Genomic DNA, 111661 nt, shown 5'->3' with positions numbered 1-111661 from the left:
ATCGGATTTTCGGTGAACCTCGGCTTGGACTCAAATGCTTAAGTGAACAGCATTAGGCCTTACAAGCCGGGCTTTTTCGTGCGTCGCGACGCCAGCAATTGACCCTAGCCGGTACAGGTGCAGACCTTGGCCGCGTCACTTCAGCATTACTTGCCTCTATTTCTGACTTTTCGATTTCTCAAATATGCCTCGATTATGCCGACAAACCATTTAAATCCCGGGCTCTGCAGGTCAGTTAAAAGATAATTCGCCTGGATGCGCTGGGTCGCACGTTTCATCAGTAATGCTTGATCTGGACTAAGCCAACGGTGATTGACCGGTCGCTCTCATTTCGCGGTGGCCGTCTTGAACTTGGTCCAGGTTCGCATGCGCGCCCGCATGTCAGACTGGGGAATGTCCTTGCCAGGAATCAGCCGTGCGTAAGTAGCCTCATCGATGTAAATGTCCGGGTTGTCGCGCATTGTCGTATCGACGCTCGGACGTGCCTTGGCATCGCATAGGCGTAATCCGGATGTTTAGCGTCGACAGGAATCGCCATGGTATCCATCCACACCGTGGTGCCTTCACGAGGGATGCGGTACTGGAACGTGGTGTTCTTGCCTGCGGAATCCGCCGTCCGTTGCGCCTGAGTCATATCCCCGCTGTAACCGAGCGACAGGCACAGGTTGCCGTTCAGCAGGTCAGTCACCGGCTGCGACTGGAACTTGCGAATGTACGGCCGGGCGCCCTTCGCAGCCGCCTCACGCACCAGTTGCTCGGCCTGATCGAGGTTGTGTGGCAAGTCCCAGGTGCAGGGCATCTGGGTTGTAGCGATGGTCAGAAGCGTCATGGCATCAGCCCTCCACCGGCCAGGCGGGCTGTTGCTGGGTGATGCAATGCACTCCGCCACCGCCATGCGCCAAGTGATTGATTCGAACCGGCACCACTTCGCGCCCGGCAAACGCCTTGGCCAATACGGCGGCAGCCTTTTCGTCGGCCGCAATGCCGTAGGCCGGCATGATGATCGCGTCGTTGGCGATGTAGAAATTGGTGTACGAGGCGCAGAACACTTCAGCCTCGGTGTCCACGGCATCGGTGGCTTCATACAATTCGATCAGCTCGAACCGTCGGCCCTGGGCATCGGTGGCCAACTCCAGCGCACGACGGTTTTCGCGGGCCACTTCGGCATACACCGATTGCTGGTCGTGGGTGGCGTCTACCAGCAAAACCCCAGGACGGGCGAATGCGCACACGCCATCGACATGGCCGTCAGTCATATCGCCGGTCACATAGTCCGGATCGCCTGGCAGCCAGATCGTCTTTTTCACACCCAGCAGACGCGTGAAGATTTCCTCTATTTCAGCCTTATTCATGCCCGGGTTGCGATTGGGGTTGAGCAATACCGATTCGGTGGTGATCAGCGTGCCTTCGCCGTCCACATGGATGGCCCCGCCTTCATTACGCAGCGCGGTACCAAAGCACTCCACGCCCAAGTGAGTGAGTGCTCGACGCGCCAGGCTTTCGTCCAGGTGGTGGGCCGACTTGCCGCCCCACGCATTGAAGCGCCAGCTCACCCCTGCCAGGCCTTGTTGCGGATGGCAGACGAAGCTCGGACCCGAGTCCCGGCACCAGCTGTCGTTCACCGCCAGCTCGATCAATTCGATGTTCGGCCCACATAACGCTTTGGCGCTGACAACAGCAGAAGGATCGACGACCAGTTTCACCGGTTCGAAACGGGCGATGGCGTTGGCCACGCGAGCGAAGTCCTCTTGCACCAGTGGCAACGTCACGCCCCAACCGGACTCCCAGAGTGCTTTGTTGTGTGGCCAGACCATCCAGGTGGCGACATGCCTCACCCACTCGGCCGGCATCATCCAACCACTGTTTCGAACTGCAGTCTGCTGTATGACATGCTGCATGATAAAAAGCCCTTTAAGTTAAGTCATTGTGTTCAATGAAAACTGCTTGGGTGGTCCTGGCATGCATGCTACGGCCGTAAATACAGGCAAACAAACGATGGATTTTGCAGACAAATGATTAGAGGAACTTATCGATATGCTCAAGCATTGGCCGCCACTCAGCACCCTTCGCGGCTTTGAAGCCGCCGCCCGGCTGGGCAGCTTCCACAAGGCGGCCGCCGAGTTGCACCTCACCCAATCGGCGATCAGTCAGCAGATCCGCAGCCTTGAGGCGTACCTTGAACAACCCTTGTTCTTTCGCAGTGGACGCAGCGTCAGCCTGACCGATGCCGGTCACGATTTGCTCAGCACCACCCAGGCGATGCTGCAACAACTTGCCGTCGGCATTCGCCGCCTGGGGCAGTACCAAAAACCCAACCAACTGGTCCTCAACACCACACCGGCGTTCGCCCGCCACTGGCTTCTGCCGCGTTTGGGGGATTTTCGCCGCGAGCATCCGGACGTTGATCTATGGATTTTCAGTACCGATGAAGTCCCGGACATGACCACCCAGACTATCGACCTCGCGGTGCGCGATGACATCAGTTCCCAAGCCGAGTGCAGCTTCAAGGTGCTGCACGCCGACCGCCTCTATCCGGCGTGTCACCCGAACCTGTTGGCGTTGCCACGCGAACAGCGAACAACCCTTCACGGCGAGCGGGAAATGGACTGGAGTCACTGGGCGGTGGAGGCTGGCATTGATGTCGGTCAGAAAGATCAGGGGCTGAATTTTTCCGACCCCGGCCTTCTGCTGGACGCCGCGTGCGCAGGGCTCGGTATCGCTCTGGTCAGCCAATTATTGAGTCGACAGGCACGCGCCAATGGCGTGTTGCAACCCTTGGTGGAGCAAACCATTCGTGGTCCGAACTGGGCCATGCTGACCCATCGTGACAGTGAGAATAATGCGCTGGCGCGAAGCTTCAGTGCGTGGCTGCTGAGTAACCTGGAAGATCGCCTGTAACGTCCGCTGGTCGAGGCAGTCTTGATCTGTAGATTCAACATGACTATCTTTGAGTCTATGGATTCACGATGAGGTATTGAACATGGCCGTTGCCCTTCAGGAACAAGCCTTTACCAAGAGCCAGTGTGTGACGGGCCTGCGCGCCGCTGTCGGCATCCTCGAAAAATGGGGTGCGTCCAGCGATCAGGCCTGCCGCATCCTGCGCATTTCACGCAGCACCTACACCCGCGCCCGGCAGCGTGATCCCGACTGGGCTGTGACTCTGGACTCGGACCAGATGCAGCGCATCAGTTTTGTGCTCAACATCCACGCCGCGCTGCGCCTGGTTTTCGATAACCCGGAGAACGTCTACGGCTTCCCGTCGATGACCAACGACAACGAGTTTTTCAATGGGCGTAGCCCGCTTGAGATCATGTCTCAGGGCGATATGATTTCTTTGTATGAAACCTTTCGGCGCATTGACGTGCTGCGTGGTGCGCAATGGTAAAGGTGAACGAGATGGCAGAACGTGCCGGAGAGCAGTTACAGGCCTATCGACTGGTCAACTCAAAGTTTCCACCGATCGCGATGTTTGATGACGTTGCGGACGCGGATGAGTTTGAGGTGCTGTATCAGATACAGGCGCTGACAAATCCCAGGCTGAAAAATGAAGTGGGTCATCTTGAGTTGATTCCCCGTGATCAGATCCCTTTCGGCATTCCTGGCTGCTCTTACGCGACAGCGCCTTTTACCCACGTCAACCCGGCAGGTTCGCGGTTCAGCGATGGCAGTTTTGGGGTGTTGTACCTGGCGGATTCCATGGAAACGGCGCTGGCCGAGGTGCGGCATCACCAGAGTTTGTATTGGTCGAATGTCCCCAGCCTGAACTATGAGCGGTTCGTTTTTCGGGGACTGTCCTGCTCCTTCGTGGACGTGGCGATGAAAGATGCTGCAGCCATTGCGATGACTGATCCTGTCTACGCGCCTGACGATTACACGCACTCCCGTCACCTGGGGAAATCCATCAAAAAAGCGGGTTGTCCCGGCATTCGTTACAACTCCGTGCGCATGCAAGGTAGTTACTGCTGGGCGCTGATGACACCGAGACCGGTTTTATCAATCATTCAAGCAGCGCATTACGAGATGATCTGGAATGGGCAGGTGACCAGTGTCAGTGAGATCAGCGAAGCCTGATCGTCGGTTTTTGCAGTTAACGCTTTCGCCCCCACCTCTGCTCACCCGGTTGTCGCTGAAGGCGGCTCGGATCGTCTGATTGAAAGTAGCGTTGCATGAATGAAAGATTTGGTTCACATTTTTGAGGATGACCAAGGTATGTCCAGGATCGATACCTCCTGGTTCGAAAGGAAGTTTTTAGATTATTGAGCGCTATCACCGTCCTCGCCAAGAGGAGGCCTAATGAAGATTCTAACCACATGCAAGGGTGTTTTTATTCCTCTGGTGCTGTGCGTGGCTGTGCTCCTGGCCTTTGTGATTTCCTGCAGTACATTGCCGAGGATTGTGCCCGACATGGCTCGCGCGCCCTCTGCGCCCGTGCAACTCGACGGAGTACATGGACCTCTGTCAGCCGAGCGCAGCAAAGCCATTCTCGACCGACTTAAGTCCACCGGCGCAGAAACCAACATCTTCGATGTGCACCTCGCAATCGAAGAATCCATCACCGGTAGCCCGCTAACGGAAGGAAACAAAGTCGACTTGCTGCAGGACGGCCCCACCACCTACCAGTCGATGATCAAAGCCGTGGAGGCTGCGCGCGACCACATCAATATGGAGACCTACATCCTCGACGATGATGAAGTCGGCCAGCGCTTCGCCGCCGCATTGATCGCTCAGCAACAAAAAGGCGTACAGGTCAATCTGATCCGTGACAGCGTCGGAACCCTTGGAACACCATCAGCGTTTTTTTCTCGATTGACCGACGCGGGCATCAAGGTGCTGGAGTACAACCCAATCAATCCGGTGACGGCCAAAGTGGGCTGGGACGTGAACCAGCGCGACCACCGAAAGCTGCTGATAGTGGATGGCCGTATTGCCTTTCTCGGCGGGATCAACATCAGCAGCGTCTATTCGGGGGGCTCGTTCAGCTCTCACTCGAAGACTCGCCCAAATGGTGATTTGACTTGGCGCGATACCGACTTGCGCGTCGAGGGGCCCGTGGTTGCGGAACTGCAGAAGCTGTTCATCGGAACCTGGACTACCCAGAAAGGTGAACCACTCGCGGCTCGCCACTACTTTCCGCCACCTGAGCGCAAAGGCAGCGAGGTGGTGCGCGCCATCGGCAGCTCACCAGATGAGCCGTTTAGCCTGATCTATGCCACGCTGATTTCGGCGTTGCATAGCGCGCAGACCGAGATATGGCTGACTAACGCCTACTTTGTGCCCGATCCTCAGTTGCTGGCGGCACTCAAGGAGGCGGCAGCGCGTGGAGTCGACGTCAAGCTGGTGCTGCCTAGCAGCACCGATTCGTGGCTGGTGCTCCATGCCGGACGCGCCTACTACAGCGAGTTGCTGAAGGCCAACGTCAAGATTTACGAACGCCGTGACGCGCTACTCCACGTCAAGACTGCAGTAATCGATGGCGTGTGGTCGAGTGTCGGCTCCACCAACTTCGACTGGCGCAGCTTCCTGCACAACGATGAAGTTAACGTCGTTGTGCTGGGCACCGGGTTTGGAAAAAAGATGCAGGCGGCATTCATGGCTGATCTGGCCAAGTCGAACGAAATCAAGCTGGAAAAGTGGCAGCGTCGCTCGCTCGCTGTGAGAGCCAAAGAGCAGATGGCGCGACTCTGGGAATACTGGCTATAAGTCAAGTGGTGCGCCTTGAAAACTCGCAATGTCGCCCTGGACCACAGGTTGTGTCAGTTAACTTGACTACCGGACTCGACAAAGTGGTTTTCAGGGCATCGACAGGTCCGAGCGGTCGGCAGAAGTCGGCTATCGGATTGCTCAAAGTGCTTGCGGACGGGGACTGGCAACGCTAGCGGTGAGGCATCTGATCCAGGAGGCGCAGTTGCATTGGAACCTTAAACAACGGGTTGCCAACGTATACGCTGGAAATATCGGCTCGGCAAAAATACTCAAACGGTGTGGCTTCTTGATCGAACATATATCTCGGCAAGAAGGGACAGAGCACGAATATCGGTTTGGCCTTTCGATTTAGATGAGTGAATGATTGGCCAATACGAAACGCACCAATGGCTTTAACCGCTTGATACCGGCTCAAGTTTGCGCAGCGGCTTGGCCGGGTCGTACAAAACACTGCTCGGTCACCGTTGCGCCCCATTGCTGCCCTTCATCGGCTCCATACCCAACAACTACACCCCGGAGCACACCCTCATGAAACGCCAAATCCTCCTCAGCATCGCTTTCTCGGTTTTTGCAGTTAACGCTTTCGCCGCTACCTCTGCTCACCCGGTTGTCGCTGAAGGCGGCTCGGATCGTCTGATCGAAAACCGCGCTGCATAAATGAATAGCGTGACCGCAGTACGCAACGAAAAGCCCGGCCTGAACAGCCGGGCTTTTTCGTGCGTAAAATAAATCAATCCCCACTTAATGCCTCTGCCGCACCTGTGATACATAACACCTGATTGTGAGTCCCGTACCCAATGAGGTTTGCCGATGCCCCGTTCCCCACGCTTACCGCAACTGCTGACCTGCGCCGTCCTCGGTTTACTCGCCTGCAGCGCACGAGCCAGCGCGCCCTCCCCGGCGCCCGATAGCTTGCAACCGTTGCTGGTGACGTTGAACGAGCGCCTGAGCATGGGCGATCTCGTGGCGCTGACCAAGTGGGACAGTGGCAGACCGATCCAGGACAGTGCCCGGGAAACGCAAGTCATCGCCAACGCCAGGAAGATAGCCGTTGACCGTAAACTGGACCCGGACGAAGTGGCCGAATTGATCGCGGCACAGATAGAAGCCAGCAAGCTGGTGCAGTACGGACTGATCGCTCATTGGCGAGCGGCTGGCAAAGCGCCTGACACGCCAAGGCCGGACCTCGCCAATCAAATCCGGCCCCAGCTGGATGCGTTGCAAAACCGTCTGTTGCAGCAATACGCTGACTTCGCGCCTTATCGCCATGACCCGGAATGCGCGAACTGGCTGGCCAAAGAACGATCCGGCCTGATCAAGGATAGTCTGCATGGTCAGGCACTGATACGCGCCACCGGGGAGTTGTGCGTCGCCGATCTATGAGTGTTTGCAAAACAACAAAAATACAGGAGTTGAAAATGTCTGAACTGAAACTGCATCCCAACGCTGCAGAATCCCTGAACCAATGGCATGAAATGATCAGCAAGGGTGACTTGAGCGCCTTGCCCGGTTTGTTGGACCCACAGGCGATATTCCGCTCGCCGATGGCTCACACGCCTTACCCGGGAGCGGCCGTGGTATCGATGATTCTCAACACGGTCATCGAGGTATTTGAGGATTTTGTCTACCACCGGGAGCTGTCGACGGCCGACGGGTTGAACGTCGTCCTGGAATTCAGCGCCAAAGTCGGCGGAAAAGAGCTGAAGGGCATCGACATGATCCGCTTCAACGAACAAGGAAAAATCATTGAGTTTGAGGTGATGGTCCGTCCCTTGAGTGGCCTGCAAGCCTTGGGCGAGCAAATGGGACAACGCCTTGGCGCTTACCTGGCGGCCAGCAAAGCCTGATGACCCCGGCTTGGTGTTAAATAGAACGCGTAAAGCCGCGCAACGAGAACACCGATGAATACCCATTTTGAGACAAGTGATGCCCCTGAGCCCAAGACCCAGTGCGATGAAAACATTCACCCCCTCCCCCATCAGCCGCCGGTGGTAACAGCATGATCGAGGTCACCGAGGTTTCCATTGCCGAACTGCGTGCCGCGCTCGAGTCTGGCCGAACCACTGCGGTTGAGCTTGTCCAGGCCTACCTCGCCAGGATCGATGCCTACGACGGACCCGACACGCCCACCGCCCTCAACGCGGTGGTGGTTCGAAACACCGAGGCGCTCAACGAGGCGCAGGCGTCCGATGCCCGGAGGGCCAAAGGCGAGACGCTGGGTCCGCTCGATGGCATTCCCTACACGGCCAAGGACAGTTATCTGGTCAAGGGGCTCACCGCCGCCTCTGGAAGTCCCGCGTTCGCGAACCTGATTGCTTATCGCGATGCGTTCACGATCGAACGGCTTCGCGCCGCTGGCGCGATCTGCCTGGGCAAGACCAATATGCCGCCCATGGCAAATGGCGGCATGCAGCGCGGGGTCTACGGCCGTGCGGAAAGCCCATACAACGGTGACTATCTCACCGCTCCTTTCGCATCAGGCTCATCGAACGGCGCCGGTACAGCCACCGCCGCCAGTTTTGCGGCATTCGGCCTCGCGGAAGAAACCTGGTCGAGCGGTCGCGGTCCTGCCTCGAACAATGGTTTGTGCGCCTATACGCCTTCGCGCGGGGTGATCTCGGTGCGCGGGAACTGGCCGTTGACGCCGACGATGGACGTTGTCGTGCCGTATGCCAGAACCATGGCCGACCTCCTCGAGGTGCTCGACGTGGTGGTGGCGGATGATCCCGACACACGGGGCGACCTGTGGCGGATGCAACCCTGGGTGCCGATTCCGAGTGTCGCCTCGGTGCGTCCCGCCTCCTATGGGTCGCTTGCCGCGGATACTGATGCGCTCGCCGGAAAGCGATTTGGCGTTCCCCGCATGTACATCAACGCGGATCCGGATGCCGGTACGAGCGATACGCCTGGCATCGGTGGTCCGACGGGGCAGCGAATCATCACTCGTCCTTCCGTGATCGGGCTCTGGGAAGCCGCTCGCAAGGCACTCGAAACCTTGGGTGCCGAAGTCGTCGAAGTCGATTTCCCGTTGGTCTCCAATTGCGAAGGTGATCGTCCCGGTGCGCCGACCGTGTTTACTCGAGGCCTGGTGTCCAAAGAGTTCCTTCACCATGAGTTGTGGGACCTGTCGGCCTGGGCGTTCGATGATTTTCTGCGGGCCAATGGAGATCCCACGTTGAACCGTCTGGCCGATGTCGACGGACCGCTGATTTTCCCGCACGATCCGGGCACTCTCCCCAACCGGGAGGACGACCTTGCCGCGGGCATGGACGAGTACGTGAAGATGGCCGAACGCGGCATTACACCGTGGGACCAGATCGCCACATTGCCTGACGGGCTGCGCGGACTTGAAAAGACACGTCGAATCGATCTTGAGGACTGGATGGATCGGCTGGGGCTCGATGCGGTGATATTCCCGACCGTGGCCGATGTTGGGCCAGCGAATGCCGATGTCGACCCGAAGTCTGCGGATATCGCGTGGAGCAACGGCGTATGGGTCGCCAACGGCAATCTCGCCATCCGGCACCTGGGTGTTCCCACGGTCACCGTGCCGATGGGCGTCATGCCGGACATCGGCATGCCCGTCGGGCTGACCTTTGCCGGTCGTGCCTATGACGATTCGGCGCTGCTGCGCTTGGCGTCGGCGTTCGAGTCAGTTGGGACAAAACGATTAATCCCGCCTCTCACCCCACCATTGCCGGGTGGTAAAAAATAGCCATGGCGGGACTGGGGCATTACACGCTCTAATCCCGCCCACTAACGGCAAAGCAGGCCAACGACGCAGGAGTTCATATAGTCACTGCGTTTCGTCTACCCTCACAAAGCGCCCTTCAGCAATCAGCGTGTGCCTAGCGCAGCGACATTTTTGCGCTAATGAAACGGAGAACTTACATGCTCAAGCGTACCCTGGCATTGGCCATCGGCTTAACCCTGTCTTGTTGTACCCTGCTGACGCAGGCCGCCGACACCCTGAAAGTCAGCGCCATTCCTGATGAAGCGCCTACCGAACTGCTCCGCAAGTTCAAGCCCCTTGGCGCTTATCTGGAACAACAAACAGGCATGAAGGTCGAGTTCGTGCCAGTGACCGACTATCCGGCCGTGGTAGAGGCGCTGGCCACCGACCGAATCGACCTTGCCTGGCTGGGCGGCTTCACGTTCGTGCAGACACGCCTGAAAACCGGCAATGCCATTCCGTTGGTACAGCGCGAACAAGACGCCCAGTTCACCAGCAAGTTCATCACCGCCGACCCAACCATCAAGTCCCTCGCCGATCTCAAGGGCAAGACCTTCGCCTTCGGTTCGGTGTCATCCACTTCAGGCAGTCTCATGCCGCGCTATTTCATGCTGAAGGACGGCATCAAACCGGAAACGTACTTTAGTCGCGTGGGCTACTCCGGTGCCCATGACGCCACCGTCGCCTGGGTCCAGGCCGGTAAGGTGGACGCCGGGGTGCTGAACGCCAGCGTGTGGGAAAAACTGGTCGCCGCCGGCAAGGTCGACACCACCAAGGTCAGAGTGTTTGCGACCACCCCGGCCTACTACGACTACAACTGGACGGTGCGCGGGACCCTCGACCCGGCGCTGGCGGCCAAGATAAAGGCCGCCTTTCTTGCGCTCGATCCGGCGAACCCGAAGGACAAGGAGATTCTGGATCTGCAGGCCGCCAGCCGCTTCATCGAAACCAAGCCTGAAAACTACAAGGGTATCGAGGAAGCCGCACGCGCCGCCGACCTGCTCAAATGACGTTGCGTCTGACCCAGGTCAACCTTACCCACGCCAACGGCGTCCAGGCGCTGCGTGGCGTGGACCTGCACATCGGTGAAAGCGAACAGGTCGCCATCATCGGCCCGTCAGGCGCGGGTAAGTCGAGCCTGCTCAACCTGCTGGCCACCGCCCTGCGACCGGACAACGGCCAGCTGCAGGTGCTCGGCGAACGAGCCTGGCAGCTTTCTGCCCGTCAGCGTCAGCGTCTGCGCGCTCGCATCGGTCTGATACATCAATCGCCCCCCTTGCCACCGCGCCTGCGCGTGGTCACCGCGGTTCTGGCCGGAAAGCTTGGCCAGTGGGGTCTTGGCAAGAGCCTGCTGAACCTGCTGCACCCATTGGATATTCCGGGCGCACGCGCGGCATTGGCCAGGCTGGACCTGAGTGACAAGTTGTTCGCGCAATGCCAGCAGCTGTCCGGTGGACAGCTACAGCGCGTGGGCATTGCCCGCGTGTTGTATCAAGCCCCCGAAGTGTTGCTGGCCGATGAGCCGGTATCGGCCATGGACCCGGTGCTCGCCGAGCACACGCTTTCGGTGCTCTGCCGCCATGCCCGGGAGCAGAACGTCACCCTGGTCGCCAGCCTGCATGCGGTGGAACTGGCCCTGGTGCATTTTTCGCGGATCATCGGCCTGCGTGATGGACAGATCCTGTTCGACCTACCGGCCGGCGCTGTCGACCGCGAGCTGCTCGACAAGCTCTACGCCAACGAACAGCTGCAAGCCTCGCCCATTCCTCCGGCACCCATGAGTGTGCAGATTCCCCGATGCTGACGCGCGATACCCGAGACCCCGCCACCCGCCCCCGTCTATTGCTCAGCCTGCTGGCGCTTGCCCTGCTGTGGCCGGGCATCCGCTTCAGCGAGTTGGACCTCAGTGTATTGCTGGCGAGTGACAGTCAGAGCGAGATCGGCAAGTTTGTATCAGCCTTCTGGCCACCGGCCCATGACGAGGCGTTCATTGAGCTGTTGTTGCAAGCCACCCTGCAGACCCTGGCCATCGCCACGGCCGGCATGGCCCTGGCGTTGCTCTTGGCAGTCCCCGCCAGCCTGTTGGCCAGCCGGGCTCTGTCGCTGTCGGCTGCGTCCCGTGCCGGCCATCCGAGCTATTGGGGCCAGCTGCTGCGTTGGCCGGTACGCGGTTTACTGATCTTCCTGCGCAGCGTGCCGGAAATCGTCTGGGCCCTGCTGTTCGTGCGTGCCGTCGGCCTCGGCCCGACTGCCGGGGTCCTGGCGATTGCCATTACCTACAGCGGCATGCTGGGCAAGGTCTACGCAGAAATTTTCGAGTCGGTTGATCAGCGCCCGGTCCACGCGCTGCTGCAGGCCGGCAGTGGTCGGCTCGGGGCGTTTTGCTACGGGATCCTGCCCAATGTCGCTGCGGAGCTGCTGTCGTACACGGTGTACCGCTGGGAATGCGCCATCCGCGCCTCGGTGGTGATGGGCTTCGTCGGCGCCGGCGGTCTGGGCCAGCAAATGGATTTGTCGCTGCGCATGTTTGCCGGCGGTGAAGTGGCCAGTTTGTTATTGACCTTCCTCGTCCTGGTGCTGCTCGCCGATCAACTCAGCCGCCTGCTGCGTTGGAGGCTGGCATGAATCGCCTGTTCAACCTGGTGTTGGTCCTGTGCATCGGCGCAGCGGTCGCCGCCTCGTTCACCTATCTGGGCATCGACCTCACCGAACTGGGTGACACCGGCAATTTGAACCAGATGGGTGCCTATGCGCAGCGTTTTCTCAGTCCGGACCTGAGCACTGGTCATCTGCAAGCCATCGGCCATGGCGCCCTGGAAACCATCGCCATGTCCGCCCTTGGCACCCTGCTCGCGGCGGTGCTCGGTCTGCTATTGGCACTCCCCGCGGCCGGGCGATTCGGCTGGCCGCTGCAGAGCGCGTCGCGCCTCGTACTCAACGCCCTGCGCGCGATTCCGGAACTGGTGTGGGCCGCGTTGATGGTCCTTGCCGCCGGGCTCGGCCCGAATGCCGGCACCCTGGCATTAGCCCTGCACACCACCGGCGTGCTCGGCCGCCTGTTCGCCGAAGCGCTGGAAAACACCCCACCCGAACCGGCCGAAGCTATCCGCCTGCAGGGCGCCAATGCCGTGTGGGCTTTCTGTTACGGCACACTGCCCAATCTATTGCCACAGCTGCTGGCCTACATCCTGTACCGCTGGGAGAACAACATCCGCATGGCCAGCGTGCTCGGCTTCGTCGGCGCGGGTGGTTTGGGGCAGATGCTCTATGTCAGCCTCAGCCTGTTCCAGGAAGCTCAAGCCAGCACTATTATTTTGGCCATGCTGTTATTGGTGTTGGCCGTCGATACGCTGAGCAGCTGGAGCCGCCAACGCTGGGTCAAGGCCTGAGGATTGAACGCCAACGCCGACGGAAAAGCGTCGAAGGGAATCTTTCGGAGAGACGCGACGCCCATTCCCTGGTGCGTCTGGTGGGAATCTTGCGGGCTATGTCCACAAAGGGGGTGACGATCAGGCTATAGAGCGTCAGGTAACGGTCGTGATCCTGTTCGCCGGTGCCGAACTTAAGGGGCTCGGGCGTCGAGTGTGTGACGTAGAGCGTACCGAACATCCAGTCCCAGACTGACAGGTTGGTACCGAAGTTCCTGTTGAAGTGTCGGGGCGCGTCACTGTGGTGAATCTGATGTTGCGCGGGGCTGTTCAGCACATGCTCGACCACGGGCCCAAATGAGAGCCAGACATGGCTGTGACGCAGGTTGGCCGCCAATGAATTGAGGATGAAAACCATATAGGTCACGCCGAACAAGGTATACCGGCTGATCTCCCCGCCACAGGCGTACCAAAAGACCCCGGCATAGGCGCCGAGGCAGACAGTGTCTATCAGTTTTTCGACAATTTTTTCCACAAAGTGAATCCGGCTTGCCGTCGCCGGTACCAGGACGAGCGCGGAATGATGGACGTTGTGGAACGCCCACAGATACCGGGAATGAAAGGCACGGTGGACCCAGTAATGGATGAAGTCTTGCACCAGAAACACGCCCAGCCCGTAGAGCAAGGAGAGTGAGAGGTTCTCCCCCACCTGCACGCGAGCGCCCCAAAGATGGGTGAAAAACGAGATGTAGTCGCCGGAGCGCAGGACGTACGGGTCAACCAGGCCAACAATCGGCAGCACCAGCGCGACTTTCAGGATGGCCCGCACGAAGTAGTACCGGTAATCCAGCAACGCCGAGCGATGAAAATGAACCCGGCGTCCGCCGATGAACTGCCCGAAAGAACGTGCGTCGGTCAGCCCGCGAGACTGTCTGAATCGGTAAAGGCCGTAGGCGATGCTGTAGGACAAGCAGAGAAACACGATGCCGAAGCGGCCGTTCAGATCGAAAATGCCAAAAAACTGGTCCGTGACAGGCCCGATCACCCACTTGATCAGGTAGTCATATAGAAGCGCGAAAACATCCATGAACGGCTGCCCTCTGTAAAAGGGGGGGGATTGTAAATCAGATCGGAACCACCGCGTGTTCCGCGCCTGACGAATGTCGCAAAGTCCTATTGCGACTGAAACGTCTGAAGGTACGCCAACAGATTTTCGATCTTTTCCGAATCGCTTAGCCCCCAGAAAATCATGCGAGTGCCGGGTATCACTGCTTTGGGATCTTCGAGGTACGCGGTCAGCGTTTCGCGGGTCCAGACAATGCCGGCTGATTTCATGGCATCGGAATAGTGGTAATCCTTGGTGCTGCCCGAAGCGCGTCCAAAAATGCCGTTGAGCTGCGGACCAAAAGAACCCCGTGCCGACTCCCCGACTTGATGGCAGCCACCGCATATCCGCTTGAACAGTGTCGCACCCGCTTCGGCATCGCCGGCCGCTGGTGCTTGCGTGCTGAATAGCCCCGTACTGAGTACCAGGGCGAAGGTGAGTACAGCCGCTTTCTGCATGTTTCTGCTCCCATTCATGTGTGGCTTGGCGCGAGTGAATCAACTCGCGCTCGGTTGAAACTTCTTCCTGTCAGCCGCCGGCAGCAAACCCACTCGCTGCCGGAAAAGTCTACGGAACGAATTGCCGTCTTCAGGGCTGGCGAACATGTCCAGGTCGAAATTCTCGGCATGCTTCACCCAGATCATGGGGATAGGCCGCGGGTGACGGCGTACGTCGAGCCAACCGAACGGTAAAATAATCGCCTCTGTGAGTAAGGGTCTGCAAGGTCCTGCCGATAACGACAAGGCGTCACGCTCGTTTGCCGCCGTTTTATGGACCCGAAAGCCTTAGCAGGGACTTTACATGCGCCACCTCAGACACCTTACTTCCCCTCTGAATCAGCAAAAGATCGCTGGCGTCACCTTCCATTTCGATCCGTCTGACCAGAACGAACTGGTGGCTGTGCTTCAGCGTTTTTTTGCCAAGCCGGATCAACATGCCTTGCTGGATATTCCCGAGGAAACCCGCAGCGTGTTCCTGCTCGAAGGTGAGCGCAAATGGGTGTTGAAACACAACCGCCTGATCCACTGGAAAAAGCAACTGCAGAATTTCCTGGGCCTCAAGCGTGTGTTCGGGCTGCATGACCTGACCAACGAATTCATCAATCTGTCGGTGGTGTCCGCCAAGTCAGAATCGTCGCCGAGAGTGGCCGCATTCGGCCATGTCGGACGATTTCCGTTTCTCAAAGAAGAGTATTTGCTGGTCAGCTTTTTCGACAACCATTGCAGTGTCGATGACCGGCTGATCGCCCAACCCGAACAGGCGCAAACGCTGCTGTTGGACATCTTCCAATTGTTTGGGCAGACGCTGGTCGAGGGGTTTGTTCACATGGACCCGCACCCCAAGAACATCCTGATTGGCCCGGATGGCAGGCTGCGCCTGATCGATTTCGAATGCTTAGCGCATTCGGTGCTGGATCACGACTTCAGCCTGGGGTTTCTGCTGGGTTACTTCTATCGTTTCTGGTTCAACACGTTCATTTCGGTTGAACACTACAACGAGTGCTGTGAACGCTACCTGAAGCATCAGCACCCGCCATTGAACCGGGAAGTTTTCCAGGCGGTGTATGCGCGCTTTCGCGACCGTGATGTGTCACGGAGCACGCGTTACCGCATCCTCACGTGCCCCAAGGCCCAAGCTGCATTCCTGCACGCGCTGAGGTAACCGGCAGCGGTTGGCTCAGCCTTGCTTCAAATCGAGGCAGTAGGTGTAGTAACCCGTATCGCGCACATAGCCCAAGGATTCGTACAAGCGTTGCGCGCCGACGTTGTCCGTGGCCGTTTCCAGCACCATGCCTTTGGCGCCGGTCAACAGCGCAAAGGCTCGCGCGGTGTTCATCAGCAACCTGCCTACCCCTTGCCCTCGGGCGGCAGGTGTTGTGAAGAGGTCGCCGAGCAGCCATGTGCGGTGTGCGTCGATGGAGGAGAACGTCGGGAACAACTGGACGAAACCCAGCGCCTCGCCGCTGGGAGCCTGGGCGAAGAAGATCGCGGATTCGTCCCGGGCGATGCGCTCGGCGATAAACGCGCGAGACTGCGCCAGGTTCGGTGGCTGGCCGTAGAAGCCTCGATAGGCGTCGAAGAGGCTGGTGATTTTATCGATGTGGGATGCGTCGGCGCGTAGGGCCTGGATGTCCATGGATGTCGTCTCCGTACGAAAGCTGTCGAAAGCGCCTGAGGCTGATCAGCCTGGAAGTCTAGCACCGGGTATTCAATTGTCCCGGACTGACTGGACAGCAAGCGCTGAAGTCCTGGCCAGCGGGTAGTAGAGGATGCCCGGCACCACCAGACCCACAATCCACGAAATATCGACACCGCCGAGTTGCGCGACCATCGGCCCGGAGTAGAAGTGAGTATCGACGAAGGGCAACTGGATCAATACACCGAGGACATACACGCTGATCCCGCGCATGTTCCAGCGGCCATAACGACCCGCCGGGTCAGACAGTGCCGCAATGTCATAGCGCTCCTTGTTGATGAAGTAGTAATCCACCAGATTGATCGCGCTCCACGGCGTGAAGAAGGTCAGCAAAAACAGAATGAAATACTTGAAGGCGTTGAGAAACGAGTGCTGGCCCAGCAGCGCGAGCGTGGTGGACGCCGCGACAATCACCAACACAAACACCATGCGCTGCCTGGCGGAGATCTCGAGACGACTGCGAAAGCCACTGATGATCGTGGCCACGCACATGAAGCTGCCATAAGCGTTGAGCGTGGACACCGTGACCTTGCCGAACACCACGCTCAAGTACAGCAGGGACGCCATCACACCGGTGCTGCCCAACCCGACGATAGTCGCCACTTCGTGACCGCGGAAATTCGCACCGGCCAACGCCGCCGCGAACACCCCCAGCACCATCGACGCCTGGGCGCCCAGCACCGTTCCAAGCCCAACGGCAGCAAACGTCTTCCAAGACGAGGTCTTGCTCGGCAGGTAGCGTGAGTAGTCAGCCACATAAGGGCCAAAGGCGATCTGCCAGGACGCGGAAAGGGATACTGCCAGCAGGAAAGTGCTCCAGCCGAAGTGGCGGTTCTCCAGCAACAGGCCGATATCGTTGAGCGTCATCAACCGGGTAAACAGATAGACGAAGGCAATGATGCCCAGCACGCTGGCCACCCTGCCGACCAGGTGGATAACCCGGTAACCGAAGATCGTCAGAAACGCGATGCAGGTGGCAAAAATCAGGATGCCGGCGCTGTCGCTGACAGGGATCAACTGGGCAATGGCCTGCCCTGACAGTACCGCGCCGGTGGCGCTGAAACCGAGGTACATCAGGCACACCAGCACAATCGGGATGGCCGCCCCATAGACCCCGAACTGCACACGACTGGAGATCATCTGCGGCAGCCCGAGCTTCGGCCCTTGTGCCGCGTGCAGGGCAACCACCGCACCGCCGAGCACCTGGCCGATCAGCAAGCCAATGAGTGACCAGAACACATCGCCGCCCAGCACCACGGCCAAGGCGCCGGTGACGATCGCCGTGATCTGCAGGTTGGCGCCGAGCCACAGAGTGAACTGGCTGTAGAGGCTGCCATGACGCTCGGCCTCGGGAATGTAATCGATCGAACGTGTCTCGATCAGGGGACTTCGCTGCTGACTATCGCTGACCTTGGTCATTTACGGTGTTCTCTTCTTATGGGTAGGCGCTAAATGCCAATCAGTGAATTGATTTGAGCGACGACTCACTCTTTGTAGCAGCTGGCGCAGCCTGCGTTCGGCTGCGAAGCAGTCGTAAAATCAGAACACGCGATATGTCAGGTAGACCGCATATATCGGATCGACGACTGCTCCGCAGCCGAACGCAGGCTGCGCCAGCTGCTACAGATCGCATTACGGCTTAACTGACGGGCATTGGGGCTGACTGTTGCTTTTATTGTTGTTCAGTCACGGCGACTTGAGCCGGCCGCTGATCAAGACCCACGAACGGCGCCTTGGCCCACACGACCTTGCCGCCGACCACGGTCATCAGCACCTCGTTGCGTGCCAGCTCATCCTCGGGCACTTGCATGAAGTTCTTGTCCAGGACGATCACGTCGGCGAACTTGCCGACCTCGACCGAACCGACAACAGCGTCCAGTTTCAACTGCTCGGCCGCGTTCATGGTGATGGTGCGCAGCACTTCAGTGCGCGACAGCGCCGGGTCGGCATTCAGCCTGCCCGCATACTTGGGACCGTAGCTGTGCGGGTTCAGTGGATCGCCTGAGCGGGTGACCCCGACCTTCAGTGCGAGGAATTCGTCGAGCGGGTCGACGGGCCAGTCGCTGCCATACGCAACACGCCCGCCGGCACGAGCGATGCTGCCGGATGGCTCCATACGGGCAAAGCGCGCAGGCCCGAGATGATCGCTGGTGCCGTCGACCGTGGACGGCGCCTGCTGCGCCCACTGGAAGGACATGTTGGCGGTCACGTCGAGCGCCTTGAAGCGCGCATAGTCGGCGGGGTCCACCGACTCGTTGTGCGTAATGGCTGGGCGGAAGCCATTGCCCGGCAGTTGCTGGCGCACGTATTCGATGCCGTTCAGTGAGTCACGCACCGCTCGGTCTCCGGTGGCATGAAGGTGCGGATCGAGGCCGGCCTGGACGGCCTTCAGCAGCAGAGAGTTGAGCACTTGCGGCGGGAAATACAGCTCACCGACATTCTTGCCTGACGTCCATTTGGGCGCTGCATCGGTTCCGGCATTGCGCAGGTACGGCGTCAACATCGCACCCGTGTCCGCCGGCGCGTTGATGATGCCATCCATGAATAATTTGACGTGACGCATGCTCACGCCCGGCGCGGGTTTCGCATCGCCCTGGTCGTAAGTCGTGGCCAACGCCTTGGCCTCGGCGATGGTTTTCGCCGGGTCTGCAGCCGCGGCGGCAGGGTCCAGTTTGATCGCCAGCAAGGCCCGGGCGGTCAGCTCGCCCGACTGCTGCAAGGCGGTGAAAGCTTTGCCATTTTCAGGCCCCGACAGGGCATCGAAGAAACTGGTGATGCCTTGCTGGCGCAGGGCGTCGAGCGCCGCACGGGTCTGCTTGAGTTTTTCTGCGTCGGTGGCTGGCGGAACCACCGAGGCCATGGCATCGGCAGCGCCGTCTTCGCAAATGCCGGTCGGGTTGCCGGCGCTGTCGCGCACATACTTGCCATCACCGGGATTGGCCGTGTGCTTGCTGATGCCAGCCACTTCCAGGCCGCGAGAGTTGGTCAGCACGGTATGGAAATCAGTGGACCGAACCTGAATCGGTCGATCGGTCTTGAGCGCATCCAGCGTCGATTTGTCCGGGTCGCCGTCAAGTCCGTCCATGCCCATGCGATCCCAACTGCCCACTTCCAGCCAGACATCGGGGCCTTTGCCCTTGTCGGCATCCAGGCACGCCTGAATGGTTTCCTGGAAAACCTTGCGGGTCATCGTCTGATATTTCAGGTCGCACAGCGTCATGGCGCGGCCGCCGTCCCCCGGATGCATGTGTGCATCGATGAAGCCCGGCATCACCATGCGTCCCGCCAGATCGATCAGCTGCGTCTGCTTGCCGATGTACGAAGAAACGCCTTCATCGCTGCCGACATAAACGATCTTCCCGCCCGAGACGGCGATCGCCTGCTGCACGGAATTCTGGCCGTCGACGGTGTAGACATAGCCGTTGCGCATCACCCTGTCAGCGGGTGTCGAACCCTGCGTCTGACACCCCACCAGTGCCATGCAGGAAAATGCCGTTGTCACGCCAACGGCGATAAATAGCCTGGAAAATTTCAAATGCCTCACCTCTGTTTTTATAGTTTTAGAAGTGCCCGAACAGACTGCCGTGCAAACCCCTGATATGCAGGGCATACCCTATAGAGCACGGCGCTCGGATGGACCTCCACAAATGAGGAGGGGTAAGGCGATTAGTTGGAAATACCGCGGGTTAATCGCGGCGCGTTGCGTCCGCAAGCGAGGTCGAAGAACGCAGGACAGAACCCAGTTCCACCTTGCTCTTCACACCGAGCAGCAAGTAGCAATTGCGCAGATAAGTGCGCACTGTCGCAGGGCTCAAGGCAAGGATCTTGGCAATTTCCTTATAGGAATGGCCCGCCGCGAACAGCCTCGCGGCAGTGCGCTCGCGAGGCGCCAGCACCGCCCCGCGCGACTGTGTTTCGAGCGACAGAACGACATGCTCGGCGTTAGGGATCAGTGTCAGTGCGCAGCGACCCAGGCGCATGACGCAAGGTGCCTTTTGCAGCTGCGCGATCACATCAAAGGGAAGCATTGAACCACTCCACCCAGGCAACTCGCGCTGAATGGTGGCGCACAGCCTTGCTCCCACGTACAGCAAACTGCCGTCCATACGCGCGACCCCGAAGTCAGTCGCCCCGTTGCCCGTATCGAAGCGGATCATGTCCTGCACCTGAAAGCGCCACAGCTGCAACAGATGGTCGCAGAACGCCGAAAACAACCCGGCTTCGCTGTCATTGAACGCCGCAGCATCACTGCCACGGTAGAGACAGACAAAGAACATCAAGCCGCTTTCGGGCAACTCGAGGGTGATGCACATCAGGTGGTAGAGGTCGTGGCGCCGAGCGAACGCATCCACGTTTTCATCCGGGTCGGTGAACCCGCTGTCGCGCACGACCTCGCCGGGTTGGCTCAAGGTGTCATGGGAGAATTTGTCGCTGCCCGCACTCTTGTGCCATTCGGCGGCAAACGACTCCGGCAGATTGATTCGTCCGTGCATCCAGCTTTTGGGCGGAGCATCGGCGCCTGATGCGGACATCTCGCCCCACCAGGCTGACGCGAAGGGCACCAACTGATGGAAGGCTTGCAGGCCGTCAGCGATGAATTGGGAGGCGCCGCGATCTCGGGCAAGACGACCCAGCTGGAGCACGCACAGATTGAATGCTTTCAGCGTTGCCATCGACGTATTGCCGCCAACTTCGTCACCCTCCTCCATTGATGTGATCCTGATTGCTACGTGGCGTATTAATTTGACGATGCCATAGGCTCGGTTATGGCGTCCAGCGCGATACAGCTATCCAGATAAAACCTTCGCCGGATTGAGAACTGAGTATGCTTGGTAGCCTCTGAATCCCCATTGAAAAGGAGTTCGAATGAAAACGGATTGGCAGCAAATTCGAGAAATGATGAACACTGTCATCGACAGCTGTGAGCAGATCGAAGCGGCAGGTTACTGCGAAGAACATCGCGCCGCGACCGTGGCTATCAAAGGCGTCGATTACTCCGTTCAGGAGTTCTTGATCAGTGCCTGGACACTGCCTGAGAACATTCGCTATCAGATTATTCGTGAGCGGCATGAGGCCGGGAGTAACCTCCCTTACGTACCGGAAGCAGCTCGTATTCTGGTTGCCATGGCGCAGGCTGGCGCAGAGTTGGTCGGGGCTTACGACGTTGCTCCCGCCAAGAAAGCCATTGAAGGGATGAATCATTGGTACAAAACGTAGGCGGTGCCTCATGTGACGACAGCTATTAAGCGCGTAAAGAACCAACCTGACGCGTAGCGCAGAACCAGTGCCGATAAAGTGCTGGCAACTCTACGTGATGTGGTGAGCGCTTTTTTGACTGAGCTGATCGAGATTTTCGGGGCAGCGTAAGCGTTAACCGGCGCGAGCCCCCCACAATTATCGGCTCAAGGCATCAAGTCCAGCGGTAACGTCTCGTCTTTCGCTCGCTCGTCGTACCAACGCTTCAATGACTCAGGCAAGCGACCTTGCCAGCCCGGTACGTTGGTGTAGTAACGAGCCCTTTCAGCTGATGTTGTCAGCGCATTGATTGCGTTGTTTCAGCCACTGGCGTTGATCCGCCTTCAGCGCCTTGGGATCGGCGACCTCAGGCAGCGTCGAACTCCAGAGTGCGCCCAGTTTTCGGTCAAGATCCGAGGTGTAGGGGTCCGCACAGATGGCTTTTTCGCTGACGTTGGCGGCGCTGTCGAAGTTGAAGCTGCTGGCGTGGGCAGCTGCGGACAAGAAGACAGGCATCAACAGGAAAGCGTAAGGGGTCTTGAAACGAGAAAACGTTGAGGGCATCGACAGATTCCATTCTATGGGCGGCGCCAGTATGCCCAAGTCCATGAGCGCGGGCATTTGAAAACGATGGATCGGTGGTGCTTTGCAACCCGGCGCTCGCTCACCACACACGTGGTGAGCGTTTTCAGGTGGTCGTGCGGCGGTTGCAGACAGATTGAATTAAAACCGGCGCCTTGCGGGCGCCGGTTGTATTTTCAATGCTTAGAGATTTTTTGCCATCGTCTCGGTGATGGCTTTTAAACCTTGTTGGGTGCTCTCCTTCCAGTCGTTTTCGGTGACGACCTGCACGCCTTCGCGGTTCTGCCTCACGATTTCGACAGCCGGGGACGCGTTGCCTGTTTCCACTTTCAGGTGAAGCTTGTTGTTCACGCCTGCTGTGAGGAAACCTGGCGACATCCACGACCAGAACTCAATGACATGCACGGTGACGGCTTGGGTATCGGCAGTCTTTTCACCGCTCTGGACAACGCGATAGCCCGCTTGGCCATAGGCCGCGGCAATGCTCTTGGCGATCAGGTCGCTGAGCTTGGTGCCTTCTGGCAACAACACATCACCCAGCGCCATGCCGTAGCCGTTGCGTTTACGGGCGATAGCACGCTCGGTGATGGTTTTGTCGGTGATCTCGCCATCCTTGAGGGACGGAATCTCGGGAATTTCAGGTTTGAGTTCGAAGCGGCGCTCGTCGAGCACCGTGATAGCGACTTTCTGGCCATTGCCGTTCGCGGCTTGAGGTGCGTCTACGCCGACTACCGAACGACTGGTCACGCACCCGAACAAGGCGGTCGTAGCCAACAACAAGCAGGCGAGTTTCAGGTATTTCATGACGACTCCGGTCATTGTGATCAGTCCATTTTTCGATTCAGGAAGGCAAGCAGGTTTCGCGCGCCCTCGCTGTCGAGCCCCGATGTAAAAACCGGGGCTTGCGAAGGCATTAAGTGAATCGGCAGCGCGGCGGAAATCGTGAGCGAGGGGACACGATTTTTGTTTAAAAGGACGAAGCCGGTTTTAAACGCGGATGTCGCTGACCGGGACTACGTCGATCCGCGCCACGGGCCCCGTCAAGTGCGCCAAGTCTGCGTTGTGCTCGGCGATGATGTCTTCGGCGGCGAGGTTGCCGTTGTCGACGGTGGAATGTGCATCGGCGGCGAGCACCACGTCATAGCCCTGGGTCAGGGCCTGACGGACGGTGGCATTGACGCAATAGTCGGTTTGCAGGCCGCAGATGATCAGGCGGTCAACGTCCTTATGTTTCAGCAATTGCAGCAGGTTGGTCTGGTAGAACGAATCCGGGGTGGTTTTGCGTACGCGCAAGTCATGGGATGACGTTTCCAGCCCCTCAGCCAACTGCCAGCCTTCAGAACCATGTTGCAGCAGCTCGCCCTTTTCTTCGTGCTGGATGAGGATAACCGGGATATTGGCATCTCGGGCTCTGGTACTGAGGTCGTTGATGTTCTCGATAACGCGCTTGATCTCAAAACACTCGTACTCGCCAGTGCACAAGGCGTGCTGGACGTCGATGATCAGCAGTGCGGTAGCCATGGTCCCTTCCTTGAAAAGTCAGTGGATCAGGGGACGAAAAATAGATCCGTCCCCTTTGAAAAACAACCCTCAATAACCGAGCGACAACCCGGTATTACGACGTGGGTCGTTCGCCCCATAGAAACGGTTCTTGCCAACCGGTTTGCCTTCCAGCGAAGGCGCGCCGACCAGAATCGCCGCCACATGGTTGGCGTCCTGTGGCCCGGCAAACTTGTGCCCCCAACTTTCGAGCATCTTCACCGTATCCGGACTGGTGGTGAAGGTCTCCAGGTTGGTCTCTTCCGGCAACCACTGCTGGTGGAAACGCGGTGCATCAACCGCTTCCTGGATGTTCATGCCGTAATCGATCACGTTGAGCATCGTCAGCAAGGTCGCGGTGATGATGCGACTGCCACCGGGAGTGCCGACGACCATCACGACTTTGCCGTCCTTGGTGACGATGGTCGGGCTCATGGACGACAGCGGTGCCTTGCCGGGAGCGATGACATTGGCCTCCCCTTGCACCAGGCCGTACATGTTCGGCACGCCGATTTTCGAGGTGAAGTCATCCATCTCGTCGTTGAGAATGACCCCGGTTTTGCTGGCCATGACGCCGGCGCCGAACCAGTCGTTCAGGGTGTAAGTCACCGAGACCGCGTTGCCCCACTTGTCGACGATGGAATAATGGGTGGTGTTGCTGCCTTCATGTGGCGCTACGCCGGGTTTGAGCTCGCGGGACACGCCGGCCTTTTGCGGATCGATGGCGGTGCGGAGTTTGGTGGCGTAGTTTTTATCCAGCAGATGAGCGATCGGGTTCTTCACAAAATCCGGGTCGCCCAGGTAGCTGTTGCGGTCCACGTAGGCATGACGCATCGCTTCAATCTGGTAGTGCATGCTCTGGGCCGAATGATAGCCCAGGTCTTTCATCGGATAGCCTTCGAGGATGTTCATGATCTCGCAAATCACCACGCCGCCGGAACTTGGCGGCGGTGCCGAGACCACATGGTAACCGCGGTAATCGCATTCGATCGGGGCCAGTTCGCGGGTCTTGTATTTGTCGAGGTCGGCCTGAGTGATGATGCCCTTGTTGGCCTGACTGGAGGTGACGATGGCGTCGGCCACCCAACCTTTATAGAAACCGTCGGCACCCTTCTCGGAAATTTCCCGCAGGGTTTTGCCGAGGTCTTTTTGCACCAGTTTCTGGCCGACCTGCATCGGCTCGCCGTTGCTCAGGAAGATCGAGCCGGAATCGCGCATGTCCTTTTTGAAGACGTCGGTGGCGTACTCCAGCAACTCGACATCGCCCTGCTCCAGCTCAAATCCGTCTTCGGCGAGCTTGATGGCCGGGGCGATGACTTCCTTGCGGGGTTTGGTGCCGTATTTCTCCAGCGCCAGTTCCATGCCCGACACGGTGCCGGGCACGCCAACGGCCAGATGGCCACGGGTGCTCAGGTCAGGGACGACATTGCCCTCCTTGTCGAGGTACATGTCTGCGGTGGCGGCCAGCGGTGCTTTTTCGCGGAAGTCGAGGAAGGTTTTGCGCCCGTCCGCCAACTGAATGGTCATGAAACCGCCGCCGCCCAGGTTGCCCGCCGCGGGATAAACCACCGCCAGCGCGTAACCGACGGCTACTGCGGCATCGACGGCGTTGCCACCGTTCTTGAGCACATCGACGCCCACCTGACTGGCCAGATGCTGGGCAGTGACAACCATGCCGTTTTCGGCCGCGACCGGTGCCACGGAGGCCGCGTAAGCACTGAGGCAGCTGAGCGCCAACGAGGTCGCAATCAGCGATTTGGCAAAAGGTTCGAACTTCATGAGTCGGTCTCTTCTTGTTTTTAAGTAGGAAAACGCTTCAAGAGCAGTACGCAGTATGGCCCGGATTACGTATTGCGCCTCCCGGTCGAGGCAGTATGCTTGGCCGCTGTTCAACCTTTTGCGGAGTCCGCCGGTATGAGTTACACCTTCACCACCTTGGCGTCTCCGGTCGGCGAGTTAAAGCTGGTCGCGAACGGCTCGCGACTGGCAGCCATCCTCTGGGAAAACGACAAACCGGGTCGGGTAAGGCTTGGGCCGATGACAGAAGCGCCGGACAATCCGATCCTTGTGCGCACCACTCAGCAATTGCAGGAATACTTCGCCGGTACGCGGAACCGTTTTGATCTCGAACTGGATTTTTCAGGGACGGAATTTCAGAAACAGGTGTGGGAAGCACTACTGAGCATCCCTTTTGGCGAGACCCGTAGCTACAGCGAGATTGCCCGGCAAATCGGCAATCCCAGCGCGGTGCGAGCGGTAGGTGCGGCGAATGGCAAGAATCCGCTTTCGATTGTTGCGCCGTGTCATCGGGTGATTGGCGCTTCGGGGAAGTTGACGGGGTTTGCCGGTGGACTAGAGGCGAAGGAACGGCTGCTGACGCTGGAGGGTTGCGAGTGGTCAGGAGCCGGCAGGACTGGCGATTTGTTCTGATCAGCCGTAACGCGACCTGTAGCAGCTGTCGAGCCCGCGAGGCTGCGTCCGGCTGCGAAGCAGTCATAAAGCTGTTCCGGGTAAACCGTGGTGCCTGAGTTTGCGACTGCTGCGCAGTCGGACGCAGCCTCGCAGGCTCGACAGCTGCTACATTGATTAGCCCGCCGTGAAAATATTTTTCATCGCCGCATACTGCAACAGCATGATGGTCTTCGCATCGCAGATTTCCCCGCGATAAAACGCCTCAAGTGCGTCGTCGAATTTCCACTCCAGCACTTCCAGTTCCTCGGTCTCCTCTTCCAGTCCGCCGCCATCGCTGACCTTAGACGCGGCATCGTACTCAGCGATGAAGAAGTGCAGTTTTTCAGTCACCGAACCAGGGCTCATGTAGGCCTCGAACACCTTGTGCACATGGTGCACGCGATAACCGGTTTCTTCCTCCGCTTCTTCGCGGATGCGCTCTTCAGGCGCCGCACCTTCGAGCAGCCCCGCCGCCACTTCGATCAGCAAGCCATCGTGGCCGTTGACAAACACTGGCAATCTGAATTGCCGGGTCAGCACGACGGTTTTCTTTTCGCGGTTGAACAGCAGAATCGCCGCGCCGTTGCCCCGGTCGTAGACCTCGCGGGTCTGGCGCTGCCATTCGCCGTTGTTGCGCAGGTAATCGAAGGTGATTTTCTTGAGCAGGTACCAGTCATGGGACAACACCTGGGACTCGATGAGGTTGACCCGCTCGGCTGTGTTCGACATGACAACGCATCCCTTTTTCGTCGGAAGGCGCACATGTTAGGCGAAAACGAAAGCCTGGCGCTAAGAAAGCTGGGCCTTGTATTCCTTCACATATTGCCCCGCCAGCGTCTCTTTCTGTTTGTCGTCGAGTAGCTTGCCGGCCATCTGGAAGAACTTCTGCTCTTCCTCTTCCATGTGGTGATTGACCTTCTCGGCGAGCTTCTTCGCGGCGGCCAGCCAAGCCGGACTGGACATCTCGGTCTCGTCCAGCGTTTCCATCATTTCGTCCATCTCGTGGTGTTCGGCAATCGCATGGCGACTGAGGTCGACGCCGTTGTCAAACTCCATCAGCGGGATGTAGAAATGGCGCTCTTCAGCGGTTTCGTGGGCCTGAAGTTCGGACTTGAACCGCTGGTAAGCCTCGACCCTCTCCGGGGTATCGCCGTTGGTCTGGATCAGCGCATCGGCGTAGGCGCGTTGGCGGTCATGGCTTTCGCGCAAGGCTTCAAAAATATTCACGGATTGTCCTCATAGGCCGCGTTCTGGAATGACGCTGTTTAGGCTAGACATCCGGGGGAGGACGACGGTTCCACTCGTTCTCAGGGAATAGAACAAGGCCTCGTAGGAGCAAAGCTTGCTCGCGATGAACGATAACGCGGTGTGTCAGTAAATACGCCATCGCGGGCAAGTCGGACCGCCGCATCGCTCGCTCCTACAGGGATATGCGTCAGTCCAAAGGATCAGAGGCAGGTCGCCAGCGCCGCGAGTCGGCGCTTGGCCACAAAGTCGTCACGTTGCGCGTAATAATTCAGCACGGTTGCGGAAGCGTCAGTCGTCACGTCCACAAAGGACTCGGCCGACCGCGTGTAAACGGTGGAACCACCCTTTTTGCCAGGCTGCAAGTACGCGCCCGCATCGACCCCGAACACCGCCTCGTCCTGCCAGGAAAACTGCACACACTGGGCGACGACTTTTTCCGGCTTGTCCGACGTCAGGGTTTTGTACGGGGTTCCAGTGCGGGCATCGTTCATCGCCGAGCCGGCGCATCCCGCCAGCAACGTTACGGCCAGCGCCACCATCAGAATTCGCATTGCGTTCGCTCATCAAGAAAAAGCGGACTGTATCACCGCGGCACGGCGTATCGTTCTGCTTTACTTCATTTATACCGCGACACCGAGTGACGATTCGCGCACCCTGTCGCGCCATCAACGCCGCATCGCCCATATTTCCGGGCTCATTTTTTGGAAAGGCCATGACACCCAACGCCGAATATTACAAACCGACCGCTGAATATGCCGACAAGCTGATCAGCCAGATCGGTCAGACGCCGTCCTGGATTGCCAAGCGAATTGGCGTCACCGACAAGCGGATTCGTTACATCCTTGACGGCGAAAGAACCGTCAAAGGTGAAACCACGCCGATTCAAATGACGTATCCCGAGCAGTTTGCCCTTGAGTGCCTGGCAGCAGCGGCCAAGGCCAGCAAGAAGCAATCTTCGTAACCCGGCCTCAAGGAGCGACCATGGCGGCAACCGAACAGCAACACGAGCAAGCGCTGAAGAAGTTTCTCGATGTGCGCCCTGAACTGCGCGTCGAACTCGACAATCTCAACCCTCTGTTGGCTCAGGCCAAGGGCGAGACCGCGGCGCAGTACCGCGAGGAGCGCTTGAACGAAGCGTTTGAAACCGAGGCCGAGCACCTGGGATTGTTTGCCTGGGAGCTGACGCTGCAACTGACCGCGGCGACGCCCGAGGACTATCAGGTACAACGCCTGGAAGTGCACAAGGAAGTGGCCGAGATGGCCGGCATGGACTGGCTGGAGTATTGCGAGTTATATGGATTGAGTAAGTGACCATCGCGGTCGCTGCCTGAGGACGACCTTCGCTGATGTTGCCATCCCTTTCAACTGACCGCGCCAGCCCAGGCCATCTGCATACCCGGAAATGGCGGGGACGCATCGGCATGTCGCTGGTGGCCAGCCTCTCGGTGCTCGCTGGCATGACTGACGCCATCGGCTTCATGGCCAGCGGCGATTTCGTCTCGTTCATGAGCGGCAACACCACCCGCCTCGCCGTCGCCATCAGCGATGGCGACCTGGGCCTGACCTTGCGCCTGATGATACTCGTTGGCACCTTCGTCGTCGGCAACGCCTTGGGTATCGTCGTCAGCCGCCTCGGCGGCCGTCGGGCGCTGCCCTTGCTGCTGTGCATCGCCACGCTGCTGTGTGGGGCTGCGGCCTGGCCTTATGAGGAACAATTGCCGGCGTTGCTGGCGGCGATCATCGCCATGGGCATGCTCAATGCCGCCGTCGAAGAAGTGAACGGCCTGCCGGTCGGCCTGACCTACGTCACCGGCGCCCTGTCGCGCTTCGGCCGTGGGCTGGGACGCTGGATGCTCGGCGAACGTCGCAACGGTTGGCGCGTGCAACTGATCCCCTGGACCGGGATGTTTGCTGGCGCGGTCATCGGCGCCGTGCTGGAACATTACTTGGGGCTCAGCGCCTTGTTTGTCAGCGGTCTGCTGGCCGGCGCCATCGGGCTGCTGTCGCTGAAAATTCCGCGGCGTTGGCAGTTGGGGTATATGCCGCGCTGATCTTGACATGATCGTTCCCACGCTCTGCGTGGGAATGCTGCCCGGGACGCTCTGCGTCCCAAGCGGACGCAGAGCGTCCAATGAGGCATTCCCACGCGGAGCGTGGGAACGATCAGTGAATTCAGTGGGTGCAGCGATGGGTCTCGAGGAAAACGCCCTTCGCCGCCCCGGCGATAAAGCATTATCATGGCCGCAGTTTTGCTGATCGAGTCCGTCATGAAGTTTGCCATCGCGCTGTTTTCCGCCGCCCATGCGCCCTCCTCGCGCCGCGCCTTGCTGTTCGCCCAAGCCGCGCTGGCCGGCGGGCATGAGATTGTCCGGCTGTTTTTCTATCAGGACGGCGTCTACAACGCCTCCGCAAGCGTAGTCACGCCGCAGGATGAGCTGGACTTGCCCAAGCAATGGCGCAACTTCGTCACCGAGCATCAACTGGACGGTGTCGTGTGCATCGCCGCGGCCCTGCGCCGTGGTGTGTTGAACGAAGAAGAAGCCGGACGCTATCAGCGTGAAGCCGTTGCTGTAGGCGCGCCGTGGGAATTGTCCGGACTCGGCCAGTTGCATGACGCGGTGCAGGACGCTGACCGTCTGATCTGTTTCGGAGGCGCGTGAGATGCCTAAATCCTTGCTGATTATCAGCCGACAGGCGCCATGGTCCGGACCGAGTGCGCGGGAAGCGCTGGACATCGTGCTGGCCGGCGGTGCGTTCGACCTGCCGATCGGCCTGCTGTTTCTCGATGACGGGGTGTTTCAGCTCGCCGCGCAACAGGATGCCAAGGCCCTCCAGCAGAAGGACCTGAGCGCCAACCTGCAAGCCTTGCCGATGTTCGGTGTCGAAGACCTTTTCGTCTGTGGCGCCAGTGCTGCAGAACGGGGTCTGGACCCGGCCGGTTTAGCGCTGGAAGACGCTCAAGTGCTGGCCGCACACGAAATCACCGCACTTATTGACCGTTACGACCAGGTGATTACCCTCTGATGTCGACTTTGCATGTGTTGTCTCATTCCCCGTTCGGCGACGATCGCCTGACCAGTTGCTTGCGCGTGATTGGCGCTGGCGATGCGCTGCTGCTGTCTGGCGATGCGGCGTATGCCTTACAACCGGGCACCGCGCCTTTCAGCACGCTGAGCGCCCGCAGTCTGAAACTGTTCGTGTTGGCCGAAGACGCTCAGGCCCGGGCGCTGGTTACTCCGGATTGGGCCACAGCCATCGATTACCCGGCCTTCGTCGAGCTGTCGATTCACTACGACAAGGTCAACAGTTGGCTATGAACTCCCTGACGGTCGGCGCACGCGCCATCGAGTTGGACAAGGACGGTTTTCTGGTCGAACTCAGCGACTGGTCCTTTGAGGTGGCCAGCGCCCTGGCCGCCGCCGAAGACATCGAGTTGAGCCCTGAACACTGGGAAATTCTCGAACTGCTGCGCAATTTTTACGACGAATTCCAGTTGTCGCCGGCCACCCGCCCGCTGATCAAGTACACCGCATTGAAGCTGGGCCCGGACAAGGGCAACAGCCTGCACCTGAACCGACTGTTCAAAGGCACCCCTGCCAAACTCGCCGCGAAACTGGCGGGCCTGCCCAAACCGACGAATTGCTTATGACCGATTACCCAGCGCTGACCCTCGAAACACCCGCCGAACACCCGTTCGCCCCGTTCGTGCGGATCCTCGGCAAAGGCAAACGCGGCGCTCGCGACTTGACCCGCGAGGAAGCCCGCGAAGCGATGGGCATGGTGCTCGACCACAAAGTCGAAGACACCCAGCTCGGCGCCTTCCTGATGCTGTTGCGGCACAAGGAAGAAAGCGCCGAGGAGATGGCGGGCTTTACCGAAGCGTTGCGCGAACGTCTCAATTCTCCAGCGTTGGCCGTCGATCTGGACTGGCCGACGTATGCCGGCAAGAAGCGTCATCTGCCGTGGTATCTGCTGGCGGCCAAGTGCCTGGCGCAAAATGGTCTGCGCATCTTCATGCACGGCGGCGGCGCGCACACGGCGGGTCGGCTGTATAGCGAACAGCTGCTGGATGAGTTGAAGATTCCGTTGTGCCGCGACTGGCAGCAGGTGGGTGTGGCGCTGGATAACGGCGGACTGGCCTTCATGCCGCTGGTGGATTGGGCGCCGCAACTTCAGCGCATGATCGACCTGCGCAACACCCTGGGCCTGCGTTCGCCGATCCACTCCCTGGCGCGGATTCTCAATCCGTTGGGTGCTCGCTGTGGCCTGCAAAGCATTTTCCACCCCGGTTACCAGGCTGTGCATCGCGATGCCAGCGGCTTGCTCGGCGACACCGCGATCGTGGTGAAAGGCGACGGCGGCGAAATCGAGATCAACCCGGACGCCGACAGTCATCTGTACGGCACCACGGGCGGCGAAAGCTGGGATGAGGAATGGCCGCAACTGTCGAGCCAGCGCCACGTCAAACCGGCCGCGCTCGATCCCGGACACCTGAAAGCCGTGTGGCGTGGCGACGTGGTCGACAGCTACCCGCAAATGGCGCTGATCTCGACCATGGCCCTGGCCTTGCGGGGCCTCGGTCAAACCCGCGAAAGCGCCTTCGAAACCGCCCAGCAGTACTGGGATGCTCGGGACAGATCGATTTAACCGATCATAAGCGCCAAACCTTTGCGCTTTTTTATCGAACCTATGCGAATAGACTTCTCTCCAATGCTTACTGGTTGAGGAGTCTAGAACATGGGTTTGTTGGTTGAAGGTCGCTGGCATGACCAGTGGTATGAAAGCAGCAAGGACGGCGCGTTCCAGCGTGAACAGGCGCAGCGTCGCCACTGGCTGACCGCCGACGGCAAACCCGGCCCGACCGGTGTCGGTGGTTTTGCGGCCGAGGCCGGGCGCTATCATCTCTATGTGTCCCTCGCCTGTCCGTGGGCGCACCGCACGCTGATCCTGCGCAAACTCAAAGGTCTCGATAGCTTTATCGATGTGTCAGTGGTCAGTTGGCTAATGCTGGAAAACGGCTGGACCTTCGACCAGAACCTCGGATCGACCGGCGACAAGCTCGATCACTTCGACTTCATGCACCAGCGCTATACCGCCGATACTGCCGACTACACCGGCCGCGTCACGGTGCCATTGCTCTGGGACAAACAGCAGAATCGCATCGTTAACAATGAATCGGCGGAGATCATCCGCATGTTCAATGGCGCCTTCGATGATTTGACGGGTAATGACCTGGATTTCTACCCGGCGCCGCTGCGGGGCGAGATCGACGCGCTGAACGAACGGATTTATCCGGCGGTGAACAATGGTGTGTACCGCGCCGGGTTTGCCACGTCGCAGAAAGCCTATGAAGAGGCGTTCGATGATGTGTTTGCCGAGCTGGATCGGCTGGAGCTGCTGTTAGGCGAGAATCGTTACTTAGTCGGTGAATACCTGACAGAAGCGGACATTCGGCTGTTCACCACACTGATTCGCTTCGACGCGGTGTACTACGGGCACTTCAAGTGCAACCTGCGGCGAATTGCCGACTATCCGAACCTGTCGAACTGGCTACGGGAGATTTATCAGTGGCCGGGGGTTGCCGAGACGGTGGATTTCGAGCACATCAAGCCTCACTACTACGGCAGCCACAAGACCATCAACCCAACGGGGGTTGTACCGAAAGGGCCGGCGCAGGATTTCACGGCACCGCATGATCGGGAGCGGCTGAGCGGGAAAGGGGTTTGGCGTAAGAACAACGCCTGATGATCGTTCCCACGCTCCGCGTGGGAATGCCGCCAGGGACGCTCCGCGTTCCGCTTTGGAAGGTGACGCAGAGCGTCACGGGATGCATTCCCACGCGGAGCGTGGGAACGATCAGTTACCGGTGTTCAGACTTGAGCCTGCGCGCCCTCGAACCAAGCCAGTTTCTCGCGCAACTGCACCACTTCCCCAACGATCACCAGCGTCGGCGCATGCACTTCATGCTCCGCCACCAGCTGCGGCAAATTCGCCAAGGTGCCGGTAAACACCCGCTGATTGACGGTGGTGCCCTGCTGGATCAACGCCGCCGGCGTATCCGCTGCGCGACCATGCTTGATCAATTGCTCGCAGATGATCGGCAAGCCCACCAACCCCATGTAAAACACCAGGGTTTGCGCCGGCGCAACCAGGTCGGCCCACGGCAAATCGGTGGAGCCGTCCTTCAGGTGCCCAGTGACAAAACGCACCGACTGCGCGTAATCGCGGTGCGTCAGCGGAATCCCGGCATACGCCGCGCAACCGCTGGCCGCCGTGATACCCGGCACCACCTGGAACGGAATGCCATGGGCTGCCAGCTCTTCGATCTCTTCACCGCCGCGTCCAAAGATGAACGGATCACCACCCTTCAACCGCACGACCCGCTTGCCTTGCTTGGCCAAATCCACCAATTGCTGGTTGATCTGATCCTGCGGCACAGCGTGATCGGCGCGACGCTTGCCGACGTAAACCCGTTCGGCATCGCGACGGCACAAATCCAGAATCGCGGGCGCCACCAAGCGGTCATACAGCACCACATCGGCTTGCTGCATCAAACGCAACGCGCGGAAGGTCAGCAGGTCCGGATCACCCGGCCCTGCGCCCACCAGATAAACTTCGCCGGTGGCCACAGGTGCTTCACCATTGATCTTCGCCAGCATCAAGCGCTCGGCTTCGGCGCCCTGCCCGGCCAGTTGTCGATCGGCAATCGGGCCCTGGAACACGTCTTCCCAGAACGCCCGACGCTGCTGCACATCCGGGAACAGGCGTTTGACCTGGCTGCGGAATCGCGCTGCCAGACCGGCCAATTGACCGTAGGTGGAAGGAATCCAGGTTTCCAGTTTGGCACGGATCAACCGCGCCAGCACCGGCGCGTCGCCGCCACTCGATACCGCAATGATCAAAGGGGAACGGTCGACGATCGCTGGGAAGATCACGCTGCACAAGGCCGGCGCATCCACCACGTTGACCGGCACGCAACGCCGATGGGCATCGGCGGAGACTTGCGCGTTCAGCGGTTCGTCGTCGGTGGCGGCAATGATCAGCCCGCAACCGTCCAGGTCCGCTTCGACGTAGCCACGCACCCAACACTCGCCACCGCTGCCGATAACCAGTTCACGCAGTTGCGGCTCGATTTCAGGTGCAACCACCCGCAGCAGCGCACCGGCGTCGGCCAGCAGGCGGGATTTGCGCAAGGCAATCTCCCCCCCGCCGACGACCAACACACGACTGCCGCGAAGGTTATGAAACAGCGGCAGATAGTCCATTTAGCCGATGACCTCAAGGCCACCCATGTACGGTTTCAGCACGTCCGGCACACGGATCGAGCCGTCGGCTTGCTGGTAGTTTTCCAGCACCGCCACCAGCGTACGACCGACCGCCAGGCCGGAACCGTTCAGGGTGTGAACCAGTTCAGGCTTGCCGGTTTCCGGGTTGCGGAAGCGCGCTTGCATACGACGGGCCTGGAAGTCGCCGCAGTTGGAGCACGACGAAATCTCGCGGTATTTGTCCTGGCTCGGGATCCACACTTCCAGGTCGTAGGTCTTGACCGCGCTGAAACCCATGTCGCCGGTACACAGCGCCAGGGTGCGATAAGGCAGTTCCAGCAGTTGCAGGACTTTCTCGGCGTTGGCGGTCAGGCCTTCGAGCGCTTCCATCGAAGTCGATGGCTCAACGATCTGGACCATTTCAACCTTGTCGAATTGGTGTTGACGGATCATGCCGCGAGTATCGCGACCCGACGCACCGGCTTCGCTGCGGAAGCACGGTGTGTGCGCAACGAACTTGATTGGCAGCAGTTTCGAATCGACGATTTCGCCCGCGACGATGTTGGTCAGCGACACTTCAGCAGTCGGGATCAGGTACAGATCGGCTTCGCCTTCGCGAGTGATCTTGAACAGGTCTTCTTCGAATTTCGGCAGCTGACCCGTGCCTTGCAGCGCCGGCGCTTGAACCAGATAAGGCGTGTAGGCCTCTTCGTAACCGTGTTCGCTGGTGTGCAGGTTGATCATGAATTGCGCCAGGGCGCGGTGCATACGAGCGATCGGGCCACGCAGCAGGGCGAAACGGGCGCCGGACAGCTTGGCGGCGGTTTCGAAGTCCAGCCAGCCGAACTTCTCGCCCAGGGCGACGTGGTCTTGAACGGGGAAATCGAACGCGGTCGGGGTGCCCCAGCGGCGCACTTCGACGTTGCCGTCTTCGTCATCGCCGATCGGCACGGATTCGTGCGGCAGGTTCGGGATGCCGAGCAGGATCGAATCCAGATCGGTCTGGATCCCGTCCAGCTCGACTTTACCGGCGCTCAATTCGTTCGCCATGCGCTCGACGTCGGCCATCAGCGGCGCGATGTCTTCGCCACGCTGCTTGGCCTGACCGATGGATTTGGAGCGCGCATTACGTTCAGCCTGCAGTGCTTCGGTGCGGGTCTGGACGGTCTTGCGCTGTTCTTCCAGCGCTTCGATGCGCGCAACATCCAGCGTATAGCCACGGGATGCCAGGCGGTCCGCTACGTCCTGAAGGTTGCTACGTAACAGTTTGGAATCGAGCATGTCGGTCTCTCGTTATCAAAGTTTGGTCAAGGACAGGCCAGCCCAGGTAGCGAGCAGCCCGCCGAATACGCTGATGGCAGCATAGCCTAGGGCCAGCGGCATTTGCCCGGTTTCCAGCAGGCGCACCGTATCCAGTGAAAAGGATGAAAAAGTCGTCAGCCCCCCCAGGAAGCCAACCATCAACCCGGCGCGCACCTCAATCGGCACCTCCGGGCGGATCAAAAACAGACCGTATAGAACGCCGATCAGCAAACAGCCGACGATATTAACGGCCAGCGTCGCGGTATAGAAGTGCCGCGGCCAATTAGCGTTGATCCAGTTACCGGTGGCAAAGCGCAAAAGCGTTCCGGAGATACCGCCCACAGAAACGGCAACGATCAAAGGAATCACTATTTTCTCCGCTGCCGTGGGCTGAGACGGTCAAGTTGCGCGAGGTGATTGAGCTTCTCGCCGATCTTCAGCTCCAGGCCACGAGGCACCGGCTGATAGAACGGTTGTGGTTCGAGCTCCTCCGGGAAGTAGTCTTCGCCAGCGGCGTAAGCGTCCGGCTCATCGTGCGCGTAACGGTATTCGTCGCCATAACCCAGTTGCTTCATCAATTTGGTCGGCGCGTTGCGCAGGTGCAACGGCACTTCCAGCGAACCGTGTTCGGTGGCGCTGCGCATGGCGGCTTTGAAACCCATGTACACCGCGTTGCTTTTCGGCGCGCAGGCCAGATAGGTGATGGCCTGAGCCACCGCCAATTCACCTTCAGGACTACCGAGGCGCTCCTGCACTTCCCACGCCGCCAGGCACAGGCTCAGGGCGCGAGGATCGGCGTTGCCGATGTCTTCGCTGGCCATGCGCACCACGCGCCGGGCCAGGTACAGCGGATCGCAACCGCCGTCGATCATCCGCGCAAACCAGTACAGCGCGCCGTCGGGATTAGAGCCGCGCACCGACTTATGCAGCGCAGAGATCTGGTCGTAGAACGCTTCGCCGCCCTTGTCGAAACGCCGACGGGTATCACCGAGCAGACTTTGCAGCAGGTCGACGCCGATCTCGCTGTTGTCTTCAGCCAGGTCCGAGGCGTTTTCCAGCAAGTTCAGCAGACGCCGGCCATCGCCATCGGCAGCCGACAGCAGCATCTGGAAGCCTTCATCGCTGAGGGTCAGTTGCCGCGCTCCCAAACCACGCTCTTCGGTGAGGGCTCGATGCACCAGCTTACGCAGGGCCGCTTCGTCGAGGCTTTTGAGCACGTAGACGCGGGCCCGTGAGAGCAACGCGTTGTTGAGTTCAAACGAGGGGTTTTCAGTGGTCGCGCCGATGAAAATCAGCGTGCCGTCTTCAACGTACGGCAGGAACGCATCCTGCTGGGACTTGTTGAAACGGTGCACTTCATCGACAAACAGGATGGTCCGCTTGCCGTACTGCCCGGCCTGCTGCTTGGCGATTTCCACCGCCTGGCGGATTTCCTTCACGCCGGCCAGTACCGCAGAGACCGTTTCGAAGTGCGCGTCCGAGACTTCCGCCAGCAGCCGCGCCAGAGTGGTTTTTCCCACGCCCGGCGGCCCCCAGAAGATCATCGAGTGCAGGGCACCCTGCTCCAGGGCTTCGCGCAAAGGCTTGCCGCGAGCGAGCAGGTGTTCCTGACCGACATACTCGTCCAGATTGGCTGCCCGCAAACGGGCGGCCAAGGGCTGAGCAATCGGGGCACTGCGAAACAGGTCCATCACTACTTATGAAACCTCACTGGGTGCTGCGTCTTATTCCTGGATCACATCGGCACCCTTCGGGATGACGAACTTGAACTTGGACGCCGGAATCGGCTCGTTGGCCTTCACACCGGTGAACAGGATATTGGTGCGCTGACCGACGCTGTCGATCAGTTGCATGTCATTGACCAAGCCATTGCGGAACGACAGACGCAGGCTGTCGAACAGGGTGTCTTTGGTTTTCGGCTTCAGCGTGAAGTCGATCACGCCACCGGCTTCCTTGGCGCTGATATCGAAGCTCTGGCTGATCTTGGACACATCACCGGACAGCAGCAGCGCCGGGGTCTGGGTCAGGCGCTGGTCGAGGTTCTTGATGGTGACCTGCTCCAGGTCCGGGTCCCACAGGGAAACTTTCTTGCCGTCGGAGACCATCAACTGCTCTTGCGGTGCGTCGGTGTGCCAGTAGAACAGGCCAGGACGCTGCAGGGACATTTGACCCGCCGTTTCCTGCAACCGGGTGCCACTGCCGTCGAGGGTCAGCTGCGAGAATCGTGCGGTCAGGGTCTGGGATTTTTCCAGCAATTGGGTCAGACGCGCCACGTCCTTGTCATCGGCGTGGGCCGAAAGCGTGGTCAAAGCCAGTACCGGCAGCAACAGCATGCGGATAAGACGCATGGGAGTCCTCATAACATTCGTGGGGAGTGCGGCGGCACATCAGTGCGCCACCGCTTTTTCAGTTCAGATCAGTCAAATCAGTCGCGCACCGGGGCAGGGGCCAGGACTTCACGCGAACCGTTGGTGTTCATGGACGTCACGACCCCGGCCATTTCCATGGCTTCGATCATGCGCGCGGCGCGGTTGTAGCCGATTTTCAGCTTGCGCTGAACCGCTGAGATGGACGCACGACGGCTTTCCAGTACGAACTGCACCGCTTCGTCGTAGAGCGCATCGGATTCACTGTCGTCATCGCCGCCGCTGCCGCCTTCAAAGCCGCTACCGGGCTCTTCGACACCCGCAAGGATCTCGTCGTTGTATTCCGGCGCGCCACGCAGTTTCCAGGCCTCAACCACCCGGTGAACCTCGTCATCGGACACGAAGGCACCGTGGACACGGATCGGCAGACTGGTGCCCGGCGGCATGTAGAGCATGTCACCGTGGCCCAACAGTTGTTCGGCGCCGCCCTGGTCGATGATGGTTCGCGAATCGATCTTGCTCGATACCTGGAACGCCATGCGGGTCGGAATGTTGGCCTTGATCAGACCAGTGATCACATCAACCGACGGACGCTGGGTCGCAAGGATCAAGTGGATACCGGCAGCACGGGCCTTCTGGGCGATACGGGCGATCAATTCTTCAACCTTCTTGCCGACGATCATCATCATGTCGGCGAATTCGTCCACCACCACGACAATGGTCGGCAGCTTGGTCAGCAGCGGCGCTTCGTCGTGAATGCTTTCGCGCTTGTACAGCGGATCGGTCAACGGCGTGCCGGCGTCCTGGGCTTCCTTGACCTTGGCATTGAAGCCCGACAGGTTACGCACGCCCATCTTCGCCATCAGTTTGTAGCGACGCTCCATCTCCGCCACGCTCCAGCGCAGGGCGTTGGCCGCGTCCTTCATGTCGGTCACGACCGGGCACAGCAGGTGCGGAATGCCTTCGTAGATCGACAGCTCAAGCATTTTCGGGTCGATCATGATCAGCTTGGCGTCTTCCGGGCCGGACTTGAACAGGATCGACAGGATCATCGCGTTCACACCTACCGATTTACCGGAACCCGTCGTACCGGCTACCAGCAAATGGGGCATTTTCGCCAGATCGGTGATGACCGGCTTGCCACCAATGTCGTGACCCAAGGCCAACGTGACCGGCGACTTGAAGTTATCGTATTCAGGGGTCGACAGCACTTCGGAGAAGCGCACGATCTGACGATCTTCGTTAGGAATTTCGATACCCACGGTGGTCTTGCCCGGAATAACTTCGACCACACGCACGCTGGTCACGGCCAGGGAACGTGCCAGGTCTTTCGCCAGATTGGAGATGCGGCTGACCTTGACGCCTGCCGCTGGCTGGATTTCGTAACGGGTAATGACCGGGCCTGGGTGAATCGAATCCACCGAGACTTCGACGCCGAATTCCTTGAGCTTGATTTCCAGCAAGTGGCCAACCGCAGCCAGGGATTCAGGCGAATAATTGAGTTGTTTCTTTTCTGCAGGGTCGAGAATCGAGATCGGCGGCAAGGTGCCTTCGACGGCGCTGTCTACGAACAGCGGCGCCTGTTTCTCTTTTTCCACGCGATTGCTGGGAGCCGCTGGTTTGGGCGGAGCTGGCGCAATGACCGGCGGCACCTGCTTCTCGCGGTCGGACATGTGCTTGCTCAGCGCTTGCTCACGCTCGATCAAGCGTTCCTTGACCTTGGCCTGCTCGCGCTTGTCGGTGACGGTCGGCGCCACCACGTCATGGACGCGGTCGTCGACTTCACGCAATTGAGCGACCAGTTGCTTGCGTTCAGTGCGGGCGGCCCACCAGCGATTGGCCGCACCCTGGAACAATTCAAACAGGTCGAGGGTGATCTTGCCGGTGAGGTCCATCACCTTGAACCACGACAGGTCGGTGAACACCGTCAGGCCAAACAGGAACAACGCGATGAGCAACAGCGTACTGCCCTGAATATTCAGGGCGTTCCTGGCCAGGTCGCCGAGGCTTTCACCTAAAGCGCCGCCAGCACCGGCCGGCAGGCCGGTAGCGGCGTGGAAATGGATATGGGCCAGGGCGGCGCCCGACAACACCAGAAACACCAGGCCGATCAGGCGCCAGGAGAACAGCCAGCCGCTCCACTCCCACTGCTCGTGGCGTTGACGGAAGATCTGATAAGCCTTGATCGCCAGCAACAGCGGGAAGATGTAGGCGAAGTAACCCAACACCATGAACAGGATATCGGCGCTGTAGGAGCCGACCGGTCCACCGAAGTTCTGCACATCGTCGATCTTGCTGTTATGGCTCCAGCCCGGATCGTCCTTGCCATAGGTCAACAAGGCCATCATCAGGAACAGGCACAAGCCGCCGATGGCGATCAATGCACCTTCCTTGAGCCGGTAGTGCAACTGCTGGCGCCAGAGCGGAACGACTGTTTTTGGTGCTGCGGTGGATTTCTTCAAAACGCTTCTTTTCCTGCGCCCATGGCGCGTCCATCTGTTAAATGACTTAAAAAAACTGCCCAATCCAGGCAGGTAAAAAAGTTAACAGGCGTAACGGAGACTACTTTTAACACTACGCTCCGGTTTTTATAAACACGGCGCGCACCGCTTATTTTATTACAAGCACTGTAACAGGCAGGCATTGTACGGGTTTGTTCGTCCGATGCCATGCTTGAAACCCAAGGTGTAGCATAGCCAACAGCACATGACTCGCGGCTCAATTTGAGCATGCATTCTCTTTTGTGACAAAGGCTTATGAGGTGTTTTTATGAGCGAAGCGAAGCATTCCCGCCTGATCATTCTGGGTTCCGGCCCTGCGGGTTACAGCGCAGCCGTTTATGCCGCCCGCGCCAACCTCAAACCCGTTGTCATTACCGGGATACAGGCAGGTGGCCAGCTCACCACCACCGTCGAAGTCGACAATTGGCCCGGTGATGTCGAAGGCCTCACCGGCCCGGTGCTGATGGATCGCATGCAAAAACACGCCGAGCGCTTTCATACAGAGATCGTTTACGACCACATCCACACCGCCAAGTTGCAACAGCGCCCGTTCGAACTCATCGGCGACAGCGACACTTACACCTGTGACGCGCTGATTATCGCCACCGGCGCCTCGGCGCAATACCTCGGGTTGCCCTCGGAAGAGGCATTTGCCGGCAAAGGGGTGTCGGCCTGCGCGACGTGCGACGGTTTCTTTTACCGTAATCAGGTGGTCGCGGTCGTTGGCGGCGGCAATACGGCGGTTGAAGAAGCATTGTACCTGTCGAACATCGCCAAGGAAGTTCACCTGATTCACCGGCGCGACAAGTTGCGCTCGGAGAAGATCCTCCAGGACAAGCTCTTCGAAAAAGCCGCCAACGGCAATATCCGCCTGCACTGGAACCAGAATCTGGATGAAGTGCTGGGCGATGCCAGCGGCGTGACCGGTGCCCGCCTGCGGGACAGCCACACTGGCGAAACCAGTGAATTGTCGCTGGCCGGCGTGTTCATTGCTATCGGCCACAAGCCCAACACCGACTTGTTCGAAGGCCAGCTGAAAATGCGTGACGGCTATCTACTGGTCAAGGGCGGCAGCGAAGGCGATGCTACCAGCACCGAAATCAAAGGTGTGTTTGCCGCCGGCGACGTCGCCGACCACGTTTATCGCCAGGCCGTGACCTCCGCCGGGGCCGGCTGCATGGCCGCGCTGGACGCCGAGAAGTATCTCGACGACATTCCCACCGTTTGACGGCACACTTTACGGCGGGCGCATCAGCCCGCCCCTGCCCTCCCCTTCTGCAAGCCCGGATGCCATGCTGACTTGGTTACAACGCAATACCCTGACCTTCCCGCCCCTGGAAAAAGCCATGCGCGATCCCAACGGGCTGTTGGCCGCGGGCGGCGATCTGTCCGCCGATCGTCTGATTCAGGCCTATCGCCACGGCTGTTTTCCGTGGTTCTCGGAAGGCCAGCCGATTCTCTGGTGGTCGCCGGATCCACGCACTGTACTGTTTCCCGACGAACTGCATGTCTCGCGCAGTCTGAACAAACTGTTGCGCCAGCAACGCTATCAAGTGACCTTTGATCAGGATTTTGCCGCGGTCATCCGCGCCTGCGCCGCGCCACGGGATTACGCCGACGGGACCTGGATCACAGAGGCGATGCAGAACGCCTACCTCGAGCTGCACAAGCGCGGGTACGCCCATTCGGTGGAAGTCTGGGACCGGGATGAACTGGTCGGCGGGCTCTATGGCCTGGCGATGGGTCAGCTGTTTTTCGGCGAATCCATGTTCAGCCGCGCCGACAACGCCTCGAAATATGGCTTTGCCTCACTGGTCCGACATCTGAAAGGCTCAGGCTTTGTGCTGATCGACTGCCAGATGCCTACCGATCATCTGCACAGCCTCGGCGCCCGAGCGATTCCACGCAGCGATTTTGCCGACTACCTTGCGCAGCATCTGGATCAACCCAGCTGTGCAACCTGGGTTTGCTGAGCGACTTTTGCGCGCGTAGCTTACACTTAATTCAAAAGCTATCCCGAGGGTTGATCATGACCGAGTTGGCGCGCTTGAAGTTCTATGCCACTCAGCCCCACTCTTGCAGTTATCTGCCCGAGGAACAGGCCACAACCCTGTTTCTCGACCCTAGTCAGCCCATGGATGTGCATGTCTACGCAGACCTGTCTGAAATGGGTTTCCGTCGCAGCGGCGATCATCTTTACCGGCCCCATTGCCAGAATTGCAACGCGTGCGTGCCGGCGCGAATCCCTGTGGCGCAATTTGAGCCCAACCGTCAGCAGAAACGCATCTTCAAGCGCAATGCCGACTTGCAGATACGTCCCGCCAGGCCAGGGTTCAGCGAAGAGTATTTCAACCTTTATCAGCGCTATATCGAACAGCGTCACGCCGATGGCGATATGTACCCGCCGAGTCGCGATCAGTTTGCGACGTTCCTGGTACGTGACTTGCCGTTTTCCCGGTTCTACGAATTTCGCCTCGAAGGACGACTGGTGGCAGTCGCCGTCACCGACTTACTGCCGAACGGTCTGTCGGCGGTTTATACCTTCTACGAGCCCGCTGAAGAACGCCGCAGCCTGGGGCGTTATGCGATTCTCTGGCAAATCACCGAGGCTCAGCGTCTGGGGCTGGAAGCCGTCTATCTGGGCTATTGGATAAAAAACTGCAAAAAGATGAGTTACAAGACGCAATATCGTCCTATCGAACTGCTGATTAATCAGCGCTGGGTCATCCTGAACTAGAGCAAGCCGTAAACCCCTTGGCTTAAACCCCATTTTTCGGGCACAATGCACGCCGCTTTTGCCTGGCGCAGTTGCACCGGGCCATTCATTGGACACCGAGGGCTTTACTGCATGTCGAAAGAAGACAGCTTCGAAATGGAAGGCACTGTCGTCGACACCCTGCCCAACACCATGTTTCGTGTGGAGTTGGAAAATGGGCACGTCGTAACCGCGCATATTTCCGGCAAGATGCGCAAGAACTACATTCGTATTCTTACCGGTGACAAGGTGCGCGTCGAGCTGACGCCCTATGACTTGAGCAAAGGGCGCATCACTTACCGCGCTCGCTAATCAAGTCAATACAAAACGCCCGGTTTATGCCGGGCGTTTTTGTTTGTCTGCGATTTGGTGGGTTCTTGGGTTTTGGGTGTATATCCGTTGCTGCGGTGATGGCTGATTATGGTTTCGCTTTTACAGCGACTCACTTTTCCAGACGCCGAAAAGTAAGCAAAAGGCTTCGCCCCGGCGTACGGCGCCTCGCTAAAGCTCCGCGTTCCCTCGCTACGGTGTCCATCAGGGGGCATCGCCTCCGGTTGGCTTCGCTTCAACCTCCTCTCGATGTGTTCGGCTTCGCCGAACGGCGCTACGCGCCTAACCCCCTGATGAACACCTCCGCTCGGCCTGCCGAAGGGGCGAGAGATCAAAAGCAGGATCAACTTCAAAAGCCAAAGCCCGGCGTTTCGGCGACTCCAGTGGACGGCGTACGTCCGAAGAATATTGGTCGGCTGTCAGGCCGCTATCGCGGGCAAGCCCGGCTCCCACAAAAAGCAGAGCGCGCCCCCTCGCCTCTCACCACTCAACAGGCCGAGCGTTAGCTCGCCTGCAGCTTTTGATTTTGATCCACCCGCCCCTTCGGGAGGCTGAGCGGAGGTGTTCATCTGGGGGGCAGGCGCGCAGCGCCGTTCGACGAAGTCGAACACATCGAGAGGAGGTTGAAGCGAAGCCAACCGGAGGCGATGCCCCCAGATGAATGCCGGAGCGAAGGAACGCCGAGCCTAAGCGAGGGGCCGGACGCTCGGGGCGAGCCTTTTTTTGCTTACTTTTTTTTGGCGTTTGAAAAAAAAGTGAGTTGCCGTAAGGGCGAAACCCTAAGTAGCCGTTACCGCAGAAATGGATATACACCCAAACTAAAAAAGGCGCCTTTCGGCGCCTTTTGCTTTACAGCAACAACCGTCAGGCCATCTCTGCCGTGGTCTCGAAGTCAAAGGTCAGCTCGCCGTCCTTGAGATCGATGTGAACCACCCCACCATGATCGGCCAATTCGCCAAAGAGGATCTCTTCGGCCAGCGGACGCTTGATCTTGTCCTGAATCAAGCGCGCCATTGGTCGAGCACCCATTGCCGTGTCGTAGCCACCCGCTGCCAACCAGCTGCGTGCGGCATCCGTCACTTCCAACTGCACGCGTTTGTCTTCCAACTGCGCCTGAAGCTCGGTAAGGAACTTGTCCACCACGCTTTTGATAACCTCATGACTGAGGCGACCAAACTGAATAATGGTGTCCAGACGGTTGCGGAACTCCGGCGTGAAGCTCTTCTTGATCACTTCCATCGCATCGGACGAGTGGTCCTGATGGGTGAAACCGATCGAAGCGCGAGCTGCGGTTTCGGCGCCGGCGTTGGTCGTCATGATGACGATCACGTTTCGGAAATCCGCTTTGCGCCCGTTGTTATCGGTGAGCGTACCGTGATCCATGACCTGCAGCAGCAGGTTAAAGACTTCCGGATGCGCCTTCTCGATCTCATCGAGCAACAGCACGCAGTGAGGTTGCTTGGTGATCGCTTCAGTCAGCAGACCGCCCTGATCGAACCCGACGTAGCCCGGAGGCGCACCGATCAGACGCGATACGGTGTGGCGCTCCATGTACTCGGACATGTCGAAGCGAACCAGTTCGATACCCAACGCTTTGGCCAGCTGACGCGCCGCTTCGGTTTTACCGACGCCGGTAGGCCCTGCGAACAGGAACGAACCGACGGGCTTGTCAGGCGACTTGAGGCCGGCACGGGACAGTTTGATCGCGGTCGACAGCGAGTCGATCGCGGCATCCTGGCCAAACACTGTCAGTTTCAGGTCACGCTCAAGGTTACGCAGCAGCTCTCTGTCGGAGCTGTTGACGTGCTTAGGCGGAATCCGCGCGATTTTCGCAACGATGTCCTCGACCTGAGGCACTTCGATGCGTTTCACGCGTTTCTCGATCGGTTGCAGACGCTGGTAGGCACCCGCCTCGTCGATGACGTCAATGGCCTTGTCCGGCATGTGCCGGTCATTGATGTAGCGTGAGGCCAGCTCAGCCGCCGCACGCAGGGCTTCATCGCTGTATTCAATGCCGTGGTGCGTTTCGAAACGCCCTTTCAGGCCGCGCAGGATGCTGATGGTGTCTTCTACCGAAGGCTCCGACACATCGACCTTCTGGAAGCGTCGTGCCAAGGCTCGGTCCTTCTCGAAGATCCCACGGAATTCCTGGAACGTGGTCGAGCCGATGCAGCGGATATCACCCGACGACAACAGCGGCTTGAGCAGGTTCGAGGCATCCATGACGCCACCCGATGCGGCACCCGCACCGATAATGGTGTGGATTTCGTCGATGAACAGAATCGCCTGCGGACGTTTTTTCAGCTCATTGAGTAGCGCCTTAAAGCGTTTCTCGAAATCGCCGCGGTATTTGGTCCCGGCCAGCAGGGCGCCCAGATCGAGGGAATACACCACGCTGTTGGCCAGCAAGTCCGGCACCTGGTTGTCGACAATGCGTTTGGCCAAGCCCTCGGCAATCGCGGTTTTACCCACGCCTGCCTCGCCCACCAACAGCGGATTGTTTTTGCGACGACGCGCCAGGATCTGTGCGACGCGCTCGACTTCCAGCTCACGGCCTACCAATGGATCGATACGACCCTGGCGCGCGAGTTCGTTGAGGTTGCTGGCATAAGCATCCAGAGGATTGCCTGAAGATGAAGACTCACCGCCCTCGTCGTCCTGCATATCTTGCTCACCTTCAGAGTGATCGCCATGCCCCGGCACTTTGGAAATGCCGTGTGCGATGTAGTTGACGACATCGATACGCGCAACGCTCTGCTGTTTCAGCAGGAACACTGCCTGACTCTCTTGCTCACTGAAGATCGCGACCAGTACGTTGGCGCCAGTCACTTCGCGTTTGCCCGAGCTCTGTACGTGAAAGACAGCACGTTGCAAAACACGCTGGAAGCCCAGGGTTGGCTGGGTTTCACGATCCTCGTCATGCACGGGGATCAATGGCGTGGTGGAGTCGATGAACTCCTGCAGATCGTGCTTGAGTTTGTCGAGGTTTGCGCCGCAGGCACGCAAAACGGTGGCGGCAGCCTCATTGTCCAATAGGGCCAGCAGAAGGTGTTCGACGGTCATAAACTCATGACGCTTCGATCGGGCCTCCTTGAAGGCAAGATTGAGGGTGACTTCGAGCTCGCGGTTTAACATAGCTTCACCTCATACCCAAGTGGTCGGCGATTAACCGTCCTTCTCGATTTCACAGAGTAGCGGATGCTGGCTTTCCCTGGCGTACTGGTTGACCTGCATGGCCTTAGTCTCGGCGATGTCGCGGGTAAACACTCCACATACTGCCCGTCCTTCTGTGTGGACGGCCAGCATGACCTTGGTCGCCAGCTCTCGATTCAGGTTAAAAAACACCTCGAGTACTTCGACGACGAAATCCATCGGTGTGTAGTCATCATTGAACAAAACCACCTTGTACATCGGCGGCGCCTGTAAAGCAGGCTTGGCCTCCTGAACAGCAATGCCTGCGGAATCGTCGTCGTGTTCCTCCGGATGATCTTTTTGGAGAGTCGGGCGATCCTGATTGAATGTTAGTCGAATCTGGCTGATTGCATGCATGGAAAGAAAGGTTCGTCAGTTGTGCAAATACAGTGGTGGGGGCGACCATCGTCGATTTCAACTCCGACTGCCTGGTCACCTTGACTATCGGCAAAACGGTGTTACAACCAATAGAGCCCACAGTGGGTAAAAAAGGTCCGCGGAGTCAATCTTATTTCTAAGAACTGACTGCGGATGTACTGGATGATACTCCAGTGATGGAGTCTGTTGCAGAGGGATATGGGTATGTCAGGTGTCAAGGTCAGCGGCAAGGTCAAATGGTTCAACAATGCCAAGGGTTACGGCTTCATCAACGAGGAAGGCAAGAGCGAAGATCTGTTCGCCCACTACTCGGCCATCCAGATGGGCGGTTATAAAACCCTGAAGGCCGGACAGGCTGTCGTCTTTGAGATCATCCAGGGACCCAAAGGCCTGCACGCCATCAATATCGGCGCGCCTCAGGTCACTCAGAATGTAGCCGCTCCTACCGGACAACAAACCGTCACGGCTTAAATTCGCAGCAACCATCCAGTCATAAAAAAACCGCCCGACTCAATCACTTGAGTCGAGCGGTTTTTTATTACCTGTTCGCTTACATATGCGAAATCAGCGCATCACCAAACGCTGAAGAAGACAGCAGTTTCGCGCCTTCCATCAAACGGTGGAAGTCATAGGTCACGGTCTTGGCCGAAATCGCGCCGTTGGTGCCTTTGATGACCAGATCAGCCGCTTCGGTCCAGCCCATGTGACGCAGCATCATCTCGGCGGACAGGATCAGGGAACCCGGGTTGACCTGGTCTTTGCCAGCGTACTTCGGTGCAGTACCGTGGGTCGCTTCGAACATCGCAATGGTGTCAGACAGGTTGGCACCCGGTGCGATACCGATACCACCCACTTCCGCCGCGAGGGCGTCGGAGAGGTAGTCGCCGTTCAGGTTCAGGGTCGCGATCACATCGTATTCGGCCGGGCGCAGCAGGATCTGCTGGAGCATGGCGTCGGCGATGGCATCTTTGACGATAACGTTCTTGCCGGTTTTCGGGTTTTTGAACTGCATCCACGGACCGCCATCGAGCAGGGTCGCGCCGAATTCTTCAGCCGCCACTTCGTAGGCCCATTCCTTGAAGGCACCTTCGGTGAACTTCATGATGTTGCCTTTGTGCACGATGGTCAGCGAGTCGCGGTCGTTGTCGACCACATACTGCAACGCCTTGCGCGCCAGACGCTTGGTGCCTTGCAGCGAAACCGGCTTGATGCCGATACCGCAGTTTTCGTCGAAACGGATCTTGGTGACGCCCATTTCATCTTTAAGGAACTTGATGACCTTGGTCGCTTCCGGCGAACCGGCTTTCCACTCGATACCCGCATAAATGTCTTCCGAGTTTTCGCGGAAGATCGTCATGTCGACGTCGCCTGGCCTCTTGACCGGGCTAGGCACGCCTTCGAACCAGCGCACAGGGCGCAGGCAGACATAAAGGTCGAGTTGCTGACGCAGTGCCACGTTCAGGGAGCGAATGCCGCCGCCGACCGGTGTGGTCAGCGGGCCCTTGATGGAAACAACGTAATCTTTGACTGCATCCAGGGTTTCCTGAGGTAGCCAGGTGTCCTGATCGTAAACCTGAGTCGCTTTCTCCCCGGCATAGACTTCCATCCAGGAAATTTTGCGCTCGCCGCCGTAAGCCTTCTTAACCGCAGCATCGACAACCTTGATCATGACCGGGCTGATATCAACGCCAATACCATCACCTTCGATGAAGGGGATGATCGGGTTGTTAGGAACATTGAGAGAATGGTCCGCGTTGACGGTGATTTTGTCGCCGACTGCTGGAACCTGAATCTTCTTGTATCCCATGCTGAACTCCATTGTTTGGATTGAACATCTGGCTTCGTTCGAGCGTACCCCAGTTAAATCGGCACGCAAACCCTATGTTCCATCCATCTGCCGCAAAGCTGCACAGTTCGCGGCCTACAAGCCTGAAAGCAAAGGGAAAAGCGCCAAACTCAAGCACGGTGCAAGACTCTACGCCCCGCTCGCCCCTGCGACCTTTAGACCAATGGACGATATTCGCTGCCTATGAACCATCGGCAGATTGCCAGCTACCTATGTATAATGCCGCCCGCTGACCACAGAGTCACGACGGCCAAACCTCTCTACTACGAGGCTCCAGGCCCGAAAAAGCCGGACTGTTACCGCAGTCCACCCGCTTGACGCTCGACTGATGCACCCAACATCACCGCGAAGAAACCTCGACATTCGGCTCATGGATGACTTTGAACGAACGCGCTCACACGGCGCCCCTCGAGTTTCTGCGCACGCTTAGCAAAGAAGAGAGAGTTAATCCGAATATGCCCACCCGCTCGAAGATCATCTATACCTTCACCGACGAAGCTCCCGCCCTCGCCACCTATTCACTGCTGCCTATCGTAGAGGCCTTCACCGCCTCCGCTGATATCGCCGTGGAAACTCGCGATATCTCTCTTGCAGGGCGTATTCTGGCCAGCTTCCCCGAGCAATTGGGTGACAAAGCCGTAGCCGATCACCTCGCCGAACTGGGCGACCTGGCCGTTACGCCTGAAGCCAATATCATCAAGTTGCCGAACATCAGTGCCTCGGTTCCGCAACTGCAAGCCGCGATCAAGGAATTGCAAGCCCAGGGCTTCGCACTGCCTGACTACCCGGAAACCGTGACCAGCGACGCCGACAAGCTCGCCAAGTCGCGTTACGACAAGATCAAGGGCAGCGCCGTGAACCCGGTTCTGCGCGAAGGCAACTCCGATCGTCGCGCACCGCTGTCGGTCAAGAACTACGCGCGCAAGCACCCGCACAAAATGGGCGCCTGGGCTGCGGACTCCAAGTCCCACGTAGCGCACATGAGCACCGGCGATTTCTACGGCAGCGAAAAAGCCGCCCTGATCGACGCCTCTGACGCCGTCAAAATCGAACTGATCGCTCAAGACGGCACCACCACCGTCCTGAAAGAAAAAACCACCGTGCAAGCCGGTGAGATCCTCGATTGCGCGGTCATGAGCAAAAACGCTCTGCGCAGCTTCATCGCTGCCGAGATCGAAGACGCCAAGCAAAAAGGCGTGCTGCTGTCGGTTCACCTCAAAGCCACCATGATGAAGGTCTCCGACCCGATCATGTTCGGCCAGATCGTTGCCGAGTTCTATAAAGATGCACTGGCCAAGCACGCTGACGTGCTGGCACAGATCGGCTTCAACCTGAACAACGGCATCGGCGACCTGTACGCTCGCATCAAAGCCCTGCCAGCTGAGCAGCAAGCTGCGATTGAAGCGGACATCCAGGCGGTCTACGCCGCTCGTCCGTCGTTGGCCATGGTCAACTCCGACAAAGGCATCACCAACCTGCACGTACCGAGCGACGTTATTGTCGACGCCTCGATGCCAGCAATGATCCGTGACTCCGGCAAAATGTGGGGCACTGACGGTCAGCTGCACGACACCAAGGCGGTGATCCCGGATCGCTGCTACGCCACCATCTACCAGGCGGTGATCGAAGACTGCAAGCTGCACGGCGCCTTCGACCCAACCACCATGGGCAGTGTGCCAAACGTTGGTCTGATGGCGAAAAAAGCTGAAGAGTACGGCTCGCACGACAAGACTTTCCAGGTCAAGGCAAATGGCGTAGTTCGGGTTTCCGACGGCGCTGGCCGTACGCTGCTGGAACAGTCGGTTGAAGCCGGCGACATCTTCCGCATGTGCCAGACCAAAGACGCGCCGATCCAGGACTGGGTCAAACTGGCCGTCAACCGTGCTCGCGCCAGCAGCACGCCAGCGATTTTCTGGCTGGACCCGATGCGCGCCCACGACGGTGTGGTCATCGAGAAAGTTCAGGCTCACCTGAAGGATCACGACACCGCAGGCCTGGACATCCGCATCATGTCGCCCGTCGACGCGATGGCCCTCACCCTGGGCCGTACCCGCGAAGGCAAGGACACCATCTCGGTGACCGGTAACGTACTGCGCGACTACCTGACTGACCTGTTCCCGATCATGGAACTGGGCACCAGCGCCAAGATGCTGTCGATCGTTCCGCTGATGAACGGCGGTGGCCTGTTCGAAACCGGCGCTGGCGGTTCGGCCCCGAAGCACGTTCAGCAGCTGCTGGAAGAGAACTTCCTGCGCTGGGATTCCCTGGGCGAGTTCCTGGCCCTGGCCGCGTCCCTCGAGCACCTGGGTGTGACGTACAACAACCCTAAGGCGCTGGTGCTGGCCAAGACCCTGGATCAGGCCACCGGCCAGTTCCTGGACAACAACAAGTCGCCATCGCGTAAAGTCGGCAACATCGACAATCGCGGCAGCCACTTCTACCTGGCGCTGTACTGGGCTCAAGCCCTGGCTGCCCAGACCGAAGACACTGCACTGCAAGCGCAGTTCGGTCAGTTGGCCAAGACCTTGGCCGAGAACGAAGCGACCATCGTCGCCGAGCTCAACGCCGCTCAGGGCAAGCCAGTGGACATCGGCGGTTACTACCACGCCAATGCCGAGCTGATCAGCAAGGCCATGCGCCCAAGCAACACTTTCAACGCCGCGATCGCTGCGTTGGTTTAAGGTTGTAAGGATGCAAAGAAGCCCCGGCCCAGTGCCGGGGTTTCTGTTTGTGGCATTCACAACCTTTGTAGCAGCTGCCGAGCACCGCGAGGCTGCGTTCGGCTCGGGCCGCGTTCGGACGCAGCGGCCGCAAATGAGGCAATGTGGTCTTCCTGGAACACTGTGCATATCTGTTTTACGACTGCTGTGCAGCCGAACGCAGCCTCGCAGGCTCGGCAGCTGCTACACACCACACAACACCGAGGTATTTTCATGGATTGGCTACCCCACATCACCGTCGCCACCATCGTCGAAGACAACGGCCGCTTCCTGATGGTCGAAGAATCCAAGGGCGGACGAACGGTACTCAACCAGCCCGCCGGCCACCTCGACCCGGACGAAACCCTGATCGACGCCGCCGTGCGCGAAACCCTCGAAGAAACCGGCTGGGACGTCGAGCCGACGGGCGTGGTGGGCATTTACCTCTACACCGCCCCGAGTAACGGCGTGACGTATCAGCGGGTCTGTTTCACCGCAAAACCGATCAGACACCACCCCGATTACCCACTGGGCGACGGCATCGTCGGCGCAAAGTGGCTGACGCGTGACGAACTGCTGGCACAGCGCGCAAACTGGCGCAGTGAGCTGATCATCCGCTGTATTGATGATTATCTGGACGGCCAACACTTCGGTCTCGAACTGATCCGCCCTTCTCTTTAGCCTTGCAGGCTTGGGCCTGTTAGAATCGCGTCCTTTTTCAAGACACTCATTGAATCCCTATGCGTGATCCAGCCCCTTCTGACACACAAAAGAAGCGCGTCATTGTCGGCATGTCCGGCGGCGTGGACTCTTCCGTTTCCGCTCTCCTGCTGATCGAGCAGGGTTATGCGGTGGAAGGCCTGTTCATGAAGAACTGGGAAGAAGACGATGGAACGGAATACTGCACCGCCATGGATGACCTGGCGGACGCTCAGGCCGTGTGCGACAAGATTGGCATCAAGCTGCACACCGCCAACTTCGCCGCCGAGTACTGGGACAACGTGTTCGAGCACTTCCTGGCCGAATACAAGGCCGGTCGCACGCCAAACCCGGACATCCTCTGCAACCGCGAGATCAAGTTCAAGGCGTTCCTCGACTACGCCATGATGCTCGGCGCCGACCTGATCGCCACCGGTCACTACGTGCGCCGCCGTGATATCGAGGGTCGCACCGAACTGCTCAAGGGCCTGGACCCGAACAAGGACCAGAGCTACTTCCTGCACGCCGTCGGCGGTGAACAGATCGCCAAGACACTGTTCCCGGTCGGCGAACTGGAAAAACCCGAAGTGCGCGCGATTGCCGAGAAACATGATCTGGCCACCGCGAAGAAAAAGGATTCCACCGGGATCTGCTTTATCGGCGAACGCCGTTTCAGCGACTTCCTCAAGCAATACCTGCCGGCCCAGCCAGGCGAGATCAAGACCACCGAAGGTGAAGTCATCGGCCGTCACCACGGCTTGATGTATCACACCATCGGTCAGCGCCAGGGCCTTGGCATCGGCGGCTTGAAAGACGCGGGTGACGAGCCGTGGTACGTACTGATCAAAGACCTTGAGAACAACGAACTGATCGTTGGCCAGGGCAATGATCATCCGTATCTGTTCTCCCGCGCCCTGCTTGCCTCGGACATCTATTGGGTCAACCCGATTGATCTGACCGAGCCGCGCAAGTTGACGGCCAAAGTCCGTTATCGCCAGAGCGATCAACCCTGCACGCTGGAAAAGACCGCCACTGGCTACCGCGCCACCTTCGATGACCCGCAACGCGCGGTCACCCCGGGCCAGTCCGTGGTGTTCTACGACGGTGAAATCTGCCTCGGCGGCGGTGTGATCGAAATTGCGGAACCGTGGACGAGCAAGGGCACTCCTCAAGGCGATCAGCAATGAGCCCGACTCAGGAGCAACTGACGGCACTGGGCGGCGTATTCCTCGCCGCCGTGCTGGTCGACAAGATCGCCAAGACCGGCCAGACCACCGAAGCCGGCCTGACCTGCATGCTCGGTAGCCTGCTGATTCGCGACCCCAAGGACACCCTGGAAGTCTACGGCGGCGACGACCTCAATCTGCGTGAAGGCTATCGCGCATTGATCGGCGCCCTTGAACGCGACCCGAGCACCCTTCAGCGCGAACCGCTGCGTTACGCCCTGGCGATGCTCGGTCTGGAGCGTCAACTGGCCAAGCGCAACGATATGCTGGATGAGATCGGCAAGCGCTTGCCGCAGATTCAGTCCCAGGTCGAGCACTTCGGCCCGGCTCACGAAAACGTGATTGCGGCCTGCGGTGCGCTGTACCAGGACACCTTGAGCACCTTGCGCCAACGCATTCAGGTGCATGGCGACATGCGCAACCTGCAGCAACCGAGCAATGCTTCGAAAATCCGCGCCCTGTTGCTGGCCGGGATTCGATCGGCGCGCCTGTGGCGGCAGTTGGGCGGTCATCGCTGGCAGTTGGTGATCAGCCGTCGCAAGTTGCTGAAAGAGCTTTACCCGCTGATGCGCAGCAGCTGAAACCGCCCCCGCAAGACCTTTTGTAATTTGTAACGCGTAAGACGCTGGTCAGTTGGCAACGGACCGGCGGATTTTTTCATGTATAGTACGCGCCCCATTTCGTTGCCCGACTGTCCGAGAACACCCCATGCAGCTTTCTTCGCTCACTGCGGTTTCCCCTGTTGACGGCCGCTACGCCGGCAAAACCCAGGCCCTGCGCCCAATTTTCAGCGAATACGGCTTGATCCGTGCTCGCGTTCTGGTTGAAGTGCGCTGGCTCCAGCGCCTGGCCGCCCATCCTGCCATCAGCGAAGTGCCGGCGTTCTCCGCCGAAGCCAACGCTGTGCTGAATACCTTGGCGGAAGATTTCGCTCTGGAGCACGCCGAGCGTGTCAAAGAGATCGAGCGCACCACCAACCACGACGTAAAAGCCATTGAGTACCTGCTCAAAGAGCAAGCGGCCAAGCTGCCTGAGTTGGCCGCTGTCAGCGAATTCATCCACTTTGCCTGCACCAGCGAGGACATCAACAACCTGTCCCACGCCCTGATGCTGCGCGAAGGCCGTGATGACGTGATGCTGCCGCTGATGCGCCAGACTGCCGAAGCCATCCGCGAACTGGCCATCCGTTTCGCTGACGTGCCGATGCTGTCGCGCACCCACGGTCAACCGGCTTCGCCGACCACCCTGGGCAAAGAGCTGGCGAACGTGGTTTACCGTCTGGAGCGCCAAATCGCCCAGGTCGCTGCCGTTCCGCTGCTGGGCAAGATCAACGGCGCTGTCGGCAACTACAACGCCCACCTCTCGGCGTACCCTGAAATCGATTGGGAAGAAAACGCCCGCGCCTTCATCGAAGACGAGCTGGGCCTGGGCTTCAACCCGTACACCACGCAGATCGAACCGCACGACTACATCGCTGAGCTGTTCGACGCGATCGCGCGCTTCAACACCATCCTGATCGACTTCGACCGCGACATCTGGGGCTACATCTCCCTGGGTTATTTCAAACAGCGCACCATCGCTGGCGAAATCGGTTCGTCGACCATGCCGCACAAGGTCAACCCGATCGACTTCGAAAACTCCGAAGGCAACCTGGGTATCGCCAACGCGCTGTTCCAGCACCTGGCGAGCAAGTTGCCGATTTCCCGCTGGCAGCGTGACCTGACCGACTCCACCGTACTGCGCAACCTCGGTGTCGGCTTCGCCCACAGCGTGATCGCGTACGAAGCAAGCCTCAAAGGCATCAGCAAACTGGAGCTCAACGCTCAGAAAATCGCTGCTGACCTGGACGCGTGCTGGGAAGTATTGGCCGAGCCGATCCAGACCGTCATGCGTCGCTACAACATCGAAAACCCGTACGAAAAACTGAAAGAGTTGACCCGTGGAAAGGGTATCAGCCCTGAAGCGCTGCAAACTTTCATCGACGGTCTGGACATGCCAGCCGCGGCCAAGGCCGAGCTGAAGCTGCTCACCCCGGCGAACTACATCGGTAACGCTGTGGAGCAAGCCAAGCGCATCTGATTGACCGCTCTACCCGTTTGAGACGCCCGGCAGCGCCGGGCGTTTTTATTCCCGCCTGAAAAGTGCTTTTTTTCAATAGGTTACACATGAATCCTGACATTCCTCTTCAACTTCTGGGCGGCATCACGGCGCGCGAGTTCCTGCGCGACTACTGGCAGAAAAAACCCCTGCTGATCCGCCAGGCGATTCCTGAATTCGAAAGCCCAATCGACGCGGACGAACTGGCCGGCCTGGCGCTGGAAGAAGAAGTCGAATCGCGCCTGGTGATCGAGCACGGCGAGCGCCCTTGGGAATTGCGCCGCGGCCCGTTCGCCGAAGACGAATTCAGCAAATTGCCGGAACGCGACTGGACGCTGCTGGTTCAAGCGGTCGACCAATTCGTACCGGAAGTCGCTGAGCTGCTGGAAAACTTCCGCTTCCTGCCGAGCTGGCGCATCGACGATGTGATGATCAGCTTCGCCACCCCAGGTGGTAGCGTCGGCCCTCACTTCGACAACTACGACGTATTCCTGCTGCAAGGTCACGGCAAGCGCAACTGGAAAATCGGCCAAATGTGCGATTCCGAGAGCAAGCTGCTGCAACACGCCGACCTGCGCATCCTCGCCGACTTCGAGGCCACCGACGAATGGGTTCTGGAACCGGGCGACATGCTCTACCTGCCCCCACGCCTGGCCCATTGCGGCGTTGCCGTTGATGATTGCCTGACCTACTCAGTAGGTTTCCGCGCACCGAGCGCCGCTGAGGTGCTGACCCACTTCACTGACTTCCTCAGCCAGTTCCTGCCGGACGAAGAGCGTTACACCGACGCCGACGCCCTGCCTGCGGTCGATCCACATCAGATCCAGCACGACGCCCTTGATCGCTTGAAAGGCCTGCTTGCCGAGCACATGAGCGACGAACGTCTGCTGCTGACCTGGTTCGGCCAGTTCATGACCGAGCCGCGCTACCCGGAGCTGGTAGTGGGACCGGAAGAGATCGAAGAAGACGACCTGCTCGCCAGCCTTGAGCAAGGCGCAGTACTGATCCGCAACCCGAGCGCGCGCATGGCCTGGTCCGAAGTCGATGACGACCTCCTGCTGTTCGCCAGCGGCCAGAGCCGTTACCTGCCGGGCAAACTGCGCGATCTGCTGAAGTTGATTTGCGCCGCAGACGCGCTGCACACCGACAACCTCGGCGACTGGCTGAGCGACGAAGACGGTCGCGGCCTGCTGTGTGAACTGATCAAGCAAGGAAGCCTGGGGTTTGCTGATGAATAAAATTCACGTACGTGTCGCAGACTGGCAAAAGGACAACGCCGAGATCCGGCGCATTCGTGAGACGGTGTTCATCGCCGAGCAATCCGTTCCGCCCGAGCTGGAATGGGATGCTGATGACGCAACTGCGGTGCATTTTCTGGCCTTCGAAGGCGACTTTCCGATTGGCACCGCTCGCCTGCTGCCCGATGGCCACGTTGGCCGGGTGTCGGTGCTGAAAGACTGGCGCGGCTTGAAAGTCGGCGATGCGCTGATGCAAGCGGTGATCGGTGAAGCCGAGAAGCGCGGACTGAAGCAGCAGAGGCTGAGCGCACAGGTACAAGCCATAGCATTCTATGAGCGCCTGGGCTTCAGCCTGGTCAGTGAGGAGTTCCTGGAAGCAGGGATTCCGCATGTGGACATGGTGCGTCATTCGGCGTAAGACCGAGTCGCCACCTTCGCGGGCAAGCCTCGCTCCTACAGTTATCCGCGTATTGTAGGAGCGAGGCTTGCCCGCGAAGGCGTACTCAAGGACACTACAAAACGCCCCGCCATCCTCGGATGCCGGGGCGTTTTGCTGTCTACGATTCAACTTGCCCCCCGCCGGGCCGACAAACTGGCAGTATCAACACTTCAAGATGTCGGAGATAACGGATATGTCCCTACGCACCCTGCTCACCACCCTGCTCACCACGCTGCTGCTGACCTGCAGTTGCTCGGTCATGGCAGCCACCGAGATCGTGCCCCTGAACTACCACACCAGCGCCGACATGTTGCCGATGGCACAGGATTTCATCGGTAAAGATGGCCAGGTCAGCGCCTACGGTAACCAACTGATCGTTAATGCCGATCAACGCAAGATCGACGAACTTAAAGCCCTGATTGCGCAACTCGACACCCAGCCGAAACGCCTGCTGATCACCGTCGACACCAACGAAAACAACTTCCAGGGCGATCAGGGTTATTCGGTGAACGGTGCCAAACCGAGTCAGACCCGCATCATCAATCGCAGCACCGACAGCCGTGATGGCGGGATCCAACAAATTCAGGCCAGCGAAGGCGCACCGGCTCTGATCCAGGTCGGACAGAGCGTGCCGCTCACCAGCACTCAAACCGACGCCTACGGCGACCTGCGAAGCCAGACCGAATACCGTAACGTCACCCAGGGTTTCTACGTTACCGCCAGCGTCACCGGCGACATCGTTCACCTGGCGATCAGCACCAATCGTGACCGCATGAGCCAGGAACATCCCGATGTAGTGAATGTGCAAAGTACCGACACAACTGTCACGGGCCGACTGGGCGAATGGATCACCCTGGCTGGCGTAAACCGCCAGACTCAGGCCGACAAACAGGGCCAGACCCGCAGCTACTCGACTCAGGGACGGGACGACATGACCCTGCGGGTGAAAGTCGATACTTTGGACTAAACCACCGAAAACTGACTGATTAGTCGTATTAGACCAAAGATGTAGTGCTCGAAAAAAAGCACTACAAAACGTTTGACGATACAAAAAAGCGAAGGCATGATGGCCTCGCTCCCGCTAATCAGGGGCCCTGGCAAGGGCCTTCGAGGCGCCGTTCGCACCTACCCCGCGAGCCGCTTCGTGTCTGTACCGCCCACAAGGTGTGTTTGACGAGGTTGCCGACTGGAACGAAGTTGTCCCGAGGGACGGAAGCGTAATTAGGTAACCCGGCTCCACACTGAAGTTCGTACCAAGGCCCACGACGCCCGAATGCGCTCGCCAGTTCGCCCTTACCTGCTCACTTCCCCTCGAGCCCATCGTTCATCCCGTCGCCATCCCCGCCGAATCCGACTTGACCACCTAAGCTTCTGGTCAGCGAGTGCATGAATTTTCCACCGCAGAACAACTTTCCGTAAAAGACGCGACGAGGTTTATCTCCATGGCACTGACACGCGAACAGCAAATTGCAGCCCTCGAAAAAGATTGGGCTGAAAACCCACGCTGGAAAGGCGTGACACGCGCTTACTCCGCTGCTGACGTCGTCCGCCTGCGTGGCTCGGTTCAACCTGAGCACACCTTTGCAAAATTGGGCGCCGAGAAGCTTTGGAACCTGGTGACCCAAGGCGCCAAGCCGTCCTTCCGTCCTGAGAAAGATTTCGTCAACTGCATGGGCGCCCTGACCGGCGGCCAGGCTGTGCAACAAGTTAAAGCCGGTATCCAGGCGATCTACCTGTCGGGCTGGCAGGTTGCTGCGGACAACAACTCCGCCGAATCGATGTACCCGGACCAGTCGCTGTACCCGGTGGACTCGGTTCCAACCGTGGTCAAGCGCATCAACAACTCGTTCCGTCGTGCTGACCAGATCCAGTGGAAAGCCGGCAAAGGCCCGGGCGACGAAGGTTACATCGACTACTTCGCTCCGATCGTGGCTGACGCCGAAGCCGGTTTCGGCGGCGTACTGAACGCTTACGAGCTGATGAAGAGCATGATCGAAGCAGGCGCCGCCGGCGTTCACTTCGAAGACCAACTGGCTTCCGTGAAAAAATGCGGCCACATGGGCGGCAAGGTACTGGTTCCTACCCAGGAAGCTGTACAAAAGCTGACCGCTGCTCGCCTGGCGGCTGACGTTGCCGGTACTCCGACCATCATTCTGGCCCGTACCGACGCTAACGCGGCTGACCTGCTGACTTCCGATTGCGACCCGTACGACAAAGAGTTCGTGACTGGCGAACGTACTCAGGAAGGTTTCTACAAAGTGCGCGCTGGTCTCGACCAGGCAATCTCCCGCGGCCTGGCCTACGCGCCATACGCCGACCTGATCTGGTGCGAAACCGCCAAGCCAGACCTGGACGAGGCTCGTCGCTTCGCCGAAGCGATCAAAAAGGAATACCCGGACCAACTGCTGTCGTACAACTGCTCGCCTTCCTTCAACTGGAAGAAAAACCTGGACGACGCGACCATCGCCAAGTTCCAGCGCGAACTGTCCGCCATGGGTTACAAGCACCAGTTCATCACCCTGGCCGGCATTCACAACATGTGGCACAGCATGTTCAACCTGGCGCACGACTACGCCCGTAACGACATGACTGCCTACGTGAAGCTGCAAGAGCAAGAGTTCGCTGACGCTGCCAAGGGTTACACCTTCGTGGCTCACCAGCAGGAAGTGGGCACCGGCTACTTCGACGACATGACCACTGTGATTCAAGGTGGCTCGTCGTCGGTAACCGCACTGACCGGTTCGACTGAAGAAGAGCAGTTCCACTGATCTGATTCGCCTGAGCAAACGGCCGTTGCGGATCGGATAGAAAGCTAACCGCAACGTCGCACAACTGACGCCCCGACTGGTCCGGGGCGTTTTTTTGCCCGCGATTTCACACGCACGCTCCCACAAAAAGCACTGAAAATCATTGATCCAGAGCAGTTTTTCGATCAGGAAAAGAAGGTAAAACTACCCCGTGTGCTACTTGCAGTAACGCGCCTATATGACAACTTCCCGGCCACCCACCCGCTAAACAGTTTAAAAACAGACCCGAACAGTATTGATTATCATTCATCCGCAACTATGTGCGTTACATTCCCAACAAAACAATATTGATGAAATCCCGGCTAATGCCCGCAACGCATGGGCTGCGGGGCTTTGGAGGTGCGCTATGTCCTTATTCCTATAAATAATTTCGCTATAGGAATTTTACTTGCACGGTGATGTGCCATAAAATCAGCGGGATTGATTGCTGCGACATATCGTCACTGCTTTGTTTCTTTTCAAGCTCAGAGACCTTTGCTCTCTGTTAAGGATTACCAGCATGCCCGAAGCGACAGGACTCATGGCCCACAACTGGGGCTTTGCCATTTTCCTTTTGGGCGTCGTCGGCCTTTGCGCCTTCATGCTCGGCGTCTCCAGCCTCCTCGGGTCAAAAGCCTGGGGCCGCAGCAAAAACGAACCGTTCGAGTCCGGCATGCTACCTACAGGTGGTGCCCGCTTGCGGCTCTCAGCCAAATTCTATCTGGTCGCGATGCTCTTCGTGATCTTCGATATCGAAGCCCTTTTTCTCTTTGCCTGGTCTGTGTCCGTCCGCGAAAGCGGCTGGACCGGATTCGTCGAAGCTCTCGTTTTCATAGCAATTCTGTTGGCAGGTCTTGTCTACCTGTTCCGAGTGGGCGCCCTTGATTGGGCTCCGGAAGCTCGTCGCAAGCGGCAGGCGAAGCTGAAACAATGAGGCTTTGGCAATGCAATACAATCTCACCAGGATCGACCCCGATGCTCCTAACGAGCAGTATCCGATTGGCGAACGGGAAACCGTTTCCGATCCGTTAGAAGATCAAGTTCACAAAAACATTTTCATGGGCAAGCTCGAAGACGTGCTTAACGGCACGATCAACTGGGGGCGCAAGAACTCCCTGTGGCCGTATAACTTCGGCCTTTCGTGCTGCTACGTGGAAATGACCACCGCCTTCACGGCGCCCCACGACATTGCGCGCTTTGGCGCCGAGGTTATCCGGGCATCGCCGCGTCAGGCCGATTTCATGGTTATCGCCGGTACCTGCTTTATCAAGATGGCGCCGATCATTCAGCGTCTCTACGAGCAAATGCTCGAACCTAAATGGGTTATCTCCATGGGTTCGTGCGCCAACTCCGGTGGCATGTACGACATCTACTCCGTCGTTCAAGGGGTGGACAAGTTCCTGCCCGTGGACGTCTACGTGCCTGGCTGCCCGCCCCGCCCTGAAGCTTTTCTGCAAGGCTTGATGCTCTTGCAAGAGTCGATTGGCCAGGAGCGTCGCCCACTTTCCTGGGTCGTTGGTGATCAAGGCGTTTATCGCGCCGAGATGCCTTCGCAAAAGGAACAGCGCCGCGAACAGCGTATTCAGGTAACCAACCTGCGCAGCCCCGACGAAGTCTGATCCAGCTCTGCTTCTTTTATAGAACGAGACACTGGTTTCATTCTTTACGTTGACCGAAAGCGATAAATAACCATGACTACAGGCAGTGCTCTGTACATCCCGCCTTATAAGGCAGACGACCAGGATGTGGTCGTCGAACTGAATAACCGATTTGGCCCGGAGGCGTTCACCGCCCAGCCTACCCGCACCGGCATGCCGGTGCTTTGGGTTGCCCGTGCCAAACTCGTCGAAGTCCTGACCTTCCTGCGCAACCTGCCCAAGCCGTACGTCATGCTCTATGACCTGCACGGCGTGGACGAGCGTCTGCGCACCAAGCGTCAAGGGCTGCCGAACGGCGTCGACTTCACCGTGTTCTATCACTTGATGTCGATCGAACGTAATAGTGACGTAATGATCAAGGTCGCCTTGTCCGAGAGCGACCTTAGCGTGCCGACCGTGACCGGTATCTGGCCGAACGCCAACTGGTACGAGCGTGAAGTGTGGGACATGTACGGCATCAACTTTGCCGGTCACCCGCACCTGACCCGCATCATGATGCCGCCAACCTGGGAAGGTCACCCGCTGCGCAAGGACTTCCCGGCCCGTGCCACCGAGTTCGACCCGTTCAGCCTGACGTTGGCCAAGCAACAGCTTGAGGAAGAAGCCGCGCGCTTCAAGCCTGAAGACTGGGGCATGAAGCGTTCCGGTGCGAACGAGGACTACATGTTCCTCAACCTCGGCCCTAACCACCCTTCCGCGCACGGTGCGTTCCGCATCATTCTGCAGCTGGATGGTGAAGAGATCGTCGACTGTGTGCCGGACGTCGGTTACCACCACCGTGGTGCCGAGAAGATGGCCGAGCGTCAGTCCTGGCACAGCTTCATCCCGTACACCGACCGTATCGATTACCTCGGCGGCGTGATGAACAACCTGCCGTACGTGCTCTCGGTCGAGAAGCTGGCCGGCATCAAGGTGCCTGAGAAGGTCGACGTCATCCGCATCATGATGGCCGAGTTCTTCCGGATCACCAGCCACCTGTTGTTCCTGGGGACTTACATCCAGGACGTCGGCGCCATGACGCCGGTGTTCTTCACGTTCACCGACCGTCAGAAGGCGTACACGGTGATCGAAGCCATCACCGGTTTCCGTCTGCACCCGGCCTGGTACCGCATCGGTGGCGTCGCTCACGACCTGCCGCGCGGCTGGGAAAAACTGGTGAAGGACTTCATCGAGTGGATGCCAAAGCGTCTGGACGAATACCAGAAAGCCGCATTGGACAACAGCATCCTGCGTGGCCGGACTATCGGCGTCGCGGCCTACAACACCAAGGAAGCCCTGGAATGGGGCGTCACCGGTTCTGGCCTGCGTTCGACCGGTTGCGATTTCGACCTGCGCAAGGCTCGTCCGTACTCCGGCTACGAGAACTTCGAATTCGAAGTACCGCTGGCGGCCAATGGCGATGCCTATGACCGTTGCATCGTGCGTGTCGAAGAAATGCGCCAGAGCCTGAAGATCATTGAGCAGTGCATGCGCAACATGCCGGAAGGCCCGTACAAGGCGGATCACCCGCTGACCACGCCGCCGCCGAAAGAGCGCACCCTGCAGCACATCGAGACCCTGATCACGCACTTCCTGCAAGTTTCGTGGGGCCCGGTCATGCCGGCCAACGAATCCTTCCAGATGATCGAAGCGACCAAGGGCATCAACAGTTATTACCTGACGAGCGATGGCGGCACCATGAGCTACCGCACCCGGATTCGCACCCCAAGCTTCCCGCACCTGCAGCAGATCCCTTCGGTGATCAAAGGCAGCATGGTCGCGGACTTGATTGCGTACCTGGGTAGTATCGATTTCGTTATGGCCGACGTGGACCGCTAAGCATGAACAGCACGCTTATCCAGACAGACCGTTTCGCCCTGAGCGAAACCGAGCGCTCGGCCATCGAGCACGAGCTGCATCACTACGAAGACCCGCGCGCGGCGTCGATCGAAGCCCTGAAGATCGTCCAGAAGGAACGTGGTTGGGTGCCTGATGGCGCGCTCTACGCCATCGGCGAGATCCTTGGCATCCCGGCGAGCGACGTTGAAGGGGTGGCGACGTTCTATAGCCAGATCTTCCGTCAGCCAGTGGGCCGTCACATCATCCGCGTTTGCGACAGCATGGTCTGCTACATCGGTGGCCACGAATCCGTGGTCAGCGAAATCCAGAGCAATCTGGGCATCGGCCTGGGTCAGACCACCGCCGACGGTCGTTTCACCCTGCTGCCGGTCTGCTGCCTCGGCAACTGCGACAAGGCGCCGGCGTTGATGATCGACGACGACACTTTCGGTGATGTGCAGCCTGCCGGCGTTGCCAAATTGCTCGAGGGCTACGTATGACCCTGACTTCCTTCGGTCCTGCCAACCGCATCAAGCGGTCGGCCGAGACTCACCCGCTCACCTGGCGTCTGCGTGACGACGGCGAAGCTGTCTGGCTCGACGAGTACCAGGCCAAGAACGGTTACGCGGCTGCGCGCAAAGCCTTCGCCGACATGGCTCAGGACGACATCGTCCAGACTGTGAAAGACTCGGGCCTTAAAGGTCGCGGCGGTGCAGGCTTCCCCACGGGCGTCAAGTGGGGCCTGATGCCGAAAGACGAATCCATCAATATCCGCTACCTGCTGTGCAACGCGGATGAAATGGAACCGAACACCTGGAAAGACCGCATGCTGATGGAGCAACTGCCCCATCTGCTGATCGAAGGCATGCTGATCAGTGCTCGCGCACTGAAAACCTACCGTGGCTACATCTTCCTGCGTGGCGAATACACCACCGCCGCCAAGCACCTCAACCGTGCTGTGGAAGAAGCCAAGGCAGCCGGCCTGCTGGGTAAAAACATCCTGGGCAGCGGCTTCGATTTCGAGCTGTTCGTCCACACCGGCGCCGGGCGTTACATCTGCGGTGAAGAAACCGCTCTGATCAACTCCCTCGAAGGCCGCCGCGCCAATCCACGCTCCAAGCCACCCTTCCCGGCCGCCGTTGGCGTGTGGGGCAAGCCGACGTGCGTGAACAACGTTGAAACCCTGTGCAACGTGCCGGCGATCATTACCGACGGCGTGGACTGGTACAAATCGTTGGCGCGCGAAGGCAGTGAAGACATGGGCACCAAGCTCATGGGCTTCTCCGGCAAGGTCAAGAACCCCGGCCTGTGGGAATTGCCGTTCGGCGTCACTGGTCGCGAGTTGTTCGAAGACTACGCTGGCGGCATGCGCGACGGTTACACGCTCAAGTGCTGGCAGCCAGGCGGCGCCGGTACCGGTTTCCTGTTGCCGGAACACCTGGACGCACAAATGTACGCCGGCGGCATCGCCAAGGTGGGCACCCGTATGGGTACCGGCCTGGCCATGGCGGTGGACGACAGCGTCAACATGGTGTCCCTGCTGCGCAACATGGAGGAGTTCTTCTCCCGTGAATCTTGCGGCTTCTGCACCCCGTGCCGTGACGGCTTGCCGTGGAGCGTCAAGCTTCTGCGCGCGATCGAGAACGGTGAAGGGCAAGCCGGCGATATCGAGACCCTGTTGGGTCTGGTCGGTTTCCTCGGCCCGGGCAAGACCTTCTGTGCTCACGCACCGGGCGCCGTGGAGCCGTTGGGCAGCGCAATCAAATACTTCCGCCATGAGTTCGAAGCCGGCATCGCGCCTACCAGCGCCGTCGTCCCGCCTCTGGCAAGGCCGATCGTAGTCGGCGCTTAACGCTTTAAAAAAGCGAACGGTCCGTGCCGTTCGCTTTTCGCACGATGACGCCTTTAACGGCTGTTTTGATTCGCGCGGATAACAAGATTCCATTAGCCACGCCCGCTGACACCGGGCCAACGAAGAACTTTGAACCATGGCCACTATCCACGTAGACGGCAAAGAGCTCGAAGTCGACGGGGCAGACAACCTGTTACAGGCATGTCTGTCGCTAGGCCTCGATATCCCCTATTTCTGCTGGCACCCCGCCCTAGGCAGCGTTGGCGCTTGCCGCCAGTGCGCGGTCAAGCAGTACACCGACGAGAACGACAAGCGTGGTCGGATCGTCATGTCGTGCATGACGCCAGCTACCGACGGCAGCTGGATTTCCATCGACGACGAAGAAGCGAAAGTGTTTCGCGCCAGCGTCGTTGAATGGCTGATGACTAACCACCCTCACGACTGCCCGGTCTGTGAAGAAGGCGGTCACTGCCACCTGCAAGACATGACCGTGATGACCGGCCACAACGAGCGCCGTTATCGCTTCACCAAGCGTACTCACCAGAACCAGCAACTGGGCCCGTTCATTTCCCACGAGATGAACCGCTGCATCGCTTGCTACCGCTGCGTGCGCTTCTATAAGGACTACGCCGGCGGCACTGACCTCGGTGTGTTCGGCGCCCACGACAACGTGTACTTCGGTCGCGTTGAAGACGGCACCCTGGAAAGCGAGTTCTCCGGCAACCTCACCGAGGTCTGCCCGACCGGTGTGTTCACCGACAAGACTCACTCCGAGCGCTACAACCGCAAGTGGGACATGCAGTTCTCGCCGAGCATCTGCCATGGCTGCTCCAGCGGTTGCAACATCTCCCCGGGCGAGCGCTACGGTGAACTGCGTCGTATCGAAAACCGTTTCAACGGTTCGGTAAACCAGTACTTCCTGTGCGACCGTGGCCGCTTCGGCTACGGCTACGTCAACCGCGAAGACCGCCCGCGTCAGCCAAAGCTGGCCAACGGCGCCAAGCTGACGCTCGACGAAGCGCTGGATAAAGCCGCCGACCTGCTGCGCGGTCGCAACATCGTCGGTATCGGTTCGCCACGTGCCAGCCTCGAAAGCAACTACGCGTTGCGCGAACTGGTCGGCGCCGAGCACTTCTACTCCGGTATCGAAGCCGCTGAGCTGGAACGCATTCGTCTGGTCATGCAGGTGCTGAAAGACAGCCCGCTGCCGATCCCGAACATGCGCGACATCGAAGACCACGACGCCATCTTCGTCCTCGGTGAAGACTTGACCCAGACTGCTGCGCGCATGGCCCTGTCCCTGCGTCAATCGGTCAAAGGCAAAGCCGAAGACATGGCCGACGCCATGCGCGTTCAGCCTTGGCTCGACGCTGCGGTGAAGAACATCGGTCAGAACGCTCTGAGCCCGCTGTTCATCGCCAGCCTGGCTGAAACCAAGCTCGACGACATCGCTGAAGAATGCGTTCACGCGGCGCCAGACGACCTGGCCCGCATCGGTTTCGCCGTGGCTCACGCCCTCGACGCCAGCGCGCCTGCCGTTGAAGGCCTGGACGCTGAAGCGCTGGCGCTGGCCAAGCGTATCGCCGATGCCCTGCTCGCAGCCAAGCGTCCGCTGATCATTGCCGGTACCTCGTTGGGTTCCAAGGCGCTGATCGAAGCGGCGGCGAACATCGCCAAAGCGCTGAAGCTGCGCGAGAAGAACGGTTCCATCAGCCTGATCGTGCCAGAGGCCAACAGCCTCGGCCTGGCCATGCTCGGTGGCGAATCGGTCGACGCGGCCCTGCAAGCCGTGATCGACGGCAAAGCCGACGCCCTCGTCGTGCTGGAAAACGATCTGTACACCCGTACCGACAAAGCCCGTGTCGATGCAGCCCTGAACGCCGCGAAAGTGGTGATCGTGGCGGACCATCAGAAAACCGCTACCAGCGATCGCGCGCACCTGGTTCTGCCAGCCGCCAGCTTTGCTGAAGGCGACGGTACGTTGGTCAGCCAGGAAGGCCGCGCCCAGCGTTTCTTCCAGGTCTTCGACCCGACTTACCTCGACGCGAGCATCCTCGTTCACGAAGGCTGGCGCTGGCTGCATGCCCTGCGCGCGACCCTGTTGAACCAGCCAATCGACTGGACTCAACTGGACCACGTCACCGCTGCGTGTGCTGCAAGCACTGCGCAACTGGCCGGCATCGTCAGCGCCGCGCCGTCCGCCGCGTTCCGTATCAAAGGCCTGAAACTGGCGCGCGAACCGCTGCGTTACTCCGGTCGCACCGCCATGCGCGCCGACATCAGCGTGCACGAACCGCGTACTTCCCAGGATAACGACACCGCGTTCTCGTTCTCCATGGAAGGTTACTCGGGCTCGGTCGAACCGCGTCAGCAAGTGCCATTCGCCTGGTCTCCGGGCTGGAACTCACCGCAAGCCTGGAACAAGTTCCAGGACGAAGTCGGTGGTCACATCCGCGCTGGCGACCCGGGCACCCGCCTGATCGAAAGCACCGGTGATTCGCTGAACTGGTTCGCCAGTGTTCCTCGCGCGTTCAACCCGGCTCCAGGTACCTGGCAGGTTGTACCGTTCTTCCACTTGCTCGGCAGCGAAGAGAACTCTTCCAAAGCCGCGCCGGTTCAAGAGCGCATCCCGGCCGCGTACGTGTCGCTGGCCAAATCCGAAGCCGACCGCCTGGGTGTCAAGGATGGCACCATGCTGAGCTTGAACGTGGCTGGCCAGACCCTGCGTCTGCCGCTGCGCATCAACGAAGAGCTGGGTGCCGGTCTGGTCGCATTGCCGGCCGGTATCGCTGGCATTCCGCCGGCGATCTTTGGCAAATCCGTTGACGGTCTGCAGGAGGCAGCTCAATGACCTGGTTCACGCCTGAAGTGATTGACGTGATCATCGCGGTCCTCAAGGCCATCGTGATTCTGCTCGCCGTCGTGGTGTGCGGCGCGCTGCTGAGCTGGGTCGAGCGTCGTTTGCTCGCCCTCTGGCAGGACCGCTACGGTCCGAACCGCGTCGGCCCGTTCGGCGCGTTCCAGATTGCGGCCGACATGATCAAGATGTTCTTCAAGGAAGACTGGACCCCACCGTTCGCCGACAAAGTGATCTTCACCTTGGCACCGGTCGTGGCCATGAGCGCCTTGCTGATTGCCTTCGCGATCATCCCGATCACCCCGACCTGGGGCGTGGCGGATATCAACATCGGCATCCTGTTCTTCTTCGCCATGGCCGGTCTGTCGGTCTATGCGGTGTTGTTCGCCGGCTGGTCGAGTAACAACAAGTTCGCCCTGTTGGGCAGCTTGCGGGCCTCGGCGCAAACCGTGTCGTACGAAGTGTTCATGGGCCTGTCGCTGATGGGCATCGTGATCCAGGTCGGCTCGTTCAACATGCGCGACATCGTTGAGTATCAAGCGCAGAACCTGTGGTTCGTCATTCCGCAGATCTTCGGTTTCCTGACCTTCTTCATCGCTGGCGTCGCCGTGACTCACCGTCACCCGTTCGACCAGCCGGAAGCGGAACAGGAACTGGCCGACGGTTACCACATTGAATACGCCGGCATGAAATGGGGCATGTTCTTCGTCGGCGAGTACATCGGCATCGTGTTGATTTCGGCGCTTCTGGTGACCTTGTTCTTCGGTGGCTGGCACGGTCCGTTCGGTATTCTGCCGCAGATCCCGTTCATCTGGTTCGCACTGAAAACCGCGTTCTTCATCATGTTCTTCATCCTGCTGCGCGCTTCGATTCCGCGCCCACGGTATGACCAAGTGATGGATTTCAGCTGGAAGTTCTGCCTGCCGCTGACCCTCGTCAACATGCTGGTGACCGCTGCGATCGTGTTGCTCAACACGCCCGCCGTCGCGGCTCAGTGAGGATAGAGAATCATGAAGTACATTTTTGACATCGTGCATGGCTTCTTTACCCAGCTTCGCAGCCTGGTGATGATCTTCGGCCATGCCTTCCGCAAGCGCGACACGCTGCAGTACCCGGAAGAAGCTGTGTACCTGCCGCCGCGCTTTCGTGGACGTATCGTCCTGACTCGCGACCCTGATGGCGAAGAGCGTTGTGTAGCCTGCAACCTGTGCGCCGTGGCGTGCCCGGTCGGTTGCATCTCGCTGCAGAAAGCTGAAACCGAAGACGGTCGCTGGTACCCGGAGTTTTTCCGTATCAACTTCTCGCGCTGCATTTTCTGCGGCCTCTGCGAGGAAGCCTGCCCGACCACCGCAATCCAGCTGACACCGGATTTCGAAATGGCCGAGTTCAAACGTCAGGACCTGGTGTACGAGAAAGAAGATCTGTTGATCTCCGGCCCCGGCAAAAACCCTGATTACAACTTCTATCGTGTTGCAGGTATGGCGATTGCCGGTAAGCCAAAAGGCGCCGCGCAAAATGAAGCCGAACCGATCAACGTGAAGAGCTTGCTGCCTTAAGGAAGAAAGATGGAATTCGCTTTCTATTTCGCATCGGGTATCGCTGTTGTGTCCACGCTTCGCGTGATCACCAACACCAACCCTGTGCACGCCCTGCTCTACCTGATCATTTCGCTGATTGCCGTGGCGATGACCTTTTTCGCCCTCGGCGCGCCGTTCGCCGGCGTGCTGGAAGTGATCGCCTACGCTGGCGCCATCATGGTGCTGTTCGTGTTTGTGGTGATGATGCTGAACCTGGGCCCGGCCTCGGTTCAGCAAGAGCGCGTCTGGCTCAAGCCCGGCATCTGGCTCGGCCCGGTCGCACTCGGCGCCCTGCTGCTGGTTGAACTGCTGTACGTGTTGTTCAGCGACGCCAGCGGTCAGGCCATCGGCCACACCACCGTAGACGCCAAGGCCGTGGGCATCAGCCTGTTCGGTCCTTATCTGCTGGTGGTCGAACTCGCCTCGATGCTGCTGCTTGCTGCAGCCGTCACGGCGTTCCACTTGGGCCGCAACGAAGCCAAGGAGCAATGACGATGCCTGCTATCCCTCTCGAGCATGGACTCGCCGTTGCCGGCATCCTGTTCTGCCTCGGTCTGGTCGGCCTGATGGTCCGGCGCAACATTCTCTTCGTGCTGATGAGCCTGGAGGTCATGATGAATGCCTCCGCACTGGCCTTCATCGTTGCCGGTAGCCGCTGGGGTCAGCCGGATGGACAGATCATGTTCATCCTGGTGATCAGCCTGGCAGCCGCCGAGGCCAGTATTGGCCTGGCGATTCTGTTGCAGCTGTATCGCCGCTTCCACACTCTCGATATCGACGCTGCCAGCGAGATGCGCGGATGAATCTTCTCTATCTGACTTTCGTATTCCCTCTCATGGGTTTCCTGCTGCTGGCGTTCTCACGCGGGCGCCTCTCGGAAAACCTGTCGGCCGTGATCGGCGTCGGCTCCATTGGCCTGTCGGCCATCGTGACGGCTTATGTGATCTGGCAGTTCAACGTTGCGCCACCTGAAGGCGGTCACTACACGCAAGTGTTGTGGCAGTGGATGGCGGTGGAAGGCTTTACGCCTAATTTCGCCCTGTACCTGGATGGTCTGTCCCTGACCATGCTCGGTGTGGTAGTCGGCGTCGGCTTCCTGATCCACCTGTTCGCGTCCTGGTACATGCGCGGTGAAGCCGGTTACTCGCGCTTCTTCGCCTACACCAACCTGTTTATCGCCAGCATGCTGTTCCTGGTGCTGGGCGATAACCTGTTGTTCCTGTACTTCGGTTGGGAAGGCGTGGGCCTGTGCTCGTATCTGTTGATCGGTTTCTACTACAGCAACCGTAACAACGGTAACGCGGCACTCAAAGCCTTCATCGTGACCCGTATCGGCGACGTGTTCATGGCCATCGGCCTGTTCATCCTGTTCCAACAGTTGGGCACGCTGAACATCCAGGAACTGCTAATCAAGGCGCCGGAGCACTTCAAGTCCGGCGACTTCTGGATCGTCATGGCGACCCTGATGCTGCTGGGCGGCGCTGTCGGTAAATCCGCGCAACTGCCGCTGCAAACCTGGCTGGCAGATGCGATGGCAGGTCCTACTCCGGTTTCGGCACTGATCCACGCCGCGACCATGGTGACCGCCGGTGTTTACCTGATCGCCCGTACTCACGGCCTGTTTGCGTTGGCGCCGGACATCCTGCATCTGGTGGGCGTTGTCGGCGGTGTGACCCTGGTGCTGGCCGGTTTCGCCGCACTGGTTCAGACCGACATCAAACGTATCCTCGCCTACTCGACCATGAGCCAGATCGGCTACATGTTCCTGGCGCTGGGCGTTGGCGCCTGGGATGGCGCGATCTTCCACCTGATGACCCACGCCTTCTTCAAGGCGCTGCTGTTCCTTGCTTCCGGTGCGGTGATCGTCGCCTGCCACCACGAGCAGAACATCTTCAAGATGGGCGGCCTATGGAAGAAACTACCACTGGCCTACGCCAGCTTCATCGTCGGCGGCGCGGCGTTGTCTGCCCTGCCACTGGTGACCGCGGGCTTCTACTCCAAGGACGAAATCCTCTGGGAAGCGTTTGCCAGCGGCAACCACGGTCTGCTCTATGCAGGTCTGGTCGGCGCGTTCATGACGTCGCTGTACACCTTCCGCCTGATCTGCATCGCGTTCCACGGTGAAGCGAAGACCGAAGCCCACGCCGGTCACGGCATCGCTCACTGGCTGCCACTGTCGGTGCTGATCGTATTGTCTACCGCCATTGGCGCGATGATCGTTCCACCGCTGCACGGCGTGCTGCCGGAAAGCGTCGGCCATGCCGGCGGCGAAGCCAAGCACAGTCTGGAAATCGCCTCGGGCGCCATCGCCCTGGCCGGTATCCTGCTGGCCGCCTTGCTGTTCCTCGGCAAGCGTCGTTTCGTCACTGCAGTCGCCAACAGCGGCATCGGCCGCTTCCTTTCGGCCTGGTGGTTCGCTGCCTGGGGCTTCGACTGGATCTACGACAAACTGTTCGTCAAGCCCTACCTTGCGATCACCCACGGACTGCGCAAAGACCCGCTCGACCAAACCATCGGTCTGATCCCGCGCATGGCCAAAGGCGGTCACAGCGCCCTGAGCCGTACCGAAACCGGTCAACTGCGTTGGTACGCGGCATCCATGGCTGCTGGCTCCGTGCTGGTCATCGGCGCCATTGTGCTGGTAGCGGTCTGATATGAACCTTGCGAACTTGCGAAAGGAATTGAGCCCGTCATGATTCTGCCTTGGCTAATCCTGATCCCCTTCATCGGCGGCCTGCTGAGCTGGATGGGTGAGCGCTTCGGCGCTACCCTCCCCCGCTGGATTGCGCTGTTGACCATGACCCTGGAACTCGCTCTCGGCCTCTGGCTGTGGGCCCACGGTAATTATTCATTTGCTCCGGCACCGGGTGCCGATCCGACCTGGGTGCTTGAGTTCAAGCACATCTGGATCGAGCGCTTCGGCATCAGCGTGCACCTGGCCCTCGACGGCCTGTCGCTGTTGATGATCCTGCTGACCGGTCTGCTGGGTATCCTCTCGGTACTCTGCTCGTGGAAAGAGATCCAGCGTCACGTTGGCTTCTTCCACTTGAACCTGATGTGGATCCTGGGCGGTGTCGTTGGCGTGTTCCTCGCCCTCGACCTGTTCATGTTCTTCTTCTTCTGGGAAATGATGCTGGTGCCGATGTACTTCCTCATCGCGCTCTGGGGTCACAGTTCTTCGGACGGCAAGAAAACCCGGATCTACGCGGCGACCAAGTTCTTCATCTTCACTCAGGCTTCCGGCCTGATCATGTTGGTGGCGATCCTGGGTCTGGTCCTGGTCAACTTCAACGACACCGGCGTGATTACGTTCAACTACGCCGATCTGTTGAAAACCAAGATGTCGCTGACCACCGAGTACATCCTGATGCTCGGCTTCTTCATCGCCTTCGCGGTCAAGTTGCCAGTCGTGCCGTTCCACTCCTGGTTGCCTGATGCTCACGCCCAGGCGCCGACGGCGGGTTCGGTCGACCTGGCCGGTATCTTGTTGAAAACGGCTGCTTACGGTCTGCTGCGTTTCGCCCTGCCGCTGTTCCCGAATGCCTCGGCCGAGTTTGCGCCGATCGCCATGACCCTCGGTCTGATCGGGATTTTCTATGGTGCGTTCCTGGCCTTCGCACAAACCGACATCAAGCGTCTGATCGCCTACTCCTCCGTTTCCCACATGGGCTTCGTGTTGATCGGCATCTACTCCGGCAGCCAACTGGCGCTGCAGGGTGCGGTGATGCAGATGCTGGCACACGGTCTGTCGGCCGCGGCACTCTTTATCCTCAGCGGTCAGCTGTACGAGCGCACTCACACCCGCGACATGCGCGAGATGGGTGGCCTGTGGTCGAAGATTGCTTACCTGCCGGCCATCAGCCTGTTCTTCGCAGCCGCGTCATTGGGCTTGCCGGGTACCGGTAACTTTGTGGGTGAGTTCCTGATCCTGATCGGCACGTTCCCAAGCGCCCCATGGATCACTATCATCGCGACGTCCGGTCTGGTGTTCGGTTCGGTCTACTCGCTGATCATGATCCACCGTGCCTACTTCGGCCCGTCCAAATCGGATGCGGTGCTGCATGGCATGGATGGTCGCGAACTGATCATGGTGGTCGGCCTGGCGGCACTGCTGATTTACATCGGCGTGTACCCGCAACCGTTCCTCGATACCTCTGCCGCTACGATGCATGGCGTGCAGCAATGGCTCGGTACCGCCTTCACTCAACTCGCTTCGGCCCGGTAAGAGCGCTATGGAATTCACGACTCAACACTTTATCGCGCTTGCGCCGTTGTTGATCACCAGCGCCACGATCATCGTGGTGATGCTGGCAATCGCCTGGCGTCGCAACCACTCGCAGACCTTCCTGATTTCCGTGGCGGGTCTGAACCTGGCGTTGCTGTCGATCCTGCCAGCCCTGAAAGTCGCGCCTCTGGCCGTGACCCCGTTGCTGCAGATCGACACCTTCGCTTGCTTGTACATGGCGCTGATCCTGGTCGCCACCCTCGCTTGTGTGACCCTCGCCCACGCCTACCTCGGCGATGGCGGTTCGGGTTACCCGGGTAACCGTGAAGAACTTTACCTGCTGATCCTGATGGCCGCCGCCGGTGGCCTGGTACTGGTCAGCGCGCAGCACCTGGCCGGGTTGTTCATCGGTCTGGAACTGCTCTCGGTACCGGTCTACGGTCTGGTGGCTTACGCCTTCTTCAACAAGCGTTCGCTGGAAGCCGGTATCAAGTACATGGTGCTGTCGGCCGCCGGTTCCGCGTTTCTGTTGTTTGGTATGGCCCTGCTGTATGCCGACTCCGGTAGCCTGAGCTTCGTTGGCATCGGCCAGGCCCTGGCCGCCACCGGCCTGCCAAGTTCGCTGGCGCAACTGGGCCTGGGCATGATGCTGATCGGTCTGGCGTTCAAGCTGTCGCTGGTACCGTTTCACCTCTGGACCCCGGACGTTTACGAAGGTGCTCCGGCACCGGTGGCAGCGTTCCTGGCCACCGCGTCGAAAGTCGCTGTGTTCGCAGTGATGGTGCGTCTGTTCCAGATCTCGCCGGCGGCAAGCAGCGGTGTGCTGAGCGACGTGCTGACCATCATCGCCATCGCGTCGATCCTGTTCGGTAACCTGCTGGCACTGACCCAAAGCAACCTCAAGCGTCTGCTGGGTTACTCGTCCATCGCTCACTTCGGTTACCTGCTGATCGCCCTGGTGGCGAGCAAGGGTCTGGCCGTGGAAGCCATCGGCGTGTACCTGGTCACCTACGTGATCACCAGCCTCGGCGCGTTCGGCGTGATCACGCTGATGTCCTCGCCGTACAACGGCCGTGACGCGGATGCCCTGTACGAATACCGCGGCCTGTTCTGGCGCCGTCCGTACCTGACCGCCGTCCTGACCGTGATGATGCTGTCCCTGGCCGGTATCCCGCTGACCGCGGGCTTCATCGGCAAGTTCTACATCATCGCCACCGGTGTCGAGTCGCAGCAATGGTGGCTGGTCGGCGCCCTGGTACTGGGCAGCGCCATCGGCGTTTTCTACTACCTGCGCGTCATGGTCACCCTGTTCTTGATCGAGCCGAACCTGCGTCGCCACGACGCGCAATTGCACTGGGAACAACGTGCAGGCGGCGTGATGCTGCTGGCCATCGCCGCACTGGCGTTCTTCCTTGGACTGTATCCGCAGCCGTTGCTGGTCCTGGTTCAGCAGGCCGGTTTGTCAGGTTGATCGCTTAAGCGGTAGATCGTAGAAAACAGGAACGGCACCTTCGGGTGCCGTTTTTGCGTTTGTAGGATTTGTTATTGATGTGGCCGCCGCCTCCCATAATCCAGAAAGCTCTCGCCGGATTGTCCGCTTCGTCCTACATCCAATATTGAGCGCTTGGTTCTATCTTGAGTGACTGCCGGACGGAGAAATCGAGAAAAGAGCGAATGATGAAGCGTGACATTTTTTGTGAATTAGTAGAGGGCTTCGATGCCTTGGCTGCTGCCCTCGTCCACATCGACTGCCGCCAGTTCCACCGTTTCGAATGCTTTCGAAGAGGATGACGGCAGAATTACCCGACGCACCGCGTCGACCATCAGCGAGCCCCCTTCAGTCGCGGTGGCGTGATCTCGAATCAGCCACTCCACCGAAAGGCCCGGTCAGTCAGGGGCCGGCAGCGCATCGTCTACACTGTCCACTTCAAAAATCGCTTGGCTTATCGGTGGTTCGGCAAGCGCTGCCATCTCGTCCAGAATCCCGAGTGCCGCGGGCAAAGCAGTGGCATCGGCGACCAGTAACAGATGCTGGAGCTGTTAAGGCGGCTTCCATTCGAAACCTCCCGTGTCTTGCGCCGAAAACTGGCGATCAGGTGCGACGTTCTGGATCGGCTCGCCCGCTGCTGCATGCATTGCCCAACGGGATGCCGGGCGCTGAACAACCGGCATCGAGCGGTAACGTGCGTACCAGCCATCGTCATGAGAAAGCCTGGCAGGCGAGCCGTCCACAGCCGGAAAGAACAGCTTCACGCGCTGATCCGGTGCCCAGGTTGTCATCTCGGTGAGCATCGGACCGGCCAGAGTGACGCGCATCAAATGAGGACTCAGTGTCTTTTTGTGCCGCAGGACTGCGTCGAATATTTTGTACGGGGTGGTGGAGGCCATGGGGGAATTCCTGTTGGGAATCGACAGTGACTACGTCTAGAAACGAGTCAATGTGGATCCCCTTTAAGGCGTTCTGTCCAAAAGCACCCAGGAAAAGTCCGTTACTGGGCCACTGGACGTTCGACAACCAGCAATTCGATGTTCTGTTTCTTAGCCCGGACGAGCGCCGCACCCACTTCTGCCTGTTTGGCCTCGGCCTCGGCTTTCGAATTGAATGGCCCGACCAGAATCCGGGTCTTTCCATTCTCCTTGACAACATTGGAAACGAAACTGTGCTCAATCAGCCAGCCGCTAAGGTCGCTGACCGCTTGAGTTGTTTCGCCTCGAACTTCGAGATCCCATTGTGGCGCGGATGCTACCGAAGGTGCAGCCACAGCTGCCGGCTGCGGCTTTTGCGCGTCAACGCTCTTGCCCTCACCGCATCCCGCCAGCGCCAGTACCGCGATTACCAAGACCATTTTGCCCACAACGCTTCCCTCTGAATGCTTAAAGCGACGATTTTAACATTCATGAATACTTCCCGAGTGCCGCAAAATGGGCTTAAAACAACGAGAATGATGATTGCGGCCTCTGTATAGTTACGCCTTGGGAATTAATGCAGCATCTGCACGTCAGAAAGAGGCACCCAAACCGTGAGACTTCGCACTAATCTATACATACCACCGACCTCTGCACTGTCCGAATCAGGTGCCCTACAAAGCAATCAAGGAGAAAACCATGCTGATACTCACCCGCAAAGTCGGTGAAAGCATAAACATTGGTGATGACATTACGATCACCATTCTGGGCGTTAGCGGCCAGCAAGTCAGGATTGGCATTAACGCCCCGAAAGACGTTGCGGTGCATCGCGAAGAAATCTATCAGCGCATTCAGGCTGGTCTCACTGCTCCAGACAAACCGCAGACCCCCTGAATCCTGTTGTAGTCAGTAGCCAGCCCGTTTCGCCCCAGAACCATGGCTGGCTAGAGATTCAAGCGCCGCATCGTCATCCGCTTACTCGCTCGCCCCAGTCCCGAGACGGGTCACGGCACTTCGCTGCCATCCCCTCCAGAACGTGAAACCGATACTACCGGCAAGTTTCATGTCATGGCTGTCAGACGCTTCCGATTAACCCCGAGGAAGAGCCCGATCAATCGCGGCTAACCAAACGTCACGCCGCGCGCCATGCCCGTGGCAGCCACAACTATCAGCAACACCAGCAACGCTTCGATATGACTGATTCGGGCAAACAGCTGTGTCCGACCGGTATCGATAGCCATGCCACGACCTAAGGCAATCCGCCATCTGATCAGCGTCACCATCGGCGCAACTTCAAGCAACAGGATCAGGACAAACAACGTCATCTTGAGATGGAACAGTGGCTGGTGAAGATAGTAGTCAGTGCCTTTTTCGTACCCTCCAAAGGCTCGCACCCCACCCGTTACCAATAGAATGACTGCAGAGATTCCCCATAGATTGTCGGCGACCAAAACGCTGCGAACCTCCCCCGCACCGGCAGCCAGACGACGCAATGCAGTCCCGCGAGTCAGCACAGCCCAAAAGCCCAGCGCAAAGGCCAAGAGATGTATCGCCGCAAGAAACCAGTGAGCCAGCATCGAGATACTCCTGTCAGGACGAAATTTGGATTGGCCTGTCAGTAGTAGCCCATAAAGCCGGGAATTGCCCGATGCCAAAAAGTTAGAAGAGCCCAGCACGATGGCTGGGCTCTGGCTATTTCCTGTTTTCCATCATCTTGTCGGCGAGAGCTTTGGCCCTTTCAATCAACAGGTTCTGCCTGTCTTCATGAGTAGCCCCTCCTACAACCGGTGCCGTCAAATTGCTTTCCGCAATCAACGCAGCGCAGAAGTATTGATCCCAAACAGCTCTGTCCTCAGATGCCTGTTTGTTCGTTTGGTCGGCGATCATATGCGGCTCCTTTTGATGAGGTAGCACCGCTATCTTACGCCTGAACCGCAGACAACCCGCGCACTGAAGACGATCAGCAAACTGGGCGGTCATCCGAAGAGAGCCCGTCACCGCGTCTCTCGCTTGGCGATGGCCAGAGCATTGTTTTGAATGGTTTTGCAAAAGCTTTGCAAATCGCAGACAACAAAAAAGGGCTCACCTTTCGGTGAGCCCTTCTAGACCGCCCAGCAGAGCGGATTTTGTTTGGTAGGCGCGATTGGACTCGAACCAACGACCCCCACCATGTCAAGGTGGTGCTCTAACCAACTGAGCTACGTGCCTGCTGTGAGGCGGCATTCTACGGAATTCCGAAGGGGTGTCAACACCTTTTTTTGAGCTAACCCTATGAATATGCAAAATATTTAATTTTGCCGCTGCAAAGAAGATTTTGCGGTGGCTGGCGGTCGTTTTTTATCTCGGGTAGGATCGATGCACTCGTAAAATATATTAAACAGAGGCTGCAGGATGGCGAACACCCCCTACCCGGAATCCTATTACGCCGCATCGGCCAATGCGGTACCACCGCGCCCAGCCCTGCAGGATGACGTAGAAACTGATGTCTGTGTGATCGGCGCCGGTTACACCGGTCTGTCCTCTGCCCTGTTTCTGCTGGAAAACGGTTTCCGAGTCACGGTGCTTGAAGCCGCGAAGGTAGGTTTTGGTGCGTCGGGGCGTAACGGTGGCCAGATCGTTAACAGTTACAGCCGCGACATCGATGTGATCGAGCGCAGTGTGGGTCCCAAGCAAGCGCAGTTGCTGGGTCAAATGGCGTTCGAGGGTGGGCGGATCATTCGTGAGCGGGTGGCCAAATATAATATCCAGTGCGACTTGAAGGACGGTGGTGTATTTGCCGCCATTACCGCCAAGCACATGGGTCATCTGGAATCCCAGAAGCGTCTGTGGGAGCGTTTCGGTCACACGCAGCTTGAACTGATGGATCAGCGTCGCATCCGTGAAGTGGTCGCGTGCGATCAATACATCGGCGGCATGCTCGACATGAGCGGCGGGCACATTCATCCATTGAACCTGGCGCTGGGCGAAGCGGCGGCCGTCGAGTCGTTGGGCGGTATCCTTTATGAGCAGTCACCGGCGGTGCGCATAGAGCGCGGCGCGAATCCGGTGGTGCATACACCTCAGGGCAAGGTCAGGGCTAAATTCATCATCGTTGCGGGTAACGCGTATCTCGGTAATCTGGTGCCGGAACTGGCCGCCAAATCGATGCCCTGCGGAACTCAGGTGATCACCACTGAACCCTTGGGCGACGCATTGGCCAAGAGCCTGTTGCCGCAGGATTACTGCGTCGAGGACTGCAACTACCTACTCGACTACTACCGTTTGACCGGCGACAAGCGCCTGGTCTTCGGCGGTGGTGTGGTGTATGGCGCGCGGGATCCGGCGAACATCGAGGCGATTATTCGGCCGAAGATGCTCAAAGCCTTCCCGCAGCTCAAGGACGTGAAGATCGATTACGCCTGGACCGGCAATTTCCTACTGACCTTGTCGCGTCTTCCTCAGGTCGGACGCCTGGGCGACAACATCTACTATTCCCAGGGCTGCAGCGGCCATGGCGTGACCTATACGCACCTGGCGGGCAAGGTGCTGGCCGAAGCGTTGCGTGGCCAAGCCGAGCGTTTCGACGCCTTTGCCGACCTGCCCCACTACCCGTTCCCCGGTGGACAACTGCTGCGCACACCGTTTGCCGCGTTGGGCGCCTGGTATTACGGACTGCGAGACAAATTCGGCTTCTGACCGATAGATGCAAAAAAAGGGGCCACTGCAAGATGGCCCTTTTCATTTCAGCTCAGGAAGTCAGCTCTCTCGCTGATTGAGCCTCTGCAAGAACTCGGCGCTGCGCTGCTGATCCATTTCCTCTTTGGCCAAGAGCTCGGGAAGCAACTCGGCCGCACGCTGGGCATCGAGGATGAAGACGCCGTCATCATCACCAATGGCCAAGTCCCCCGGCTGCACCTGAACTCCGCCCACATTGATCGACTGATTGACCTCCCCACGGGCGCCAATACCGCGAGTCGTGTACGCACTGACGCCCCGACAAAAAATCGGCAAACCATGGCGACGCAATGCGCTGACATCCGTGACCGCACCCGACACCACCACCCCGGCCAACCCTTTGATCAACCCGGCCAGCGTGCGGAGTTCGCCCCAGCAACCACACTCCTCGTCGCCCACACATTCGATCACCAACACGTCGCCCGGCTCACTCAGCAACAGCGCTTCACGCAAAATACTGCCATCCGGCGGGAAAACTTTGACGGTGACGACATTGCCGACCATTCGGATGTTGTTGAACAGCGGTTTGATCCCCCGCAGGAAGCCCCGATCGGAAAAATGGCCGATGGTTGACGAAGGGATCGACCGGTAAGCGTGGAGCTGCTCCGGGCTGACGAGCTGTTGGCGCGTGGCAATCTGATAACTCATCGGCATTTCCCCGGGCGTAGCAATGGGCAGGTCGAACAGTATTCAACGGGCTCGGAGGCCAGGTAGTAGAAGCAGCAGGTCCGTCGAAAGCGAATACTGCGCTGCCCCTCGTCGAGCGGTGTTGGTGGACGACGGAAGTGGCTCAGCGGGTTGTAATCGAGGCCGAACAGCGCAGGTTCTGCCTCGGTCAGCAACCACCTGAAGTCCGCTTCATAGCGCTCGCGCACCGACGGTTCCTCGATTTTTGCCATTCGTTTTTCATACAACGAATACACGCGTACCGCGGTGTTTTCCCACAAGATGCGCCGTGAAACGCCGCTGACACGGTTGAAGGTTTGCCACAGCGGTTTCAGCAGCCCGACAAACAGCGCCTGCACCAGGGTTTCCCGCCAGACCTCGCGTTCACCGGCCCCATACGTCAGCGCCGGGGAGTGAGCCAGCGGCATCGAAGACGTCCACAGCCCTTCATCGTGGCCGTACTCGATCACTGCGTTGTCCAGCGACAGTAGCAAGCCTTTGTCGTAGACCGACATGGCGTACAAACAGGCGCCGGTTGCCAGGAATGACAGGCGCTTGCCCAGCAGCGAGGCAGTGATCGCCCGCGACGGTGAGCCGATGATCGGCGTCAATGCGTCCAGCAGACGCTCGCACACGTCCTCTTGCAGCAGGTCACGCGCCATCAGAGAACGTAACGGGTCTCGCTCGGTGCTGTCCTTCAACCGCAACCCACCGCCCAGCACGTTCCATTCTTGCGCGGTGAAGTGGCGCGCCAGACTCATTGCGGCAATTCCCGACCAAACGGGATGCACATCGGCGTACCAAAAAACGGGTCAGGAATTATCCTGCAGTTGAGGTCGAATACTGTTTTGACCAGCGCCTGAGTCAAGACGTCCTCAGGCCGACCCTGGGCAAACGCCGCGCGGTCATGCACCGCGACCATGTGATCCGCATAGCGACAGGCCAGGTTGAGATCGTGAAGCACCATGATGATGGTTTTGTTCTCGAGCCGGTTGAGGTCGCGCAGCAGGTCCAGCACTTCAATCTGGTGAGCCAGGTCGAGGAAGGTTGTCGGCTCATCCAGCAGCACGACGCCGGTGTCCTGGGCCAGGGTCATGGCGATCCACGCACGTTGACGCTGCCCACCGGACAAGGCATCCACCGGCCGATCCGCCAGCGCCTGCAGACTGGTCTGCGTCAGCGCGCGATTGACCATGGTTTCATCCTCTGCCGACCACTGCTGCATCCAGCTCTGATACGGGTATCGGCCCAAGGCCACGAGCTGACGCATGGTAATGCCTTCCGGCGCCGTTGGCGTCTGGGGCAGGATGGCCAACTCACGTGCCACCGCCGCAGTGGATTTTTGCTGGATATCCACACCGTTGAGAATCACCGAGCCTTGCTGCGGTTTCAGCAGTCGGGCGAAGGATTTGAGCAAAGTACTTTTGCCGCAGCCGTTACTGCCAATCAGCACCGAGATCTTGCCCTTGGGCAGTTGCATGTCCAGCGCGTCAATAATCACCTGGCGCTGATAACTCAGGGTCAGGCCGCGACTTGCAATCGACGTCATACGTTGAATTCCTTAATGACGTTGTTTAATCAACAAATAGAGAAAAAAGGGTGTGCCCAGTACCGCGACAAAGATGCCGGCCGGTAGATCCAGGGGCAAGAACAGCGTGCGCCCGACCAAATCCGCCAGCATGACCAGGCTTGCCCCGACCAGGGCCGCCATCACGGCCTGTCCACCGAAACCAGGTGCCACCAGACGTTTGGCAATATGCGGCGCAATTAGCCCGACAAACGCGATCGCCCCACCCCAGGCAATGGCTGCACCGGCCAACGCCACACTGACCAGCAACAAACCGGCCCGCAGCCATTGCACGCGCACGCCGATGCCCTGGGCCAAGTTGTCATCCAGCTGTTGCACCATCACCTGACGGGCCAACAGCACCAGCAGCGGACAAATGCCCAACAACCAGCCCGCCAGCGCCAGCGGTTCGGGCCAACTGGCGCCGTATACGCTGCCAGTCAGCCAAACGTAGGCAGACAGGGTGGTGGTCAGCGGACTGAAGACCAGGATGAACGTGGTCGCGGCCGTCAACATCGCCGAGACGCCCACACCGATCAGCACCAGCCGCAGCGGTGAAGTCCCCCGCTTCCAGGCCAGCAAATAAATGGCCAGCGTCGCCAGAGCCGCACCGAGCATCGCGGCCAGGGGCAGAAACTGTTGCCCCAGCGTCGCGGACAAGAACGACAGGTAAAGCACGGCGGCGGCGCTGGCACCGCTGGTGATGCCGAGCAGGTCGGGCGATGCCAGCGGGTTGCGGATAATGCTTTGCAGGATCAACCCGGACACTGACAACGCAGCCCCCACCAGCGCCGCCAGCACAATGCGTGGAAAACGCAGTTGCTCGACGATCAACGTCAGGCTGGCGTCCTGACTGGAAAACAGGATTCGCATCACCTCGAGGGGCGAGAGGATGACTTTCCCCAGCGACAACGAGCCGAGCATCACCAGCACCGTCAGCACCAGGGCCGCCGCCAGCCGCCACCATGTGGAGAGATTGACCCGCCGGGAATACCCGCCTCGGCGCCAGGTCACCACCTTATCCATAACGGCCTCCACGCCGGGCCAACATAATGAAGAACGGTGCGCCGAACAGCGCCGTCATCACCCCCACCGGTACCTCCTGCGGCAGGATCAATACCCGCGACAGCGTATCCGCCAACAGCAGCAGAATGGCGCCGAGCAGCGCACATCCAGGCAGCAACCAGCGATGGTCAATGGATAACCCCTTGCGCACCATGTGCGGTACCAGCAGACCGATGAAACCGATGCTACCGGCCAACGCCACCGCGCTGCCTGCGAGACAGATCACCAGCACGCTCATCAGCAGCCGGATCAGGCCGGTTCGCTGCCCCAGGCCCGTGGCAATCTCTTCCCCGGCGTTCAGTACGTTGACCTGGCCAGCCAGCAACAGCGCACCCGACAACCCGAACACATCAGTCAGCAACAAGGGTGCGGCGCTCGATAGGTTGCGTTCGGTCAACGAACCGGCCAGCCAGAACAGCACCGTGTCCAGGCCATCCTGATTCACCACCAGCAGCGCCTGGCTGCAAGCGGAGAACAACGCGGCAATCGCCGCACCCGCCAGCACGATGCGCAGCGGACTGAGACTGCCTTGCCCCATGTTACCGATCAGCCACACCAGACAACCCGCCACGGCAGCGCCAATGAACGCACACCCTAGCCAGGCATCCGGGGATGACAGCAAGAAGATCGAGGAAAACAGGATGATAGAAAAGGTCGCACCGGCACTGATCCCGAACAGTCCGGGTGATGCCAATGGATTGCGCGTCAGTGCCTGCATCAAGGCGCCCGCGACCGCGAGACTGGCGCCTACGGAAATCGCCATCAAGGTGCGCGACAGACGCGTAGTGGTCACCAGTACATGACTGATACTCAACGGGTCGGGATGGACAAACGCCGCGGCAATCTGTGGCAGTGGAATCCAGGTGGCACCGACCGCCAGGCTTAACACGCAGCTCAGCAGCAACACGACACCCGCGCCGCACAGTTTTACACCGGGGCTCATGAGCTCACCTGCGCCGCAGCCACGCGGGCAACGTCGTTGAGCATCAGGTTCGCCCCCAACATCCCGCCCGACAGACTCCACGCGACGCCATCGACCTGCCACACCTGCTCTTGCTGCGGGGCACGCATCTGCTTCCACAGCGGGTGTTGCACCAGACTCTCGTAGTTACGCTGCACCGCCGCGTTCTGCCCGCGCAGGAAAACAAAAAAGATGTCGGCATTCACCACGGCAAGGCTCTCCTTGCTGGTGAGCTTGATCGATACCCCGCTCGCCTTCCGGCTGCTGTCACTCCAGTTGAAGCCCAGTTCGCTGAGCACGGAGCCCGGGAAACTGGCCGGCAGATAGCTACGGATGTGGTCTTCGCGGATATCCAGAATCGACACCGTGGGTGGCCAGCGTCCGGCAAATGTCTGCTGCAGTTGCTCGCCCAGCTGTGCCACGCGCTGCTGCCATCGGTTCAGAATTTCGTCGGCCCTCTGTTGCTGGCGTAAGGCGGCGCCCATCAGCGCCAGGGTCTTTTTGAACTCAAACACCTCATCCAGCATCAGCAGCGGGGCGATCTGCTTGAGTAATGGCGCAATGCGTTCATGGCGATAGCGCGAGGCAATAATCACGTCCGGTTTGAGCTGCGCGATGTCCTCAAGACTGGGCTGGGTTTCCAGCCCAACATGGGGCACAGCACCCAGTGCTGCGCGCAAATAGCGATAGGTCGGTTTTTCGCTCCAGGAATCAACCACGCCACACGGGGTCACGCCCAACACCACGGCGCAGTCGGTGGCTCCCTGAAACAGGGTGATCACCCGCAACGGCACGGCGTCGGCCGCAGCCCACGCCGGCGCGGAAAACCTGAGGGCGAGCGCCCCCAGGGACAGGCGCAACAGCGTGCGCCTGGAGGGATCACGTCGTGGCTCAGGTTTCACGATCGAGCCTGTGAAACGGATTGACCACCTGCCCTTTGCCAAACGGCATGCTGCCAGGGCCACCCGCACGTTCGATCATCGGAGTGAGCAGCAATTTCTGCGGCCAGTGCGGCGATTCGAACAGCTGGTGCTTGATCATGATCCGCGCCTCGGCGTCAAACCCGATGGTGTCGATCAACTCGTTGAGCACTTCGCCCATCGCCTTCCACAATCCGGTCGCCGGCAATGCGTAGACCTCAGCCAGCGTATCGATGATGGCGCGGACGTTGACCTGAATACCCAGGGTCTGCAACCAGAACAGCAGGTCTTCAGGGCGCTCGTGGTACAGCGTGTTGGCGTGCCCCTTCTTCAACCGGTAAGCCGGGTCGGCCAGGCCGTTGCGTTCCAGCCACGGCACAAAGATGCGCAACGAATCGTGATCGCGCAACAGCAGGCCCTGCGCGTAACCCGCCTTCCACACCAGCACTGCATTCTGCCCGTGAATTTCCCCCAGCATGCCGATGCGGAACATTCTCAGGTTGATATCGAAGAAGCTGTGGCACAGCTCGCGGAACAGCGTCATCACCGACGCGGCGTTGGCCGGCAGTTGGCGGTAGGCCATCCAGTCATCGAAAAAGTGCTGGTTGCTGCCCGGCAGCGGTGTGCCCAACGCGGCCATGGGCACCAGTCGGGTGTCCGGATCTTCCAGCAGCGCGGATGGATAGCCGCGAACCATGGCCGACAGGTGGCGCGGCGCTTCGTCGAACAGCGTCGCGTCCGGCGGCATGAATGCCCACCATTTGGTTTCGTCGCACAGGTGCAGCGACTGCTGCAGCGTTTGATCTTTGCTCAGTGCCTGACGCAACAACGCCTCGCTCAAGCCGCCGTTGATCATTTTTACGGCGGGCAGATAACGCGAAGCGCCCAGCGAATAGATCGCCATGGGCAACTTGAGGTAATCGGCACTGTTGAAGCACGGGGTCATCGAGCGCAACGACGAGGTGGCGAAGAAATCGCCCTCGGTGAAGTCCAGTCGATGGCAGTCACCCTTGGCGAAGGCATCGCCGAGTTGCGCCTCCAGCACGTGTTCGAACTGCCATGGGTGCACCGGCAGCGCGACGTGGCTCTGGGCAATGCCCCGTTGCTGCAGCTCTTGTTGCAAGTTGGCCTGCAACAGCGGCGGCAACAGGTAGTGGGCGGGATAACACTGCGCCAGGTCCGCCACACCGTCGCCACATTGCAGCAACGTGCGGTCGACCGCGACCCAATTGAGCGCCACCGGACGAGCAAATTCCGCCTGATACTGCTGATATTCGGTTTCGCTCAAACCCTGCTTGGCTTTGGCCAGCGGGTGGTAGGGACGATCACGCAGCGAAGCCCACTGTTCCATCGCCAGGAAAAAGCCCGCATTGCTCTTTTCCAGCAAGTGTTCGCTGTCAACCCGATGGGTCAGGGACAACTCGGTTTGCCTGACGCTGGTGCGCAATACATCCAGGAACAGGGCGAAGCCTTTTTCATTGTCCGGGTAGCGATCGGTCATCCCTGCCAACACCTGGGTCGTGAAGGTCTCGGGTGACAGCGCGGTCAGTTGGTCATTCTGTCGAGCCCATACCGGCGTGCCTGGTACTTTTTCCCATTGCTGGGTAATACCGGGACGCAGGGCAATGACGATGCAACCCTGCGGTTCGCTGGGCCATTCCCAGATCCGCTGCCCGGCGCTCAACCCCGTAAACGGCTGATCGGCCGATGACGAGGGCGCCACCAGGTTCAGCGGCTCGGTACCAAAAAAATGTTCGGCCAGCAAACAATCGACCAGATCCTGCATCACCCTGTCGGCGGCCATTGCGGTGAAGTTCATCCGATTATTTTCCTTCTGCTGAAGTGGCGGCCAATCTGGCCTGGAGGGCACGAAAAGCGATGCCACGCTCGTCACCCAAAACAAAGCTTTTTACGCCCCGCGCCAACCACCGTTCGTGGTCGCCTGCCTGGCGTGGAATCGCGCAGTACGGCACACCCGCGGCGCTGGCTGCCTGCCAACTGGAGAGCAGCGCTTGCTGCACCTCGGGCCGGTCGATCTGCCAGGGCATGCCCATCGATTGCGATAAATCGGCAGCCCCTTCCAGAATCATGTCCAGGCCAGGCACCGCGGCAATCTCTGCCGTCCGCCGCACACCTTCGGCGCTTTCGATCATCGCCACGATCATGACCTGCTCGTTGGCCAGCGCGACGTATTCCGCCAGGCTGTGTTTGCCAAAAGCGCCGGGGCGCCCGGCATTCAGGCTGCGGGTGCCCTGCGGATGGTATTTGCAGGCGCGAATGCTCTCGGTCAAGGCTTCAGGGCTTTCGATCATCGGCAACACAATGCCCTGAGCGCCGCCATCGAGCAGGCGCAGCAGGGTTTTCGGGTTGAGGTCCGCCACCCGCACCAGCGGAGTGATCGCGTAACTCTCGGCGGTGCGAATCATGTTCTCCACGGTCTCGGGATTGATCAGCACGTGTTCCATATCGATGATCACAAAATCGAAACCGGCCTCGGCAATCAGTTCGACGGCCGCTGGCGACGGAATCGAGCTGATCAGGCCGTAGACCGGCTCACCTGTTCTGAGCTTCTGCTTGAGCAGATTGGTCCTCAGCATGATTGCGGCCGGAACGCGTGCAGCGGATTCGGCACCGATTTGAAACGACGTTCGCCGTCGCCCAGCAGGCGGCGCTTGGTCAGCTCTTCCACTTCATAGAAAGGCGCGAAGACATCAAACGCTGCATAACGCGGGCGGTGTTGCGGATGTTCGACTTGGTAAGCGCTGATCACCTCGGCAGTCATCTGCCAGAACAGGGCTTCTTCCAGCTGATAGTGCTGATGCAGGAAGATCGCCATCTCGGCCAGGGCAATGAAAAAGAACGAATCACAGGAAAAATCCCGGACTGCATCCAGGTCGTCGGTGAGGATGAACGAGTTGCGGTTGAGCTTGGCGTGGCTGGCGGGCAGCGGCACCAAGGTCGGGCACAAATCGGCGCGCCCCAAGTGCTGCGGTGAATAGCGCACGCCGTCGTGGAAGTCTTTCAGGGCAATACGTTGCGGCCAGCCCTGCTTCACGATCAGGACGATGTTCTGCCCATGGGATTCCATGCCGATGCCTTCGGCGTAGAGCATGTGAATGATCGGCGACACCGCCACCTGCAACAGTTGACGGGTCCAGGCGTGCAGGCCGTATTGAGCGATCCAGGCATCGATGAACGGGGTTTGTTCCCCCGGTCCGTAGCGATTGTCCACGGAACTCAAGCCATTGAACGGCACCGCTTGCTCATCGTCTTGCAGGTACTGGTGAATGCTCTCGCGCCACAGGGTGCCCATCGTGCCGTAGGCCTGGGACATCCGCGTGGCGGGCAGGTGATCGTAGTCAAAACTGACGCCGACCACCTCTCCGAGAATCACAAAACCAAGATCACGGGCGGTGCTGTCGCTGCCGATCAACTGCTGCAACCAGTCGGTGATGATCGGGCCGTTCATCACCGTATGCCGGGCCAGAATTCGGGTACTGGAGGTATTGGTCATGCTCAGCGCGAGCTTGACGTAAGGCCGCTTTTTTTCAGTGACATTGGCCAGGGTGCGGATCGATTGCTGCGCCTGATAGCGATCATCCGTGGTGCCCAGATAGATCACCTCGCCGCTGACCAGTTCTGGGTAGAACACTGGAACGATGACGTTTTCCCACTGCCACGGGTGCACCGGCATTAGCCAGTAATCGCCCATCGACTTGCCTTGGTCGGTGAGACTCTCAGCCAGTTGCTGCCAGCGCTGAAGTCCGAATTCCTGCTGGATAAACCCGTCGTAATCCAGGTGCCGCGAGATGTTCATCGCCCCGCAGGACTTGGCCACGGCCAGCCAGACAATGGCGATGGGCGCGGCAAATTCCGGCCCGTAACTGGCGTTGTCCTTGAGCGAGAAACCGATGCGCGATTTGTAGCAAGGGTGATAGCTGTGGGCGTCCATGAAGTGCTGTTCCAGGGCATCGACGTCCAGTTGATGCGACGGCTTGGCCGCACGATAACCCTGACTGCGCGATTGCAGATCCTTGAGCAGCGTTTGTTCAAGCTCATGGGTGAAGCGTGGCAGATGCGGGCTGTCCTGAAGTTCGCTCAACAGCTCCGCCAATGCCCGATGAAGGTGCGGCCGGCTGCGCGCGCCCAATGCATCTACACGCTCGATACTGGCGTAGTCGAGGCGGATCAGCTCGAAGCTGGTGCTGAGCAATCCACTGCAGTGGTACTCCACCGGTTGTTGCTGCGCATCGAGGCCGCTGACGACAAAACGGTGCTGGCCACCATCGAGGGGTGAATGGCGATACGGCAGGACGTTTTCATACAGCAGCGTTTGCAGCAGTTGGCCCACCACGCGCTGCTCCACGTGCTGATAGTGGCGCGGATCGGCCGTCGCCAGCCAGACGCCTGGCGCTGAATCCGCAGCCTGATGTGTTGCCTGTGAAGAGGTCGCCATAGTCATAACCTTGTCCATGAAAGAATTAACGGTGTTCGAGGGCTGAGGGAAGTGCCTCGGCCGACTCGTCGGATGCGGGAACTGGAAAACGCCAGGCACAGGGCAATGCCAGCAGAATGAGAATGCCGGTGGCCATGAAGACCTCGCTGATCGCCCCCGGGGTTGCCACCGAAACAATGCCGCCCGCCGAATCGTCGGCCAGGCGAAACTCCAGCCAGAGCGAGGCAATCACGATGGCCAGTGACGAGACGAGACGACGGGAAATGTTGTTCATCGCCGCGCCCTGAGTGACCATCGGTTCAGGCAGCGCATCAAGCCCGGCGGTGGTGATGGGGATATAGGACAGGCCCAGCCCGGCGCCGCGGACCATCATCAGAAAAAACACCATACCGATTGAAGCGCCAACCCCCAGCATGCCCAATCCCAGCGTGGCGCCCCCGGTCAGCAGCATCCCCCATAGCACCACTCCGCGCGGGCCGTGGCGGTCCAGCCACTTGCCGCCGAGATGCCCGAACAGGCTGGCGAACATCGCCGTGCACAGCAGCGACAAGCCGGTCCAGATAGCGCTGTAACCCATCACCACTTGCACCAGCAGCGGCAGCAGCACCAGACATTCGAACATGCCCACCGACTGCACCACGGCGATGATCACGCTCAAGCGATAACCGCGCAGGGCAAAGATGCGCAGGTTGAGCAATGGCGAAGTCCGGTTGAGTTCCAGTCGTACAAACGCGACCAGACACAGGATCGCCGCCACCAGCATGCCAAGGTTGAGAGGATCAGTGAGGGCTTCAGCGTGGCGCAGACGGCCAACGGCGATCATCAGCAGGCCGATGCCCGTCGCGATCAACAGGTAACCCGCCAGGTCGAAAGGTTTGCGCTCTGACGCTTCAGAGGCCGGAAGCACACCGACACCCAGGATCAGCGCCAGCAGGCCAATGGGCACATTCATCAGGAACAGCGAGCGCCAACTGAACCACTCCAGCATCAGGCTGCCGCACAAGGGTCCCAATGCCGGTGCCAGCATGACCGCCGCGCCCCATAGGCCAGTGACCCTGCCCCGCTCGCCCTTGGCGTACACCGAAAAAATGATCGCCAGCGACAGCGGAATCATCAGCCCGCTGGCGATGCCTTGCACCACGCGCGCGGTAATCACCAGTGCGATGGAGTTGGCCAGCGCCCCGAGCAACGAACCGCAGACAAACAACGCCACGCCCCACAAATAGAGGGATTTACGCCCCACCCGCTGGCTGAGAAAACTGGTGAGGGGCATGGTCATGCCCATGCTCACCATGAACGCAGCCACAATCCAGGTGGCCAACAGCGGGCCGATCTCAAAGGCCTCCATGAATGCCGGCAACGCCGGGTTGAGCGAGCTGTTGTTCAGGCTGACCGTCAGCGTGCCCAACAACACATTGACCACCACCAACCAACGCGGCACGGCAAACGTCAATCCCACGGGGCGACTCCGGCTTCTTGTACAAACACCTGCGGTGGTCGCGGATGACAGAGGAAATCGGCATGGGAAATGTTGTAGCCATAGGCACCGGCCAGCGGCAGCACCAGCATGTCGCCGACTTCGACGCCCGTCAGCGGGCAATCCCGGCTCAGCACATCCTTGGGCGTACAGAGTTGCCCGACCACGGTCCAGTCCTGATGCAACGCGCCGGGTGTTGCTTGATGCCTGGGCAGATGAATGACCGGGTGATCATGTCCCTGGGCTACCGGCAAACGGAACTGATGGGTGCCGCCCCGGCAGACCAGGAAGTGCTTGCCGTGACTGGTTTTCTTATCCAGCACTTCAATGGCGTAGTAGCCGCAGAAGGCGCTGATGAAACGACCGGGCTCAAAGCGCACGATGGGCGCATCGACACAGGCTGCAAGGCTCTGCCCCAAATGCGCGCACAGGCGCTGCCAGTCGAATTGCTGCGCCCCGAGGTAATTGACACCGATGCCACCGCCCACATTGAGGTGGGTGATCGCCGTGGGATTGGCCGACAACGCCTTCCATTGCGGCCAGCGCTGCAGATACAGATCAAGCAATTGTTCATGCCGTTCCACCAGCGACTGATGAGACATCGCATGCACATGGAAGCCCTTGAGCCGCAGGTGGCTGGCGTTATCGACCCAACTGACCGCCTGGGCCAGTTCCGACTCATCGATCCCGAACGGGGTGGCCGTGCCGGCCATCGCCAGTTTGCTGGACAGCGGCGACGGCAGTTCGGGGTTGATCCGCAGCAATACGTCTTGCACGCGCCCCGCTTCCAGTGCCAGCCGCTGCAGACGGACGATTTCATTCAGACTTTCGATGTGAATCGCTTCGACCTGATGTTGCAGCGCCGAACGCAGATCGGAATCCAGTTTGCCGGGGCCGGAGAAGATGAACGGCTTGCGCGTCGGGCAGGCCTGGAGTCGATCGATCTCACCGCCGGAGGAAATCTCGAACCCGTGCACCAATGGCGCCACGGCGGACACTATCTGCGGTTCACTGTTGGCCTTGATGGCGTAGTAAAGCTCCACGCCTTCGGGGAGCGCCGCCATCACCTGCGTCACGTGCTGTTTAAGCGCGTCCAGGTCGTAGATGAACAGCGCCAACGGATCTTCGTGCTGCGTGCGGGCTTGGTCGATGGCGGCCACAACCATTGCGGGCAATTTATCCATGCTTGGCCTCCTTGCCCCACGGGGACACCAGGCTGACGTAACCGGCCTGGCGATCGGCCTTGGCCGCCAAGCGGACCTTAAGGTTGGTTTTGCAGGCAATCGGCTCACCGGCGATCAGTGCATCCAGCTCCGGCGCAGCGCGGGTCAATTCGGCGCGGATGCTGATCAATTGCTGCTCGACCCGTTGCCACATCAGCGGCGCCAGGTGCGGACGCTCCCAGCTCAGGGCCAGCACAGCCTCGGACAAGTTGTTGACGAACAGGCAATAAACGATGCGATCCCAACCTTGCTGGCGGGAATAGAGCAGCGACTCACGCACCCGTGGATGAACGTCCGCGTCGATCCGGGAAGCACCCAGTTCGTCGGTCAGTTTGACCCCTTCGAAATCCCGCAGTAGCAAGCGTTGTGGACGACCGTTGTCATGCACCAGCACGCTATTCTGCAAATGCGGCTCCATCACGATGCCGTGGTTGAAGAACAGCGCCAGCACCGGCCGTAGCAACAGCGCCTGATAGTCGTCGAACCAGCTCAACAGCTGTTGGTCGTGAATGTCGTTGCCGTTGAACCGGCTCAGGAACTCATGCACCAACGGCGGTAAATGCAGGCCGCGAGCGAACAACGTACCGGCCATGATGCTGCAATCGGTGCCGGTGTCGAGGCAGAAGTTCTCCCGCAGGATCGCCCCGGTCTGTTCGCGAAACCAATGGTTATCGGCTTCGCTGGCCTGTTGCGGCGCCCAGCTCAGAATACCTGGTTCGGCCACCACCGAGAGCCCGCCAAGAGTTTCAGGCCGGGTCAGTTGCAGGTTACGAAAGATGCGGTCGATCATCAGTGCGCTTTCCAGTTCGTACCAGGCGTTTTTCCTGACGCAATTGGTGATGCGCACGTTCAGCGAGCCCTTGATGAAGAACTCATGGCCCTCGATGTACCAGGTACGGATGGACGCCGTGGGGTTGGCCATCAACCCGGTGGCGCCGAGGTCGACGATGGCCGCGGATTTCAATAGACGCTGAACCCGGCCATCCTGCATGAACAGCTGGGCCTGTACCGGATGCATGCAGATAACCGCGTGCCCTGGCCGCGCCTGCGCTTGATCGGCAAAACCGGCCAGCACTTGGGCTTTGCTCAGGCCGTTGGCCCCGACGTTCAATCCTTCCAGCGGCACTTCGAACAGGTGCAACGGCGTGCGGGCCTGGAATTCCGGGGCATAGGTTTCCTGGGCCAGATGAGCTGGCCACAGGCGCGCCTTGGGTGCCGGATGGTTCGGATGACCGAACCACAAGCCCTGCTCGCTGGCCAGGTAACCGCTGAGCGGTGCCGGGTGCTGGCCGTCCATGTTGTGGGCGATGATGGCCGCGGTCAGTAACTGGCTTTGCAACACCTGATCCAGCAACTCGTCGTTGCTGGCGCGGGTCATGTGTTCGCAAGCCGTGAGCAACTGCTCGACGAACTCGGCAAACCTCAGGCACGACCAGTCGCCCTCACCGCGCCGGGCATAGACGTCCGACAGATAACGATGGCTGCCAAGGCCATCACGACGGTCCACCATCACAAAGAACTGCTGCTGGTTGGGCAGGTTGATGGTCAGGGGAATGCCCCTCCATTCCAGGCCCTCAAGGTAACTGCCCGGGGCGATACCTTGCATCTGCGTCGGCCAACTGTAACGGAGGCAGTTTTCCGGCAAGGCGAACTCTTTGATCAAACAATTAAGCAACGCACGCGTCGTCGCCAACTCACTGACCATAGTCGATAAAACACTGCGATCTGGATGATTCATGGGTGCTCCACAGTAGCCCGTGAGGTCACTGAATACGTTATATCGCGGAAGAAAATTAGTTGCTGGCCGACCTAATTAACAGCCGACAGACCCCCACCTAACGACATCACTTCGCTGAACCTTTTAAATAATCGAACGACGATCAAAGTTACTTGAGCCAATGCCATAAAACTGCAACTCGGCGAGGTATTAACGTAACTTCGACTGTTTCATTCAAGGGCGCAATTGCAATAAAGCTGCCGCCACGGCGTTATCAACACGCTGGATCACTTGCTGGCATTGCTCATCGTCGATAATCAATGGCGGCAACAAGCGAATGACATTGCCCTTACGCCCGCCGCGTTCCAGCAACAGGCCTTGTTTGAAGCACTGTTGCTGAATGGCCACGGCCAGCGCCGGGTCCATCGGGAAATGCCCGTGGCGATCAGCCGGCTGGCGCTCGTCGACGATCTCGATGCCCAGCATCAGGCCGCGACCGCGCACTTGGCCAAGAGCTGGATAATGCGCCTGCAACTCGACCAGTCGGTCCTTGAGCCACTGGCCACGGCGCTCGGCCTGGGCGGCGAAGTTTTGCTGTTGCAGCACCTGCAACGTGGCCAGCCCGGCGGCCATGGCCATCTGGTTGCCGCGGAAGGTGCCGGCGTGGTTGCCTGGCTCCCAGGCGTCGAATTCACGACGGATGCCCAGCACCGCCATGGGCAAACCGCCACCGACCGCCTTGGACATGACGATCAGGTCCGGCTCGATGTCGGCGTGTTCGAAGGCAAACATCTTGCCGGTGCGTGCGAAACCGGTCTGCACTTCGTCGAGGATCAGCAGAATTCCGTGCTTGCGCGTCACCTCGCGGATCGCCCGCAGCCAGCTCGCTGGGGCACAGTTGACCCCGCCCTCACCCTGCACCGCTTCAAGGATCACCGCCGCCGGCAGTGACACGCCGCTTTCGACGTCTTCGATGAACTGGGTGAAATAGTGGGTCAAGGCCTCGACCCCGGCCTCACCGCCAATGCCCAGCGGGCACCGGTATTCGTGGGGGTACGGCATGAACTGCACCCCGGGCATCAGGCTGGCGATGGCATTTTTCGGCGCGGTGTTGCCGGTCAGGGCCAAGGCGCCGTGGGTCATGCCATGGTAGGCCCCGGAGAAACTGATGATGTTGTTGCGCCCGGTGTAGGTCTTGGCCAGCTTCAGCGCGGCCTCCACTGCATCCGCCCCGGACGGCCCGCAAAATTGCAGGCAGTAATCACGGCCTTGGTTCGGCAACAGGCTGAGCAAGGTTTCGCTGAAAGCGTCCTTGACCGCGGTGGTCAGGTCCAGGGTGTGCATCGGCAGGCCTGAGGCGAGAAAACTGTCGAGGCTGGCCATGATGGCCGGGTGATTGTGCCCCAGGGCCAACGTGCCGGCGCCGGCCAGGCAGTCGAGGTAGATGTTGCCTTCGACGTCGGTGACCCAGAGCCCGTGCGCCTTAGCGATTGCCAGCGGTAACTTGCGTGGATAACTGCGCACATTAGATTCGAACTTGCTTTGTCGAGCCAAATAGTCGGCATTGGTTTTTTGCAAAGGATTAGAGTGCAATACGCCATCATTCAACATCGCTTCACCCTCGTTAAATTCGATATGCAACTTATTCTCATTAACAAATCGTTGCAACTAATTCTTACAACCTATTTGGAAATTTACATATAGCGATTTTGACTATTTTAATAATAATCAGGCACGCAAAAAACCAAGTTAATAAACCTGGTATAAATTCCGGAAGTGCCATGATCTAGCCATGATCTTGCAATGCAACTGACAACTTCTGTATTGGCTACCGACAGATAGCGACTTATACGCAAGTGTCTTGATTGTTCATTAATTGAGGGTGTGCATATGTCCTTCCTCCATACGAATCAGGTCATGGCCCAACGACGGCGCCCCGGTCCCTGGGGCGCATGACACAGGTGAATCAGAAGTCGACAGTCGCCGAAAGGAGGTAGGTGCGCGGGGTCGACAGCGTCAAGCCAGGCTCGCTGTCATCCGAGGCCCCGGCCGAACTCCAGTAGCGCTTGTCCGCTACGTTCTCGACATTGGCACGCAGGGTGATGTTCTTTTCTTCGACCTTGAACGCGTAGCGTGCGCCCACGTCGAAACGCTCCCAGGAGTCGATTTCCTTGTTGTTGGACTGGTCCAGATACTGCGAGCTGGAATAGATGCCGCGGCTGGTCAGGGTCAGGCCCTGTACGGTCGGCACATCCCACTCGGCGCCCAGGTTGACGTTGTATTTCGGCGTGGCAGGCGCACGGTTGCCATCGAAGGTGCCGTTGGTGGTGTTGGCCAACTCGCTGTCGATGTACATGACACCGCCGAGCAGGCGGAAACCATCGAGCGGTTCACCGAACACACTCAGTTCCACACCCGTGTTCTCACGCTTGCCGTTCGGGCCGAAGACCCGCGTCGTGGCGTTGGTCTCGTAGGCCGGCTGCTTGATCCGGAACACGGCGGCGGTGACGGCGAACGCACCCGCGTCATACTTGGCGCCGACCTCGACCTGGCGGCTGATGAACGGCGGGAAGATCTCGTCCTCGTTGACCGAGGTCGACGGCGCAATCTTGCCCTGGCTCAGGCCTTCCATGTAGTTGGCATACAGCGACAACTTATCGGTCGCCTTGAACAGGATGCCGCCCGACGGCGAGACCTTTTCTTCATCGTAGGCGGTGTCGCCTTTGACATTATCGGACCAGTCGTCAACCTTCACGCGCTGCCAGCGGGCACCGAGGGTCAACAGCAGCCGGTCATCGAAGAAACCCAAGGTGTCGGACAACGCCACGCCGCTGGAGCGGTTCTCGGTATAGACCTGCGAATCCTGTCGCGTGGGTCTGACAGGCGTTGGTGTTTCCACGGGGTCGTAGAGGTTGCTGCGGGCTGCGGCATAACGGGCACCGCCATTCTCGAAGTCCATGTAGAAATAGCTGGCGGCCAGGTTGACTTCATGGCTCACCGGGCCGGTATGAAACCAGTTGCGCACCCCTGCCGTGGCCGTCCGGACATTTTCGTCGCGGGTGAAGTCACGCGGCTGAACGCTGAAAGCGCCAGCGTCGTTGGTGACCGCAACGGCATGCCGGAGGAAGTCATGGTTACTTTTGCGCGCGCCTACTCCGCCGTACAGCATGACGGAGTCGTTGACATCGAATTCGCCGTTTACCGTGCCGAACGTGTCGTTGGTACTCGCCTTGCTCCAAGGCTGCGCATAGTTGTGGCGGACATCGCTGGCATGCGGAACCTGCGCGTTGGCGCCAACCTGCACGCGCTCCTGCGGGGCGTCGGTATCACGCTCAGTACGCCCGATATCCGTCGAGAGCCGCAGGCGTTCACCGCGAAAATCCAGGCCCAGCACCGCCATCTCGCGGTCGACATTCTGGTGATCCCATTCGGTATCGCCGGACTGCTTGACGCCGTTGAAACGAAGACCGAACTTGTTGTCCTCACCGAAGCGCCGGCCGACATCCACGGCCCCACCGACCTGACTGTCGGAAGCGTAACTGCCGGTGAACGAAGTGATGGGCTTGTCGGTCGCGCGCTTGGGCACCACGTTGATCCCGCCACCCACGCTGCCCCGCGGCGAGATGCCGTTAATGAGCTGGCTCGGGCCTTTGATGACGTCGACGCGGTCGGCCATCTCCATGTCGATCGTATAGGTCGGCAGGACGCCGTAGAGACCGTTGTAGGCGACATCACTGTTGAACAGGCTCAACCCTCGAATGGTGAACTGCTCATAGCGCCCTCCCGCCGGGTTGGTGGCGCGAACCGAGGGATCGCTGGCAATCAGGTCGCCCAGGGTACGAGCCTGCTGGTTTTTGACCGCCTCGCTGGTGTAAGTGGTCATGCTGAACGGCGTTTCCATAAAGTCTCGCGAGCCCAGCAAACCTTGCGAACCGCGGCGCGCGACCTGGCCGCCGGCATACGGATCGCCGTCAGCCGAGTCAGTGGCACCGAGAATCGAGGTGGCGCCCAGTTGCAGGCTGCCGCCTTCTGGCGCCGGGGTCAGGATGTACGCCTGTTCACCCACCGGCTGCAGTTGCAGACCGGAGCCCTGCAACAGTCGGGCGAAGCCCTCCTCGACCGCGTATTCGCCGGAAAGACCAGGGCTGGTGCGTCCACCCACCAGAGCCGGATCCACTGACAGATTGACCCCGGCCAACCCGGCGAAACGGGTCAGTGCTGCGCTAAGGCTTCCAGCCGGCACCTGATAACTGCGTCGTGGCGCGTCTTCGGCCCAACCGGCTGTGATAAACAACGGACAGGCACTCAGACTCAACAACAGACTCAAGTGCAACAACGGGCGCAGCCTGGAAGAACCCAGACGCTTACTGCAGGGCATCACTACGGGCATTGAGAATCTCTCTGATTTAGTTTCACTTGCCTTGAATGACAACCGACGCGAAAAAAGGGGACACACCTCAGACAATATTTTTACGCGGCAGCAACGTAACCCAATAACGGGTTCGCCTATGCACCTCCAGCGGCAAGCTGGCCGCCAATAACGTCAGGATGCGATCGGTGTCTTCCAGGCGGAAACTGCCGGTGACTTGCAGTGATTCGAGTTCCGGCGCCCAGCGCAGCACGCCCGGACGATAGGTGCTGAGTTCGCGCAGAAAATCGCCCAAGGGCTGGTTCTGCGCCATCAGCACACCGTCCCGCCAGCCTGGGGCAAGCACATCGAAAGGCTCTACGGCTCCCGCGTCCATTGCCTGAAGGCTGACTTGCTGGCCGGCGCGCAATGAAAAGACCGGTCCGTGCAATGGCTGCAACTGCACCGTGCCCTTAAGCACCGAGACCTTGCAGCTCGTCTGCCCCTGACGAACACACACTTCGCTCTGACTGACGACCACTTGCCCGAAGTGGGTCTGAATCGTCAGCGGCAAGGTCCCGGGCACATTCAGCGCTAGCTCGCCTTCCACGAGTTTAAGTCGCCGGTTCTTCAGGTCGATATCGACGGCACTCGCAGTGTTCAATTGCAACGAGCTGCCATCGGCCAACTGGACTTTTTTGCCCTCCCCGGTCGCGGTCCGCAGGTCGGCGCTCCAGACATCCAGAGGTAACTGCCGACTGATCAGCCAGGCGGTCGGCACCAGCGCCACCGCCCCTACGGCACGTTTGAGCACCGTGCGCCGACTCGCCTGCGGACGATCCAGACTGGCCATGGCCAGTGCCGACGGCAGGTCGGCAAATCGTTGGCGCAAGAGTTGAGCTTTCTGCCAGGCCTGTTCGTGACCGGGATGACTGTCACGCCAGTGCTGCAGATTGGCACAATCACGCTCATTGGCAGCGCCTGACTCCATGAGTGCCAGCCATCGAGCGGCAGCCCGCACGACTTGCCGTGCTTCCGCCGAAGGTGCCGAACCGATCACAATTCCACCAACAGACAATGTTCGTAGGCTTGGGCCATGTAGCGCTTGATCGTGCGCTCAGAAACTTGCAGGCGCTCGGCAATTTCGTGATAACCCAGGCCTTCCAACTGGCTCCAGAGAAATGCCCGTCGCACCGCTGTCGCCAATCCATCGAGCAGTTCATCCAGGGCCTGCAGGGTTTCCAAAAGCAACCAGCGCTGCTCGGGCGACGGCACGCAGTCCTCCGGCAACAGCGCCAGGGCATCGAGGTAAGCCTGCTCCAGGCTGCGACGCTTGTAGAAGTTGGTCAGCAGCCGCTTGCCGACTGTCGCCAGATAGGCGCGTGGTTCTTGCAGGTCGGCAATGCGCTGGGAGCTGGCGAGTACCCGCGCGAACGTATCCTGGCTCAAGTCCGCCGCATCATGGCCATTGCTCATGCGTCGCCTCAACCAACTTTCGAGCCAGCCACGATGGTCGCGGTACAGGTCGTGGAAGGTTTGCCCCGTCGGCATCGCTGCATCACTCATCTAAAGGAACCCTGCGCGAAGAAATATTTTAAATGCGACTCATTCTAATTAATGTTGAGACTTCAAACCAAGCCCTTTGTGCGTTTTGCACCCAGGAAAAACGTGAATAAATGAATGACGGACAGGCATTTCGGCCACGCAGGCGCCGGGGAGTCGAGGCTGCGCGTTATTGAAGGAAATCATAAGGTAGAGTCAGAACTTATTGCACATCCGCACTTGGCCGGCAGATGCGAATCCCTGAGGGTCAGGGAATAAGGAGAGAAAAGCCAAATCGCAGACACAAAAAAACCCGGTCTTTCGACCAGGGTCTTTGCTATCGACTCGAAGTAGACACTGGCTTTACCAGCAGCTCTCTTCGTAGCGCCAAGGCGTTCAGTGGGCCTTGAGGCAGATATGGCGCAGCGGACGGGACTCGAACCCGCGACCCCCGGCGTGACAGGCCGGTATTCTAACCGACTGAACTACCGCTGCGTATCGCTTTGGACTTGCGTCCAATTAACTCGTCTGACTGGAAAGCTTCGAGGCTTTTCAATCTCGAGGCAGGCGAACCTGACTCGGAAAATATGGCGCAGCGGACGGGACTCGAACCCGCGACCCCCGGCGTGACAGGCCGGTATTCTAACCGACTGAACTACCGCTGCGCGTCGGTGGAGGCTTTTAAAAGCTTCCATCTTGCTTTCGCAAGACTCTCGGAAGTGGTGGGTGATGACGGGATCGAACCGCCGACATTCTGCTTGTAAGGCAGACGCTCTCCCAGCTGAGCTAATCACCCGTTTGCATCTCCGAGGCCGCGAAATTTACGCAGGTACCGATGCTAAGTCAATACCCCGCTTGAAGTTTTTCTGAAAAAGACAAAATCATGTCATTTCCCGCGGCGCTGCCAATGGCCTCCTGCAGCCTCAAGCCGCAGCTGTCGCGGCCCCTGCTCGGATTACTCGCTGTAAACCATCTTCTTGGTCATGCCGCCATCGACCACGAACTCCTGGCCTGTGACGAAACCAGCGTTCTTTGACAATAGCCAAGCGACCATCGCCGCCACGTCCTCGACCGTCCCTACTCTGCCCGCCGGATGTTGGGCATGATCGGCATCGGTCAGCGGTTCGGCTCGACGCGCGGAGGGGTCTCGCGCATCGATCCAGCCCGGACTGACCGCATTGACACGGATTTCCGGCCCGAGGCTGATGGCCAAGGCATGAGTCAGGGCCAACAGGCCACCCTTGCTCGCCGCATAAGCTTCGGTGTCGGGTTCCGACTGCCTGGCGCGGGTCGAGACCAGGTTGACGATCGCACCGCTGTGAGCGCGCAGGTAGGGCGCACAGTGCTTGGCCAAGAGCATCGGCCCACTGAGATTGACTGTAAGCACCCGATTCCAGTACGCCAGCTCAAGGCTTTCAAGGGGGACGTTGTGCGGATCGGCAACCGCCGCGTTGCACACCAGCGCATCCAGGCGCCCGAATTGCCCCAGCACCTCGGCGACGCCCAACGCCACCTGCCCTTCGTTCGCGACGTCCATGACGATGAACCAGGCGTTGTCGCCGAGCACTTTCGCCACTTTCGAACCGCGCACTCGATCAAGATCGGTCAGTACCACCTGCCAGCCTTCGCTGATCAGCCACGCCGCGACACCCAGACCAATGCCCCGCGCAGCACCCGTGACCAGTGCGACGCGGCCATTGGTGCCGGTGGTCGGTGTGGACAACTCGATCACAAGGCAGCCAACCCGCGCGCCAGATCGGCTTGCAGGTCTGCCACGTCTTCCAGACCGACCGCGATGCGGATCAGGCTGTCACGAATGCCCGCGGCCTCACGCTCTTGCGGCGCCAGACGGCCGTGAGAGGTGGTGCTCGGGTGAGTGATGGTGGTCTTGGTGTCACCGAGGTTGGCGGTGATGGAAATCAGACGGGTCGCATCGATAAAGCGCCAGGCGCCCTCTTTGCCGCCCTTGACTTCAAAACTCACGACCGCACCGAAGCCCTTCTGCTGACGCAGGGCCAACGCGTGCTGCGGATGGCTTTTGAGGCCGGCGTAATGGACTTTTTCGATGCCGTCCTGCTGCTCCAGCCACTCGGCCAGTTGCTGAGCGCTGGCGCAATGCGCCTTCATCCGCAGGCTCAGGGTTTCCAGGCCCTTGAGGAAGATCCAGGCGTTGAACGGGCTCAGCGTCGGCCCGGCAGTGCGCAGGAAACCGACGACTTCTTTCATCTGCTCGCTACGACCCGCCACAACACCGCCCATGCAACGGCCCTGGCCGTCGATAAACTTGGTCGCCGAATGCACGACGATGTCCGCGCCCATCTTCAGCGGCTGCTGCAACGCAGGGGTGCAGAAGCAGTTGTCGACCACCAGCAGCGCACCTTTGGCGTGAGCGATTTGCGACAGTGCGGCGATGTCCACCAGCTCGGCCAGCGGATTGGACGGCGATTCGACGAAGAGCAGTTTGGTATTGGCCTTGATCGCTGCATCCCAGCCGGACAAGTCCGCCAGGGGCACGTAGTCGACTTCGATCCCAAAGCGCTTGAAGTACTTCTCGAACAAGCTGATGGTGGAACCGAACACGCTGCGCGACACCAATACGTGATCGCCGGCGCTGCAGAGGCTCATCACCACCGCCATGATCGCGGCCATACCGGTCGCCGTGGCCACGGCTTGCTCGGCGCTTTCCAGTGCGGCAATGCGCTCTTCGAACGCGCGCACGGTCGGGTTGGTGTAGCGCGAGTAAACGTTGCCCGGCACTTCACCGGCAAAGCGTGCCGCCGCGTCCGCAGCGGTACGGAATACGTAGCTGGAGGTGAAGAACATCGGATCACCGTGTTCGCCTTCCGGCGTGCGGTGCTGACCGGCGCGTACGGCCAGGGTGTCGAACGCTACGCCTTCGAGGTCGCTGTCCAGCCGACCGGCATCCCAATCCTGACTCATGCTGTCACTCCTTGCCCTGCTCTTGATTTAGAGCGTTTTTAGTCGATACAAAACCGGCCCCTCAGGGCCGGTAGAAACTCAATTGTTGTACAGATCGATGATCGCACTGACTGCCTGCGTCTTGACCTTGGAGGCATCGTTACGTGCCTGCTCGATCTTGTTCAGGTAAGCCTCGTCGACGTCGCCGGTCACGTACTGGCCGTCGAACACTGCGCAATCGAACTTCTCGATCTTGATCTTGCCGCCACCGACCGCTTCGATCAAGTCAGGCAGGTCCTGATAGATCAACCAGTCAGCGCCTATCAGGTCAGCCACGTCCTGGGTCGAACGGTTGTGGGCGATCAGCTCGTGTGCGCTCGGCATGTCGATGCCGTAGACGTTCGGGTAGCGAACGGCCGGTGCTGCGGAGCAGAAGTAGACGTTTTTGGCGCCGGCTTCGCGAGCCATCTGGATGATCTGCTTGCAAGTCGTGCCGCGAACGATCGAGTCGTCCACCAGCATTACGTTCTTGCCGCGAAATTCCAGCTCAATGGCGTTGAGCTTCTGGCGTACCGATTTTTTCCGTGCCGCCTGGCCCGGCATGATGAAGGTCCGGCCGATGTAGCGGTTCTTCACGAAGCCTTCGCGGAACTTGACGCCCAAGTGGTTCGCCAGCTCCAGCGCCGCGGTACGGCTGGTGTCCGGAATCGGGATAACCACGTCGATGTCGTGTTCTGGACGCTCGCGCAGGATCTTCTCGGCGAGTTTCTCACCCATGCGCAGGCGGGCCTTGTAGACCGACACGCCGTCGATGATCGAATCCGGACGCGCCAGATAAACGTGTTCGAAGATGCACGGGGTCAGGGACGGGTTGGTCGCGCACTGACGGGTATGCAGCTTGCCGTCTTCAGTGATGTAGACCGCTTCGCCCGGCGCGAGGTCGCGAATCAGGGTGAAACCGAGCACGTCCAGAGAGACGCTTTCGGAGGCGATCATGTACTCGACGCCTTCATCCGTGTGACGCTGGCCGAAGACAATCGGGCGGATGCCGTGCGGGTCGCGGAAACCGACGATGCCGTAACCGGTCACCATCGCCACGACCGCGTAACCACCGACGCAACGGTTGTGCACGTCAGTGACGGCGGCGAACACGTCTTCTTCGGTTGGCTGCAACTTGCCGCGCTGGGCCAGTTCGTGTGCAAACACGTTGAGCAGCACTTCCGAATCGGAGTTGGTGTTGACGTGGCGCAGGTCAGATTCGTAAATCTCCTTCGCCAGCTGTTCAACGTTGGTCAGGTTACCGTTGTGCGCCAAGGTAATACCGTAAGGCGAGTTGACGTAAAACGGTTGGGCTTCGGCCGAAGTCGAGCTGCCCGCGGTCGGATAACGCACATGGCCAATACCCATGTGGCCGACCAGACGCTGCATGTGACGCTGATGGAACACGTCACGTACCAGGCCATTGTCCTTGCGCAGGAATAACCGGCCATTATGGCTGGTTACGATACCGGCAGCGTCCTGGCCGCGGTGCTGGAGGACGGTTAGCGCGTCATACAGCGCCTGATTGACGTTCGACTTACCGACGATACCGACGATGCCACACATGCGACGCAACCCCTACTTAATGGATCTGAACTGAACACAACTCACTGAGGCGTTTTGGCCATCGGCAAGAGGTGCTCCTTGAACGGTATCTCAGCGGGTACGCTGATACCGCTGGCAAGCCACTGACTGCTCCACCCGAGGATCAGGTTTTTGGACCAGTCTGCGACCAATAGAAATTTTGGCACGAGCTGTGATTCTTGCCACCACCCGTCCTGCTGTACCGGCCCCAGGCTCAACAGCCCGACCGCCACGACGACCAGCAACACGCCCCGCGCGGCGCCGAAGGCCATGCCAAGAAATCGATCGGTCCCGGATAGCCCGGTGACGCGAACCAACTCGCCGATAAGATAGTTGATCATTGCGCCTACGATTAACGTGGCGACAAACATGATGGCACAGCCCGTGATCACACGAGCCGACGGCGTTTGGATGTATCCGGCGAGGTATTCAGACAATGAACCACCGAACATCCAGGCGACGACTCCTGCGATGATCCAGGTCACCAGCGATAGTGCTTCTTTGACGAAGCCGCGGCTCAGACTGATCAATGCGGAGATGGCGACGATTGCAACGATCGCCCAGTCAACCCAGGTAAATGGCACAGTGCAGCCTAAAGACGGATAAGGCGGCGCATTTTAGCAGAGCCCATGCTTATCGGTAAGCCGCGATTGTCAGTGCATTTCAAATCGGGGCGATAGTTTTAACCACGCTCAGGCTGGAAACGCACCACAAAACCCTTGAGATTCTGCTGGCGGCTCAACAAGTCACGCAAACGATCGGCTTCTGCGCGCTCGATCAGCGGTCCGACAAACACTCGATTCTTGCCGTCGGCAGTGCGGATGTAGGCGTTGTAGCCCTGGCTGCGCAGGGATTTCTGCAGACTTTCTGCACTTGCACGGCTAGACAGACTGGCCAGTTGCACCGACCAGCTGACCGACAGGCCATTGGCATCGACGCGGCTTTGAGTCGTGTCCGGCTTGCCCGGTGAGGCCGCAATCGGCTGGCTAGGCGCTGTCGTAGGCTTGGTGACCGGCACAGGAGCCGGAGCCGGAGCGACCGGCTTGGCGGCAGGCGCAGGCGCAGGCGCCACCGGGACACTTGGGGCAATCGCTGTCGACGGCGCTTCTTGCTGAGCAATTTCATCATCACTCGGCACTGGCTCCTGAGGCAGCGCTTGCGGCTCAGGCACCACCACCGGCTCGACCTGCACTTGCGGCATCGAAGGCGCTTGCGGCGCAGCCGGGGCTTCAACCGTCACTTGACGCTGTTCATCCTGACGGGAAAACAGCATTGGCAGGAAAATCACCGCCAGCGCCACCAGAACCAGGGCGCCAACCATGCGCTGTTTGTATGCCTTATCCAGCAATGCCATTTGCCGCTTCCTCCGTGGAGCGCCGGGCCAGCCATTCAAGGGCCTCGGCGACACAATAAAATGATCCGAACAACAGAATCTCGTCGTCGCTCGTCGCCAGCGCGCATTGCCCCTCCAGGGCGGAGGCCACGCTGCCATAGGACGCTACCGAGGCGCCAAGGTTCTGCAACGCCGCGTGCAAATCGGCAACCGGGCGTGCTCGCGGTGAATCCAGCGGCGCGACGGCCCAATGCTGGACACTAGCATTCAATTCACCGACAACACCATCCAGATCCTTGTCCGCCAGCAATCCGAACACCGCCAGACGCTTGCCAGCCGGTGGTTGGCTGGCCAAGCGGCGAGCCAAATACTCTGCCGCATGAGGGTTATGCCCCACGTCCAGCAGCAGATTCAGACGCTTGCCCTGCCAGTCGAACTGACGGCGATCAAGGCGACCGACCACCCGCGTCGCTATCAGCGCTTCAATAATCTGTGCATCTACCCAAGGCAAACCGAGCAGCAAGTAAGCCTGCAATGCCAGCGCGGCGTTTTCCATCGGCAGATCGAGCAACGGCAGATCATGCAGCTCGACCACATGCCCTTGAGCGTCAAGACCGCGCCATTGCCAGTTGTGATCGGTGATGCCGAGGTCGAAATCGCGCCCACGCAGGAAAAACGGGCAATTGAGCTCGCGCGCTTTATCCAGCAGAGGTTGTGGAGGATTCAGATCGCCACACAGCGCAGGCGCGCCCTGGCGGAAGATGCCGGCTTTTTCGTAAGCCACGGACTCACGGGTATCGCCCAGATAGTCCGCATGATCGACGCCGATGCTGGTGACCAGCGCCATGTCGGCATCCACGACGTTGACGGTATCCAGGCGCCCGCCCAGCCCGACTTCCAGCACCACGGCATCTAGCCCTGCCTGTTGAAACAGCCAGAACGCCGCCAGGGTGCCCATTTCGAAGTACGTCAGGGAAGTGTCGCCACGCCCCGCCTCGACTGCAGCAAAGGCTTCGCACAGCTCGGCGTCGGTGGCTTCGACGCCATTGACCTGCACCCGCTCGTTGTAACGCAGCAGGTGCGGAGAATTGTAGACACCCACTTTCAGGCCCTGCGCACGCAGCAACGACGCCACGAATGCGCAGGTGGAACCTTTGCCGTTGGTGCCGGTGACCGTAATCACCCGAGGCGCCGGCTTGCCGAGTCCCATGCGGGACGCTACCTGTTGCGAGCGTTCAAGGCCCATGTCGATGGCCGAAGGGTGCAACTGCTCAAGGTAGGCGAGCCACTCGCCAAGGGTACGTTGGGTCATAGGTTGGCAGGTACCGGTGGGACCACGATGGGTTCGATTGGCGCGGCGACGAATTTCGGCGTCGGCAGGCCCATCATTTGTGCCAGCAGATTGCCCAGACGCGGACGCAGTTCCTGACGGTGAATGATCATGTCGATCGCACCGTGTTCCAGCAGGAACTCACTGCGCTGGAAGCCTTCCGGCAGTTTTTCACGCACGGTTTGCTCGATCACGCGTGGACCGGCGAAGCCGATCAGGGCCTTCGGCTCACCAACAATCACGTCACCGAGCATCGCCAGACTGGCGGAAACACCACCGTAGACCGGGTCGGTCAGCACGGAGATGAACGGAATGCCTTCTTCACGCAGACGCGCCAGTACCGCGGAGGTCTTGGCCATTTGCATCAGGGAGATCAGGGCTTCCTGCATCCGCGCACCACCGGAAGCGGCGAAGCAGATCATCGGGCATTTGTTTTCCAGCGCGTAGTTGGCAGCGCGAACAAAACGCTCACCCACAATGGCGCCCATCGAACCGCCCATGAAGGAGAATTCAAACGCCGAAACCACCACCGGCATGCCCAGCAGAGTGCCGCTCATGGAGATCAGTGCGTCTTTTTCGCCAGTCGCCTTTTGCGCAGCGGTCAGGCGATCCTTGTACTTCTTGCCGTCGCGGAACTTCAGACGGTCAACCGGCTCCAGGTCCGCGCCCAGTTCGGCACGGCCTTCAGCGTCGAGGAAGATGTCGATACGAGCGCGAGCGCCGATGCGCATGTGGTGGTTGCACTTTGGGCAAACGTCCAGGGTCTTTTCCAGCTCCGGACGATACAACACAGCCTCGCAAGACGGGCATTTGTGCCACAGACCTTCAGGCACCGAGCTCTTCTTGACCTCGGAACGCATGATCGAAGGGATCAGTTTGTCTACTAACCAGTTGCTCATGCTTTCTTTCTCCAGTACCGGCGGCCCGAACGCTTTGGTTCGCAGCCCCGCGTATGCCCTTGAGCTAAATTCATGTGTGCGGCGATGATCGATGAATTGCCGGGTCAGAAAAACTGACCTGCGTACAACCCGAAAAACCCTCAGCCGTGCCTGCTTTGTGCAAGTGAAGTTATGGACGGCGGCAGTTAGCCAGCCGTCACATCACGTACCGCTTTGATGAATGCCTGAATCTTTGCGTGATCCTTGATGCCCTTGCTCGCCTCTACCCCACCGCTGACGTCCACGGCATAAGGCCGAACCCGGGCAATCGCCTCGGCGACGTTAGCCGCAGTCAGGCCGCCGGCGAGGATGATCGGTTTGCTCAAGCCTTGCGGTATCAATGACCAGTCGAACGCTTCGCCGGTTCCGCCGGGCACGCCTTCAACATAGGTGTCGAGCAAAATACCGCTGGCGGTTGGATAAGCATCGCAACCGGCTGCGATGTCATCACCGACCTTGACCCGCAGCGCCTTGATGTACGGGCGGTGCCAGCCTTCACAGTCGGCTGCGGTTTCGTCGCCATGGAACTGCAACAGATCCAGCGGCACGGCGTCGAGGATTTCCCCCAACTCGCAGCGGCTGGCGTTGACGAACAACCCCACGGTGGTCACGAACGGCGGCAGCGCCTTGATGATCGAGCGCGCCTGCTGAAACGTCACGGCCCGCGGGCTTTTGGCATAGAACACAAACCCGATGGCATCGGCCCCGGCCTCGACCGCTGCCAACGCATCTTCTATGCGGGTAATCCCGCAAATCTTGCTGCGAACGGACGACATGTCGATAGAACCCCTAGGCATATCCGAGAAAGTCCCGGATGGTAACAAAAGCGTTCGAGGGCGTCAGCCGTCAAGTTCAGAGAAGCCGGTGAGGAAGTGCGGCCCGATGTAACGCTCGGGCAATTGGAACTCGTCGCGGTACTCGACCTGCACCAGGTACAGACCGAACGGGTGCGCCGTCACGCCACCGGAACGGCGAATGCGGCTCTCCAGGACCTCTTTCATCCACTCCACCGGGCGCTCGCCGGCACCGATGGTCATCAGCACGCCAGCAATGTTGCGCACCATGTGGTGCAGGAAGGCACTGGCACGGATATCCAGCACGATCATCTTGCCGTGGCGCGTGACGCGCAGGTGATGCAGTTCCTTGATCGGCGACTTGGCTTGGCACTGGCCAGCGCGGAAGGCGCTGAAGTCGTGGGTGCCGACCAGATACCGGGCCGCCTCGGCCATGCGTTCGACGTCCAGCGGGCGGTGGTTCCAGGTGATTTCATCGTTCAGGTGCGCCGGACGAATCTGATCGTTGTAGATCACGTAGCGATAGCGCCGGGCAATGGCCTTGAACCGCGCATGAAAATGCGCCGGCATGACCTTGGCCCAACTGACACTGACGTCATGGGGCAAGTTGATGTTGGCGCCCATGACCCAGGCTTTCATCGAGCGCTCGACCTGAGTATCAAAATGCACCACCTGGCCGCACGCATGCACGCCGGCATCCGTACGCCCGGCGCAGAGCAGCGACACGGGCGAATCGGCGACTTTGGACAAGGCCTTTTCGAGCGTCTCCTGCACGGTGAGTACGCCGCAGGCCTGGCGTTGCCAGCCGCGATAGCGCGAACCTTTGTACTCAACGCCCAACGCGATCCGGAATAAACCGTCGGCCGCCATTTCGGCGGCCGGATTATCTATATTTGCCAAGGAGTGACAGCCTGCTGATGTACGCAAAGGCGGGCATTATAAGGCCGCCGGACCGGGACGCCAGAGGCGCGTGCTTTTTGTACCCTGCCCGGCACCCAGGACAGAAACAAAAACGGCAGCCTCAATGGGCTGCCGTTTTGTTTACACCTTACCGATCAATCAAGCCAGACGCGAAAGCATTTCCTTGGCTTCGCTTTTCTGACCGTCGTCCCCCTCGGTCACCACCTCATTGAGGATGTCCCGGGCGCCGTCGGCGTCGCCCATGTCGATGTAGGCCTGGGCCAGATCGAGTTTGGTAGCCACTTCGTCGGTGCCGGAAAGGAAGTCGAATTCCGGCTCGTCAGCTGCGGAGGCCATAGCGTCTTCCGCCGTGAAGGTCGGCTCGCCAATGCTCTGCGACAGACGATCCAGCTCGGCGTTGACGTCATCCAGCTCGGCTGCGAAAGCATCCGGGACGTCAGGGGCGTCCATTTCGTTAGCCAGCGACAGGTCGAAATCGGCTGGCAGCTCCAGATCGTCCAGCGCTACCTCGGGAACAGCCGGCACTTCAGCGCCAGGTAAATCCAAGTCCTTGACGCCGTCATCCAGGCTCAACAGGAAGTCGTCTTCGGCCAGGGTCGCCGGCGAGGCGTCCCCACCGAGATCCATATCCAGGTCAAAGTCCGACAGGTCATCGAGGTTTTCCTTGATGTCGGTCTGCTGCTGCAACACCGACTCGAAGCTCAGGTCGTCATCCAACGGAAACTCGTCCAGCTCAGCCGCAGACACGGGCTCTGCCTCTACTTCTGCTTCTGGTGCAACCACTGCCGGCGAGGCAGTTTCCAGGTCATCCAGGCTCAAATCGAAGGCGCTGTCGAAATCATCGGGCACTGCCGGTGCCGGCACTTCAGGCTCGTCCAGTAGCAGATCCTTGACGTACTGCGCGTCCAGTTCGGCAGCGATCGCAGCAGCTGCGATACCACCGGCTGCCGCAATGACCATGGCCGGGAAGCGGCTCTTGAGTTTTTCGACCTGAGCAAAGTTGTCACCGTTGGCCACCAGTTGGCGTTCCTGGGCAACGAATGCGTCGCGGTCGCCTTGCTGACCGTAGACTTCCATCAGCTTGAGACGCAGGTCACTGCGTTGCGGCTCTTGCTTGATCCCGTCTTCCAGCAAGGCAGCCGCCTGATTCAGACGACCGGCAGTGATGTGCGACTGCGCCTTGCTCAGTACGTCGTCATCGCGCTCGGCAGCAGGCGATACCAGTGGCGCGGCGATCGGCGGGGTTATCACCACCGGCGCAATCACCGGTGCCGGGGCTGGTGCAGGCGTTGTCGTTGGCGCGGTAGCGAGCTTCACGCTCGGCGGCGGCACTTCCAGGTCTTCGAAGATGCTTTTCGGCAGGTCGCGGTCAGCGGAGAAGTCCTGCTCCTCGGCCAAGTCACGAGCCATGCGCAAATGCTTATCGGCTTCTTGCTGGGCTTTGCGGCGACGCGCCAGCAACAGCAGCAACAGCA

General features: G+C 59.4%; 107 protein-coding genes, 4 tRNA genes and 3 pseudogenes (1 of these 114 running past the window's edge). 54 read left to right on the top strand and 60 right to left on the bottom strand.

Translation table 11 applies throughout. The features are described 5' to 3' along the window. Positions 1-326: 326 nt before the first annotated feature. Both QK293_RS13490 and QK293_RS13485 read right to left on the bottom strand, forming a co-directional pair. Positions 327-721 (bottom strand): annotated as a pseudogene (locus QK293_RS13490) (ABC transporter substrate-binding protein); the annotation flags it as partial. Between the two features lie 112 nt (positions 722-833). Next, positions 834-1886, bottom strand: a complete 1053-nt coding sequence (locus QK293_RS13485; RefSeq protein WP_282377757.1) for an agmatine deiminase family protein — start codon at positions 1884-1886, stop codon at positions 834-836. Between the two features lie 148 nt (positions 1887-2034). Between QK293_RS13485 and QK293_RS13480 the strand changes: the two genes are divergently transcribed. From QK293_RS13480 to phnE, 13 genes and pseudogenes are all read left to right on the top strand, one after another. Continuing rightward, entirely contained in the window at positions 2035-2898 is an 864-nt protein-coding gene (locus QK293_RS13480) for a LysR substrate-binding domain-containing protein (protein WP_282377751.1), read from the top strand. A gap of 82 nt (positions 2899-2980) precedes the next feature. Further along, positions 2981-3385, top strand: coding sequence for an antitoxin Xre-like helix-turn-helix domain-containing protein (locus QK293_RS13475; RefSeq protein WP_282377750.1), 405 nt, complete (start codon positions 2981-2983; stop codon positions 3383-3385). After that, positions 3379-4071 (top strand): RES family NAD+ phosphorylase, encoded by a 693-nt coding sequence (locus QK293_RS13470; protein ID WP_282377749.1) that lies wholly within the window; start codon positions 3379-3381, stop codon positions 4069-4071. Before QK293_RS13475 ends, QK293_RS13470 begins: the two co-directional genes overlap by 7 nt. 222 nt (positions 4072-4293) lie before the next feature. Next, positions 4294-5700 (top strand): cardiolipin synthase, encoded by a 1407-nt coding sequence (gene cls, locus QK293_RS13465; RefSeq protein WP_282377748.1) that lies wholly within the window; start codon positions 4294-4296, stop codon positions 5698-5700. Positions 5701-5791: 91 nt separating this feature from the next. After that, positions 5792-6055 (top strand): annotated as a pseudogene (locus QK293_RS13460) (GNAT family N-acetyltransferase); the annotation flags it as partial. A gap of 176 nt (positions 6056-6231) precedes the next feature. After that, positions 6232-6357 (top strand): annotated as a pseudogene (locus QK293_RS13455) (phage infection protein); the annotation flags it as partial. Positions 6358-6513: 156 nt separating this feature from the next. Further along, positions 6514-7086 carry a chorismate mutase gene (locus QK293_RS13450; protein WP_282377747.1) on the top strand — a complete coding sequence of 191 codons (573 nt, stop codon included), beginning with the start codon at positions 6514-6516 and terminating at the stop codon, positions 7084-7086. A gap of 35 nt (positions 7087-7121) precedes the next feature. Beyond that, complete coding sequence (locus QK293_RS13445; protein ID WP_282377746.1) at positions 7122-7550, top strand: nuclear transport factor 2 family protein; 429 nt, start codon at positions 7122-7124, stop codon at positions 7548-7550. Between the two features lie 152 nt (positions 7551-7702). After that, positions 7703-9418: an amidase gene (locus QK293_RS13440; RefSeq protein WP_282377745.1), complete on the top strand. Its 1716-nt coding sequence runs from the start codon at positions 7703-7705 to the stop codon at positions 9416-9418. 176 nt (positions 9419-9594) lie between these two features. Next, the gene (locus tag QK293_RS13435; RefSeq protein WP_282377744.1) at positions 9595-10446 is read left to right on the top strand and encodes a putative selenate ABC transporter substrate-binding protein; all 852 of its coding nucleotides are present in this window, start codon (positions 9595-9597) and stop codon (positions 10444-10446) included. After that, on the top strand, positions 10443-11240 hold the full coding sequence (locus QK293_RS13430) for an ATP-binding cassette domain-containing protein (protein WP_282377743.1): 798 nt from the start codon (positions 10443-10445) through the stop codon (positions 11238-11240). The genes QK293_RS13435 and QK293_RS13430 overlap by 4 nt, the downstream gene beginning before the upstream one ends. Beyond that, positions 11234-12061: an ABC transporter permease gene (locus QK293_RS13425; protein ID WP_282377742.1), complete on the top strand. Its 828-nt coding sequence runs from the start codon at positions 11234-11236 to the stop codon at positions 12059-12061. The genes QK293_RS13430 and QK293_RS13425 overlap by 7 nt, the downstream gene beginning before the upstream one ends. Further along, complete coding sequence (gene phnE, locus QK293_RS13420) at positions 12058-12825, top strand: phosphonate ABC transporter, permease protein PhnE (RefSeq protein ID WP_282377741.1); 768 nt, start codon at positions 12058-12060, stop codon at positions 12823-12825. The genes QK293_RS13425 and phnE overlap by 4 nt, the downstream gene beginning before the upstream one ends. Here phnE and QK293_RS13415 read toward each other — a convergent pair. Both QK293_RS13415 and QK293_RS13410 read right to left on the bottom strand, forming a co-directional pair. Then, positions 12815-13891, bottom strand: a complete 1077-nt coding sequence (locus tag QK293_RS13415) for a sterol desaturase family protein (protein WP_282377740.1) — start codon at positions 13889-13891, stop codon at positions 12815-12817. The two genes, phnE and QK293_RS13415, sit on opposite strands and share 11 nt — an antisense overlap. Before the next feature lie 86 nt (positions 13892-13977). Further along, positions 13978-14367 carry a cytochrome c family protein gene (locus tag QK293_RS13410; protein WP_282377739.1) on the bottom strand — a complete coding sequence of 130 codons (390 nt, stop codon included), beginning with the start codon at positions 14365-14367 and terminating at the stop codon, positions 13978-13980. A 343-nt stretch (positions 14368-14710) separates the two neighbouring features. Between QK293_RS13410 and QK293_RS13405 the strand changes: the two genes are divergently transcribed. After that, positions 14711-15571, top strand: a complete 861-nt coding sequence (locus tag QK293_RS13405; RefSeq protein WP_282377738.1) for an AarF/UbiB family protein — start codon at positions 14711-14713, stop codon at positions 15569-15571. A 15-nt stretch (positions 15572-15586) separates the two neighbouring features. Here QK293_RS13405 and QK293_RS13400 read toward each other — a convergent pair whose 3' ends face one another. The 4 genes from QK293_RS13400 to QK293_RS13385 all read right to left on the bottom strand — a co-directional run bounded on the left by QK293_RS13400 (position 15587) and on the right by QK293_RS13385 (position 20814). Further along, positions 15587-16045, bottom strand: coding sequence for a GNAT family N-acetyltransferase (locus QK293_RS13400; RefSeq protein WP_282377737.1), 459 nt, complete (start codon positions 16043-16045; stop codon positions 15587-15589). A gap of 72 nt (positions 16046-16117) precedes the next feature. Then, positions 16118-17524: a cytosine permease gene (locus QK293_RS13395; RefSeq protein WP_282377736.1), complete on the bottom strand. Its 1407-nt coding sequence runs from the start codon at positions 17522-17524 to the stop codon at positions 16118-16120. Positions 17525-17777: 253 nt separating this feature from the next. Further along, on the bottom strand, positions 17778-19640 hold the full coding sequence (locus QK293_RS13390) for an amidohydrolase (protein WP_282377735.1): 1863 nt from the start codon (positions 19638-19640) through the stop codon (positions 17778-17780). A gap of 151 nt (positions 19641-19791) precedes the next feature. Further along, positions 19792-20814, bottom strand: a complete 1023-nt coding sequence (locus QK293_RS13385) for a helix-turn-helix transcriptional regulator (RefSeq protein WP_282377734.1) — start codon at positions 20812-20814, stop codon at positions 19792-19794. Positions 20815-20971: 157 nt separating this feature from the next. Here QK293_RS13385 and QK293_RS13380 point away from each other — a divergent pair, with 157 nt between their 5' ends. Then, positions 20972-21322, top strand: a complete 351-nt coding sequence (locus QK293_RS13380; RefSeq protein WP_282377733.1) for a hypothetical protein — start codon at positions 20972-20974, stop codon at positions 21320-21322. A gap of 303 nt (positions 21323-21625) precedes the next feature. On the opposite strand, the gene QK293_RS13375 is transcribed toward QK293_RS13380, so the two are convergent. The 4 genes from QK293_RS13375 to ggt all read right to left on the bottom strand — a co-directional run bounded on the left by QK293_RS13375 (position 21626) and on the right by ggt (position 25240). Then, positions 21626-21904: a lysozyme inhibitor LprI family protein gene (locus tag QK293_RS13375; RefSeq protein WP_282377732.1), complete on the bottom strand. Its 279-nt coding sequence runs from the start codon at positions 21902-21904 to the stop codon at positions 21626-21628. 201 nt (positions 21905-22105) lie between these two features. Then, entirely contained in the window at positions 22106-22726 is a 621-nt protein-coding gene (locus tag QK293_RS13370; RefSeq protein WP_282377731.1) for a flagellar biosynthesis protein, read from the bottom strand. A 183-nt stretch (positions 22727-22909) separates the two neighbouring features. Then, on the bottom strand, positions 22910-23443 hold the full coding sequence (locus QK293_RS13365; RefSeq protein ID WP_282377730.1) for a cysteine hydrolase family protein: 534 nt from the start codon (positions 23441-23443) through the stop codon (positions 22910-22912). Between the two features lie 69 nt (positions 23444-23512). Then, positions 23513-25240 (bottom strand): gamma-glutamyltransferase, encoded by a 1728-nt coding sequence (gene ggt / locus QK293_RS13360; protein WP_282377729.1) that lies wholly within the window; start codon positions 25238-25240, stop codon positions 23513-23515. A 135-nt stretch (positions 25241-25375) separates the two neighbouring features. Between ggt and QK293_RS13355 the strand changes: the two genes are divergently transcribed. Next, positions 25376-25891: a methylated-DNA--[protein]-cysteine S-methyltransferase gene (locus QK293_RS13355; RefSeq protein ID WP_282377728.1), complete on the top strand. Its 516-nt coding sequence runs from the start codon at positions 25376-25378 to the stop codon at positions 25889-25891. 156 nt (positions 25892-26047) lie between these two features. Here the strand turns inward: QK293_RS13355 and QK293_RS13350 are convergent, their stop codons facing one another. The 3 genes from QK293_RS13350 to QK293_RS13340 form a co-directional block, all read right to left on the bottom strand. Next, positions 26048-26641, bottom strand: coding sequence for an NUDIX domain-containing protein (locus QK293_RS13350; protein WP_056743878.1), 594 nt, complete (start codon positions 26639-26641; stop codon positions 26048-26050). Between the two features lie 60 nt (positions 26642-26701). Further along, positions 26702-27139: a hemerythrin domain-containing protein gene (locus tag QK293_RS13345; RefSeq protein ID WP_282377727.1), complete on the bottom strand. Its 438-nt coding sequence runs from the start codon at positions 27137-27139 to the stop codon at positions 26702-26704. 221 nt (positions 27140-27360) lie between these two features. After that, positions 27361-27711 (bottom strand): hypothetical protein, encoded by a 351-nt coding sequence (locus QK293_RS13340; protein WP_282377726.1) that lies wholly within the window; start codon positions 27709-27711, stop codon positions 27361-27363. Positions 27712-27872: 161 nt separating this feature from the next. Between QK293_RS13340 and QK293_RS13335 the strand changes: the two genes are divergently transcribed. From QK293_RS13335 to QK293_RS13295, 9 genes are all read left to right on the top strand, one after another. Further along, positions 27873-28121 (top strand): hypothetical protein, encoded by a 249-nt coding sequence (locus tag QK293_RS13335; protein ID WP_008154823.1) that lies wholly within the window; start codon positions 27873-27875, stop codon positions 28119-28121. A 20-nt stretch (positions 28122-28141) separates the two neighbouring features. Beyond that, entirely contained in the window at positions 28142-28471 is a 330-nt protein-coding gene (locus QK293_RS13330; RefSeq protein WP_282377725.1) for a DUF6388 family protein, read from the top strand. Positions 28472-28506: 35 nt separating this feature from the next. After that, the gene (locus QK293_RS13325) at positions 28507-29211 is read left to right on the top strand and encodes a YoaK family protein (protein ID WP_282377724.1); all 705 of its coding nucleotides are present in this window, start codon (positions 28507-28509) and stop codon (positions 29209-29211) included. Positions 29212-29427: 216 nt separating this feature from the next. Continuing rightward, positions 29428-29820 (top strand): sulfurtransferase complex subunit TusD, encoded by a 393-nt coding sequence (tusD, locus tag QK293_RS13320; RefSeq protein WP_282377723.1) that lies wholly within the window; start codon positions 29428-29430, stop codon positions 29818-29820. A 1-nt stretch (position 29821) separates the two neighbouring features. Beyond that, positions 29822-30184, top strand: coding sequence for a sulfurtransferase complex subunit TusC (gene tusC, locus QK293_RS13315; protein WP_282377722.1), 363 nt, complete (start codon positions 29822-29824; stop codon positions 30182-30184). Next, a complete protein-coding gene (gene tusB / locus QK293_RS13310; RefSeq protein WP_282377719.1) occupies positions 30184-30477 on the top strand; it encodes a sulfurtransferase complex subunit TusB in 294 nt (97 codons plus the stop codon). Before tusC ends, tusB begins: the two co-directional genes overlap by 1 nt. Then, positions 30474-30809 carry a TusE/DsrC/DsvC family sulfur relay protein gene (locus QK293_RS13305; RefSeq protein WP_282377718.1) on the top strand — a complete coding sequence of 112 codons (336 nt, stop codon included), beginning with the start codon at positions 30474-30476 and terminating at the stop codon, positions 30807-30809. Before tusB ends, QK293_RS13305 begins: the two co-directional genes overlap by 4 nt. Beyond that, positions 30806-31807, top strand: a complete 1002-nt coding sequence (locus QK293_RS13300) for a glycosyl transferase family protein (protein WP_282377717.1) — start codon at positions 30806-30808, stop codon at positions 31805-31807. Before QK293_RS13305 ends, QK293_RS13300 begins: the two co-directional genes overlap by 4 nt. 90 nt (positions 31808-31897) lie before the next feature. Beyond that, positions 31898-32905 carry a glutathione S-transferase family protein gene (locus tag QK293_RS13295; RefSeq protein WP_282377716.1) on the top strand — a complete coding sequence of 336 codons (1008 nt, stop codon included), beginning with the start codon at positions 31898-31900 and terminating at the stop codon, positions 32903-32905. Positions 32906-33030: 125 nt separating this feature from the next. Here the strand turns inward: QK293_RS13295 and cysG are convergent, their stop codons facing one another. The 7 genes from cysG to QK293_RS13260 all read right to left on the bottom strand — a co-directional run bounded on the left by cysG (position 33031) and on the right by QK293_RS13260 (position 40824). Then, complete coding sequence (gene cysG / locus QK293_RS13290; RefSeq protein WP_282377715.1) at positions 33031-34425, bottom strand: siroheme synthase CysG; 1395 nt, start codon at positions 34423-34425, stop codon at positions 33031-33033. Continuing rightward, the gene (gene serS / locus QK293_RS13285) at positions 34426-35706 is read right to left on the bottom strand and encodes a serine--tRNA ligase (RefSeq protein WP_282377714.1); all 1281 of its coding nucleotides are present in this window, start codon (positions 35704-35706) and stop codon (positions 34426-34428) included. 15 nt (positions 35707-35721) lie between these two features. Further along, on the bottom strand, positions 35722-36096 hold the full coding sequence (gene crcB, locus QK293_RS13280; RefSeq protein WP_282377713.1) for a fluoride efflux transporter CrcB: 375 nt from the start codon (positions 36094-36096) through the stop codon (positions 35722-35724). Next, positions 36096-37418, bottom strand: coding sequence for a replication-associated recombination protein A (locus QK293_RS13275; RefSeq protein WP_282377712.1), 1323 nt, complete (start codon positions 37416-37418; stop codon positions 36096-36098). The genes crcB and QK293_RS13275 overlap by 1 nt, the downstream gene beginning before the upstream one ends. A gap of 33 nt (positions 37419-37451) precedes the next feature. Beyond that, on the bottom strand, positions 37452-38075 hold the full coding sequence (gene lolA / locus QK293_RS13270; protein WP_282377711.1) for an outer membrane lipoprotein chaperone LolA: 624 nt from the start codon (positions 38073-38075) through the stop codon (positions 37452-37454). Between the two features lie 77 nt (positions 38076-38152). Then, positions 38153-40555, bottom strand: a complete 2403-nt coding sequence (locus QK293_RS13265) for a DNA translocase FtsK (protein WP_282377710.1) — start codon at positions 40553-40555, stop codon at positions 38153-38155. Continuing rightward, positions 40552-40824, bottom strand: a complete 273-nt coding sequence (locus tag QK293_RS13260) for a hypothetical protein (RefSeq protein WP_282377709.1) — start codon at positions 40822-40824, stop codon at positions 40552-40554. Before QK293_RS13260 ends, QK293_RS13265 begins: the two co-directional genes overlap by 4 nt. Before the next feature lie 38 nt (positions 40825-40862). Here QK293_RS13260 and trxB point away from each other — a divergent pair, with 38 nt between their 5' ends. From trxB to infA, 4 genes are all read left to right on the top strand, one after another. Beyond that, complete coding sequence (trxB, locus tag QK293_RS13255; RefSeq protein ID WP_282377708.1) at positions 40863-41822, top strand: thioredoxin-disulfide reductase; 960 nt, start codon at positions 40863-40865, stop codon at positions 41820-41822. A 64-nt stretch (positions 41823-41886) separates the two neighbouring features. Continuing rightward, entirely contained in the window at positions 41887-42567 is a 681-nt protein-coding gene (gene aat, locus QK293_RS13250) for a leucyl/phenylalanyl-tRNA--protein transferase (RefSeq protein ID WP_282377707.1), read from the top strand. A gap of 56 nt (positions 42568-42623) precedes the next feature. Beyond that, complete coding sequence (locus QK293_RS13245) at positions 42624-43331, top strand: arginyltransferase (protein WP_282377706.1); 708 nt, start codon at positions 42624-42626, stop codon at positions 43329-43331. 111 nt (positions 43332-43442) lie between these two features. Then, the gene (infA, locus tag QK293_RS13240; RefSeq protein WP_002553999.1) at positions 43443-43661 is read left to right on the top strand and encodes a translation initiation factor IF-1; all 219 of its coding nucleotides are present in this window, start codon (positions 43443-43445) and stop codon (positions 43659-43661) included. An 882-nt stretch (positions 43662-44543) separates the two neighbouring features. Here the strand turns inward: infA and clpA are convergent. Next, entirely contained in the window at positions 44544-46814 is a 2271-nt protein-coding gene (gene clpA / locus QK293_RS13235) for an ATP-dependent Clp protease ATP-binding subunit ClpA (RefSeq protein ID WP_129436903.1), read from the bottom strand. Between the two features lie 30 nt (positions 46815-46844). Next, positions 46845-47228 carry an ATP-dependent Clp protease adapter ClpS gene (gene clpS, locus QK293_RS13230; RefSeq protein WP_034146919.1) on the bottom strand — a complete coding sequence of 128 codons (384 nt, stop codon included), beginning with the start codon at positions 47226-47228 and terminating at the stop codon, positions 46845-46847. Positions 47229-47453: 225 nt separating this feature from the next. Between clpS and cspD the strand changes: the two genes are divergently transcribed. Beyond that, positions 47454-47720, top strand: coding sequence for a cold shock domain-containing protein CspD (gene cspD / locus QK293_RS13225; protein ID WP_282377705.1), 267 nt, complete (start codon positions 47454-47456; stop codon positions 47718-47720). A 79-nt stretch (positions 47721-47799) separates the two neighbouring features. On the opposite strand, the gene icd is transcribed toward cspD, so the two are convergent. Then, positions 47800-49056 (bottom strand): NADP-dependent isocitrate dehydrogenase, encoded by a 1257-nt coding sequence (gene icd / locus QK293_RS13220; protein WP_282377704.1) that lies wholly within the window; start codon positions 49054-49056, stop codon positions 47800-47802. Positions 49057-49550: 494 nt separating this feature from the next. Between icd and QK293_RS13215 the strand changes: the two genes are divergently transcribed. The 22 genes from QK293_RS13215 to nuoN all read left to right on the top strand — a co-directional run bounded on the left by QK293_RS13215 (position 49551) and on the right by nuoN (position 75737). Further along, the gene (locus QK293_RS13215; RefSeq protein ID WP_282377703.1) at positions 49551-51776 is read left to right on the top strand and encodes an NADP-dependent isocitrate dehydrogenase; all 2226 of its coding nucleotides are present in this window, start codon (positions 49551-49553) and stop codon (positions 51774-51776) included. Between the two features lie 252 nt (positions 51777-52028). Continuing rightward, positions 52029-52475 carry an NUDIX hydrolase gene (locus tag QK293_RS13210; RefSeq protein ID WP_282377702.1) on the top strand — a complete coding sequence of 149 codons (447 nt, stop codon included), beginning with the start codon at positions 52029-52031 and terminating at the stop codon, positions 52473-52475. Between the two features lie 59 nt (positions 52476-52534). Next, positions 52535-53680 (top strand): tRNA 2-thiouridine(34) synthase MnmA, encoded by a 1146-nt coding sequence (gene mnmA / locus QK293_RS13205; protein WP_282377701.1) that lies wholly within the window; start codon positions 52535-52537, stop codon positions 53678-53680. Continuing rightward, positions 53677-54300: a high frequency lysogenization protein HflD gene (gene hflD / locus QK293_RS13200; RefSeq protein WP_282377699.1), complete on the top strand. Its 624-nt coding sequence runs from the start codon at positions 53677-53679 to the stop codon at positions 54298-54300. The genes mnmA and hflD overlap by 4 nt, the downstream gene beginning before the upstream one ends. Before the next feature lie 127 nt (positions 54301-54427). Further along, entirely contained in the window at positions 54428-55798 is a 1371-nt protein-coding gene (gene purB, locus QK293_RS13195) for an adenylosuccinate lyase (RefSeq protein ID WP_282377698.1), read from the top strand. 86 nt (positions 55799-55884) lie between these two features. After that, positions 55885-57054 carry a cupin domain-containing protein gene (locus QK293_RS13190; RefSeq protein WP_282377697.1) on the top strand — a complete coding sequence of 390 codons (1170 nt, stop codon included), beginning with the start codon at positions 55885-55887 and terminating at the stop codon, positions 57052-57054. After that, positions 57047-57472, top strand: a complete 426-nt coding sequence (locus tag QK293_RS13185) for a GNAT family N-acetyltransferase (RefSeq protein ID WP_282377696.1) — start codon at positions 57047-57049, stop codon at positions 57470-57472. The genes QK293_RS13190 and QK293_RS13185 overlap by 8 nt, the downstream gene beginning before the upstream one ends. Before the next feature lie 214 nt (positions 57473-57686). Next, the gene (locus QK293_RS13180) at positions 57687-58460 is read left to right on the top strand and encodes a secretin N-terminal domain-containing protein (RefSeq protein ID WP_282377695.1); all 774 of its coding nucleotides are present in this window, start codon (positions 57687-57689) and stop codon (positions 58458-58460) included. Positions 58461-58935: 475 nt separating this feature from the next. Beyond that, positions 58936-60261, top strand: a complete 1326-nt coding sequence (gene aceA / locus QK293_RS13175) for an isocitrate lyase (protein ID WP_282377694.1) — start codon at positions 58936-58938, stop codon at positions 60259-60261. Positions 60262-60799: 538 nt separating this feature from the next. Beyond that, a complete protein-coding gene (locus QK293_RS13170; RefSeq protein ID WP_003223812.1) occupies positions 60800-61213 on the top strand; it encodes an NADH-quinone oxidoreductase subunit A in 414 nt (137 codons plus the stop codon). Between the two features lie 10 nt (positions 61214-61223). Next, entirely contained in the window at positions 61224-61898 is a 675-nt protein-coding gene (locus QK293_RS13165) for an NADH-quinone oxidoreductase subunit B (RefSeq protein WP_071550701.1), read from the top strand. 72 nt (positions 61899-61970) lie between these two features. Continuing rightward, positions 61971-63755, top strand: a complete 1785-nt coding sequence (nuoC, locus tag QK293_RS13160) for an NADH-quinone oxidoreductase subunit C/D (protein WP_282377693.1) — start codon at positions 61971-61973, stop codon at positions 63753-63755. A gap of 2 nt (positions 63756-63757) precedes the next feature. Further along, positions 63758-64255 (top strand): NADH-quinone oxidoreductase subunit NuoE, encoded by a 498-nt coding sequence (gene nuoE, locus QK293_RS13155; protein ID WP_008146039.1) that lies wholly within the window; start codon positions 63758-63760, stop codon positions 64253-64255. Continuing rightward, positions 64252-65607, top strand: a complete 1356-nt coding sequence (gene nuoF, locus QK293_RS13150) for an NADH-quinone oxidoreductase subunit NuoF (protein WP_282377692.1) — start codon at positions 64252-64254, stop codon at positions 65605-65607. Before nuoE ends, nuoF begins: the two co-directional genes overlap by 4 nt. Before the next feature lie 136 nt (positions 65608-65743). Further along, positions 65744-68458, top strand: coding sequence for an NADH-quinone oxidoreductase subunit NuoG (gene nuoG, locus QK293_RS13145; protein ID WP_282377691.1), 2715 nt, complete (start codon positions 65744-65746; stop codon positions 68456-68458). After that, positions 68455-69462, top strand: coding sequence for an NADH-quinone oxidoreductase subunit NuoH (nuoH, locus tag QK293_RS13140; protein WP_008146046.1), 1008 nt, complete (start codon positions 68455-68457; stop codon positions 69460-69462). The genes nuoG and nuoH overlap by 4 nt, the downstream gene beginning before the upstream one ends. A 9-nt stretch (positions 69463-69471) precedes the next feature. After that, positions 69472-70020, top strand: coding sequence for an NADH-quinone oxidoreductase subunit NuoI (nuoI, locus tag QK293_RS13135; protein ID WP_095143201.1), 549 nt, complete (start codon positions 69472-69474; stop codon positions 70018-70020). A gap of 9 nt (positions 70021-70029) precedes the next feature. Then, positions 70030-70533, top strand: coding sequence for an NADH-quinone oxidoreductase subunit J (nuoJ, locus tag QK293_RS13130; RefSeq protein WP_095631557.1), 504 nt, complete (start codon positions 70030-70032; stop codon positions 70531-70533). Between the two features lie 2 nt (positions 70534-70535). Further along, positions 70536-70844, top strand: coding sequence for an NADH-quinone oxidoreductase subunit NuoK (nuoK, locus tag QK293_RS13125; protein WP_007905077.1), 309 nt, complete (start codon positions 70536-70538; stop codon positions 70842-70844). Then, entirely contained in the window at positions 70841-72694 is a 1854-nt protein-coding gene (gene nuoL, locus QK293_RS13120; RefSeq protein ID WP_282377690.1) for an NADH-quinone oxidoreductase subunit L, read from the top strand. Before nuoK ends, nuoL begins: the two co-directional genes overlap by 4 nt. A gap of 39 nt (positions 72695-72733) precedes the next feature. Further along, positions 72734-74266, top strand: coding sequence for an NADH-quinone oxidoreductase subunit M (gene nuoM, locus QK293_RS13115; protein ID WP_282377689.1), 1533 nt, complete (start codon positions 72734-72736; stop codon positions 74264-74266). Positions 74267-74273: 7 nt separating this feature from the next. Continuing rightward, a complete protein-coding gene (gene nuoN / locus QK293_RS13110; protein ID WP_282377688.1) occupies positions 74274-75737 on the top strand; it encodes an NADH-quinone oxidoreductase subunit NuoN in 1464 nt (487 codons plus the stop codon). A gap of 230 nt (positions 75738-75967) precedes the next feature. On the opposite strand, the gene QK293_RS27590 is transcribed toward nuoN, so the two are convergent. From QK293_RS27590 to QK293_RS13100, 3 genes are all read right to left on the bottom strand, one after another. Further along, the gene (locus QK293_RS27590) at positions 75968-76141 is read right to left on the bottom strand and encodes a hypothetical protein (protein WP_348775350.1); all 174 of its coding nucleotides are present in this window, start codon (positions 76139-76141) and stop codon (positions 75968-75970) included. A gap of 165 nt (positions 76142-76306) precedes the next feature. Continuing rightward, positions 76307-76654, bottom strand: a complete 348-nt coding sequence (locus QK293_RS27585) for a siderophore-interacting protein (RefSeq protein WP_348775349.1) — start codon at positions 76652-76654, stop codon at positions 76307-76309. 101 nt (positions 76655-76755) lie between these two features. Continuing rightward, positions 76756-77121 carry an SPOR domain-containing protein gene (locus QK293_RS13100; protein WP_282377687.1) on the bottom strand — a complete coding sequence of 122 codons (366 nt, stop codon included), beginning with the start codon at positions 77119-77121 and terminating at the stop codon, positions 76756-76758. 250 nt (positions 77122-77371) lie between these two features. Between QK293_RS13100 and csrA the strand changes: the two genes are divergently transcribed. Continuing rightward, entirely contained in the window at positions 77372-77566 is a 195-nt protein-coding gene (gene csrA / locus QK293_RS13095; protein ID WP_007938114.1) for a carbon storage regulator CsrA, read from the top strand. Between the two features lie 227 nt (positions 77567-77793). Here the strand turns inward: csrA and QK293_RS13090 are convergent, their stop codons facing one another. The 3 genes from QK293_RS13090 to QK293_RS13080 all read right to left on the bottom strand — a co-directional run bounded on the left by QK293_RS13090 (position 77794) and on the right by QK293_RS13080 (position 78880). Further along, a complete protein-coding gene (locus QK293_RS13090) occupies positions 77794-78249 on the bottom strand; it encodes a DUF2214 family protein (protein WP_282377686.1) in 456 nt (151 codons plus the stop codon). A 115-nt stretch (positions 78250-78364) separates the two neighbouring features. Further along, positions 78365-78559 (bottom strand): hypothetical protein, encoded by a 195-nt coding sequence (locus QK293_RS13085; protein ID WP_282377685.1) that lies wholly within the window; start codon positions 78557-78559, stop codon positions 78365-78367. Between the two features lie 244 nt (positions 78560-78803). Next, positions 78804-78880 (bottom strand) — tRNA-Val (locus QK293_RS13080). 183 nt (positions 78881-79063) lie between these two features. Here QK293_RS13080 and QK293_RS13075 point away from each other — a divergent pair. After that, positions 79064-80347, top strand: coding sequence for an FAD-binding oxidoreductase (locus QK293_RS13075; RefSeq protein WP_282377684.1), 1284 nt, complete (start codon positions 79064-79066; stop codon positions 80345-80347). 60 nt (positions 80348-80407) lie between these two features. On the opposite strand, the gene QK293_RS13070 is transcribed toward QK293_RS13075, so the two are convergent. From QK293_RS13070 to QK293_RS12930, 29 genes are all read right to left on the bottom strand, one after another. Continuing rightward, positions 80408-81040: an RraA family protein gene (locus QK293_RS13070; RefSeq protein WP_282377683.1), complete on the bottom strand. Its 633-nt coding sequence runs from the start codon at positions 81038-81040 to the stop codon at positions 80408-80410. After that, positions 81031-81813 (bottom strand): IucA/IucC family C-terminal-domain containing protein, encoded by a 783-nt coding sequence (locus QK293_RS13065; protein WP_282377682.1) that lies wholly within the window; start codon positions 81811-81813, stop codon positions 81031-81033. Before QK293_RS13065 ends, QK293_RS13070 begins: the two co-directional genes overlap by 10 nt. Then, entirely contained in the window at positions 81810-82601 is a 792-nt protein-coding gene (locus QK293_RS13060; protein WP_282377681.1) for an ABC transporter ATP-binding protein, read from the bottom strand. Before QK293_RS13060 ends, QK293_RS13065 begins: the two co-directional genes overlap by 4 nt. A 12-nt stretch (positions 82602-82613) precedes the next feature. Then, on the bottom strand, positions 82614-83645 hold the full coding sequence (locus tag QK293_RS13055; RefSeq protein ID WP_282377680.1) for an iron ABC transporter permease: 1032 nt from the start codon (positions 83643-83645) through the stop codon (positions 82614-82616). Beyond that, entirely contained in the window at positions 83638-84627 is a 990-nt protein-coding gene (locus QK293_RS13050; RefSeq protein WP_282377679.1) for an iron ABC transporter permease, read from the bottom strand. The genes QK293_RS13055 and QK293_RS13050 overlap by 8 nt, the downstream gene beginning before the upstream one ends. Then, the gene (locus tag QK293_RS13045; protein ID WP_282377678.1) at positions 84624-85547 is read right to left on the bottom strand and encodes an iron-siderophore ABC transporter substrate-binding protein; all 924 of its coding nucleotides are present in this window, start codon (positions 85545-85547) and stop codon (positions 84624-84626) included. Before QK293_RS13045 ends, QK293_RS13050 begins: the two co-directional genes overlap by 4 nt. Next, positions 85537-87384, bottom strand: coding sequence for an IucA/IucC family protein (locus tag QK293_RS13040; RefSeq protein WP_282377677.1), 1848 nt, complete (start codon positions 87382-87384; stop codon positions 85537-85539). The genes QK293_RS13045 and QK293_RS13040 overlap by 11 nt, the downstream gene beginning before the upstream one ends. Positions 87385-87388: 4 nt before the next feature. Then, the gene (locus tag QK293_RS13035; protein WP_282377676.1) at positions 87389-88162 is read right to left on the bottom strand and encodes an aldolase/citrate lyase family protein; all 774 of its coding nucleotides are present in this window, start codon (positions 88160-88162) and stop codon (positions 87389-87391) included. Beyond that, positions 88156-90027: an IucA/IucC family protein gene (locus QK293_RS13030; RefSeq protein ID WP_282377675.1), complete on the bottom strand. Its 1872-nt coding sequence runs from the start codon at positions 90025-90027 to the stop codon at positions 88156-88158. Before QK293_RS13030 ends, QK293_RS13035 begins: the two co-directional genes overlap by 7 nt. A gap of 19 nt (positions 90028-90046) precedes the next feature. Beyond that, positions 90047-91474 (bottom strand): DHA2 family efflux MFS transporter permease subunit, encoded by a 1428-nt coding sequence (locus tag QK293_RS13025; RefSeq protein ID WP_282377756.1) that lies wholly within the window; start codon positions 91472-91474, stop codon positions 90047-90049. Continuing rightward, positions 91471-92682 carry a type III PLP-dependent enzyme gene (locus tag QK293_RS13020; protein WP_282377674.1) on the bottom strand — a complete coding sequence of 404 codons (1212 nt, stop codon included), beginning with the start codon at positions 92680-92682 and terminating at the stop codon, positions 91471-91473. Before QK293_RS13020 ends, QK293_RS13025 begins: the two co-directional genes overlap by 4 nt. Beyond that, positions 92675-94459 (bottom strand): IucA/IucC family protein, encoded by a 1785-nt coding sequence (locus tag QK293_RS13015; protein ID WP_282377673.1) that lies wholly within the window; start codon positions 94457-94459, stop codon positions 92675-92677. The genes QK293_RS13020 and QK293_RS13015 overlap by 8 nt, the downstream gene beginning before the upstream one ends. Before the next feature lie 213 nt (positions 94460-94672). Continuing rightward, entirely contained in the window at positions 94673-96049 is a 1377-nt protein-coding gene (locus QK293_RS13010; protein WP_282377755.1) for a diaminobutyrate--2-oxoglutarate transaminase, read from the bottom strand. A 355-nt stretch (positions 96050-96404) separates the two neighbouring features. Beyond that, on the bottom strand, positions 96405-98828 hold the full coding sequence (locus QK293_RS13005) for a TonB-dependent receptor (protein WP_282377672.1): 2424 nt from the start codon (positions 98826-98828) through the stop codon (positions 96405-96407). Positions 98829-98895: 67 nt separating this feature from the next. Continuing rightward, the gene (locus QK293_RS13000; protein ID WP_282377671.1) at positions 98896-99846 is read right to left on the bottom strand and encodes a FecR domain-containing protein; all 951 of its coding nucleotides are present in this window, start codon (positions 99844-99846) and stop codon (positions 98896-98898) included. Continuing rightward, positions 99843-100352 (bottom strand): sigma-70 family RNA polymerase sigma factor, encoded by a 510-nt coding sequence (locus QK293_RS12995; RefSeq protein ID WP_282377670.1) that lies wholly within the window; start codon positions 100350-100352, stop codon positions 99843-99845. Before QK293_RS12995 ends, QK293_RS13000 begins: the two co-directional genes overlap by 4 nt. A 394-nt stretch (positions 100353-100746) precedes the next feature. Continuing rightward, positions 100747-100823, bottom strand: a tRNA-Asp gene (locus QK293_RS12990). Positions 100824-100916: 93 nt separating this feature from the next. Beyond that, positions 100917-100993, bottom strand: a tRNA-Asp gene (locus tag QK293_RS12985). 55 nt (positions 100994-101048) lie between these two features. Continuing rightward, positions 101049-101124: transfer RNA gene (locus QK293_RS12980), tRNA-Val, on the bottom strand. 159 nt (positions 101125-101283) lie between these two features. Beyond that, a complete protein-coding gene (locus QK293_RS12975; RefSeq protein ID WP_282377669.1) occupies positions 101284-102060 on the bottom strand; it encodes an SDR family oxidoreductase in 777 nt (258 codons plus the stop codon). After that, positions 102057-103268 (bottom strand): O-succinylhomoserine sulfhydrylase, encoded by a 1212-nt coding sequence (locus tag QK293_RS12970; protein WP_282377668.1) that lies wholly within the window; start codon positions 103266-103268, stop codon positions 102057-102059. The genes QK293_RS12975 and QK293_RS12970 overlap by 4 nt, the downstream gene beginning before the upstream one ends. Before the next feature lie 78 nt (positions 103269-103346). Continuing rightward, positions 103347-104852, bottom strand: coding sequence for an amidophosphoribosyltransferase (gene purF / locus QK293_RS12965; RefSeq protein WP_282377667.1), 1506 nt, complete (start codon positions 104850-104852; stop codon positions 103347-103349). 41 nt (positions 104853-104893) lie between these two features. Further along, positions 104894-105454 (bottom strand): CvpA family protein, encoded by a 561-nt coding sequence (locus QK293_RS12960; protein WP_074875247.1) that lies wholly within the window; start codon positions 105452-105454, stop codon positions 104894-104896. 98 nt (positions 105455-105552) lie between these two features. Next, the gene (locus QK293_RS12955) at positions 105553-106224 is read right to left on the bottom strand and encodes an SPOR domain-containing protein (RefSeq protein ID WP_282377666.1); all 672 of its coding nucleotides are present in this window, start codon (positions 106222-106224) and stop codon (positions 105553-105555) included. Then, on the bottom strand, positions 106208-107515 hold the full coding sequence (folC, locus tag QK293_RS12950; RefSeq protein WP_282377665.1) for a bifunctional tetrahydrofolate synthase/dihydrofolate synthase: 1308 nt from the start codon (positions 107513-107515) through the stop codon (positions 106208-106210). The genes QK293_RS12955 and folC overlap by 17 nt, the downstream gene beginning before the upstream one ends. Beyond that, the gene (gene accD, locus QK293_RS12945) at positions 107512-108432 is read right to left on the bottom strand and encodes an acetyl-CoA carboxylase, carboxyltransferase subunit beta (protein ID WP_123512527.1); all 921 of its coding nucleotides are present in this window, start codon (positions 108430-108432) and stop codon (positions 107512-107514) included. The genes folC and accD overlap by 4 nt, the downstream gene beginning before the upstream one ends. A gap of 185 nt (positions 108433-108617) precedes the next feature. Continuing rightward, a complete protein-coding gene (locus QK293_RS12940) occupies positions 108618-109247 on the bottom strand; it encodes a phosphoribosylanthranilate isomerase (RefSeq protein ID WP_282377664.1) in 630 nt (209 codons plus the stop codon). 63 nt (positions 109248-109310) lie between these two features. Further along, on the bottom strand, positions 109311-110135 hold the full coding sequence (truA, locus tag QK293_RS12935) for a tRNA pseudouridine(38-40) synthase TruA (protein ID WP_282377754.1): 825 nt from the start codon (positions 110133-110135) through the stop codon (positions 109311-109313). A 189-nt stretch (positions 110136-110324) separates the two neighbouring features. Further along, on the bottom strand, positions 110325-111661 hold the 3' portion of the coding sequence (locus QK293_RS12930; RefSeq protein ID WP_282377662.1) for a FimV/HubP family polar landmark protein. The gene runs 1288 nt beyond the window's last position; 1337 of the gene's 2625 nt are visible here — the last part of the coding sequence; its start codon lies beyond the right edge, outside the window; the stop codon is at positions 110325-110327.

The sequence above is a fragment of the Pseudomonas sp. AL03 genome (assembly GCF_029960815.1).
Lineage (GTDB): Bacteria > Pseudomonadota > Gammaproteobacteria > Pseudomonadales > Pseudomonadaceae > Aquipseudomonas.
This window is presented reverse-complemented; position numbering and strand designations above follow the sequence as displayed.

Bases quoted from the DNA above. Each gene is read 5' to 3' on its own strand.
- QK293_RS13480 (WP_282377751.1), top strand. From the start codon at position 2,035: ATGCTCAAGCATTGGCCGCCACTCAGCACCCTTCGCGGCTTTGAAGCC.
- QK293_RS13475 (WP_282377750.1), top strand. From the start codon at position 2,981: ATGGCCGTTGCCCTTCAGGAACAAGCCTTTACCAAGAGCCAGTGTGTG.
- QK293_RS13470 (WP_282377749.1), top strand. From the start codon at position 3,379: ATGGTAAAGGTGAACGAGATGGCAGAACGTGCCGGAGAGCAGTTACAG.
- cls (WP_282377748.1), top strand. From the start codon at position 4,294: ATGAAGATTCTAACCACATGCAAGGGTGTTTTTATTCCTCTGGTGCTG.
- QK293_RS13450 (WP_282377747.1), top strand. From the start codon at position 6,514: ATGCCCCGTTCCCCACGCTTACCGCAACTGCTGACCTGCGCCGTCCTC.
- QK293_RS13445 (WP_282377746.1), top strand. From the start codon at position 7,122: ATGTCTGAACTGAAACTGCATCCCAACGCTGCAGAATCCCTGAACCAA.
- QK293_RS13440 (WP_282377745.1), top strand. From the start codon at position 7,703: ATGATCGAGGTCACCGAGGTTTCCATTGCCGAACTGCGTGCCGCGCTC.
- QK293_RS13435 (WP_282377744.1), top strand. From the start codon at position 9,595: ATGCTCAAGCGTACCCTGGCATTGGCCATCGGCTTAACCCTGTCTTGT.
- QK293_RS13430 (WP_282377743.1), top strand. From the start codon at position 10,443: ATGACGTTGCGTCTGACCCAGGTCAACCTTACCCACGCCAACGGCGTC.
- QK293_RS13425 (WP_282377742.1), top strand. From the start codon at position 11,234: ATGCTGACGCGCGATACCCGAGACCCCGCCACCCGCCCCCGTCTATTG.
- phnE (WP_282377741.1), top strand. From the start codon at position 12,058: ATGAATCGCCTGTTCAACCTGGTGTTGGTCCTGTGCATCGGCGCAGCG.
- QK293_RS13415 (WP_282377740.1), bottom strand. From the start codon at position 13,891: ATGGATGTTTTCGCGCTTCTATATGACTACCTGATCAAGTGGGTGATC.
- QK293_RS13410 (WP_282377739.1), bottom strand. From the start codon at position 14,367: ATGCAGAAAGCGGCTGTACTCACCTTCGCCCTGGTACTCAGTACGGGG.
- QK293_RS13405 (WP_282377738.1), top strand. From the start codon at position 14,711: ATGCGCCACCTCAGACACCTTACTTCCCCTCTGAATCAGCAAAAGATC.
- QK293_RS13400 (WP_282377737.1), bottom strand. From the start codon at position 16,045: ATGGACATCCAGGCCCTACGCGCCGACGCATCCCACATCGATAAAATC.
- QK293_RS13395 (WP_282377736.1), bottom strand. From the start codon at position 17,524: ATGACCAAGGTCAGCGATAGTCAGCAGCGAAGTCCCCTGATCGAGACA.
- QK293_RS13385 (WP_282377734.1), bottom strand. From the start codon at position 20,814: ATGGAGGAGGGTGACGAAGTTGGCGGCAATACGTCGATGGCAACGCTG.
- QK293_RS13380 (WP_282377733.1), top strand. From the start codon at position 20,972: ATGAAAACGGATTGGCAGCAAATTCGAGAAATGATGAACACTGTCATC.
- QK293_RS13375 (WP_282377732.1), bottom strand. From the start codon at position 21,904: ATGCCCTCAACGTTTTCTCGTTTCAAGACCCCTTACGCTTTCCTGTTG.
- QK293_RS13370 (WP_282377731.1), bottom strand. From the start codon at position 22,726: ATGAAATACCTGAAACTCGCCTGCTTGTTGTTGGCTACGACCGCCTTG.
- QK293_RS13365 (WP_282377730.1), bottom strand. From the start codon at position 23,443: ATGGCTACCGCACTGCTGATCATCGACGTCCAGCACGCCTTGTGCACT.
- ggt (WP_282377729.1), bottom strand. From the start codon at position 25,240: ATGAAGTTCGAACCTTTTGCCAAATCGCTGATTGCGACCTCGTTGGCG.
- QK293_RS13355 (WP_282377728.1), top strand. From the start codon at position 25,376: ATGAGTTACACCTTCACCACCTTGGCGTCTCCGGTCGGCGAGTTAAAG.
- QK293_RS13350 (WP_056743878.1), bottom strand. From the start codon at position 26,641: ATGTCGAACACAGCCGAGCGGGTCAACCTCATCGAGTCCCAGGTGTTG.
- QK293_RS13340 (WP_282377726.1), bottom strand. From the start codon at position 27,711: ATGCGAATTCTGATGGTGGCGCTGGCCGTAACGTTGCTGGCGGGATGC.
- QK293_RS13335 (WP_008154823.1), top strand. From the start codon at position 27,873: ATGACACCCAACGCCGAATATTACAAACCGACCGCTGAATATGCCGAC.
- QK293_RS13330 (WP_282377725.1), top strand. From the start codon at position 28,142: ATGGCGGCAACCGAACAGCAACACGAGCAAGCGCTGAAGAAGTTTCTC.
- QK293_RS13325 (WP_282377724.1), top strand. From the start codon at position 28,507: ATGTTGCCATCCCTTTCAACTGACCGCGCCAGCCCAGGCCATCTGCAT.
- tusD (WP_282377723.1), top strand. From the start codon at position 29,428: ATGAAGTTTGCCATCGCGCTGTTTTCCGCCGCCCATGCGCCCTCCTCG.
- tusC (WP_282377722.1), top strand. From the start codon at position 29,822: ATGCCTAAATCCTTGCTGATTATCAGCCGACAGGCGCCATGGTCCGGA.
- tusB (WP_282377719.1), top strand. From the start codon at position 30,184: ATGTCGACTTTGCATGTGTTGTCTCATTCCCCGTTCGGCGACGATCGC.
- QK293_RS13305 (WP_282377718.1), top strand. From the start codon at position 30,474: ATGAACTCCCTGACGGTCGGCGCACGCGCCATCGAGTTGGACAAGGAC.
- QK293_RS13300 (WP_282377717.1), top strand. From the start codon at position 30,806: ATGACCGATTACCCAGCGCTGACCCTCGAAACACCCGCCGAACACCCG.
- QK293_RS13295 (WP_282377716.1), top strand. From the start codon at position 31,898: ATGGGTTTGTTGGTTGAAGGTCGCTGGCATGACCAGTGGTATGAAAGC.
- cysG (WP_282377715.1), bottom strand. From the start codon at position 34,425: ATGGACTATCTGCCGCTGTTTCATAACCTTCGCGGCAGTCGTGTGTTG.
- serS (WP_282377714.1), bottom strand. From the start codon at position 35,706: ATGCTCGATTCCAAACTGTTACGTAGCAACCTTCAGGACGTAGCGGAC.
- QK293_RS13275 (WP_282377712.1), bottom strand. From the start codon at position 37,418: ATGGACCTGTTTCGCAGTGCCCCGATTGCTCAGCCCTTGGCCGCCCGT.
- lolA (WP_282377711.1), bottom strand. From the start codon at position 38,075: ATGCGTCTTATCCGCATGCTGTTGCTGCCGGTACTGGCTTTGACCACG.
- QK293_RS13260 (WP_282377709.1), bottom strand. From the start codon at position 40,824: ATGCTCAAATTGAGCCGCGAGTCATGTGCTGTTGGCTATGCTACACCT.
- trxB (WP_282377708.1), top strand. From the start codon at position 40,863: ATGAGCGAAGCGAAGCATTCCCGCCTGATCATTCTGGGTTCCGGCCCT.
- aat (WP_282377707.1), top strand. From the start codon at position 41,887: ATGCTGACTTGGTTACAACGCAATACCCTGACCTTCCCGCCCCTGGAA.
- QK293_RS13245 (WP_282377706.1), top strand. From the start codon at position 42,624: ATGACCGAGTTGGCGCGCTTGAAGTTCTATGCCACTCAGCCCCACTCT.
- infA (WP_002553999.1), top strand. From the start codon at position 43,443: ATGTCGAAAGAAGACAGCTTCGAAATGGAAGGCACTGTCGTCGACACC.
- clpA (WP_129436903.1), bottom strand. From the start codon at position 46,814: ATGTTAAACCGCGAGCTCGAAGTCACCCTCAATCTTGCCTTCAAGGAG.
- clpS (WP_034146919.1), bottom strand. From the start codon at position 47,228: ATGCATGCAATCAGCCAGATTCGACTAACATTCAATCAGGATCGCCCG.
- cspD (WP_282377705.1), top strand. From the start codon at position 47,454: ATGTCAGGTGTCAAGGTCAGCGGCAAGGTCAAATGGTTCAACAATGCC.
- icd (WP_282377704.1), bottom strand. From the start codon at position 49,056: ATGGGATACAAGAAGATTCAGGTTCCAGCAGTCGGCGACAAAATCACC.
- QK293_RS13215 (WP_282377703.1), top strand. From the start codon at position 49,551: ATGCCCACCCGCTCGAAGATCATCTATACCTTCACCGACGAAGCTCCC.
- QK293_RS13210 (WP_282377702.1), top strand. From the start codon at position 52,029: ATGGATTGGCTACCCCACATCACCGTCGCCACCATCGTCGAAGACAAC.
- mnmA (WP_282377701.1), top strand. From the start codon at position 52,535: ATGCGTGATCCAGCCCCTTCTGACACACAAAAGAAGCGCGTCATTGTC.
- hflD (WP_282377699.1), top strand. From the start codon at position 53,677: ATGAGCCCGACTCAGGAGCAACTGACGGCACTGGGCGGCGTATTCCTC.
- purB (WP_282377698.1), top strand. From the start codon at position 54,428: ATGCAGCTTTCTTCGCTCACTGCGGTTTCCCCTGTTGACGGCCGCTAC.
- QK293_RS13190 (WP_282377697.1), top strand. From the start codon at position 55,885: ATGAATCCTGACATTCCTCTTCAACTTCTGGGCGGCATCACGGCGCGC.
- QK293_RS13185 (WP_282377696.1), top strand. From the start codon at position 57,047: ATGAATAAAATTCACGTACGTGTCGCAGACTGGCAAAAGGACAACGCC.
- QK293_RS13180 (WP_282377695.1), top strand. From the start codon at position 57,687: ATGTCCCTACGCACCCTGCTCACCACCCTGCTCACCACGCTGCTGCTG.
- aceA (WP_282377694.1), top strand. From the start codon at position 58,936: ATGGCACTGACACGCGAACAGCAAATTGCAGCCCTCGAAAAAGATTGG.
- QK293_RS13170 (WP_003223812.1), top strand. From the start codon at position 60,800: ATGCCCGAAGCGACAGGACTCATGGCCCACAACTGGGGCTTTGCCATT.
- QK293_RS13165 (WP_071550701.1), top strand. From the start codon at position 61,224: ATGCAATACAATCTCACCAGGATCGACCCCGATGCTCCTAACGAGCAG.
- nuoC (WP_282377693.1), top strand. From the start codon at position 61,971: ATGACTACAGGCAGTGCTCTGTACATCCCGCCTTATAAGGCAGACGAC.
- nuoE (WP_008146039.1), top strand. From the start codon at position 63,758: ATGAACAGCACGCTTATCCAGACAGACCGTTTCGCCCTGAGCGAAACC.
- nuoF (WP_282377692.1), top strand. From the start codon at position 64,252: ATGACCCTGACTTCCTTCGGTCCTGCCAACCGCATCAAGCGGTCGGCC.
- nuoG (WP_282377691.1), top strand. From the start codon at position 65,744: ATGGCCACTATCCACGTAGACGGCAAAGAGCTCGAAGTCGACGGGGCA.
- nuoH (WP_008146046.1), top strand. From the start codon at position 68,455: ATGACCTGGTTCACGCCTGAAGTGATTGACGTGATCATCGCGGTCCTC.
- nuoJ (WP_095631557.1), top strand. From the start codon at position 70,030: ATGGAATTCGCTTTCTATTTCGCATCGGGTATCGCTGTTGTGTCCACG.
- nuoK (WP_007905077.1), top strand. From the start codon at position 70,536: ATGCCTGCTATCCCTCTCGAGCATGGACTCGCCGTTGCCGGCATCCTG.
- nuoL (WP_282377690.1), top strand. From the start codon at position 70,841: ATGAATCTTCTCTATCTGACTTTCGTATTCCCTCTCATGGGTTTCCTG.
- nuoM (WP_282377689.1), top strand. From the start codon at position 72,734: ATGATTCTGCCTTGGCTAATCCTGATCCCCTTCATCGGCGGCCTGCTG.
- nuoN (WP_282377688.1), top strand. From the start codon at position 74,274: ATGGAATTCACGACTCAACACTTTATCGCGCTTGCGCCGTTGTTGATC.
- QK293_RS27585 (WP_348775349.1), bottom strand. From the start codon at position 76,654: ATGGCCTCCACCACCCCGTACAAAATATTCGACGCAGTCCTGCGGCAC.
- csrA (WP_007938114.1), top strand. From the start codon at position 77,372: ATGCTGATACTCACCCGCAAAGTCGGTGAAAGCATAAACATTGGTGAT.
- QK293_RS13090 (WP_282377686.1), bottom strand. From the start codon at position 78,249: ATGCTGGCTCACTGGTTTCTTGCGGCGATACATCTCTTGGCCTTTGCG.
- QK293_RS13085 (WP_282377685.1), bottom strand. From the start codon at position 78,559: ATGATCGCCGACCAAACGAACAAACAGGCATCTGAGGACAGAGCTGTT.
- QK293_RS13075 (WP_282377684.1), top strand. From the start codon at position 79,064: ATGGCGAACACCCCCTACCCGGAATCCTATTACGCCGCATCGGCCAAT.
- QK293_RS13070 (WP_282377683.1), bottom strand. From the start codon at position 81,040: ATGCCGATGAGTTATCAGATTGCCACGCGCCAACAGCTCGTCAGCCCG.
- QK293_RS13065 (WP_282377682.1), bottom strand. From the start codon at position 81,813: ATGAGTCTGGCGCGCCACTTCACCGCGCAAGAATGGAACGTGCTGGGC.
- QK293_RS13060 (WP_282377681.1), bottom strand. From the start codon at position 82,601: ATGACGTCGATTGCAAGTCGCGGCCTGACCCTGAGTTATCAGCGCCAG.
- QK293_RS13055 (WP_282377680.1), bottom strand. From the start codon at position 83,645: ATGGATAAGGTGGTGACCTGGCGCCGAGGCGGGTATTCCCGGCGGGTC.
- QK293_RS13050 (WP_282377679.1), bottom strand. From the start codon at position 84,627: ATGAGCCCCGGTGTAAAACTGTGCGGCGCGGGTGTCGTGTTGCTGCTG.
- QK293_RS13040 (WP_282377677.1), bottom strand. From the start codon at position 87,384: ATGAACTTCACCGCAATGGCCGCCGACAGGGTGATGCAGGATCTGGTC.
- QK293_RS13035 (WP_282377676.1), bottom strand. From the start codon at position 88,162: ATGCTGAGGACCAATCTGCTCAAGCAGAAGCTCAGAACAGGTGAGCCG.
- QK293_RS13030 (WP_282377675.1), bottom strand. From the start codon at position 90,027: ATGACTATGGCGACCTCTTCACAGGCAACACATCAGGCTGCGGATTCA.
- QK293_RS13020 (WP_282377674.1), bottom strand. From the start codon at position 92,682: ATGGATAAATTGCCCGCAATGGTTGTGGCCGCCATCGACCAAGCCCGC.
- QK293_RS13015 (WP_282377673.1), bottom strand. From the start codon at position 94,459: ATGAATCATCCAGATCGCAGTGTTTTATCGACTATGGTCAGTGAGTTG.
- QK293_RS13010 (WP_282377755.1), bottom strand. From the start codon at position 96,049: ATGTTGAATGATGGCGTATTGCACTCTAATCCTTTGCAAAAAACCAAT.
- QK293_RS13005 (WP_282377672.1), bottom strand. From the start codon at position 98,828: ATGCCCGTAGTGATGCCCTGCAGTAAGCGTCTGGGTTCTTCCAGGCTG.
- QK293_RS12995 (WP_282377670.1), bottom strand. From the start codon at position 100,352: ATGAGTGATGCAGCGATGCCGACGGGGCAAACCTTCCACGACCTGTAC.
- QK293_RS12970 (WP_282377668.1), bottom strand. From the start codon at position 103,268: ATGAGTCAGGATTGGGATGCCGGTCGGCTGGACAGCGACCTCGAAGGC.
- purF (WP_282377667.1), bottom strand. From the start codon at position 104,852: ATGTGTGGCATCGTCGGTATCGTCGGTAAGTCGAACGTCAATCAGGCG.
- QK293_RS12955 (WP_282377666.1), bottom strand. From the start codon at position 106,224: ATGGCATTGCTGGATAAGGCATACAAACAGCGCATGGTTGGCGCCCTG.
- folC (WP_282377665.1), bottom strand. From the start codon at position 107,515: ATGACCCAACGTACCCTTGGCGAGTGGCTCGCCTACCTTGAGCAGTTG.
- accD (WP_123512527.1), bottom strand. From the start codon at position 108,432: ATGAGCAACTGGTTAGTAGACAAACTGATCCCTTCGATCATGCGTTCC.
- QK293_RS12940 (WP_282377664.1), bottom strand. From the start codon at position 109,247: ATGTCGTCCGTTCGCAGCAAGATTTGCGGGATTACCCGCATAGAAGAT.
- truA (WP_282377754.1), bottom strand. From the start codon at position 110,135: ATGGCGGCCGACGGTTTATTCCGGATCGCGTTGGGCGTTGAGTACAAA.